The following is a 114,378-nucleotide window of genomic DNA, read 5'->3' as shown; positions in this document are numbered from 1 at the left end:
ACAGCCGGCTGGGCTCGGCCGGCACCCGGCTGCGCGCCCTGGCCGCCAGGGACCACCTGCTGGAGCTCACCCTCCCGGCCGACCTGGTCGACCTGTGGTCGCACACCCCGCTGGCCGCCGAACTCGCCCTGGCCTACCGGGCACGGGCCGCGGGCCGGGCGCCGCACTGGGAGGGCCCGGTGCCCGAGGCGGCGCCCCGGGCGAGGGCCGGCGACCTGGCGCCCACCGTGCCGCCGGGCAGCCGGCCCGCCCCGGCCGACGCCCGCGTCGGCCGCCTCGCCCTCGACTGGGACGCCGGCCTGCACCAGCGGCTGGCCCACCTGGCCGCCACGCAGGGCGCCACCCTGTTCATGGTGGTCCACGCCGCGCTCGCGGCCCTGCTCACCCGGCTCGGCGCGGGCCCCGCCATCACCGTGGCCGCGCCGGTGCCGGCCCGTGACAGCGCCGCCCTGCGCCGGGCCGTGGGCCCCTACGGGCGGGTACTGGCCCTGTCCGTGGACACCTCCGGCGACCCGGCCTTCACCACGCTGCTGCGCCGGGTACACGCCGCGGACCTCGCCGCCTACCGCACCGGCACCGCGGCACTGGCCCGGCCCGGCGGCATCGCGCTGAGCGTCCTGGCGGACAGCGGCGAGGCGTACGAGGCGGCCGGGCTCACCGTGCGGGCGGCCCCGCCCCTGCTCCCCCTGCGGGCCGCGGCCCTCGGCCTGATCCTGACCGAACGGCACACACCGGCCGGCGCGCCCGCGGGCATCGCCGTCACCGCCGCCTACCAGTACGACGCCGTCGGCGAGACGGCCGCCGCCCACCTGACCGGGCAGCTGACCGCCCTGCTCGAGGCCGCCCTGGACACACCCGCCGCCGCGCTGAGCCGGCTGGGCGGCGGGGCGAGGCCGCCGCTCGCCCCGGCCAGGACCCGGGAACACGCCGCCCCCTCCCCCGCCCGCCGGCCCGCACCCGCGGCGGTGCCGGTGGCCGGGTGAGCCCGGGCGGCTCTCCGGCCTGCGATTCCGGGGCGGGCCGAGCCGATCCGGGTGAAGCACCCGGGTGCGGTGTGGGGGGGGCGTGTACCGCCAGCCGCCGGCCGGCCAGGTCGGCCGATCGAAGACCGTATGCGTCTCGTGCTGCCCGTCAGCGCGTCGGGAGCTGGTCGTAGGTCGTCAACTTGACCCGGTCCTAATGGACCGGGTTTGGAGGTGGCGCCCAACTGGCTGTTGGGTGGGCTCCTCCGTCCAGACACCCTTATGGGGTGGCAGGGACGCGTGACTCACGCCCCGCAGTCCACACAGCCTCGCCCTTGCGGGCGATGTTGTGGGAAGCGTTCCGGTCTGCATGGGCAACGACCCCGCAGTTCCGGCAGATGAAGAGGGCCTGGCTTGCCCGGTTCTTCTTGTCGATGTGGCCGCACTCGCAGCACTGCTGCGAGGTGTAGGCGGGATCGACGAAGACGACGGGCACGCCGGCCCTGCGAGCCTTGTAGACGATGAAGTCTGCGAGCTGGGCGAAGGCCCAGGAGTGGAGCGCGACCCGTTGGGGCTTGCGGAGCCGTACCCTCTGCCGGATTCCATGGAGTTCTTCCAGGGAGATCCCGGCCGAGGTGCGTTCAGCCTCGGTCACGATCGTCTTGGCGATGATGTGGTTGGTGTTGGAGGCGTGGCGCTGCTCGCGCCGGTTGCGCTTCTTGAGGAGCCGCTTCGCGGACTTGGTGCCCTTGGCCTGGAGTTTCTTGCGCAGGTCGAGTTGCCGCTTGCGGTGGCGGTTCAGGCCGCGCCCGGCGGCTTTGTGACCGGTGGATGTGGTGGCGATGTTGGCGATTCCAAGGTCTACGCCGTTGAAGTGATCGGGCTCGTACTGCTCGGCCTCGGGAACGTCGCAGGTCGCGATCAGGTAGAACACGCCGTTACGCTCGATCAGATCAGACTCGCCCTGCCGGTGCTCCCGGAGCGTCTTGAGCCCATCCGGAGAACAGGCGAAGCGGACGTTCTTGATACGCCCGGCGGTCGTCCAGATCGAAACAGTCTGCGCGTCGTACTGCCAGCTCAAACACCGGTCGTCGTATGGCTGCGCGGCCTCGCGCCGGAAGGTGATGGGCTTCGCCTCGGCCTTGACGCGACGTTTCGATCCCGGCCTCCCCAGGTTCCCGGCCTTGATGTTGGCCTTGAGCGTCGTGTAGGCGTCGCGGGTCTTCTTGATGATGTGCTGGGCGGCCTGCGCCCCCAGTCCCCGCGCACGAAGTTCGCCGTACGTGTGCTTGCGCAGTTCGTACTCACGCGGGACACCGCGCTCGAACGCCACCGCCGACACCCAGTTCGCGGCCTCGTTGACCGTGTGCAGCGTCACCGAGAGCGCGGCGGCCTGCTCGGCCTCCGGCATCAGCTTCACCTGCGTCACGAGCTTCATGACCATGACCGTATCGGTCCATGTCGCCACGCTGGGAGCCAAACCCCAATATTCGCAGGGGTCGCACGGTCGTATGCACCCTCCATGCCCATTTGGCCTTCACACCCAAATGCCGGCGCGGACCATTCACCGACGAGATCCTTCGACGCTGCGAGGAAGTCATGCGCGCCGTCTGCGCGGACTTCGAGACAGAGTTGGTCGAGTTCAACGGCGAGACCGATCACATGCATCTGCTGGTGCACTACCCGCCGAAGGTCTCCCTGTCCCGGCTGGTCGGCTCCCTCAAGGGTGTCTCCGCCCGCAGGCTCCGTCAGGAGTTTCCCGGACACATCCGCAAGTACCTGTGGGGTGACCACTTCTGGTCGCCCTCGTACTTTGCCGCCTCGTGCGGGGGCGCCCCGCTGTCGATCATCAAGGAGTACATCGAGAACCAGAAGCGTCCCGGCTCAGGTCAACCGTGCGGACCCGTGGGAACTTGCGGGTCACAGCAGTCCAGACAGGCGCTTCCTCCCGGGCATGACCGCCCGGGGTTCCGCGCTAAATCCTGCTGAACGTGATGGCGTCCAGCGGCGCCTGCGCCAGCAGCGACGTACAGATGGTGATGCCCATTGTCGTCGTGGCGGGGGCGGCTGCTGCGGCCGTGCCCGCCACTCCGATTGCGGGCCGCCTGCCAGCAGGAAGCCGGCCGCGACGCAGGCGAAGGCGCGCTTGGCGCGCGTTCGGTTCTCCGGTGCGTGGGCCGCGCCGCTGGGGCACCGGCTCGCAAGGAGGTCCGTCCCCCGGCCGCCGTACCCGTCCGGGCGTGTCCGTGACCTTCCCTCAGCACGGCGGCAGGAAGGGAAAGACGGCGGTCAGGCCCCGGGCCGCCGGCGGCAGCGGGACGCCGGCCCTGCGGAGGTGCGTCATACGGCCTCTTCCGGGTCCTTGGGGGACGGCGGGGTGACGGGTCCGGGTGTGACCTGTGCGCTCGCCGCGCCCGCGGCGGCCAGGAAGAGTCCGGTGACCGCGGCGACGGCCGCGACCGTACGGGAGTGCCTCATGGGGTGCCTTTCGTCTGCGTGGGCCTTGCCGTGGACGAACCTCGACGCCCCCAGCCTGGCCCGGGGCGTCGCAGGGATCCTCGAGACCTGCTCGAGAGGGGCTCGAACGATCTCCTGAATCGGGCGAAGTGTTCGTTCCGGAGTGCTTCAATGGCCCCCGGCAGAGCCTGAATTGACCAGCACTGACCGGCAGGGAGCGAGCACGGGGATGCGGAAGTCGTACTACGCGGCACACGTCTACATGATCCTGGGAGTGGTCTCCGGGCTGTATTACCGGGAGTTCACCAAAGCCAACGATTTCACCGGCGACACCCAGCTGGCGCTCATGCACACCCATCTGCTCTCGCTGGGCATGATGGGTTTCCTCATCGTCCTCGCCCTGGACAAGCAGTTCGCCCTGTCCGGGACGAAACTGTTCACGTACTTCTTCTGGTTCTACAACGTGGGCATCACGATCACCGTCGCCATGATGTTCGTCCACGGCACCGAGACCGTGCTCGGCGACCATGTCCCCGAGGCGGTGCCGCTGACCGCGGGCCTCGGGCACATCCTGCTCACGGTGGGACTCATCCTGCTGTTCGTGCTCCTCGGCAAGCGGCTGAACGAGTCCGCCGGGGCGGGCCCCGCCGAGCCGGAGCAGGAGAAGGAGACGGCCAAGAGCCCCGTCTGAGAGCCCGGCCTGAGAGCCTCGCCCGAGGGGCCTGTCCGAGGGCCCCTCCGACAGACCGGTCCCGCCGGGTCAGACGGGCTGGGCCGCCGGGCCCAGCAGTGCGTCGGTCAGGGCGGCCAGCCGCTGGCGCGCCGGGTCCGGGCGCAGGCGGCCCGCCCGGGTGAGGGCGGCCTGGCCGTGCCAGGCGCTCCACAGGACCTCCGTGAGCAGCCCGCTGTCGCGGCCGGCCGCGACGGGCTCGACGGCCTGTCTGATCTCGGCGAGGACGTCCGCGAGCGGCGCCGGCGTGCCGGCCGCCCCGGTGGTGTCCTCGCCGGTGTCCTCGCCCGGGTCGAGGGTGAGCATGGCCTCGTAGAGGACCGGTCCGTGCTCGGCGAAGTCGGCGTAGGCGCGGGCGACCGCGCCCAGTGCCTCCTGCGGGTCACCGGCTTCCTCGCGGGCGGTGCGCAGCGCGGCGGCGAGTTCGGCGAAGCCTTCCAGGGCGACCGCGTGGACGATGGCGTCCTTGTTCTTGAAGTGCTGGTAGAGCACCGGCTGGCTGTACTCGATACGGTCCGCCAGGCGCCGTGTGGTGACGTAGTCCCAGCCTTCGGACTCGGCCATCTCACGGGCTGTGGTGAGGATCAGCCGGTGGCGCTGGGCCTGTTCGCGAAGGCGTCGCTCTCGGGGCGTCATGGAACGGACTTTAGCACTTTCGGCGAAAATCCAGCTGTCAGTGATAGGGTCCCTGCCTCTGAAAATCGGCTGCTGCCGTAGGGGAACGGCGGCTGTGCGGGGCAGGTTCGAGCGGTCTTCGAGGCACGGGCGCCAGCATCGGGGCACGACTGCCCACAGAGAGGGCCACCCCATGCTGACCCCGACTCCCCTGGAGGAGCTGCTCGACCTGGCCGCGGACGTCATCGGCTGCGACCGGCGCGCCCTGCCGGCCGGGGCCGCGGGTTCCCCCTTCATCACGCTGGGCGGCGGCCTCGCGCAGGCCGTGCGGCTGCAGGCGCGTGCCGGCCGGCAGCTGGGCCTGGCCGTGGACCTGGCGCAGCTGCTGGGTCCCGCCCCGCTGGCGGACGTACTGGCCCGGGCCGTGCCCGTGCCGGCCGCGGTGCCCGGACCGCCCGCGGGCGCGGTGCGGGCGTTGCTGCCCGGGCAGCGGGCGGCGCTGGCCGCCGAGCGGGCGGCGGGTGCCGGTGCGGTGTGCCGGGTGCTCAGTGCCGAGCTGGCCGGGCCGCTCGACGCGGGCGCGCTGCGCCGGGTGCTCGCCGCTCTCGGTGCGCGGCACGAGGGCCTGCGGACCGTGTTCGCGGATGGGCCGCACGGCCCGGTGCGGCGGGTTCTCGCCGCCTGCGCCCCGCCGCTGGTCACTCTGGAGGCGGCGGGAGCGGGCGGGGGCGGGGACCCGGTGGCGGCGGTGCACGGGTATCTGGCCGCGCGGGCGCGGCAGTTGGTGGGCCGGCCGGGCCGGCCGCCGCTCGTCTTCGCCCTGGGCCGTCTGGCCGGGGGTGCGCATCTGCTGTCGTTCGTGTACCACGACGCGGTGGCCGACAGCTGGTCGGCGGCGCTGCTGTGGCAGGAACTGCTCGCCGACTACGACCGTGCCGTGCACCGGCGCCCGCTGGTGCGGGGGTTGCGTCCCGGGCCGGATACGGCGGGGCGCGCCGTGGTGGCCGCCCGGGCGGGCGGGCTGCGGGCGGCGGGCGAGCGGGCCGAGCGGCTGCGCGGCTTTCCCGCCGCCGTGGACCTGGCGGAGGGTGCGCCGCGGCCTGCCGTGTTCGATGTCCGCGGCGAGCGGCTGCACGTCGGCCTCGATGTGCGGCTGCGGGACGCGGCCGATGCGACGGCCCGGCGGGCCGGCGTGCCGCACGGCACGGTGCTGCTGGCGGCGTGGGCGCTGGCCGTGGGCCGGCGCGCGGGCCTGGAGCGGCTGCTGGTGGGCTGCGAGGTGCCGCGCCGTGCCACGGCGGCGCTGCTGGGCACCCCCGCGCCGTGCTCGGCGACGGTGCCGGTGGGCTGTGAACTGGAGGGCGGCGTCGACTACTTCCTGCGCGGGGTCGCCTGCGCGTTCAGCGAGGCCCTCGGCTGCGCGGACCTCGACACCGCCGAGCTGGCGCGCGAGCTCGGGGTGCGCCCGGACCGTTCCCGGCCCGTCCTGACACCGGTGACGTTCGCGGCCCGCGACGAGCTGCTGCCCGCGCGTGTGCGGGCGGGCGACTTGAGCGCGCGTTTCCACCACGGGCACGCGGGCGCCGTCACGGCGGACGCCGCGCTGACCGTGCTGCGCTGGCGCGAAGACCCTCTGCTGCGTCTGGAGTTCGCCCCCGCGGTGCTCTCCCGCTCGCGGGCCGTGCGGCTGGCCGGCGAGGTGCGCGGCGCGCTGGCCGCGCTGACGGCGGCGTCCTCGCACACCCCGGTCGACGACCTGCTGCCCGCCCCGGCCGGGGCGCGCGATCTCGCCCTGCCGCTCTCCTAGGGTCCGTCTTCAAAGATCATCGGGTGACTCCTCCCCCGGCTGAAGCCGGGGGCTTCTCGCTATGCCGGGTTGGCGTCGCGACGGACCAGCCCGGCCCGTAGAACGTTGGTGGCTCCCACTGTGTCGGCGTGCGCGTGGTGGCCGCAGGCGACGCAGTGGAATTTCTCCTGTGTGGGCCGGTTCTCCTTCGCCGTGTGCCCGCATGCGGGGCAGGTGCGGGAGGTGTTGCGGGGGTCCACGGCGATCACTTCCCGTCCGGCGCTTTCAGCCTAATTCCCCTGTAAGGAACTCACCGGCTCTCGCCAGTCGGTGAGTTGGTTCGAACAGGTTGTGACGCTTGCACTCCACCGGGCCGTCAAGGTCTCCGACGAGCACGGCTGCGCAACCCAGCTGGCGGGTGGTGGCCTCGTGAGTTCCGGTGGATACCTCTCAACGTCACGGCCAAGATGCCTTCCCACAGAGCGGTGCCATCCGGTGCCCTCGCGACCACCACCCACCCGGCGCTGACGCTGCTGGTGGTTGTGTGGGCTCCGGACGCACGCCTTCTTTCAGCCTGGCCATGATGCCTCCGCCAAGATCGGCGGCGCTCGGCGCCTTCACGACCACCAGCGGCGTCAACACCGTTTGCTTGATCACTCGTTGGAGTTGGTGGTGCGAGCCCGTCGCACGGCGATCTCTCGCTTACCCCGAGCGCCTGAGCTCTGGGAACAGACCGGGGCCCGTGCGGCGAGCTGGTGCCACGAACGGCTAGTGTCCTGCGCCTGAAATTCCTAGGTAGTTTCGGCTGAGTTGCGGACGGTCAACACGCCTGGGCGGCGACCGAAGTTGGGACGCCAGGACGAGGCGGATCTACCGATGGATTACTGGCGCAGGACACTAGTGAGGTGTCGGCCCGATCCATGATCGAGGCCTGGAATTAGGTCGCTGCGTGGCCCCGCATGCGCTCGTGACCAGCGCGAACACCAGCACATAGAGGAGGGAAGTTGATCTACTGCGGCATCGACTGGGCCGAGAAGACGCACGACGTCGCCCTGGTCGACGACGACGGCAAGCTCCTGGCCAAGCGCCACATCACCGACGACGCAGCCGGCTACAAGATCCTCCTGGACCTGCTCGCCGAGCACGGCGACACCGAGGACGATCCCATTCCGATCGCCATCGAGGCCTCCCGCGGCCTGCTCGTCGCCGTGGTGCGGACCGGGAAGCGGCAGGTCTACGCGATCAACCCGATGGCCGCTGCCCGCTACCGCGACCGCCACGCGGTCACCCGGAAGAAGTCCGACCCCGGCGACGCCCTCGTCCTGGCGAACATCCTGCGAACCGATATGCACGCGCATCGGTCGCTGCCGCAGGACAGCGACCTGGCCCGCGCCATCGCCGTCCTCGCGCGCGCCCAGCAGGACGCAGTCTGGAACCGGCAGCAGCTGTCCAACCAGCTCCGCTCGCTCCTGCGCGAGTACTTCCCCGCCGCCCTCGACGCCTACCTGCACTGGCAGAACGGCCTCTGCCGCCCCGAGGCCAGAGTCCTGCTGGAACTCGCACCCACCCCGACGAGAGCCGCCAGGCTGTCGATCGCGCAACTGCACTCGGCGCTCAAACGCGCCGGCCGCCAACGCCGGATCGACGCCGACGCCGAACGCATCCACGAGGTTCTGCGGGCCGAATACGCACACCAGCCACCGTTGGTCGAGGACGCGCTCGGCAAGCAGATGCTCGCACTGCTGCGGCAGCTCGACGCCGCCTGCATCGCCGCCGACCAGCTCGCCGAGGCGGTGGAAGAGGCTTTCCCTCAGCACCCGGACGCCGAGATCATCCTGAGCTTCCCCGGACTCGGAACCCAGCTCGGCGCCCGGATCCTCGCTGAGATCGGAGACGATCACACCCGCTTCACCACCGCCCGCGGCATGAAGGCCTACGCCGGCGCATCCCCGATCACCAGGGCCTCCGGGAAGAAGTCCAGCATCACCAGACGCTGGGTGAAGAACGACCGGCTCAACCACACCGGCTGCCTCTGGGCCTTCGCAGCCCTGACCGCCTCCCCCGGGGCCAAGGCACACTACGACCGACGCCGCGAGGCCGGGGACTGGCACGCCGCCGCTCAGAGGAACCTGTTCAACAAGATGATCGGCCAGCTCTACCACTGCCTCCAGAAACACATCCTGTTCGACGAGACTCTCGCCTTTCGCATCGAACTACCCGCCGCTGCTTGACACGTTGCAACCGTGAGGTGTCTTGGCGTGCAGGATCGTCAGGAACACCCCCCATCCGGCATCGCTGATCGACGCGTTGAGCCCGGCTTTGACGGCGGCCCCGTTGGGCAGGAAGGTGCCCGGCCGGCCGGGGTCGGGCTTCGGTGCGGGGGCCTTGCTCATGCTGCGGATCCTGAGGTCCTCGTGCGCGATGACGTCATGTGCGCGGACCGGGCCCGGCGCGGTCTTGTGTGCGTGGTCGAGCCGCCGGCGGCGCACCGTGCCGTGGAGCCGGGCGACCTTCTCCACCGCGCGCCGGTGGCTGGCGGTGCGGTCCTTCGCCTTGCAGCGCGGGAACCGGGATCGCGCAGACCATCCCGGAGAAGACCGACCAACGACGGCGCCGGCTGAGCCGCGGTTGCTGCGGCGGGAGACTGCCAGGGTTCGGCCGGGAGACCTACCGGCGACGCAATACGATCGAGCGCTGCTTCAACCGGCTCAAGGGCCTCCGCGGGATCGCCACCAGATACGAAAAGACCGCCACCTTCCACGAAGCGGCGCTCACCCTCGCATCGTTTCTGCTCTGGGCAAGATCGGTTTGAAGACGGACTCCAGCCGTCCTCGATCCGATCGGCCTGTTCGTCGTTGCGTTCTTGCCCCCCTTGCATCGCGCGGTTGTTGCCAGCACGGCGGGTGGGGTCGCATCCGCTCAGACCGCCAAGGGCGGAAGGTGTGTCGGCAGCCGTGCGTGGAACGCGAACGTGGCGCACACCGCTCTCATATCGTGCAAAATTCAATTACACTTCGAGTGTCACCGACTGCGGGACTGAGACGGCTGGGACCACCCGCCCAAGGGTGTGATGTGCAGCCGGACTCTGGCGCGATCAGCGCATCCGCTGCACGAATGACCCACGTTGCCGGGGCGGCCTGTGACACAGAGCGGTGCGGCATCGCCAAATTCAGGGAGTCCGTGTGGAGATAACCGAATCGGCCGCCCTTGACGCGCAACAGCCTGTGCGCTCCTTCAGCAGTGCGGCACGCTGGCTCACTGAGCACGTCGGGCAGGAGTTCCGACGCAAGACCGGCATGTGGCAGATCCACTACGAGATGCTTTCTTGGCTGTCGGAAGCTCCTGATGGGCAACTGGGCCTGACCGAGTTGGCTCGCCGGATGGGGATATCGACAAGCAGACTCTCCCATCTGGTGGACCGCACACGGGAGCACGGTTGGGTGGAGCGCGTACCGGATCCTGTCGGCCGTCGTATCGTCCTCGCCAGGCTGACCGGCACAGGAAGAGATGCTGTGCAGGCAGCAGCTCCCCTCCAGCTTGCGTGCGTGCGCTCTCACTTCCTCGATCGCCTCACCCTTGCCCAGGTGGAGCAGCTGCGCGAGATCAGCGAGGCCCTTATCGGGTCGGTCGACCAACAGGATGAAGGCGGCAGTACCTTCTAACGAGGTTGTGCTCGATTGAGGTCGAGGTGTGCTGGCCTGGCGGATTGGCTGGTCGGTGATCACCTCTCGGCGGCGCGATCGGAGACCAGGCCAGCCACGGCGGAGTAGATCTCGTCGAAGTACTCGCGGCGGCCGACATACCGCTGGAGGGGGCGCCACTGCTTGTGCTCGGCATTGGCGTGCTCGACGCAGATCCGTTCCGAGGACTGCTGATGGCGAGCCGCCTCCCAAGCAGTAACTTCCTCCGCCGGGGCATCCTTCTTCGGTTTGAGCGGCGGGGCCTGGACCTGGTCGGGGAACTGCTTGGCCAGTCCCCGGTAGCCCGCGTCGACCTTGGCCTTGACCTGCGGGTACCGCTCAAGCAGGTCGCAGATCCCCTCGTCCTTCACAGCCGTCTGGTCGTGCATCCGGCCAGGCCGGCACGCCCCGGCCCACAGGGTGCGGCCCTGCTCGTCGGTGACGACGGTGGCCTTCTTGGTGTTCTGCCGCATCTTCCCCGAGACGAAGGCGCGACGGCCGGGCTTACTCGCCCGCGGACGGCGTACCCGGACCTCCGTGCCGTCCAGTCGCAGCTCGACGCCCTCGGCCGCGGCGTAGGCGAAGACATCTGCCAGCGTGCGAAGCCGCAGGCCAGGGCAACCCGGCACGGCGAAACCCCGGTTGGCGAGCAGCGGCCGGATCTCGTGGACAGCCCGGGTGATCGTGGAGCGGGCCACGCCGTAGAGCACGGCCACGGCTACGTGCGGAAGCTGGAAGCGCAGGACGACCAAGGTGGCGATGACCCGGTCGGTGAACACCAACTGGTGGTTCGGTCCTGCACCGGCGGCGCGCATGCGCTCGTGGCCTCGGCGATCATGCAGTCGCCCCTCTTCTGAGGCCATCCAGGCGTCGGCCAACTCACCGATCAACGAACCGAGCCGACGGCGTTGAAGGCCGGTGAAGACAGGATGGGACAAGCCCGTGCGGCCAAGGTATTGCGTCACAACAACACCTAACCGGCGCGGCCTCCTCCATGTCACCTCCGCAGGAACGATCGGCGGGCGCCTAGACCCGTCAGCTGTGCCGTCGCCGACGTCGTAGAGCAACAGCGGTGTTGATGAGGGCCCCGAGCAGAGTGCCCCCCAGCAGCCATGTCACAGAGTGGACAAGCGATGCCGTGTAGTCGGAGAACGTCCGCGACAGCCCGTACCCAAGCAATCCACCTGTAAGCAGGATCGCCCAGTTCAGCAAGAGAAGCGTCCAACCGTTCCGAGCGCGCAGCCAGTCATTCACGGGAGCATCCTGCACCCAGCAGGCCAGGCCATCAACACCTGATTACCTTGTAGGACCGGAATCGCAAGCCCGATGTCAATCGCACACCACGTCGTAGGAAGGTTGGGGCGGACCCTCCATACCCCGATCAGCGAGTCCTGCGGGGCGGACCGTGTGATGCATCAAACGCGCCGTTACTTCCCGAGATCGTCGTTGGCGTCACGCAGTTCACGCATGGCATCGGCGAGCTCGGCGAACCCGTCGCGTCCGAGGGGGGTGAGGACTCGGGCGCGCATGATCTGCGTCACCAGCTGGGAGATGGCGCGGGCCATGTCCTTACCCTGGTCGGTCAGTTCGAGGTAGATGAGGCGCCGGTCATCCTGGCAGGTCATACGTCGGGTCAAACCGGCGTTGCAGAGCCGGTCGCCGACCTTGGTGAACCCGCCGCTGGACTTACGTGTCTCGTGTGCCAGGCGTGTCATCGGCATCCGGTACTTGGGGGCATTGAGCAAGCGCACCAGGACCTCGGCCGCGCCGGGGCCGAGGTTGAAGCGATCGGTCAGCTCGCTCGCGAGGGAGTCATGTGTGGCGTGGAAGCCCTGCATCACCAGCATCCACCAGTCGAGCAGTTCACGATCAATGTCCTGCTCGACACCTCGGTCGTCGCCACTGTCGGCGGGGGGCGGTGGTTCTTCGCCCTGCCGACCCCTCGTTTCGCGCTCCACAACAGTCTTAACGTGCGGGTGGCGCGAATGTTCCTGATCGCTTCAGTGGTGAGGGACCGGCTGTGCGAGAAGGGCGCGGGTCATCAGCCCACTGGAAACGCCGAGGCCGACGGCCGCGGCTGCCCACCATGGGGCCCAGGGAAGCAGACCTATGGCCTGGTCGACCGACCAGCGGCCGGGTCCGGTGAGCGTGAGCACGGCCGGCAGGAGCATCAGGATGAGCGGGTACTCGTAGCCGTTGTTCTGCACCCAGAGGCCGTTGCGCCACTTCACCGTGACCGCGACCGTCATGACTCCCCCTGCGATGGTGGCCGCCAAGGGGGTGAGCGCTCCTGCACACAGCAGCAGCCCCGCGGCTATCTGTCCGCCTCCCGCGGCGGCCGCAGTGAGCCGGCCGCCGCAGAATCCGTCTGCTCGGAACTCTGCCGCTCCGCCCTCGATGCCATGGCCGCCGAGGCGGTGGCTGACTTTCTGGATCCCATGCCCGACGAAGAGCAGGCCGACGGCCAGTCTCAGGATGAGCAGTCCGGTGTTCATCACATTCTCCTCAAGCGTGGGTGGCTGGTGCAGCAGCGATGAGCTGCGGTGGGCTACAGCACGAAGCAGGTGTCGAAGATCTCCGTCCGAGCCTCCGGGATGAAGCCGCGCTGGGCGCGCCAGTGCCGGTGCTGTTCGGACTCGGCGACGGCCTGGCCGAGCAGTTCGGCCTGTCGCGCGCCCGAGATGCTGGGCTTGACGGTGGCCTGGTAGCCCCCGTAGTGGGCGACCGGGCTCCATGCCGGGCTGATCGCCGGTATCGCCTCGTCCAGGCCCTCGTACTCGGCGGCGGCGTAGACGATGCGGCCGCCGGCGACGGTCAGCAGGGACTCGATGTGCGGGATGTCCTGCTCGGGGACGGTGAGGAAGTCGTCGGACAGGACGGCGAGGTCGCCGTAGAAGCCGGGCTTGAGAATGCCCTTGACGTCCCGCTCTCCGGTGAGCTGGGCGCCGGCCTGGGTGTACATGGTCAGTGCGGTTTCTCGGCTGACCCGGTTTTCCGGCGGATAGATCGTCAGATCGCCGACGGTCCGGCCGGAGATGAGCCAGTGCAGCGCGACCCAGGGGTTGTAGGAGGACACCCGGGTGGCGTCCGTGCCGGCGCCGACGGTCAGGCCGCGCTCCAGCATGGCCCGCACCGGCGGTGCGTCTGCGGCGGCCTGGGCGCCGTAGCGGCGTACGAATGCCTCGCCCTGGAAGGACATCCGGTTCTGGATCGACATGGCGCCGCCGAGTGCGGCGATGCGGTCGAGGCTGTCGCCCGAGACGGTCTCCGCGTGGTCGAACAGCCAGCGGTTCCCGGCGGGGAAGAGACCCTCGGCGGCGAGCTTCTCGAAGACGGCGAGGTCGCGGCGGATCGTCTCGTCGTAGGTGGCGTGCAGTCGAAAGCCCCAGCCGTTCTCCATCAGCAGCCGCACGGCCTGCTCGAAGTCCCCCTCGTAGCCGGCGGCCAGTTCGGGCCGCGGCTCGGTGAAGTTCTCGAAGTCGGCTGCCGACCACGTCAGGTTCTCTCCGGCGCCGTTGAGCCGGAGCCATTCGTCGCCGTCTCCGGGCCGGATCATGCCGATCCAGCGCTTGAGGTCGTCGATCTCCTGTCCCGGAGTCTGCGGGAAGAGGTGGTAGGCGATGCGGAGCGACAACTGGCCGGCCTTGGCGAGGTCGATGACGGTGCCGTAGTTGTCGGGGAAGTTCTGGAAGCCCCCGGCCGCGTCGATGGCCGAGGTGAGGCCGAACCGGTTCAGCTCGCGGAAGAAGTGCCGGGTGGACGTCTTCAGGTCCTCTCCCTGCAGGGTCGGTGCCGCGGCAAGGGTGGAGTACAGGATGAGCGCGCTGGGCGCGGCGAGGAGCATGCCGGTCGGCTCCCCGTCACGACCACGCACGAGTTGACCGCCCTTGGGGTCAGGGGTGCTCTTGGTGTAGCCGGCCGCCTTCAGCGCCGCGCGGTTCATCAGGGCGGACTGGTACAGGTGCAGCACGAACACCGGTGTGTCCGGCGCGGCCGCATTCAGCTCGGCGAGGGTCGGAAGGCGCTTCTCGGCGAACTGGTCCGCCGACCATCCGCCGACCACCCTGACCCACTGCCCCTTGGGGGTGCGGGCGGCCTGATCGCGCAGCATCGCCAGTGCCTGGCGCAGCGTGGGCACACCGTCCCAGCGCAGCTCCAGGACGTAGTTCAAGCCGCCCCGGATCACGTGCACGTGGGAGTCGTTGAGGCCGGGGATGACCCGGCGGCCCAGCGCGTCGACCACCCGGGTGCGGGCGCTGATCAGGGGGGCGACGTCCTTGTCGTCACCGACCACGGTGACCTTGCCGTCTTTGATGGCGACGGCGCTGGCCTGCGGGTTCACCGGGTCGCCGGTGTAGATCTTGGCGTTGCGGACCACGATGTCGGCGACGTGATCGTCGTTGGCAGGGGGCAGGCCAGCCACAGGCATAGTGGCCATGGAAATCATCTCCAGTGGGGGGTGCTCAGAAGCTGTGTGAGGGGTGAGGCGGCTGCCGCGGCCGCGGTGGGGCGGGACGTGACCGGGCGGGGTGCGTCAGCGGGGGGATGAGCTGCGCGGCACGGCCAAGGCGGCGGCAGCGGTACCGAATGTGCTGACCAGCAGGGGCCAGCCAAGCCCCGTGTGTTGCACGAGCAGGGCTCCCCCGAATGCGCCGGCCAGCATCGCCAGCACCGAGACCAGTCGGCGGCCGGCACGCGGATTGGTACCGCCTGCCAGAGTCGAGTCGGAGGCCAGTCCGGTCAGCGTGAGTGTCAGCACCGTCGTGGTCACATCCGGTACGGCGAGTTTGCGGACCGTCCCGTTGCGCAGGCCCATGGCCAATGCGATCAGGGCGATGAGCACATCGACCGCACGGCTCGCGGTGAAGGCGACAGTGGTAGCCGTGGCCAGGAGCACTACTTCCAGCACCAGGATCCAGCGCAGCCAAACCGGCGAAGTGCGGCGGCGCATCACGGATTCCAGACGGCCGGCGACCCCGGCTCCGAGAAGGAAGGCGACCAGCGACACCACCGAGCCGAGCACCGAGAAGCCGGGGACGCCGGCCGCGGCGAAGCCGATGATGACCACGTTGCCGGTCATGTTGGCGGTGAAGACGTGTCCCAGCCCCAGATAACTGATCGCGTCGATGAGGCCGCTCACCGCCGTCACGATCATCAGCGCCGGCAGCAGCGGCTCACGACCACCCGGCGCGCCGGGTGCCGAGGAATGATTGAGGTTCACCTGGTTCCTCCGAGGATGCCCCGGCCTTCAGGCCGGGAAGGAATCGGACTCCTGCGGAGCAGGGCAGGGAACGGGGTTTCGCCTCCAGGTCGAAAGACCGTCCACGCGATCGGGTAGCGTGGTCGACGTGCGTTGCGAGAACCAAGCGCGCACACCGTGCTGAGCGAGAGCCAAGCCAGCACAGCAACTCCTTTGCTTGTAGTACCAAACCGGGCAGGTTCCGACCCGGCTGGTGTTGAGGGTGTAAGACCCGTAGGTCCGCTGGACCCGCAGGCAGCCTGAGCCAGGAATCCCCCTGCTTCAGCGGGGGGAGGGTTCAATGTCGTTCCCTTGGGCCACAGCCCGTGTCCGGTTCGGGTTGATCTCGCATGCAGACGTGGTGTGACGTATCGGCTGGACGCCCTGCCGCAGGGTCTTCGCGAGTGCCCTCGGCCGGCAGCCGCGCGGACGAGGCGTTCGGGCCACTTGCGCGCAGTTCGGCGCCTGCCTGCGATATGCGGCGTTCGCCCTGCGGCACGGGATCATTTCCGCGCCGCTGAACCCCGAGCATCGGGCGCATCGAGGTCCTGCCTGGCCAGCCGGCGCCGGCCCGGGGCGGAGTGCCCTCGGGCCAGCGGCCCAGCGGTCAGCCCGCGGCGTGGGCGCCGATGACGGACTGGGCGTAGACGACGCCGAGACCGTAGACGCCGCCGTGCTCCTTGACGATCTCCATGACAGGGAGGTACGTCTCGGCACGGGCCCAGTCGCGCTGCAGCTCGAGCAGCACCTGGATCCAGGTCACCGGCACAGCACCGGCACTGACCATGCGCTCGATGGCGTGCTCGTGCGCCTGCGGGCTGATGCCGCCGGAGGCGTCGGCCACCACGTACACCTCATAGCCCTGCCCGAGCGCGGACAGCACCGGGAGCACGAGGCACACCTCGGTCCAAAGACCCGAGATGATGATCTTCCTGCGGCCCGTGGCCTTGATCGCCTCGACGACCGCGTTGTCCTCCCAGGCATTCATCGTGGTGCGGTCGATGATCTCCTCGCCCGGGAAGACCTCGGCCAGCTGCGGCAGGAGCGGGCCGGAGAACGACTCGGCGGCCACGGTGGTCAGCACCACCGGGACGCTGAACGCCCTGGCCGCCTTCGCCAGGCCCACGGTGGCGTTGATGATCGCGGTGCGGTCGCCACTGCCGGTGCCGAAGAACATCTGCGGCTGGTGGTCGACGAACAGCATCACCGAGTTGTCGGGAGTCAGCAGGTCCGGGCTGGGAGCGGCCTTGACGTTGGCGATGTTGAACATGATGGGTTCCTTTTCTTCTGGTACAGGCAGGGACACACGCCTGGCGTGTCTGCCGGCGGGTCCGCCGAAGAGGCGGCCGACCCGTGCGAGCAGTCCCTGCAGTCGGTTCTTGGATGCCGACATCGCGGCCTCCTTGGGTGTCACGCCGGGGCGGGTGGCCCGTCCCCGGGTAGGGCGCTCACACCAATCAATCTTCCACGAGAGATGCTTCCGCGCAAGAAGTTGAATTGTGAACTAGATGGGAGGTGTGTCACGTGAGGGGCGTCACTCCGCGCCTGCGGACTCATGAGCCCACGGCGAAGCACTTGCTCTCGGCGCACCCCAGCAATCCGCCGACCCCGGCCCGGGCGGCCCGTCATCCCGGACGCCAACGCCCCCATGCCCGATGCCCTCGCCATGTCCCCCGAGTGCGCACGTACGACAGCCGGCCATACCCGGTGCGCTCGGCCACCCGGACCGGGGAGACACGGGCTCCCGACCACGCCCGGAAAGGCGGCATGGCGACCTGCGGACACGCCGTCAGGCGCCCGGCGGGTGCGGACAGTTGCCGGCCGGGATACCGGAGAGGTTCCCACCGGGTCCCTCGGCACGCATCGCACTTACCGTTGCACGCAGCCCGTCCGGCAACGGGTGGATCTGGCCGGGTCGGGTTACGGCTTACATGAGCCCCACGCCGGCGGGCGCCACTGCTGCATGGGGCAGACGCAGGTCAGCACGCCTCCCCGGCCTTCGACCCCGGGCCGGCCGTAGACGGCGACGCCGTGCTGGCGGGCAAGCTCGGCGCGGACCTGGTCGATCTTCTCCGTCACAACGCTGATCGCGTCGGGTCCGGGGAAGAGTCGCACCGGGAAGGCGCCGCCGTCGATGGCGTCGACGATGACCGCGGCGCCCTTCACCGGGTCACCGGGCTGCTGGTGGTTGAAGCCGGCCGTGTCCGTACGGCGGCGGGGGCGTCCGGTGCGCGCGTGCCGGGGGAATGCACGCGCGCACCGGAGCCGGTGCCCGGGCGGCCGGCGGGCCGGCGCCCGGGGGGCGGGGTGCGGATCCCTCCGGGGGTTGGGCGGGATACGCACCCGAGGCGGGCTCGGCCGGGCGGACCAGGGCCCCGGGGAGAGGCCGGCTCCCGGGAGGGGAAGCCGTCCCGCCCGGCGTGCGGGAGTCGGTCCTGCGGCGGAGCGGGCGTCACTCCTTCTGCGGACGGGACTCCCTCGGGAGGATGGCGGTGAGCGCCCCGGAGGCGGGGCGAGGAGCCCCGGGCGCCCTGTCTCCGTCCCCGGGAGCCCGGTCCGCAGGCCCCGGCCGGGGGCCGGGTCCCGCCCCGGGGACGGGAACCGGACACCCGCAGACCGGGTCCGGGCGCGCCGGGCCAGGCACCCGGGACGCGGGGATCGAGCGCCCGGGGACCCGGGGCCGGACATCCGGGACCGGAGGCCGGGCACGCCGGACCGGGGATCCGGCGGCCTGGAGCGGGTCCCCGGAGACCGGGGCCGGACACCCGCAGGCCGGGGCAGATGCCCGGGCCGGAGTCAGGCCGTGAACTGTGGGAGGCGGGTGGCGGTTTCGGTGGGGGCGGGCATGGAGGCGATCTCGGTGGCGACCTTGCGGGCCGCGTCGCGGTAGGTCTCGTCGCCCAGGATGCGGCGGGCCTGTGCGGTGACCGCGCCGGCCGTCAGGTCGGCGGCGTAGACCACCTCGCCCGCGCCCGCGTCGCGTACGGCGGCGGCGTTGGCGGGTCCGTCGGCGCCCTGCGGGAGGATCAGCTGGGGCAGTCCGGCCGCGAGCGTGGCCAGGGTGGTGCCGGCGCCGCCGTGCTGGACGACCAGGGCCGCCCGCTTCAGTGCCTCGGGCTGGGCCACCCACGCGGCCACCACCACCCGCTCGGGCAGTTCGCCCAGGTCGGCGACGTCCACCACCGGGCCGGTGGCCACCAGGACCGGCACCTCGAGCGGCAGCAGCCCCTCGATGACCGTGCGCAGGACGTCCACCGAGCCCAGTGCGGTGCCCAGGGTCAGGTAGACGAAGGGGCCGTCCGCATCCCGGATGGCCGCGGGCAGTTCGCCCGGCTCGCCGTAGGCGACGGGGCGCTGCTCGACGCGGGGCAGCGGGGCGGCCAGGAAGCCGCGGTCCTGCAGGGAGGGCGGGCAGATGTCGATGTAGGTGCGGGCCAGGGCCAGCAGCTGGCCGCCGGGCACGTGCACGCCCAGGTCGGCGGCGGTGGCCAGCAGTTCCTCCTGGATGCGGGCCTCCTCGGGGCCCATCGCCATCACGCCCACGCCGTGCGCGACGGCGGGCACGCCCGCCAGGTGCGCGGCGAAGGCGGCGCCGGGGTTGAGCGCCTCATAGACGACGAGGTCGAAGCCCCCGCCGGCCAGGACGGGGGCGAGGTCGGCGGCCACCCAGCGGGGCAGCACCGAGCCGAACACCTTCACATGCAGGTCGGCCAGTACCTCGGGCGGCACGTCCTGGGCGCCCAGGTCGCCGTCGCCCTCGCCGTGTTCGAGGCCGGCACTGCCGCGTACTGCTTCCATGAACGCCTCGGGAACCGAGCGGCCCGCCGCCACCGGCTCAAGGCCGGCCGCCCGCAGGGCCGGGTGCAGCTGCTCGCCGGTGGCGAAAGCGACCTCGTGGCCCGCGGCGCGCGCGGCCTTCGCCAAGGGAAGCAGGGGATACACGTGCCCGAAGTTGCCCGCGCTGGCAAAGAGGATTCTCATACCGCCCCACGGTAGGGACGCCCCCACCCTTTGTCTAGCAGTGACAGGAGGCATAGCACCGGCAGGTACGGGGGTTCGAGCGGGCGTGCGGGGCGTTTCGAGGCGCTCTCCAGTCACGGCCGATCGCCCTGGCGGATCGTCGTGCCGGCGGCCTGGCCCCGGGCGCGCGGCACACGGCGAAGGAGTCATGACTGATGACCATCACCCAGGCGGTGCCCCCGGGCACCCTCACCCGTCCGGGGCGGCGCTTCACGCTGTCGGCCCAGACCCTGGACAGCCCTCTGACGCCCAATCCGGTCTTCCGCGAATGGTTCGCCGAACAGCGCCGCACCAACCGCTACGAGGTGCGGCGCATCCCCTTCCGCGACCTGGTCGGCTGGCGCTTCTCGGACTCCACCGGCAACCTCGTGCACGACAGCGGCCGGTTCTTCTCCGTGGAGGGCCTGCAGGTGCGCGCCGAGTGGGAGGGGCACGCCGCGTCCTGGTCGCAGCCGATCATCAACCAGCCCGAGATCGGCATCCTGGGCATCGTCGTCAAGGAGTTCGACGGCGTCCTGCACTGCCTGATGCAGGCCAAGATGGAACCCGGCAACCTCGAGACCGTCCAGCTGTCCCCCACCGTGCAGGCCACCCGCAGCAACTACACCGGCGTGCACAAGGGCGCCCGGGTGAACTACATCGAGTACTTCGCCCCGCCGCGGACCGGCTCCCGGGTGCTGTTCGACTCCCTGCAGTCCGAACAGGGCTCCTGGTTCCTGCGCAAACGCAACCGGAACATGGTGGTCGAGGCCCTCGGCCCCGTCCCCGCGCACGAGGACTTCGTCTGGCTGACCCTCGGCCAGATCCACCAGCTGCTGCGCGAGTCGAACGTGGTCAACATGGACGCCCGCACCGTGCTGTCGCTGATCCCCTCGTACACCGACGAGGGGCCCCCGCTGCACAGCATGGAGCACCTCCTCAACCGGCTCACCGAGATCAAGGCCCACCGCGAGCTCGTGCAGACCAGCATGCCGCTGGCCGCCGTGCGGAACTGGCGGCGCACCGAGGACGCCATCGCCCACGACAGCGGCCACCACTTCACCGTCATCGCCGCGTCCGTGGCCGCCGCCAACCGCGAGGTCACCCGCTGGACCCAGCCCCTGCTCGCGCCGGCCGAACAGGGCCTGTCGGCGTTCCTGGTGCGCCGCATCGGCGGCGTGCCGCACCTGCTCGCCCACGCCCGCTCCGAGGCCGGCGTCCTGGACGTGGCCGAACTCGGCCCCACCGTGCAGTGCCAGCCCGGCCGCGCCCTGACCCTGCCGCTGCCCCGCCGGCCCCGCTACCTCGACCTCGTCCTGCGCGCCGATCCCGGCACGCTGCTGTACGACACCGTGCAGTCCGAGGAGGGCGGCCGCTTCCACCACGCCGGCAACCGCTACGTCCTGATGGAAGTGGGCGGCGAGTTCCCCGTCGACGTACCCGGGGACTTCCTGTGGGTGACCGCCGGCCAGCTGTCCGACCTGCTGCGGCACAGCAACTACCTCAACATCGAGGCCCGGACGCTGCTGAGCGCACTGCGCGCGGCCTGGGCGCGCGGCGGGGCGTACGCCCGTTGAACCCTCCCCCCGCTGAAGCAGGGGGATTCCTGGCTCAGGCTGCCTGCGGGTCCAGCGGACCTACGGGTCTTACACCCTCAACACCAGCCGGGTCGGAACCTGCCCGGTTTGGTACTACAAGCAAAGGAGTTGCTGTGCTGGCTTGGCTCTCGCTCAGCACGGTGTGCGCGCTTGGTTCTCGCAACGCACATCGGCCACGCTACCCGATCGCGTGGACGGTCTTTCGACCTGGAGGCGAAACCCCGTTCCCTGCCCTGCTCCGCAGGAGTCCGATTCCTTCCCGGCCTGAAGGCCGGGGCATCCTCGGAGGAACCAGGTGAACGGGCCCGAGCGCACAGGAGGAGCGGGCGGGCCGGTGCTGCGGATCGGGGTGCTGGGCTGCGCGGACATCGCCGAGCGGCGCATGCTGCCCTCGATGGCCCGCCAGCCGCTCGTCGAGGTGACCGCGATCGCCAGCCGCAGCCTCGCGAAGGCGCGGGCGTTCACCGGCCGGTTCGGCGGCACCCCGGTGGCCGGCTACGCCGGGCTGCTGGAGCGCGACGACGTGGACGCCGTCTACCTGCCGCTGCCGCCCGAACTGCACGTGGAGTGGACCCTGCGGGCGCTTCAGGCCGGCAAGCACGTGCTGTGCGAGAAGCCGTTCGCCGCCCGCCTCGCGGACGCGGACAAGGCGGTGTCCCTCGCCCGCGAGCGCGGCCTGCTGCTGATGGAGAGCTTCATGTTCCTCCACCACTCCCAGCACGCCCGCGTCCAGCAGCTGATCGGCGACGGGCTGATCGGCGAACTGCGCCTGTTCGGCTCCGAGTTCGGCATCCCGCTGCGCCGCGACGCCGACGGCACCCCGCGGCGGGCCAGCACCCTGCCCGAGGTCGCCGCCTACCCGCTGCGCGCCGCCCAGCTCTTCCTCGGCCCGCACCTGCGGGTGGCCGGCGCCCACGTGAGCCCCGCCACCGCGCACGGGCCGGCGCCCGCCGGCGGCGCCCTGCTGACCGCCGCCGGCGGGGCCACCGCCCAGCTCGCCTACGGCGTCGAACACGCCTACCGCAGCGGCTACGACCTGTGGGGCAGCCAGGGACGGCTGCGCCTGGAACGCGCCTTCAGCACCCCCGACGAGCACGTCCCCGTCCTGCACGTCGAACAGGGCGGCGCCGTCCGCGAGATCCGCCTCGCCCCGGACACCCACTTCACCAACATCGCCGGCGTCTTCGCCCGGGCCGTCCTCGACCGCGAGGACTTCACCCCGCACACCGAGGCCCTCCTCGCCCACGCCCGGCTCACCGACGCCGTCGAACAGGCCGCGGCCCGCCCCGGCCCCGTAGAGCCGCGACCCGCCCCGCTCCCGTAGAGCCGCGACCCGCCCGGTCCCGTAGAGACGGCACACGGACGGCCCGGCCCCGTACCAGCTCACGCACGGGCTCACGCACGGGCGGCCCGGCGCGCACACGGTGCGCGCCGGGCCGCCCGCCCGCGCCCGAGGACGGCTACCGGCCGTCCTGGCCGGCGTGGATGTCGACGCCGAGCTGGCGGAACAGCCCCGCCATGTCCAGCTGGTCCCAGTGCTCGGCCAGCAGCCCGTCCTCGACCCGCCAGAAGTCGATCGACTGGAAGTTCAGCGGCCGCCCGGTGGCCTCGACGCCGAAGAACGTGCCCTGGTGGGTGCCCGAGTACTCGAAACGCCCGGCGATGCGGTCCCCCTCCACGACCAGGTCGTGGGTGACGACCTTGACATCGGGGAACGCGGCGAAGATCTGCTCCCAGAACGCCGTGTTCGCCTCGATGCCGTCCTCCACAACGGGGTTGTGGTCGATGTGCCCGGGCGCGGTGTGCTCGCTCATGGTGCTCACGTCATGAGCGTTGATCATGTCGACGAAGCGCTGGACGAGTTCACGGTGGTTGTCTGCCATGCCTCAAGCCTTCCTGGGCTCGCGTCACCGAAGCGGGCAGGCGCAGCCGCCCGCCCCGCCGTGTCACCCGAGGATCCCCACCGCCTCTCGAGCCGCCCTGGAGGGGGCCTGTGGGCGCGGCCCATCCCCCATCCCGGCTCAAGTGCCCGCTCCTAGCCTCCCCTTCATGAAGGCTCTCGTACTCTCCGGCGGGGCCGGAACCCGCCTGCGCCCCCTCACCCACACATCCGCCAAGCAGCTGGTGCCCGTGGCCAACAAGCCGGTGCTCTTCTACGGCCTGGAAGCGATCGCGGACGCGGGCATCACCGAGGTCGGGATCGTCGTCGGGGACACCGCCGACGAGATCATGCAAGCCGTCGGCGACGGCTCCAAGTTCGGCCTCACCGTCACCTACATCCCCCAGGACGCGCCGCTGGGCCTGGCCCACGCCGTCATCATCGCCCGCGACTTCCTCGCCGACGACGACTTCGTCATGTACCTGGGCGACAACTTCATCGTGGGCGGCATCTCCTCCCTCGTCGACGCCTTCCGCGCACAGCGGCCCGCCGCCCAGATCCTGCTCACCCAGGTCCCCGACCCGCGCCAGTTCGGGGTCGCCGAATTCGGCGCGGACGGACGGGTCATAGGACTGGAGGAGAAGCCCGAGGCCCCCAAGAGCGACCTCGCGCTGGTCGGCGTCTACCTGTTCACCCCGGCCGTGCACGAGGCCGTCCGCGCCATCACGCCCTCCTGGCGCGGCGAACTGGAGATCACCCACGCCCTGCAGTGGCTCATCGACCAGCAGCGCGACGTACGCTCCACGACGATCTCCGGCTACTGGAAGGACACCGGGAACGTCGGCGACATGCTGGAGGTCAACCGCACCGTCCTGGAGCACACCGAGCCGCACATCGAGGGCGACGTCGACGACACCAGTGAGATCATCGGGCGGGTGCAGATCGACGAGGGCGCCCGGGTGAGCGGCTCGCGCATCGTGGGCCCGGCCGTCATCGGCACCGGCAGCGTGATCGCCGGCTCCTACGTCGGCCCGTTCACCTCCATCTCCCACGACTGCCGCATCACCGACAGCGAGATCGAGTTCTCCATCGTCCTGGACGGCTCCTCGGTGCGCGGCGCCCGCCGCGTGGAGGCCTCGATCATCGGACGCAACGTGGAGGTGACCCCCGCACCCCGGGTCCCCGCCGCCCACCGGCTCATCCTCGGCGACCACAGCAAGGTGCAGATCTCATCTTGACCTCTCCCCCTCGTGAACGAGGGGGATCCCAACGCTCACGCCGTGAGGGTCCGTGCTTCGCCGCCGACTGCCCGCCCGGAGTTCTCCGTTGAGGTCCTACACCAGCTCCACACCCGGACACTGCCCGCCCGGCAGCCAGAAGGTTCTTCGCCGCGTTCACGTCGCTCCTCGCCCGGCTCCGCAGGAGTCCGTTTCCTCTCCGCCCGAAAAGCGGAGCATCCACGGAGGGATCAGATGACCACCACACGCATCCTCGTCACCGGCGGAGCGGGGTTCATCGGCTCGCACTACGTACGCACCCTGCTCGGCCCGGCAGGCCCCGGCGACATCGAAATCACCGTCCTGGACAAACTCACCTACGCCGGCAACCCCGCCAACCTCGACCCGGTCCGCTCCCACCCCGCCTTCCGCTTCGTGCACGGCGACATCTGCGACACCCGCCTCGTGGCCGGTCTCGTCGCCGGCCACGAGCAGATCGTGCACTTCGCCGCCGAGTCCCACGTCGACCGCTCCATCCTCGGCGCCGCCGAGTTCATCACCACCAACGTGCTGGGCACCCAGACCCTGCTGGACGCCGCGCTGCGCCGGCCCGGCGGCCCGGCCCGCTTCCTGCACGTCTCCACCGACGAGGTCTACGGCTCCCTGGCCGAGGGCTCCTGGCCCGAGAGCGACCCGCTGCGCCCCAACTCCCCCTACGCCGCCTCCAAGGCCTCCTCCGACCTCGTCGCCCTCTCCTACCACCGCACCCACGGCCTGGACGTCCGGGTGACCCGCTGCTCCAACAACTACGGCCACCACCACTTCCCCGAGAAGGTCATCCCCCTGTTCGTCACCAACCTCCTCGACGGACACCGCGTCCCGCTGTACGGGGAGGGGCTCAACGTCCGGGACTGGCTGCACATCGACGACCACGTGCAGGGCCTGGAACTGGTGCGCACCGGCGGCCGGCCGGGCGAGGTGTACAACATCGGCGGCGGCACCGAGCTGAGCAACAAGGAACTGACCACCCTGCTGCTCGACCTCGCCGGGGCGGGCTGGGACAGCGTCGAGCACGTGCCCGACCGGCTCGGCCACGACCTGCGCTACTCGGTGGACTGCACGAAGATCTCCCGCGAGCTCGGCTACCGCCCCCGCAAGGACTTCACCCAGGGCCTGGCCGAGACCTTCGCCTGGTACCGCGACCACCGCGCCTGGTGGGAGCCCCTGAAGCACAAGGCCGCCCTTTGAGCCGGTGAGCACGCTCCCGGGGGCGGCACCGGGCCCGGAGAAGACGCGCTTTTTTTCCGGTGCTGTCACATCCTGCCGGGCTGATCCGTCAGGAAGGTGTAACCACCGGCAACGACACAGGAGCTCACCATGGACGCCCGCTTGAACCTCTTCGGCAACCCGGTCGCAGGCAAGGTCCTCAGGCACATCAACTCGGCAGGCAAGGCGGTCTCGGACTCGGCGCTGCCGGCCGCGACGCAGGAACTGGTGAAGATCCGCTCCAGCCAGATCAACGGCTGCGGTTTCTGCACCGACATGCACACCAAGGACGCCGCGCACGCCGGGGAGACCGCGGTGCGCCTCCACCTGGTCGCGGCCTGGCGGGAGGCCACGGTCTTCACCGACGCCGAGCGCGCCGCCCTGGAGCTGACCGAGCAGGGCACCCGCATCGCGGACGCGGCCGGCGGGGTCACGGACGAGGCCTGGGCGAACGCCGCCAAGCACTACGACGAGAACCAGCTCGCCGCGCTGGTCTCCCTCATCGCCCTCATCAACGCCTACAACCGCGTGAACGTCCTCGTCCGGCAGCCCGCCGGCGACTACCAGCCCGGCCAGTTCGGATGACCGGGCGCCCGTTGCGGCACGGGACGGTCACCGAGTTGCTCCGAGGGTGCTCCGTCCTTTAGGGCGGGGAGGAATCGGGCTCCTGCGGGGCAGGGCAAGGGTGGCTGAAGCGCCGGCAGGGCGATTCGGCGTCCATCCGCTATGGCGGTGTGGCAGTCCGCACCGGTCGGGAGGTCTCAACTGTCAGTCGTCCCGGATAGGTTGATGTCATGGCGGCGATCGCGCAGGAGTCGGTAGGTGACGGGCACGCCCGCTACACCTATCGCCTGCGTGTCTCCTCTGGCGCCCGCACGGCTCTTGAGGCGGAGTGGTCGCGCTGCAGGTGGTTGTGGAACGAATGCTGCGCCCGGTCGAAGAAGGCCCACCGGGACGGGGAGAAGTGCGGTCCGGCACGGCTGGACAGGATGCTGACGCAGGCCCGCACCGCAATGTTGTGGCTGCGTGAAGGCTCCTCGGTTCCTCAGCAGCAGTTGATACGCGACTTCGCGAAGTCCCGGGCCAAAGCACTCAAGGACATCAAGGCCCGGTTGCCGATGCGGCAGCGGGCCGGTATGCCCCGGTACAAGAAAAAGCACCAGGACGCCCCCAGCCTGAACTACACCCGGCGCGGCTTCCGTCTCAAAAGCGGTCGTCTGCACCTGGCCGGGGGCATCGCGGTGACGGTGGTGTGGTCGCGGGACCTGCCCGAACCTCCGTCCAGCGTCCGTGTGTACCGCGAGGGCACCGGAGCGTGGTACGCGTCCTTTGTCGTCCCGGCCGTGACCGAGGCCCCGCCGGAGACCGGCGCGGTGATCGGTATCGACTGGGGTGTCACGGAGACCGCGACCACCACCAGCGACGGACACGACCTTCCCCACCCCCAGCACGGGAAGAACGCCGCCCAGCGCCTGGCCCACTACCAGCGGATGATGTCCTCGACCAACGCGGCCTTCGTCGCTCCGATCGCGGCGTCAGCGGCCTTGCGGGCCATGGTGGACTTCGCGAGGAACTTGGGGCGGAAGTCCTCCACGGCCAAAGCGTCATGGTCGCGGACGATCTTCTTGGCCCACTTGCGGGCGGTGTCCTGACGCTGATGGCCCGCAAGCACGGCCGGACCGTGTATCTGGTACACCCCGCGCACACCACGATGGACTGTGCGCAGTGCGGAGCGAGAACCAAGCACGCACTACCTCTTTCCGAAAGGACGTATACCTGCACCGCGTGCGGAGTCGTGAGCCCTCGGGACAAGAACTCCGCCCGCGTGATGCTGGTCCGGGCTGGTCTGCAACCCGGCTAGTGCTGATCGTGCAAGACCTGCACCCCCGCCGGGGGGGGCAGGCGACGTGAGCTAGGAATCCCCCTGCTTTAGTACTGCAACGGTGTTTGTGCTGAGTGGTGGGCAGTTTTCAGGGGCTGTGTCCGCGTCGTTTGTAGTGGCTGATGCGGGCCTGGTGCTGGCGTCGTCGTCGCCAGTGTGACCAGTGCAGGATGTGGTTGACCGGGGTGGGGCGGCGGTTGGCGAGTCGGGTGATCAGGCGTCGGATCTCGGCGAGGCTGAGGTGGATGAGCTGGGAGGATCCGTTTCTGCTTTCTCCATGTCCAGCTGTCGGGCCCGCAGGACGGTCAGACAGGCGTGGGCGGCCATGGCCAGGGTCATGTGGCGGTGCCAGCCGGGGTAGCGGCGGACCTGGTAGTCATCGAGGCCACATTCCTGTTTCGCGGTCTGGAAGCATTCCTCAACTGCCCACCTGCTTCCGGCGATGCGGATCAGTTCGTCCAGCGTGGTGTCGGCCGGGCAGTAGGCGATGTAGTAGGAGATCTCCTCGGGCCTGCTCACGCTGCGGCGGGCGAGAACCCAGTGGCGGCGGTCCTCGCGGTGCCAGGGCCGGACCTCGACGCGGGCCCAGTCATAGATCCGATGGCCGTGGGCTCCCTGCCCGCACGAGCGGCGCTTCCACTTCTGCCGTGGCAGTCCGGGAAACAGCTCGTGCACGGGGTGGTCGATGGACCAGCGGGTGACGACGGTGTCGTGCCGGGTGGTGGCCATGACATGGAAGACGTCGGCCTGCTCCAGCTCGAACCTCCAGCCCTTGCTGAAGCCGTAAGCGGCGTCCGCCGTCACCCACCCGAACGGGACCCGGTCGGCGATGGCCCGGCGGACCATCGCCTTGGCCATGGCCACCTTCGTCTCGAAGGCGACACTGTCGTCGATACCGGCCCGGCGGCAGCGTTCCCGGTCGTCCGTCCATGAGGTGGGCAGATACAGACGGCGGTCGATCAGCGTGCGTCCGCGGCCAGTGGCGTAGGCGAGGAAGACGCCGATCTGGGAGTTCTCCGTGCGGCCCGCAGTGCCGGAGTACTGCCTTTGCACCCCGGCCGAGCGAGTGCCCTTCTTCAGGAAGCCGGTGTCATCGACAATGAGCACCGCATCCCGGTCGCCGAGGTTGTCGACCACGTATCGGCGCACGTCGTCGAGGACCTCGTCGGCGTCCCACTCGATCCGGTTCAGCATCCGCTGGATGCGATCCGGCCCGGCATGGCCGGCCTCCTCAGCCAGGGTCCAGCCGTTCTTGCGCTGCAGCGGGGCGATCAGGCCCCGCATATAGGCCAACGCCGACTGGCGCGGCTCCTCCCGATTGAACCGGTGCACGAACCGCTCATGCAGAGCCTCCAGTTCACCCGCCCACAGCCTGACATCAGCAAGGTCCCCACCCATAACCACACCAACGACCGAACTGGCCAGCAGTCACGGCAAAGACCGTTGCAGTATTAGACGCCGTTTCTGATGGTCGTATGGCTCTCGAGACGGGTGCCTATGCATCGACGCAGGACATGCGCAGGTCCGTCAAGGCGTCCCATGCCGAGTCAGGAGCGAACAGTCTTGTCGACGTGCTCCGCCCGGGGACGAACAGCACATAGTGCTTTGCAAGGTAGGACAGGTCACCCCATGGTTCTTGAGCGTGCGCACGTGCGAGCACCTGGCCACAACGTGTACAGGCGATCCACGGGACAACCAGGAGATCAGCCAGTGTCGTGTCGGTCCCGACGGAGGATCCGGGCAACGGGACGGTGTCGGCATGCTCAATCAGCCTCAGCCTGGGATCGTCGTGGTGGTCGCCGAGGCATCGGGCGAGGCCGGGAGCGAGTGCAGTCCACATGCCCCAGACCTCGGCCGCCACAGCGATCTCGGCTCGCACGGTCTCGCTGATCGGCACCTGATGGTCCAGAAGGCCGACAACGAGCCTGTCGAGTCCGGCCTCCTGCTCCCCGATGTCCCAGCAGTCCACAATTTCTGCGGCGCGAGCGGGTGGCAGGAGCGCGGCGAACCGACGCCACTGGGTTGCTTCATCGATCACGCGGCCGAGGCTATCGGTGCCGTCGCCGATCAGGCTGCGGTGAGGCGCCGATGACAGATGAGGGTGGCAGCGATACCGACGAAGCTGAGGAAGTGCTCGGGCTTGCGTTCGTAGCGGCGGTGCAGGCGGCGACATCCTGCCAGCCAGGACACTGTCCGCTCCACGACCCAGCGATGCCGACCCAGTCGTTGCGAAGACTCGATTCCCTTGCGGGCGATGCGCGGCATGATTCACGTGCTCGGAGCCATCGCCGCAGATGGTCGTAGTCGTACCCCTTGTCACCGTGAAGCTTGGCAGGCCGCCTGCGGCGTGGTCCGCGGCGGGACCGGATGGGCGGGATGCCGCGGATCAGCGGCTCCAGGCCCTGGCTGTCGTGGAGGTTGGCTCCGGAGATGCCGAGCGACAGCGGCAGACCGTTCCGGTCGGTGACCAAGTGGATTTTCGATCCGAGCTTGCCGCGGTCGGTCGGATTCGGTCCCGTCAGAAGCCCCCCTTTGCGGCCCGAACGCTGACGGAGTCGATCGCGCAACGAGACCAGTCCAGCTCACCACGGGAGCCGAGTTCGTCGAGCACGACACGGTGGAGCCGAGCCCACACCCGCACCCGGCTCCACTGCGCGAAGCGCCGGTAGACCGTCTGCCAGCACGGGCCGAACACCGGCGGTAGTTGCCGCCAGGTGCAACCCGAAGTCGCGACGAAGACGATCCCGGCCAGCACCTCACGGTCGTCCGCTCGCCGCTTGCCTCCGCCCTGCGGACGGATGACCTCAGTCGGCGGCACCACCCGCCGGAACAACACCCACAACTCATCTGGCACCAGACGCTCGACAAGGCTTGCCATGCCCTGACCAACGAGAGAGGCCAGCCATCAGAAACGGCGTCTTAGCCGGGGGAGGCGTCAAGGGATGTACTCCACGGTCACCGGGGCTGTGTTGTTGTCCTGGTCTGGGTCGGCGGCGGGATCAGACGGGGCCGTGACGCTGCCGCGGGCCCCTTCCACGCGCTTGTCGATACGCACCAGCAGGACGACGGCGTAGGGCTCGGCCCCCGGCCCGCAGGCGACGGGACCGCCCTTCGCCGAGCCCTTTCGGCAGTAGGAGTCCTCGCTCTGCAGGTCTTGCGGTGGCCGGGTGACGAGGCTGACGCCGTCGGGGAGCGTCACCCACATCGTGTCGCCCCGGTAGCCCCTCGGATACGGCACCTCGGTCCGGACCTCCTCGCCCACCCTGCCCCGGATGGTGAAACCGACGGCCTCCACGTCGTCGACCCGCGTGGTCTCGAAGTCCAGCGCCCCGGCGGCTCCCCGGCTCCTGTACGACTCGCTCCCGGTGAACGCGCCGCCGTCCACCGGCCGAAGCCGCAGCACTTCACCGGTGCCGCGCACAGCCCGCCCGGGAAGCTGTGACGGACCGTCGATATCGGCGGTGGGCCACACGCTGTAGTGCAGGCTGCCGCTCCTCGTGTCCTGGCCGGTCACGGCGATGACCGGATGGTCCGTCTCGTACGCCGTCCCCGCGGGCAGCGGGCCGGGAAAGTCGCACTGTGCCTCGGTGGCCGCTGCCGCCTTGTTGTAGCGGCAGTTGCCGTACCGGGGCAGCAGGGTGCTGCCGTCCGCCACCACCATGACGGTGATGCCACCGTCGACACCGGTGTCCCCCCGGTTGCCGAAGGCGGGTGTCAGCCCCACCTCGCCCCCGGGGCGCACCCCCGTCAGTTTCCTGTTCCGGGTGGTCAGATACGGCGAGCCGACCCTCACACGGGTGGTGTGCTGGATGGTGGGCGCGTCGGCGCTGTGCACGGTCACCACGATGGACCCGGCCGGGCCCAAGGCCGTACCAGGCTTCGGCTTCACCTGGAAGGGAAGGAAATCAGCTCCCTCCCCGTACTTGATGTCCGGCAGCGCGCAGGTCACGCGAAAGCCCGACCGGGCGCAGCCGTAGCCCTTGTTCTCCCCCCAGATGTCGGCCTTCCCCTTGAAGACGGACAGGTCGAAATCCGCCTCGACCTGCCTGGCGGCCCCCTGGCTCCCGCCGGACGGGGCCGCGGCCGCGGCCAGGCGGATCCGGTATTCGGGGGCCCAGGGGGCATGGCCGGGCGCGGTGTAGCGCGGCAGGTAGAACGTGTTCAGCACGGACCGGAACGTCAGCACGGCCCCGGGCGCCTGCGCCGGGTGACGGGCTTTCAGGGCGACGGCGCCTGCCCCGGCCGCCGCCAGTACCACTGCACACACCACGGCCGCATACCGCCGCTTCCTGTCCGCCCACCACGCCCTCATACCGCATCAGACGTACCGGACGCCGGATGGTTGTGCGAGGAGGGGAGGGCAAAGTCTCCGACGGACACGCCCGCGCCTCAGGGGCGCGGGCGTGTCACGTGCCCCGGCGGTCAGGGCTAGGAGGTCTTGGTCGGCTTGGCGGTCATGGTCGGGTGCGCCGTCTTCGTCGGCTTCGGCGTGTACTTGTGGGTCTTCGTCGGAGTCGGCTTCGGCTTCGGCTTCGGCGTGTACTTGTGCGTCTTCGTCGGAGTCGGCTTCGGCGAATACTTGTGGGTCTTCGTCGGCGACGGTTTCGGCGAATGCTTGGTGGTCGTCGTAGGCGACGGCTTGGCGGTCGTCGTCGGCGCCGGCGCGGTGGTCGTCGTCTTCGACGTCTCCGGCGCCGATGCCGAAGGTGTCGCCGCGGGTGCGGCCGGATGCTGGGATCCGGTGGCCGCTATCGCGGTACCGCCCGCTGTCCCCCCGGACAGCAGGGCTGCGGTCAGGGTTCCTACGGCGAAGGTGCGCCCCCAGTGGCTGCGGAATGTGGCATTCACGATGTTCTCCCATCTTGAACAACTGCCCCATTGGTCACTGTCGGCCTCAACCGAGGTTAGGTCGGTGCCCCCCGATCGGCGACCGGAGCACATCGGTTCGCACTTTCAACAGAAGTGACTCCTCCCCCTCATGAATGAGGGAGCTTCTCGCTATGCCAGTGTGGCGTCGCGCCGGACCAGCCCGGCCCGTAGAACGTTGATCGCGCCCACCGTGTCCGCGTGCGCGGTGTGGTCGCACGAGACGCAGTGGAACTTTTCCTGAGTGGGCCGGTTCTCCGCTGAGACGTGCCGGCATTCGGGGCAGGTCCGGGAGGTGTTGCGGGGGTCCACCGCCATCACTTGCCGTCCGGCTCCTTCCGCCTTGGCGGCCAGGATCGCGAGGAACACCCCCCATCCGGCATCGGCGATCGAGCGGTTGAGCCCGGCCTTCGCGCTGGCCCCGTTGGGCAGGAAGCTGCCCTGCTGGTTGGGGTCGGGCTTGGGTGCGGGGGCCCTGTTCATGTTCCGGATCTTGAGGTCTTCGTGCGCAACGAAATCGTGCTCACGCACCAGGTCAAGCGCGGTCTTGTGCGCGTGGTCGAGGCGTTGGCGGCGGACCTTGCGGTGTAGCCGCGCCACCGTGTCCACGGCCTTGCGGCGGCGCTTCGAGCCGCGCTTGCACCGGCTGAGGGCCTGCTGTGCAACTTCGAGCTTCGCTGAGGCCTTCGCCCCGTGACGGGGGTTGGGCACGAACTCGCCGTTGGAGTCGGCAAGGAAGTTGGCTATGCCCATGTCGACGCCGACCACGCTGCCGGTTGCCGGGAGCGGTTCGGGCTGGGCCTGGTCGGCGGTCAGGATGACGTACCAGCGGCGGCCTTCCCGCTTCACCGAGATCGTTTTGACCTTGCCGGCTACCGGCCGGTGCTGGTGCACCTTGACGTGGCCGACACCTTGGAGACGCACGCGGGTGACGGGATCGTGCGGGGTGGAGTCCCAGCGGCAGCCGTCGCCGTCCTTCGGGAAGTCCACGGTGTCGAACCGCTTCCCCGACCGGAACCGCGGATAGCCCGGCTTGTCCCCGGCCTTCACGCGCCGGAAGAACGCGGCGAACGCCTTGTCCAGGCGCCGCAAGGTGGCCTGCTGAGAGGAGAAGGACCAGCGGCCCTGACGCTCCGGATCGAAGGCCCGGATGTCCTTGAGCTGCGCGGACTGCTGCCCGTAGCGCACAGTCGTCTTGCTCGCGTGCCGGTAGGCGTCGCGGCGTTCTTGCAACGCCCCGTTGTAGAGCGAGCAGTGGTCACGCAGCATCTCGGCAAGCGCGCCTTGCTGGCCCTGGGTGGGCCGCATGAGGAACTTGTACGCACGGATCATCCGGCCCACCCCCTTCCTAGTCAGCTTCGAAGATCATACTACTCTTGGTGTATGTCACCTCGCTGGGAAGCAAACCCCGATATCCGCACCGGTCGTCATGTCACTTACAACCTTCACGCTCATTTGGTGTTCGTCACCAAGTACCGGCGCGGTGTCTTCGATGACGCCATGCTGAAGCGGTGCGAGGAGATCATGCGGGAGGTGTGCGCCGGCTTCGAGGCGGAGCTGAGGGAGTTCAACGGCGAGGCTGATCACGTCCACCTGCTCGTGCACTACCCGCCGAAGATCGCCCTGTCCAAGCTGATCAACAGCCTCAAGGGCGTCAGCTCCCGCTACCTGCGAGCCGAGTACACCGGCCGCATCAACCGCATCGGCATGGGCTCGGTGTTCTGGTCCCGCTCCTACTTCGCAGGCTCGTGCGGTGGCGCACCGCTCACGGTAATCCGTCAGTACATCGAGCAGCAGAAGCTCTAAAGTGCAGGTCAGAGCAGTCTTAGGATGCATTCCCTCCCCGGCTGAAGCCGGGGATACCCTGCAAGATCACGATGGCGGGTGCCCCTGCACGGCCGCACTCCCCGGGCGGGCAGAAGTTGACGCCCCCCTCGCCTCCCGCCCGCGGAACTGTTGGCCTCCGCCACAGCGTGCGGGGTCCGCGCCTGATCGACTGGCCGGATGCTGATCAACCTGATTCTCCGCGCCCCCGGTTCCGGGGTGAGCAGAGATCCGCCGGGCCGCGAGAGAAATCATGTGAAGCCCTGCGCCGGGCTCGCTCCAACCTGCGGAGGGGGCAGGCCGGTTCACACCCGGCGGCCGTCGGCGGCCAGCCTCCTGGCGCAGGGGTTCCTGGTGCCGGCCGCCGGACTCACCGTGCCGGATCCGCCAGGGCGGCCAGATCGGTCCCGGCCGTCACCGCGGCGCGCAGCAGTGCGGCGATCTCCTCCGGCTCCAGGCTGAGGGCGTCGAGCGCCCGGATGCTCAGCGGGACTTCCTCGAGCCGGTACTCGCCGCGGTCCGGGTCGGCGAACTCCGGACCGGTGCGGTCCGCCTCGGACCATGACCCGATGCGGGCCAGGTAGAAGTACTGGCGCTGGTGTGCGTCGGCCAGTACCTGCAGGAGGCCCGTGATCTGCGGCTCGGCGCCGGTCTCTTCGCGTATCTCACGGACCAGGGCCGCGCGCAGGCCCGGATCGTCCGGTTCGACGTGCCCGCCGGGGAACACCCGGTAGGGCGTGGCGCCCGGCCAGGTGCGGCGGATCAGCAGCAGCCGGCCGGCGGGCGTGACCAGTACCGCCCGGACGCACTCGATCACCGCACCTCCCGCTGCCGGCGTCACCCGTCAGGTTACGGGCGGGGGCCGGCGGGGGCCGCGGGCTGGTAGGAGGCGAGGGCCTGTTCGTAGGTGGGCAGCAGGCCGCGGGCGGCGGCCTCGGAGAGGGTGGGGGCGTGGGTGTCCTTGTCGGAGCGGATGAGTTGTCCGGTGGTGTTCCAGGGGATGCCGATGTCGGGGTCGAGGGCCTGGATGTCGACCATGGTGCCGGGCACGTACTCCTCGGAGCACAGGTAGTTCATGCAGGTGTCGTCGCTCAGGGCGAGGAAGGCGTGGCCGAGGCCGTCGGCAAGGTAGACGCCGATGCCGGAGCCGGCTTCCTGCAGGGTGGTGTCGAACATGCCGAACGTCGGGGAGCCGACGCGCAGGTCGACGACCACATCCAGGGCGGCGCCGCGCACACAGGTCACCAGCTTCGCCTGGCCCGGCGGCAGGGTGGTGCCGTGGATGCCGCGCAGTGTGTTGCGGCGGGAGACGGAGAAGTTGACCTGCCGGACGGTGAACGGCTGGCCGCCGGCCGCCGTGAGGCCGCCCAGCCGCCAGGCCTCGAAGAACAGGCCCCGGTTGTCCGGCAGTTGCGACGGTGTGATCCGGAAGGCGTCGCGGACCTTCATCTCCTCAATGGCCATCCTGTCTCCTTCGTGGGTACCCCCGGCTTCAGCCGGGGGGTGAAACGAAGCTCCCGCGGAGCGGGGCAAGGGGCGGCGATTCGCCGCTAGGCGGACCGCCGTTGTCAGTGGCGTGCACTACGTTGATCACACGAGTTGGAGGGGGTGACTCCATTGATCCGCGCGTACAAGTTCCTTCTGTATCCGACCATGCGTCAGACCCAGGCGTTGGGCGAGATGCTGCGGGATCACTGCTCCCTCTACAACGGGGCGCTTGAAGAGAGGCGGTCCGCGTACCGGCACGCGTCGAGGACGACCGTGCGCTACGGCCAGCAGTCCGGACAGCTCAAGGACATTCGGGCGTTCGATCCGGAGCGTCAGGGCCGGTGGTCTTTCTCCTCGCAGCAGGCGACGTTGCGCCGCCTGGACAAGGCGTTCACCGCGTTCTTCCGCCGCATCAAGTCCGGTGAGGCTCCCGGCTACCCCAGGTTCCGGGGTGTGCGCCGGTTCGACACGGTGGACTTCCCCAAGGACGGGGACGGCTGCCGGTGGGACTCCACGCCGCACGATCCGCAGACCCGTGTCCGCTTCCAGGGCGTCGGGCACGTCAAGGTCAAGCAGCACCGGCCGGTGGCCGGGAAGGTCAAGACCGTTTCCGTCAAGCGTGAAGGGCGCCGCTGGTACGTGATCCTCACGGCCGACCAGGCACCGCCCGAACCGCTCCCCGCGACCGGAGCCGTGGTCGGTATCGATCTGGGGATCGCCTCGTTTCTGACCACCTCCGACGGCCGGCACGTCGACAACCCGCGCCACAGCCGCAACGCCGCGAAAAAGCTGGAGGCAGCGCAACAGGCCCTCGCCCGCAGCAAGCGCGGGTCGAAGCGACGACGCAAGGCCGTGGAACGCGTCGCCACCCTGCACCGCAAGGTGCGCCGCCAACGCCTCGACCACGCACACAAGACCGCGCTCGGTCTCGTCCGCGACAACGATCTGATCGCGCACGAAGACCTCAAGATCCGCAACATGAGCAAGGCCCCCGAGCCGCGCCCGAACGGGGACGGAACCTACGCCCCGAACGGAGCCGCGGCGAAGGCCGGACTCAACCGAAGCATCGCCGACGCCGGGTGGGGGGTGTTCCTCGCGATCCTGGCCGCCAAGGCGGAAGGTGCCGGACGGGAAGTGATCGCTGTGGATCCCCGCAACACCTCCCGCACCTGCCCCGAATGCGGGCACGTCGCCAAGGAGAACCGGCCTACCCAGGAAAAGTTCCACTGCCAGGCCTGCGGCCACACCGCACACGCCGACGTCGTAGGGGCTTCCAACGTACTGCGGGCCGGGCTGGCCCGTCGTCAAGCCCAACCAGCTTGACGAGAAGCCCCCTCGTTCACGAGGGGGAGTAGTCACGCGTCCTCGGTTCGTCGGGGCGTTGGGGCGCCGGTTCACGGGATAGCGCCGGGCCGGCGCCACCCGTGGGGTGGCGCCGGCCCGGCGCCAGGTCAGTGCAGGGGGGCCGGTGCGCTCTCCTGCGCGGGGGCGGCCTGTGCGACGGGGGCGCTCGCGGCGGCGCGCCGGCGGGAGGGGGCCCCCAGCATGGCGAAGGTGGCGAGGGCCACCGCGGCGGCGCCCACCCACATGGCGGGCACCAGGCCGTCGACGAAGTTGCGCGGTGAGGCGTAGCCGCCGTTGGCGCTGAAGATGGAGGCGAGCAGGGCCACGCCGAGGGCGGCGCCGACCTCGCGGGTGGCGGCGGTGACGCCGGAGGCGATGCCCTGTTCGTGTTCGGCGACCGAGCCCATGGTGAGGTTCATCAGCGGGGCGTAGAACAGGGCCATGCCGGCGCCGCAGATCATCAGGGAGGGCAGCTGGGCGGCGTAGGAGACGTCCGGCTTGAGGACGAAGGCCCAATAGACCATGCCGGCGGTCATCATGGCGAGGCCGAGGGTGACCACGGGTTTGCCGCCGATGCGGTCGGAGACCATGCCGCCGATGGGGGCGACCACCATCGGCATGGCGGTCCAGGCCAGCAGCCGTACGCCGGCCTGCATGGCGGTGTAGCCCTGGATGTTCTGCAGGAACTGGGTCATCAGGAAGATCGCACCGAACATGCCGACCGACATGAGGGCGCCGGCCAGGTTGATCGCGGTGAAGGCGCGGTTGCGGAACATCCGCATCGGCACCATCGGGTGTTCGGTGCGGTTCTCCCACACCACGAACAGGGCCATCACGGCGGTGCCGCCGATCAGCGCGCCCAGGACCTGGGGGGATGTCCAGCCGTCTCCGTGGCCCTTGATGAGGCCCAGCACGATGCCGAACAGGCCCAGGCTGGCCAGGGCGGTGCCGACGGCGTCCAGGCGGGAGTGGGCGATGCGGCTCTCGGCGAGCTTGCGGAAGGACAGCGGGGCAAGCGCCAGGCCGATCGGCACGTTCAGCCAGAAGATCCACTGCCAGGACAGGTGCTCGACGATGGCGCCGCCCACCAGCGGGCCGGCCGCGATGGACAGTCCGTTGACGGCGCCCCAGATGCCCAGGGCCGCGCCGCGTTTCTCGGCGGGCACGGCGGCGGTCAGCAGGGTCACCGACAGCGGCATGATGATGGCCGCGCCGACGCCCTGGACGGCGCGGGCGGCGACGAGTTCGTTGATGCCGGGCGCGAGGGCGGCGGCCGCGGAGGCGGCGGTGAACAGCAGCAGGCCCAGGCTGAAGACCTTGCGGCGGCCGAAGCGGTCGCCGAGGGCGGCGCCGAACATCATCAGGACCGCGAAGGACAGGGTGTAGGCGTTGACCGTCCATTCCAGGTCGGTGAGGCTGCCGCCGAGTTTCTCGCGGATGGTGGGCAGCGCCGTGATGATGACGAGGTTGTCCAGTCCCGCCATGAACGAGGCGAGGCTGGTGGTGAGAATGGCCCAGAAGACCACCCTCCTGGTTTCACCGCCCGGGGATGGGGGGTTGACGGTGCTCATCGAGCATCCTTTCTGGAGGCTGGTCAGTGCGAGATGCTCATCGCCGTGACCGGTCCGGCCCGCGGCGCCCTGGTGCCCGCGCCCGCGCGCGGGCCGGTACGGCGCCGTCGACGCTACGGACGCCTGCTCAAGTCCTCCTCGAGCCCCGCTCGGCACACGGGCGCGGCGCGGGCGCGGGTGCCGGCCACACCGGTACCCGCGCCCGCGCCGCGCCCGTGGAAAAAGGGGGGGGAGGGTCAGGCGAGCTGGCGCTGGAAGGTGGCGATGTCGAAGTAGAGGGTCTCGTCGATGAGGACGTCGCCGTCGAAGTGGAAGAAGACGGCGACGGGGGCGTCGATGGACTTGCCGCGGTTGGGGATGCCGCGCCAGTCGGCCTGCTGCCTGCCGCGGGCCTGTGCCTCGAGGATCACGGCGGTGGGCGTGTGGTGCACGTGGTGCAGTTCGTGCTCGAGGTCGGGGAAGGCGGCCTTGAGGTCGGCGAAGTAGCCCTTCTTGATGGCTTCTTCGCCGATCAGCGGGCCCTCTTCGAAGGCCTGGATGCGGTAGACGCCGCCGCGCGGGAAGGTGGCCAGCACGCCGTCGATGTCCCAGGCGATCTCGGCGACCGTGTGCTGCAGGACGACCGCCTCGCGCTTCTTGCGCAGTTCGGCGTCGGGCTGCGGGAGATCCGCGCCGGGCAGGGTGAATTCGTGTGCTTCGGTGGCCATGACCATTCCTCCACGCATCGGCCGACTGTCGGTTGGGGCCGACGCTAGGGCGCACGGCTCGCTGCGCCCTTGGGTCCGGCTCGAACTCCGGGCCTGCGGCGGTGTGTTCAGGCGGTGGGCTGGAGGGTCGCGGTGTTCTGGGGCGGGCGGTAGGTGGGGCGGTAGCCGCAGGCCAGGGAGAGCGGGGAGAGCAGCAGGCACAGGGCCGTGTCGAGGGGGTAGGGGCGGCCGGTGACGACGCGGTACTCGTCGCGGAAGGCGAGGGCGAGCAGCGGCATCTGCAGGCGGGGGGTGCCGTCGGGGCGCAGCCGGCCTTCGTTGGTCAGGCCCCAGAGGGTCTCGAAGACGGTTTCGGTCCGGTAGGCGGGGGTGGTGCGCCAGATGACCCGGGTGGGTTCGGGGCCGGGGTTCCACATGGAGTGGACGGCGCCCGGCGGGATGTAGAAGTCGGCGCCTTGTTCGTACTCGTGCAGGACGCCGTCGAGCTGGAGGCTCAGGCGGCCGCTCTGGAGGCGCATGTGTTCGGTCTGGCGGGGGTGGTAGTGCTGGGGCGGTTTGATGACGGCGGGGGCGTATTCGACTTCGACTTCGACGAAGGCGCCGTCGGTTTCGGCGGCGGTGGTCAGGAAGGTGAGCTTGTCCTTGCCGAGGTGGAGGGTGTCTCCGGGGCGTGCCATGGGCCTCTCCGTGTCTGTCGGGGGTTGGGGGGTGGTCAGGCGGTGCGGGGGCCGGCCGGGGCGGGGGCGGTGTGGTGGCGGGGCAGTCCGAAGTAGGCGGTGAGCAGGTTGAGGACGCCGATGCCGGTGGCGATCCAGAAGCCGAGGTGGAGGCCGTCCAGCCAGGCCAGGGCGGGGGTGGTGTGGTGGGTGAGTTCGTGGGTGGTGCGGGTCAGGGCGCTGGTGGCGACGGTGGCCACGCCGAGGGAGGCGCCGACCTGGAAGGCGGCGACCAGGACGCCGGAGGCGATGCCCTGCTGGCGGGCGGGGATGTCGGAGACGCCGTGCACGTTGACGGGGATGCCGCAGCACTGCATGGACGCGCCGAGGATGAGCAGGGCGGGCAGCAGGTGCATTAGGTAGGTGCCGTGCTGCGGGGCCTGGGTGAGCAGGATCAGGCCGAGGACGGAGCCTGCGGCGCCGGCGAGGTAGACGGGGCGGGGGCCGGTCTTGTGCATGATGCGGGTGGCGGGGGCGGTGACGAGGATGGCGACGACGCCCAGCGGCAGGAACGCGAACCCGGACCTGAGGGTGGAGTAGCCCAGGGTGCGCTGCAGGTAGTAGCTGCACAGGAAGAGCACGGACGCCTGTACGCCGCTGGTCAGGACGCGGCCCAGGCCGGCGGTGGCCAGGGAGCGGGTGGCGAACAGGTGCAGCGGCATCAGCGGGTCGGGGGTGCGGCGTTCGATCAGGACGAACGCGGCGAGCAGGGCGAGGGAGGCGGCGGCCGGGGCCAGGACGTAGGGCGTGGAGGCGGCGCCGTGGTCCTGGATGTTGACGATGGCGTAGACGAGGGCGGCCAGGCCCGCGGTGACGGTGACGGCGCCGGCGATGTCGGGGCGCGAGCCGCGGATACGGGTCTCGGGGCGGCCCCGGGACAGCAGCAGGACGCCGGCGACGGCGACGATCCCGAAGGGCAGGTTGATGTAGAAGATCCAGCGCCAGCTGAGGCTGTCGGTGATCAGGCCGCCGGCGATGACGCCGAGGGTGCCGCCGAGGCCGGCCAGCGCGGCCCACACGGCGAGCGCGGTGGTGCGTTCGCGGCCCTTGGGGAAGGTGGTGGTGACCAGGGACATCGCGGCCGGTGAGAGGAAGGCGGCGCCGCAGCCCTGCAGGGCGCGGGCGGCGATCAGCAGGCCGGCGCCCTGGGCGAGTCCGCACAGCAGGGAGGCGGCGGTGAACAGCAGGGCGCCGAGGAGGAAGGTGCGGCGCCTGCCCCAGCGGTCGGCGGTGCGGCCGCCGAGCAGCATGAGGCCGCCGAAGCACAGGATGTAGGCGGTCAGGACCCATTCGACGGCGGTGGCGCCGGCCTTGAGGTCGGCCTGGATGGCGGGCAGGGCGAGGTTCACCACGGTGGTGTCGAGGAGCACCATGAACTGGGCGAGGGCGACGAAGACGAGCAGGCGCCAGCGGCGGGGATCCGCTGCGGCGCCGGCGGGTGCGGTGTCCGTCGTGCGGGGGGCGGCGGTGTGGTCGGTGGTCATGGCTCCCTCTCGGATGGATCTGCCTCCCGCCCCCCCTTGCCCCCCTCCTCCTGCTGCTTCTTCTTGCGTTGCGTCGGCGGGGTGGGGGCGGGAGGGGCGGCCCGGTCAGGCGGCGGGTGCCTCGATGTAGCTGAGGGCGTTGTAGATGGTGCGGTGGGGGTCGGTGATGGCGCGCCGGCCGTGCATGACGCGGGTGTTGTCGATGACGGCGGCGTCGCCGTCCTGCCAGTCGAGGTTCTCGGTGAGGCGGGCGGTCACCTCTTCGACCTCGGCCAGCAGCTGCGGGGACAGGGCGGTGCCGTCGGCGAAGGTGATGGTGGGCTTCTCGTAGTTGAAGGAGGGGCCCAGGATGCTGTTGGCGAAGGAGGGGCGCGGCCCGAACACGGTGGTGCCGGCCGCGGGGGTGGTGAAGGAGTAGCGCACCCCGCCGTCGTCCTGCGGCACGATCTCGGTGCCCGGCAACTGGCCTGCCAGCGCGAGGAGTTCTTCGACGCCGATCTCGTCGGCGGGCTTGGTGCGGCCCAGCAGGTGGTGGGCCATCGCCCGCCACTGCGGCTCGGCGACGTAGCGGCTGTAGACGATGTCCTGGGCCGCGAATGCCGTGCGGGCCCGGGGGCTGAGGGCGTCCCAGACGCGGTAGCCGTCGCAGACGGTGGTCTGGGAGCCGGAGGAGGCGGCCTTCTCGCAGAAGAACCAGGCGAGGTGGGAGCGGAAGGGGCTGTTGCCGTTCTCGGTGTGCAGGCCCACCTCGTCGAAGCCGGCGTCGACCTTCTGGGCGACCTCGGAGTAGAAGTCGCGGGCGGGGTCGAGGGTGGTGGAGGTGGAGGTGTGCTGCACCAGGGCGGTGAACGCGTCCATGTCCGCGCCGAAGCCGCGCAGCAGCAGGAAGCCGGCCTGGGAGAGAAGGTCGCGCAGTTCCTTGGGGTCGATGCCGTCGAGGCCGCCGGGGCCTGCGGGTTCGACCAGCAGGCCGCTGCCGGTGCCGTAGGGGGTGGTCTTCATAGCCGTGCTCATCTGGATTCCTCCGTGGATACCCCAGCTTTCGGGCTGGGGAGGAAACGGACTCCTGCGGAGCAGGGCAGGGGAAGACGATTCGCCGCCAGGGCGGATCGTCGTTCACCGGCAACTGCCCGCGGATGCAGTAGCGTTGCCACGCCCGGCCGGTGATAACCAAGCTGGCCGGGCCTACCGCCGGGCTGGCGGGATGTCAGGTCTGTGGAGCTGGCGTAAGACTGCTGGGCGTACCAACGTCCCCCGCCGTTGATTCGGGGCAGCTGCTGTCTGAGAAGCAGAAAGCTCAACCCGCGAGGGAAGAATCCCCCTGCTTCGGCTGGGGGAGATGTCAAGCCTTCTCCTTGGTCTCGCCGCCGCGGGGGGCCGGGGTGGGGGGCTGTTTGAGGACGTGCGCGCGCACGACGTCGCGGCGGGGGCGTCCGGTGACGGTGAAGCAGGTGGCGTAGGCGGGGTCGTCCTCGGACATGAGGTGGACGACGGCGGCGCGTTCGATGCCGGAGAGTTTTTGCCGGCCGAAGTCGGTGATCTCGCGGCGGGCGGTTGCGGGGTCGAGGCCGGCGGCGATGACGAACAGGCCGTGGACCTGGTCGAGGCCGTCGGCGACGACGGCGGCCTCGCGGACGAAGCCGAGTTCGCGGTAGCGGGCCTCGACCCATTCGGGGGCCACGTTGCGGCCGCCCGCGGTGATGACGAGGTTCTTCTTGCGTCCGGTGATCCGCAGATAGCCGTCGGCGTCGATCTCGGCGAGGTCGCCGGTGTGCAGGCGGCCCTGGTCGTCGACGACGACGCTGGAGGGGTCCTCGCGGGTGTAGCCGGCGAACAGGGAGGTGCTGCGGATGAGGAGTTCGCCGTCGTCGGCGAGTTCGGCGTGCACGTGGTCCAGGGGGCGGCCGACGGTGCCGAAGCGGACGGCGCCGGGGAAGTTCCAGGACACCACGGAGGAGTTCTCGCTCAGTCCGTAGCCCTCGTGGACGGTCAGTCCGTAGGCGTCGAGGCGCTGGAGGATCTCCGGGGGGACGGGGGCGCCGCCGCAGGCGATGAAGACCGGCCCGTCGTGTCCGAAGATCCGCCGGTGGCGCTCGGTGACGCTCTCGGCGGGCTGCTGGTCGCACAGGGCGAGGAAGAGGCCGGCGACGGTGGGCGGCACGACCAGGGCGGTGGGGCGGGCCGCTCGCAGCAGGGTGAGCATGCGGGGGGCGGCGTCGGCGGCGGTGCCGACCAGGGCGGTGCCCGGCGGCAGGAAGGACACCGAACCGCCTGCCAGGAAGGGCATGTAGAGGCCGGCGACCTGCTCGATGAGGAGGCTGAGCGGGACGATGGACAGGTAGCGCTCGAAGATCTCCGGGCGGGTGCGGGCGCGCAGTGAGGTGAGGAGTTCGTCCAGGCCGTGCCGGCGGATCTGGACGCCTTTGGGGGCGGAGGTGGTGCCGGAGGTGTGGATGACCTTGACGATCTGGTCGTGTGCGGGGATCTGCGGGGGCGCGGCGGGGCGGGGTGCGCGGGTAAGGGCGGGCAGGTCGAGGGCAACGGCCGGGCAGCCGTCCGGGAGGACGGGCTGGGGGGTGCTGGTGCGCCAGCGGGCCAGGGCGGCTTCGCCCGCGGCGTCGGTGAGGCACAGGTCGGCGCTCTGCAGGAGGGAGGCGGCCTGCTGGGCGGTGAAGGCGGTGGGGACGGGGATCTCGACGGCGCCGGCGAACAGGGCGGCCAGGTCGGCGGCGACCCATTCGGGTGAGTTCTCCGCGAGCAGTCCCACCCGGGCCGGCCGGCCCAGCGCCTGGGCCTGTTCCTGGAGCCGGGCGGCCAGGGTGAGGGCGGCGCCGGTCAGGTCGCGGTAGCTCCAGGCGGCGGGCGCCGAGCCGTCGGCGGCCAGCACGCGGACCATGACGGCGTCGCTGCCGGCCCGCTCCAGGAGCCCCTGGACGAGAGAGAGGCGGGTGGGGGTGTCAGGCGGCACGGGTGAGCACCCCCTGCTGCGGGCGGTTGCTCAGCAGCCGCATGTCGACCGAGGTGAAGCAGTAGCGGCCGATGGCGGCCAGCAGCAGGGTGGACTGCTCGGCGGCCTCGGCGTAGCCGACGACGGGCCGGGTGTCGTAGTAGGAGCCCCAGGCGGCCCGTTCGCCTTCGGGCAGGCGTTCCGCGCTGGCGTCGGCCAGGGGGTGGAAGACGCAGCCCAGGCGCTGCATGAGGGCGGCGAGCCGGCCGGTCATGGTCATCACCGCGTACGGGCGGCCCAGGCAGGCCATGATCAGCGGGATCGCCTTGATGATCTCGGCGCCGGCGGCGGGCCGTACCGAGGCGATGGAGCCGATCTGCAGGACCTGGGAGCGTTTGACGGGGGCGCCCACGGCCCGGGTGATGACGTCTTCGACGGGGGCGTCGAGGTAGCGCTCGAGCAGGATGCTCTCTTCCTCGGGGAAGGACAGGCCCGCGCAGGCGAGGACTTCCTCCTGGCCGTCGGCGGCGGTCTCGAAGAAGGCGAGGAAGCCGTCCGGGTCGGGCGAGATGCTCGCCTGGTACTGCTTGGCGAACACCAGCCGGGCAAGGTCCGCGGCGGTCTGCCAGTCCGGGGTGCCGCGCTCGGACAGGGTGATTCTCATGTGCTGCGCTCCCTAACAGGGTGGGGTGGGACGCGGAGGGGGACTCATCGCCCGAGCGCCGCGGAGCGGTGTGCCGCCGGGCGGGTGTGCACGGCGAGTCGGGCGGCCCGCAGGGCGCTGTTGATGGAGGTCTCGGCGAGGATGCCGGGGGCGGCGACGCTGTCGCCGGCCAGGTACACGCCGTCCCCGCGGTCGATGGCGGGCCGGTCCCGCCAGCTGAGGCCGGGCAGGTCCAGGGCGCCGGTGCGGCCGCGGGAGACGCCTTCGCGGCGCCACAGCAGGCGGCTGCGCCAGCCGGGGGTGGTCAGGTCGAAGAGTTTCTCCAGCCGGGCCAGGGCGTCGGCCTTCGACTCGCCGGGCCGCAGCGGCATCTGTCCCTGGAAGAGGGCCTGGCCCTTCGGGGCGAGGGAGGGGTCGTGGTCGGAGTACTGGGAGGTGAAGCCGCCCTCGTCCATGTCGAAGGAGACGTTGCCGTCCTTCTTGGAGTGGGTGACGGCCATGTCCAGCAGGGCGGCGGTGCCGCTGGGCCACTCGAGGGCGGGGTCGCTCAGCAGGCTGCGTGCGGAGGCCAGCGAGGTCGCCACGATCACCGGTCCGCCGGCGGGCAGTTCGCTCAGCCGTGAGCCGGTCTCGATGACCACGCCGCGGGCGCGGGCGACGCGTTCCATGCGGGCGATCAGCGCGCCCCAGCCGCCGATGAAGTAGCGGCTGGGCAGCGGGAAGCGGGGGGTGCCCACGCGCAGCAGCCGCTCCCACACGAAGGCCGCCGACAGGCGTCCGGGGTCGCCGTCGAAGAGGATCGGGCCGAGGAAGCCGAGGGCCTCGTTCACGGTCTGCTGGGCGAAGCGTTCGCTGGCCCAGTCCTGGAAGGAGCGGTCGACGGGGACCTCGATGCCGCGGTGGCGCCAGGTCATCTTCATGTAGCCGGACGGCAGGGTCATCCGCAGCCGGCCCTGGTGGCGGAAGCGCATCCGGGTCCACTCGTGGAAGGACAGCCGCACGTAGCGGCCGGCCAGTCCGCGCTGCAGCAGCCAGTGCCAGGCGTCGCCGTTGTCGAAGAAGGTGTGCGGCCCGTCGTTGGTGACGTAGGGGCCGGCGGCCGAGCGGGCGCGGCCGCCGGTGTGGGAGTGGGCCTCGTGGACGGTGACGCGGGCGCCCTGTTCGGCGGCGGAGATCGCCGCGGTCAGGCCGGCCAGTCCGCCCCCGATGATCGTGATGTTCGCCATGGTTATCGGGATTCCTCCGTGGATACCCCCGCCTTCAGGCGGGGGAGGAAACGGACTCCTGCGGAGCAGGGCAGGGAAAGCCGATTCGCCGCCAGGGCGGATCGGCGTCCACCGCCAACGACCCGCAGAAGACTGGTAGTTTGTAGGCCGTCCGGCCAGCGATAACCAAGCTGGCCGGGCCTACCGCCGGGCTGGCGGGATGTCAGGTCTGTGGAGCTGGCGTAAGACTGCTGGGCGTACCAACGTCCCTTGCCGTTAGTTCGGGGCAGCTGCTGTCTGAGAAGCAGAAAGCTCAACCCGCGAGGGAAGAATCCCCCTGCTTCAGCTGGGAGAGAAGTCAACGCACTCACTTCGCCTTCGAGGGCCCGCGGGCCGGGGCCGGGGTCGGGGGTCAGCCGTCGAGGGTGGCCATGGCACCGACGGGGTAGCGGTCGCCCGCCGTGGAGCCGTGGGGGGCGATCTCGTCGAGGGCGGCGAGGTCGGCCGCGCTCAGTTCGACGGCGCAGGCGGCGAGGTTCTCTTCCAGGTAGGTGACGCGTTTGGTGCCGGGGATGGCGACGATGTCGTCGCCCTGGGCGAGCACCCAGGCCAGCGCGAGCTGTCCGGCGGTGATGTTCTTGGCGGCGGCCAGTGCCTGCAGCCGCTCCACGATGTGCAGGTTCGTCTCGAGGTTGCCCTGCTGGAAGCGGGGCACGACGCGGCGGAAGTCGTGTGCGGCGAGGGCGTCGAGGCTGCGGATGGCGCCGGTGAGCAGGCCGCGGCCCAGCGGGCTGTAGCCGACGAAGCCGATGCCCAGTTCGCGGACGGCTGCAAGGACGCCGTTGGCCTCGACGTCGCGGGTGGACAGGGAGTACTCGGTCTGTACGGCGGTGAGCGGGTGCACGGCGTGGGCGCGGCGGATGGTGGCGGCGGACGCCTCGCAGATGCCGAGGTGGCGGACCTTGCCGGCGGTGACGAGGTCGGCGAGTGCGCCGGTGGATTCCTCGACGGGGACGGCGGGGTCGACGCGGTGCAGGTAGTACAGGTCGAGGCGGTCGGTGCCCAGCCGGCGCAGGGTGGCGTCGATGGAGGTGCGGATGTAGTCGGGGCGGCCGTTGAGGCGGCCGGTGATGGTGCCGTCGGCGGTGACTTCGTTGCCGACCTTGGAGGAGACGGTGATGCTGTCGCGGCGGCCGGCGATGACGCGGGCGACGAACTCCTCGTTGCTGTGCGGGCCGTAGAAGTCCGCGGTGTCCAGGAGGTTCACGCCCAGTTCCAGGGCGCGGTGCGCGGTGCGCAGGGCTTCCCGGTCGTCGGCGGGCCCGTAGGCGAAGGTCATGCCCATGCAGCCGAGTCCCTGCTCGGAGACCTCCAGCCCCTGGCTGCCGAGTTTTCGTTGCCGCATCATCGGTTCCTTCCTGAGCCGTGCACGGGGCGGTTGTCGTCCAGCAGTGAGCGTCTAGCAGTGACAGTGTCGGTGTCTTTGCTAGAGAAGTGGTGGGGTGCCGGTCCCCCGGTGCTCGGACGGCGGTCAGCCGGCGGCGGTCAGTTCGCTGGTGGTCAGCCGGCGGCGGTCAGCCGGCGGCGGTCAGCCGGCGGCGGTCAGCCGGCGGCGGTCAGCCGGCGGCGGTCAGCCGGCGGCGGTCAGCCGGCGGCGGTCAGCCGGCGGCGGTCAGCCGGCGGCGGTCAGCCGGCGGCGGTCAGTTCGCTGGCGGTCAGCCGGCGGCGGTCAGTTCGCTGGCGGTCAGTCGGTGGTGGTCAGTTCGCTGGTGACGGACATCCAGGTGTGGCCCGCCGGGGCGGCGTTGGCGGCGAGGTGGGTCCACGGGTCGGTGCCCAGCACCGCGGCCGCTTCCTGGCGCAGCCAGGAGTCGAAGGGGTCGGCGGAGGCCGCCAGCCGGCGGGCGGCGCCCTGCGGGTCGCGGGCCTCGATCCGGTGGACCAGCACGTCCTGGCCGCCCAGGGGCTGGAGGGCGAAGGACTCCTGGAGGATGCCCGCGCGGCGCCGGGAGGCCTCGTAGGCGCGCAGCCGTGCTCCGGCGAGCTCGGCCTGGAGGGCGTGCCAGGCGCCGGCGGCGCCGGGCGGCAGCGGCAGCAGGGCGCCGGCGCTCGTGACGGTGCGGCGGGCCGCGGCGCGGGCGCCGTTGCGGGCGGCGGGGGCGAGCCGGCGCAGGCCGAGGACGGCCAGCATGTTGGACTCCACGCCGATGCCCCAGCGTTCGGCGATCAGGCCGTCGGCCAGCAGCCGCCACACCACGACGCCGGTGAACTCGATGGCCTGTCCGGTGGGCGGCGCGCCGAGGAAGTCGCCGAGGTGGGTGCCGCGCCAGGTGTTGTGGATGACGACGTGGTCGCCGTGGGCGCTCATGTCCTCGATGGTCACGTGCAGGTCGGGGAAGCCCTCGCGCAGGCCGGCGATGGTGTAGCGGACGCCTTCGAGGCCTTCGGGGGCGCCGGGCAGCGGCTGGTGGTCGATCATGTGGGGGCTGTAGATCTCGTCGACGACGGAGAAGTCGCCCTGGTTGACGAAGGCGTCGAAGACCCGGCGGATGGTCTTCTTGTTGCGTTCCTCCACGCTGCGGGCGGTGCGCTCCGTCTCTTGTATCGACACGTTCTCTCGTCCTTCGGTCTCGGCGTCCCGCGGGTGCGGGGGCGCAGGTCACAGGGGCGGGTCGGGGGCGCGGGGCGGTCAGTGGCCGGGGAAGGGGGCGTCCCAGGTGAGGGTGAGGCCCGCGTACAGGTAGCGGCTGGCCTCGATGGCCAGCAGCAGGACCGTGTCGCCGGGGCGGATGCGGCCCTCGCGCCAGCCGGCGTCGAGGGCGAGGGGGACGGCGGCGGAGCCGGTGGCGCCGACGTCGGTGAGGTTCTCCACGATGGTCTTGCTCAGGGTGGCCTGGTCGGCGGGCGACAGCCCGGCGGCGGCGTACTCGCTGGCGAAGTACTCGGCGTTGCCCTCGGGCAGCACGCACGCGTCGAGGTCGGCCAGGGCCAGGCGGGAGCGGGTGAGCAGGTCGTGGATGCCCTCGACGAAGACGCGGGGGCCGAACTGGGCGGTGCCGGGGATGTCGAGGCGGATGTCCATCAGGCGGGGGCGGCGCTGCTGTTCGGCGAGGGGGGCGTCGGTGCCGCCGCCGACGATGAGCATGCCGGGTTTGCGGGCGCCGCCCAGGGAGCGGGTGGCGAAGACGGGGCGCGGGCGGCCGTGGGCGGAGCCCTCCTCGCCGGCGCGCAGCACCAGGGCGCCGGCGCCGTCGCCGAAGGTGTAGACGGTCAGCCGGTCGCGCATGCGTACGCGTTCGGGGTCGCGGCCCAAAAAGACGGGGGCCAGCAGCGGGGAGACGGCCTCGGCGCCGATGACCAGGGCGGTGGTGTAGGTGCCGTCGGCGAGCAGGCGGCGGGCGATGTCGTGGGCCTGGACGGCGCCCACGCAGCCGGCGCGGACCTCGATGACCGCGCAGTCCTCCAGGCCGAGCTGCTGCTGGACGTAGGTGGCGGCGACGGGCAGGAGGTAGTCGGGGCTGGCGGTGGACAGGACGATCAGGTCGATCTCTCCGGCCTGGACGCCGGCCCTCTCGAGGGCCTGGCGGGCGGCGGCGGTGGCCATCTGCGAGGTGCTGGTGGTGTGGGCGCCGGTGGCCGGGTCGACCATCCAGTGCCGGCGCTTGACCTGGATGCCGTCCAGGACGTCGGCGGGCAGCGGGCCGCAGAAGCGGGCCAGGGCGTCGTTGTCGAGGGCCTCGCCCGGCAGGTGGGCGCCGGTGGCCAGGACCGAGACATGGCGTGCGCGGGGTTCGGCGGGCGGGGCGGCCGGGGTGTGGGGCATGGTCAGTTCTCCGTTGCGGGACGCAGGACGAGGCTGATGTGGGTGCCGCCGAGCGAGGAGCTGTTGATGAGCACCGGCCCCGCCGCCACCCCGTCTGCCGGGGTGGTCCAGGCGGTGAGGGCGAGGAGGGCGGCCATCTGGGCGCCCGCGCCGACCGGTTCGCCCAGGGTCTGTTTGGGGGTGTGCACCGGGCAGCGGGCCTCGGCGGCCAGCCGGCCGGTGGCGAGGGCCTCGGGGGCGTCCGCGCGGGTGAGGCCGGCGGCGTTGGCCCAGATGCCGGTCAGCTCGCCGGGGGTGAGGCCGGCGTGGGCGAGGGCGGCGCGCATGGCGCGCTCGACGCCCTCGCCCTGGGCGTTCCAGCGGCCGATGCCGGCCGCGTCGCCGGCGGCGCCGTGGCCGGCGAACTCGGCCAGGATGCGGGCGCCGCGGGCGCGGGCGCTGGATTCGCGTTCCAGGACGAGGGCGATGCCGGCCTCGGCCAGGGTGTAGCCGGCGTCGTCGAACAGCGGCAGCCCGCGGTAGGCGGCCAGCACGCCCGGGGAGAGGTCCTCGACCGCCGGGCACAGCACCGCCTCGGCGCGGTGCTGCAGCAGCAGGTCGTGGGCGACGGTCAGGGCGGAGGCGCCGGCGGCATGTCCGGTGGTGACGGTGGAGGTGGGGCCCTTGGCGCCGACGTGCATGGCGACCTGGCCGGCGGCGGCGTTGAAGACGGTGTTGGGGAAGACGGCGGGGCTGCCGTGGGCGGGGCAGCCGCCCAGCACCGGCAGCAGGAAGTCCTCGATGCTGCGCATCGGGCCCAGTCCGGTGCCCAGGACGACCCCGGTGTGCTCGTCGGCCTTGAGGCCGGCGTGGGCGAGGGCGGCGCGGCAGGAGGCGACGGCGAGCTGGGAGAGGCGGTCCATGCGGCGCCGGTCGCGGGCGCCGATGTGGGCGGCGGGGTCGAAGACGGCGCGGGCCACGCGCAGGCCGTCCTCGTCGGCGCCCAGCCGCCGCCCCTGCCGCCAGGCCTCCCACAGCGCCTCGATGCCTTCGCCGGCGGGGGTGAGGGCGGCGCCGCCGGTGATGACGACCTTCTCGGCGGCGGGCGGGGCGGGGACGGTGAAGCGCCGTCCGGAGGGCCAGCCGAAGGCGACGCAGGCGTTGGCGCCGGCGAAGGCGAAGTTGTTGGACAGGGCGGCGTTCATGGCCAGTTCGCGGCCGGTGTCGGGGACCGCGTCCAGGCCGCACTTGGGGTCGGTGCCGGTGAAGTTGGCGGTCGGCGGGGCGATCTGTTCGACCAGGGCCTTGACGGTGACGATGGCCTCGACCGCGCCGGCCGCGCCCAGCAGGTGGCCGATCATCGACTTGGAGCTGCTCAGGGCGGTCTTCTGGGCGGCCTCGCCGAACGCGGCGCGCACCGCGTTGGACTCGGCGGAGTCGTTCTTGGGGGTGCCGGTGCCGTGGCCGTTGATGTAGCCGACGTCCCCCGGGGTGATGCCGGCGGCCTTCAGGGCGCCGCGGATGGCGCGGGCGGCGCCCTCGCCCTCGGGGTGCGGGGCGGTGGCGTGGTAGCCGTCGGCGGACAGGCCGTAGCCGAGGACCTCCGCCAGGACGGGGGCACCCGCGGCGCGGGCCACCGACTCCTCGGCCAGCACCAGCATGCCCGCGCCCTCGCCCAGGGACAGCCCGTCGCGGTCCTTGGAATAGGGGGCGGCGGGTTTGGCGGACAGCGACTGGAGGCTGGTGAAGCCGGCGAACGCGGTCTCGGTGAAGGCGTCGCTGCCGCCGGCGAGCATCGCGTCCGCGCGGCCCGCGGCGATCGCCTCGGCGGCGTGCGCGATGGCGTGCGCGCCCGAGGCGCAGGCGGTGTTGACGGACAGGGCCGGTCCCTTGAGAGCGAAGGCGGCGCTGAGTGCCTCGGCGATGGCCTGCGGCGGGACCAGCAGGTAGTGCAGGGCGTCGTCGGGCAGGGCGGTGCCCTCGCGGCTGCGGCGGGCGAGTTTCTCGGCGCTGCGCAGGCCGCCGTTGCAGGAGCCGAACGCCACTCCCCAGCGTTCGGCGGGCAGTTCCGCGAGGCCCGCCTGCCGGAGGGCTTCGGCGGCGGCGGTCAGCGCGAAGTCGACGGCCGGTTCCCGCTCGCTGCCGCCGAAGGCGGCCAGGTAGTCGTAGGCGGGCCGGGACAGGGGGGGCACTTCGCCGCCGATGGCCGTGCCGTAGCCGTCCATCGGCATACCGGTGACCGGGCCGATGGCCGAATGCCCGGCCCGGATGCCCTCCCACAGCGCGGCGGCGCCCTCGCCCTGGGCGGTCACGGCGCCGACACCGCAGACCACCACGGTCCGGAACCGGGCCGCGGTGTCCGGCCGTACGGCGCGGTCGTGGACGTCGGTCATCTGGATTCCTCCGTGGATACCCCGGCCTTCAGGCCGGGGAGGAAACGGACTCCTGCGGAGCAGGGCAGGGAAAGCCGATTCGCCGCCAGGGCGGATCGTCGTTCACCAGCAACTGCCCGCGGATGTAGTAGCGTTGCCACGCCCAGCCGGTGATAACCAAGCTGGCCGGGCCTACCGCCGGGCTGGCGGGATGTCAGGTCTGTGGAGCTGGCGTAAGACTGCTGGGCGTACCCACGTCCCCCGCCGTTGATTCGGGGCAGCTGCTGTCTGAGAAGCAGAAAGCTCAACCCGCGAGGGAAGAATCCCCCTGCTTCAGCTGGGGGAGATGTCAAGGCCGCACTCCTTTCGGATATGGCGGGTGTTGCGGGTGTGTCGCTCATGAGGTCCGTCCCAGGGCGACGGCGACGGCCTGGCCCTCCAGGCCGCGGGCCAGGGCCAGGGCGCTGTCGGGCCGGGTGTGGCGGGGGGTGAGGGGGACGTAGTCGAGGTCGCACTCGGCGGCGGGGTGGTGCAGGTTGAGGGTGGCGGGCACGGTGCCGCTGTCCAGGGCGAGGGCGGCGACGGCCGCGTTCAGTGCGCCGGCGCCGCCGACGAGGTGTCCGGTCTGCGGTTTGACGCTGCTGATCTGGGCGGACTTGGCGGCCGTGCCGAGGGCGTCGTGCAGGGCGACGGTCTCGCTGGCGTCGCCCTGCAGGGTGGCGCAGCCGTGCGCGGCGATGTAGCTGCCGTCGGGGAAGGGCCGTTGGGCATCGGCGAGGGCGCGGCCGATGGCGCGGGCCAGGCCGCGGGCGCGGGGCTGGGGGCTGGGCGGGCGGACGCAGTCGTTGCCGGCGCCGAAGCCGGTGATCTCGGCGTAGCAGCGGGCGCCGCGGGCCAGGGCGTGTTCGCGTTCCTCCAGGACCAGGAGGGCGGCGCCCTCGCCGAAGACCGAGCCGGAGCGGTCGCGGTCGAAGGGCCTGAAGGCCTCGGTGCCCAGGTCGGTGCGGGTGCTCAGGACGCCCAGGCCGTCCATCTTGGACATCGCCCACCAGCCGGTGGCGTCGTCGTAGCCGCCCGCGAGCACGAGGTCGGCCTCGCCGCGGCGTACGGTGCGCATGCCCCGGCCGATCGCCATCGCGCCGGAGTCGGCGGTGCCGGCGAAGTAGGCGTTGGCGCCGCGGATGCCGTACTTCTCGGAGATGTGGAAGGCGGCGGCGGGCTGCAGTCCCTCGACGAAGAACAGCGGGGCGATCACCGAGGAGGCGCTCTGCCCCAGCCGGTGCAGGTCGGGGGTGCCGTCGTCGGCGCGCACGGCCTGCAGCTGGGCGATGAGCTCGTCCATGCGGGGCATTTCCTTGTTGCTGCCCAGGAACAGGCCCGCGCGGTGGCCCAGGTCGCTCCCGTCGTCCAGGCCCGCATCGTGCAGGGCGAGGGTGGCGCCGGCCAGGGCGAGCTGGTCGCCGCGGCACAGCATGCGCAGGGTGCGGCGGGAGGCCCACTGGGCGGGGGTGAAGGAGGGGATCTCGGCGCCGATGCCGGTGCGCAGCGGGGCGGGGTCGTAGGCGCGCAGCGGTCCGATGCCGCAGCGGCCCTCCAGCAGGCTGTGCCAGGTCTCGGCGGCGCTCTGGCCGATCGCGGTCATCAGGCCGATGCCGGTGACCATCACGCGGCGGCGCTGCTCGCTCATGCTGTGCCCTCCCGGGTCGTCTCGTCGCTGACCAGGGCCAGGACGCGGGCGGTGGCGACCACCCGGCCGCCGGCCCGGGCGGTGGCCCGGCACTCGGTGCGGTGCGGGCCGTGAGCGGTCACCTCGACGGTGAGGTGGACCTGGTCGCCGGGGCCGACGAAGTGCTTGAAGCGCACGCCGCGCACGGCGGCCAGGCGCCAGGTGCCGGGGCCCGCGGCGGTACGGGCGAGCGCGGCCATGCTCTCCAGCAGCAGCACGCCGGGCAGGACGGGGTGGCGCGGGAAGTGGTCGGTGAAGCAGGTCAGGGTGGCGGGCACGTTGCGCACGGCCGCCGCCCGCTCGCCGACGACGGCCTCCAGCAGCCGGTCGAAGCCGCCCGGGCCGCCGCCGGGCACGGCGGCGGCAACGGGGCCGGCCGTGACCGTCGCGGAGCCCGCACCGGAGACAGAAGCGGTGGCGGGGGTGGGGGTGGGTCCCGCGGTGGGGACGGTGGTGGTCATGTGTCCTCCCGCGGGGCGCCGACGACGAGGCTGGTGTTGCTGCCGCCGAACGCGAACGCGTTGATCAGGGCCGCCGCCACCGGCATCGGGCGGGCGGTGTGCGGCACGTAGTCGAGGTCCAGGCCGCGGTCGGGCCGCTCGAGGTTGACGGTGGGCGGGACCAGGGAGTGGCGGATCGCGCCGAGCGCGGCCAGCACGCCCAGGCCCAGGCTGGCGGAGGTGAGGTGGCCGGCCATCGACTTGGGGGCGCTGACCACCAGACGGCGGGCGTCGTCGGCGAAGACCTTCTTGATGGCGACCGTCTCGGACTGGTCGTTGCCGTGGGTGCTGGTGCCGTGCGCGACGACGTAGTCGATGCCGGCGGTGCCCAGCCCGGATTCGCCGATCGCCGCCTCCATGGCCTGGACGGCGCCGGAGCCGTCCGGCGGGGAGTCGGTGATGCGCCAGGCGTTGAGGGTGGAGCCGTAGCCGAGGACCTCGCCCAGAACGGGCGCGCCGCGCTCGCGGGCGGCGTCGAGGTCCTCGAGGACGACGGCGACGGCGCCCTCGCCGATCACGAAGCCGGAGCGGTCGGCGTCGAAGGGCCGCGAGGCGTGCTCGGGATCGTCGTTGTGACGGTCGGTCAGCGCGCCCAGCAGGCTGAAGCCCAGCAGGTCGAGCCAGGTGGTCAGGGAGTCGTAGCCGCCGGCGACCATCAGGCGGGCGTCGCCCTCCTGGATGGCGCGGTAGGCCTCCCCGATGGCGTGCCCGGAGCCGGAGCAGGCGGTGGAGATCCCGATCATCGGCCCGGTCGCGGACATCATCCGGGCCATCGCGCTGAGCGGGACGTTCTGGTCGTCGGTGAGGGTGACGGCCGGCGGGTGGCACAAGAACGCGTCCGCGCGGCCGGTGGTGGCGCGCAGGTGGCCGACGTCCAGGAGGGCCTGCAGCTCGGGGCGGCCGACGCTCGCGCCCATCGCCACCCCGCGCTCGCCGGGGTCGTACACCTCCTCCCCCAGGTCCTCGGCCCGCGCGGAGCGCAGCGCCTCCCAGGCGGCCGCGACACCGAACAGGCCCACCCGGGAGAGGTGTTTGCGCCCGATGCGGGCCGGGATCGCCGCGGCCGGGTCGAAGTCCTTGACCTGGGCGGCGATCCGCACCGGGAAGCCGGCCGCGTCGAAGGTGGTCAGCGGCCCGACGCCGCTGCGGCCGGCGGCCAGGCCCTGCCAGGTGGCGGTGGCGTCGTTGCCCAGCGGGGTGACCGCGCCGACGCCGGTGATGGCTACTCGGGTCATCCCACCGGCCCCCCGCCCTGCAGCTGGTGCGCCATGCGCCGGGTGGCGGCCGGGTCGTCGAGGCGTTCGGCGTCGATGAGCGCGCACAGGATGCCGCTCGCCTCGAGGACGTTCTCGCCGTCCACGGTGACGGTGCCGTCCAGCAGGGCGGCCTCCTCGGTCATCGACTCGACGGTGGCGTGCATGCGCAGCACCTCGCCGGGGCGCACCGGGCGGTGCGCGGTGGCCTCGCCGACCGCCAGCAGCGCGGCGCGCAGCCGGTGGTCGGTGGAGAGCATGATCAGCCAGGTGGCGGACTGGCACAGGGCCTCCAGTGCCAGCCCGAAGGGCAGCGCGGGCCCGTCGCCGGTGTCCTGCCAGTAGGTCTCCTCGGCGGAGGTGACCTTGCGCGCGGTGATGTGCTCGCGGGGCGCGCAGGTCTCGATCCGGTCGATCAGATGGAATCGCATCGTCGTCTCTTCTCCCGTTCCCTCACGCGTCCGTTACGGGCGGCCGATGCCCAGCTGGGCGGAGAACCCGCCGTCCACGCAGAGCAGTTCGCCGGTGGTGTAGCCGGAGTCGGGGCCGGCCAGGAACACCGCGGCCGCGGCGACCTGGCCGGCGGTGGCGAACCGGCGCAGCGGGATCTGCCGCTTGATGCTCTTGCCGCCGTCGCGCTGCAGCACGCCGTCCACGAGTTCGGTCGGGGTGAACCCGGCCAGGACCGCGTTGACCCGTATGCCGAAGCGGGCGAGTTCGACGGCGGCGCAGCGGGTGAAGGAGTTCAGCGCGCCCTTGGAGGCCGAGTAGTTGGCCTGGCCGATCCAGCCGCGTTCGCCCATCGCGGAGGAGATGTTGACGATGGTGGCGTCGCCGCGGGCCATGAACTGTTCCAGGACGGCGTGGGTGCAGTGCCAGGCGCCGCCGAAGTTGGTCTTCATGACGTTCAGCCAGGCGTCCGGCGGCGCGTCGTAGATGAGGCCGTCGTCGCTGGTGCCCGCGTTGTTGACGAGGATGTCGAGGGGGCCCAGGAGGCGGGTGGCCTCCTGTACCAGGCGGGCGGCCTGCTGCGGGTCGGCGACGTCGGCGCCGACGGCCGCGGCCCGGCCGCCCGCCGTCTCGATCTCCTTGACGACCGCGGCGGCGTCCTCCTGGCGGGAGCGGTAGTTGACGGCGACGGCCGCCCCCTGCTCGGCCAGGGCCAGGGCGATGGCCCGGCCGATGCCGCGTGAGGCACCGGTGACCAGGGCGGTGCGGTCCTTCAGCTTCATCTGTCTCTTCCCGTTTCTGCTACGAGGGGGCGGTGGCCGGCCGGGGCCCGCGCGGGCGCCAGGGGCGGCGGGGGTGCGGGACGCCGTTGGCCCGCACCGCCACCGGCCCCCGGGGGGAGGGGTCGGGGTTCAGGCGGCGTGCTGGGCCGCGGCCCGCTCGGTCAGCAGGTCGGTGAGGTTCTGCACGGTGAACAGGCCCAGCACGCCCTCGGCGGTCAGCGGCTCGCTGAGCTGGCTGCGGTCGAACTGCGGCAGGACCTTCTCCAGGTGGGTGAGGCCGGTGTCGTTGACGACCTCGTTCTCGTCGCCGAACTCCTCGTCGGGGATGCCGCCCTGCAGCAGGGCGGCGATGTCGGCCACGGTGATCTTCACCTTGGTGGCGCGCTCGATACGGAAGAGGATGTCGAGCAGGTCGATCGACTCGGCACCCAGCTGCCCGAGCAGGGTCGCCTCGGGCACGGCCTCGGCCTCGTCGATGCCCAGGGCGTCGGCGATGGCGGCCTGGACCGCGGAGAAGTAGTCGGTCGAGGTGGGGGTCAGGGTTTCGGACACCGTTGGCTGCCTTTCGGATGGGTCGTTCCGCCGGTACCGGCCCGGGGGCCCGCACCGGACGGACGGGAGAGGAAAAAGAAGAGGAAGAGGAAGAGAAGGGAAGAGAAGAGGCGGAGGGAGAAGGAGAAGGGAGAGGGAGAGAGGCGGAGGGAGCGGGTGGTGGGGGCGGGCCGGGGGCGGTCCGCGCGCCGGGTCAGGCGGCGGCGCCAGGGGCGGGCTCCTGCCCGAGCTCGCGCAGCAGTGCAAAGATCCGGCGCGCGTCGTGGGTGCTGCGCACCACGGAGTGGACGCCGGTGCGGTTGGCGAAGCCACTGAGCACCCGGCCGGGGCCGACCTCCAGGCAGCCGTCCACGGCGTGCGCGGCCGCGGCGCCCAGCACGTCCACCCACCGCACCGGCCCGGCCAGCTGACGGCGCAGCAGATCGCGGGCGTGGCCGCCGTCGCGCACCAGGGTGCCGGTCACCGAGCTGATCACGGGCAGCCGGGGCGCGCTGAAGGGCACGCGCTCCAGTTCGGCGGCGAACTCGTCCTCGATCGCCCGCATCAGCGAGCAGTGGAAGGGCGCCGAGACCTTCAGCGCCACCGCCCGCTCGGCGCCCGCGGCCAGCGCCCGGCGGGCGGCCTCCTCGACCGCGGGGCGCTGCCCGGAGATCACGGTCTGGCCCGGCTCGTTGTAGTTGGCGATCTCCACCACGCCCAGGGGGGCGCAGTCCGCGCAGATCTCCTCGATCCGGGCGGCGGCAAGGCCCAGTACGGCCGTCATCGCGCCGCCGACCTGCCGGGAGACCTCCGCCATCAGCTCGCCCCGGCGGCGTACCAGCCGCAGCGCCGCCTCGGCCTCCAGCACCCCGGCGGCCACCAGCGCGGGGTACTCCCCCAGGCTGTGCCCGGCCACCACGGCGGGCACGAAACCCGCCTGGTCGCGCAGTACCTCAAGGACCGCGAGGCTGGTGGCGACGATGGCGGGCTGGGCGATCTCGGTCGGGGCCAGCGCCTCCTCCGGCGCGGTGCTGCACAGCGCGGTCAGCGGCAGGCCGGTCGCGTCCTCGGCGCGGGCCAGGACGCGTCCGGCGGTGCGGGGGTGTTCACGCAGCAGATGCCCGGCCATGCCCGCGCGCTGCGAGCCCTGCCCGGGAAACATCGTGAAGAGATTGTCGATCATCCCCGTTCCTGCCTCACTGAGTTGTCGGAAGAACCGTCGGAAAAACTGCCGGAAGAGCTGCCGGAAGAGCTGTCCGAAGACCTGGAAGAACGGTCCGCGGAACGGTCCGGGAGAGCGGTCCGAAGAGCTGTTTTCAGAGCCGGAGAAAGGTCATCGGGCGGTCGGCGAGCGGTGCTCGATTCTGTGAATCTGCCACGGGGCTCTGGCGCATTCCTTGAATGCGTCTGGACCGGCACTACGGCGCCCGGCAATCAGCAACTAACGTGCTGGCATGGTGAGGATGAGTGCAGACGAGCGGCGCCGGAGCGTCATCCGCGCGGCCGTGAGCGAATTCGCCCGGGGCGGGTACGACGGCACGTCCACCGAGGCCATCGCCCGGCGTGCGGGGGTGTCGCAGCCGTATCTCTTCCGGCTCTTCGCGGGCAAGCGGGCGCTCTTCCTCGCGGCGGCGCGGTGCTGCCTGGCCGACACCGCCCGGCTGTTCACCGAGGCCACCGAGGGCCTGGCGGGCGAGGAGGCGCTGCGCGCCATGGCCAACGCGTACACCCGCGTCATCGTCAAGGAGCCGGAGCGGCTGCTGATGCAGATGCAGGTGTACGTCGCGGTGGCGGCGGGCGAGGCGGACGGTGACGCGGCGTTCGGGGAGGCGGTGCGGGCCGAGTGGCGGCGGCTGTGGGACACCGTCCACCGGCCGCTCGGCGCGGACACCGGCCAGACCACCACGTTCATGGCGTACGGGATGCTGGTCAACGTCCTGGTCTGCCTGGGGTTTCCGCCCGGGGACCCGCTCTGGGACGGGCTGTATCCGGCGGCGCGGGCCGGGGCGCGGCAGCCGGGCGCCCTGCAGCGGCGGCCGGCACCCGGCTGACGCCCGCCGGGCGGGCGGGACCGGCGGGGCGGTACGGCGGCCGGGCCGGACTGGGCCGGGCCAAAACCCGGGGGCCGGATCCGGGCCGGGGCCGCGGGCGCGGGCGCGGCTGGGACGCCAAGCCCAGGGCCGAGGCCACGAGCCCCAGGCCCGCGGTCCGTGCTCGTGACCCATGTAGCTCGTGCCCCGTGGCTCGTGAGCCAGAGGCGGCGGGTACGGCGCCGGGATCGGGGGCCGGTCCGCCGGACCCGGAACCCGGGACCCGGACCGACCGCTCCCCGTGAGCCGCGGGCGGGACAGCCGGGGCTGGATCTCCGGTCCGGGACTGGGCCCCGGCCCCGGCCCTGCAGCTCGTAGCCCGCAGTCCGTGGCTCGGGGGCCGTGGGCTGGTCCGTCCGCGGGGCCCCGGGCCCACGGGCACGGCAGCCGGCGCCGGGGCCCGCAACCGGGCCTGGAACGGGGGGTTCCGGGGCGGGGGCCGGGGCCGCGGGGGCGGGCGTCAGTCCACGGTGGCGGCCGGGGTGGCGGCCGGGTGGCGGGCCGGGGCCCAGCGGGTGCCGTAGGCGACCTGGCCCTTCTCCGCGGCGGCGAAGGCCTTCGTGTTCCAGTTCTTGCGCATGAACGCCTCCCGCGCCCGGATCAGCAGCGGGTTTCGCACCGCGCCCATCCGCCCGATCCGCCAGGCGATGCGCTGCAACGGCGCGGTACGGGCGCGGCGTTCGCGCTCGTAGCGGCGCAGCGCGGCGACGGGGTCGTCGGCGTGCTCCAGGTGCTCGGCGAGGACCAGGGCGTCCTCCAGGGCCTGGCAGGCGCCCTGGCCGATGTTGAAGGTGATGGGGTGCGCGGCGTCGCCGAGCAGGGTGACGCGGCCCTGGCCCCACCGGCGTTCGGGGCTGCGGCCCTCGACGTCGCCGCGGATGATGCCCTCTTCCGGGGTGGCGGCGAGGATGTCGGCCACCGGGCCGCCCCAGCCGCGGTGGCGGCGCAGCAGCATCTCCCGCACGCCGGGCGCGTCCCGGCCGCCCGCGGGCCCGTTGGCCACGCTCATCCAGTGGACCAGGCCGGGTGCGACGTCGTAGTAGGTGAAGCGGGTGCCGGGCCCGAACATCGCGTTGAAGGTGCCCGGCGGGATGTCCGGGTGCTGCAGGGGGGAACGGCCGCGCCAGGCGATGTAGCCGCTGTAGCGGTTGCGGGCGGGGCCGAAGAGGGCGTCGCGGACCGTGCCGTGGATGCCGTCGGCGCCGATCAGCAGGTCGCCCCGTTCGCTGCCGCCGTCCGCGAACCGTACGGTGACCCCGTCCTCGTCCTGCTCGAAGCCCATCACGTGGGCCCCGGTGCGCACCGGGGAGCCGTGCAGGGCCTCGCGCAGCACGCCGTGCAGGACGGAGCGCTCGACGGCGATGGTGGGTGCGCCGTAGCGCTCGACGAAGTCGCCGACCGGCCAGGCGCCCAGCACCTCGCCGCGGTGGGTGCTGAAGTGCGCGACCTGCTGGGCCGGGGCCGTCTCGAGGACCTGTCCGGCCACGCCCAGGCAGTCCAGCGCGAGCACGCCGTTGGTCCAGATGTGCAGGCCCGCGCCGCCGTCGCGCAGTGCCTCGGCCCGTTCGAAGACGACGGGTTCAAGACCGGCGCGCTGGAGCGCGAGGGCCGCGGCCAGGCCGCCGATCCCTCCGCCGGCGATGAGTACGCGACGGGCACGTCCAAGGGCCATGGGTCTGTCTCCTCGTGGCTGTCCGGGCGGATGTCCCCGCGGGGAGGGGACGGCACTCCGCTGCGGCCCGGGGTGCTCCCTCGTCCTTGCGGAATCCCCTGCGGACCACTGGAGTTGTCAACGCTAGCATTCGAAGCACTGAACTTGATAGTGTCGGCAATACATCTAGCGTTGATAAATCCACGTGGCGGCAGGCCATGTGGCAACCGGCAGACGGACAAGGGTGGTTGTGATGGAAACCCTCGTACAGACCCTGGCCGTGGTGGCCACGATGGCCAACGCGGTGGTCTACGGCACCGACGTCTTCTCCGCGATCGTCCAGCGGCCGGCCCTCGCGCACGTCGACGACGCGGTGCTGACCAGCACCATGGGGCAGATCCACCGTTTCGGGGACCGCCGGATGCCCGTCCCGGGCGTCTTCGGCCTGCTCGCCACGGTGGCCACGGCCGTCGCGGCCGGGTTCGGCGGCCGCGTGACGGCGGCCGCCGCGGCCGCCGTCGCGGCGGCGGCCCTGGTGGTGTGGCTGGCCGTCTACAACAAGGTCAGCGCGCCGGTGAACAAGGAGCTGACCGACGCGGCCCTCGACTGCCGCACCGCGCCGAACGCGCGGGGCCTGCAGCGCACCTGGGACAGCGTCATCAACGCCCGGGTCGTGCTGCAGGCGGTGGCGCTGGGCGCGATGTGCGTGGCACTCGTGGCGTCCTGACACCGCGGGAGGCGGCCGCCGCGAAGGACGTGCGGGGGGGGTGGGGCAGGCAGACCCGCGGGTCTCCCTGCCCCACCCCCCGCTTCCCGCTTCCCGCCTCCTGCCTCCCGCTTCCCGTCCGCGGCGGCCCCTACTGCAGGGCGATGCTGCCCAGGACGGACATCTCGGTGTCCTCGTCCGGGCCGTCGGTGATCTCACTGCCGAATGCGGGGCTGAGCTCCGGCTCGTTTCCTGCGGGATTCTTCTTCTTGCTGACCACGGTGGTGTCCCTTCGGGCGTGAGCGGCCAATACCGTACTGAGATTCACGAAGGTCCGCACCGCGCGTCAAGGCGCATTGCGCCGCGTCCACCGGAATGCGAGGCACCCTCGAGAAATCCGGTGAAAGAAATACGCATTCCGCACCGCACCGCGCTCCCCCGCGGCCGGCGGGAATCAGCACGCTGCCCGCCCCGCCCGAATTCCCCCACTCCCCCGCCCCTGCCTTCCCCCGCCCTTCCCTGCCCCGCCCCTTCCCCTTCCCCTTGTCTTCCCCTTTCCCGTCCCTTTCCTCCCGCAGTGGTCCGGCCGGGCGCGGGCGGCGCTCACGCCGGTTCGGCCGGGGCGGGCCGGGACTGGGCGAGGGCGTCCGCGAGGGTCCGCCAGATCTCCGCCGCGAGGTCGATGTTGGCGTCCGCCTGGGCCTGCTGCGCCAGGGTGCGCAGCCCCTCCACGCCGGAGGCGTCGCCGCCCAGGATCAGCAGCTGCTGGCGCAGGATCTCCAGCCGCACCCGGTCGCGGTAGGTCATCCTCGGCTCGTCCCCGGCCAGGTCGCCCAGCAGGGCGCGGGCATCGTCGTAGCGGCCGGTGGCGAACGCCAGATCGGCCTTCAGCGCGGTCAGGTCCTGGCGCAGGGCGGGCGTGCCGACGAAGGCGAGGGCGGCCTCGGCCTGGGCGGCGCAGGCCTCGGCCCGCGCGGGGTCGGGGGGCAGGGTCTGCAGGTGCAGCCGGCCCGCGGCCAGCCGCAGCCTGAGCCACAGCACCAGGTCCTCCTGGCTGCTGAAACGCTCCAGGGCCGCATCCAGGAAGGCCTGCGCCCCGGTGTGGTCGCCCTGGCGCACCCGGACGGCGGCGGCCGTCCACATGGCCTCGGCCCACAGCACGTCGGTGCGGCCGGCGACCAGCGCGGCCAGTTCGTCGGCGTGCACCCGCGCCTCCGGCACCTGCCCGGCCTCCGCCTGCACCGACACCAGCGCCAGCAGCGCGGCGGCCCGGTCCTCCACGCCCAGGTCCTCACCCAGGGCGAGGACGTGGGCGGCGACGGCCGCGTCCAGGGCGGGGGTGATCTCACCGAGCGAGCGCAGGCAGCGGGCCAGCCGGGTCAGGCCGCGCACCCGCAGCTCGGCCGATCCCACCTCGTCGCCGAGCGCCACCAGCCGGTCGAGGTCCGCGCGTTCGGCGGCGTGGTCGCCCTGCAGCCGGGCGGCCCGGGCCAGCAGCCACAGCGCCTGCCAGCGCAGCACCGCGCTCTCGTGGCCCTCGGCGGCCAGCGCCGCGCGCAGCGCCCCGATGGCGTCCGCGGAACCGGTGGAGGACGCCAGCGTCAGCGCGTGCGCCAGGGAACCGGTGACCGGCTCCTCGAAGTCGGCGACGTCCAGGCCCAGCCGGCCCGCCAGATAGCCCACGGCCCGGTCGGTGGGCTGGCGCGCCCCCGATTCCAGACGGGAGAGATAGCCGGTGGACATGCCCTCGCCGGCCAGCGCCGTCTGCGACAGCCCCTGGGCCGTCCGGAGCTTTTTCAGGCGGTGTCCGAACGCGGGCTGTCGCAGCATGACCGAATCCCCTGGGGTGAGCGGGCAAGAAAGTTTCGCCGGGAGCCGCCCCGAGCGTAGGGCGCCGGGCAACACGCGGGCAAACCTTTGCCAGGCCCCCGCCGGGAATCTCGTGCCGCTCTCACGCGCCTCTCACGCGCCTCTCGTGGACTCCTCCAGCGTTCCTCCAGCGCGGCGGGGCACGCTCGGCAGGACCCGGCCGGCGCACCCGGCCGGGCGCGGAGTCCTTGTGCAGGTCAACGCCCGGGAGTCGACGATGAGGCCATCGGTGTGCGCACCACCCCGGGCGGCGTGGACGGCCACCGCGGGACACGGCAGCGGCCCCTCCCCGGCGGCGGACACCGGCCACCCCGCCCCGCCCGCGCCGGACGCACCGTCCGACGAGGACATCGGCTGGCCCAAACGGTGCGCCCCGCCCGGCCCGTAACCCACGTAACCCTCGCCAGCCCGCCCCGTGTCCCTTGGCACCCCTACTGCCCCCGTGCGCGTACCCACGCCGCCGGGCGGGGCGGGGCCCCTCACCCCGCCCCCCTGGGGCCCGGCGCCAGGTGCGGGGCGGGTGCGGGTGCGGCGGATCAGGACGGCGGGGCGGTCAGCCGCAGGGGGCGTCGGCTGCGGCGGCCGGACGCAGGGGGGTGGCCGGGGCGCGCAGGCCGGATTCGAAGGCGTAGATCGCGGCGTGGACGCGGTTGCGCAGCCGCAGCTTGTGCAGCAGGTTCTGCACGTGGGTCTTCACGGTGTGCTCGGACAGGGTCAGCGCCCGGGCTATCTCGCCGTTGGACAGGCCGCGGGCCAGCAGGTCCAGGACCTGGCACTCGCGGTCGGTGAGCCGGTCGGGGCTGACGGGCGAGATGGGCGCCAGGGGCCCGGCGGGCGCCCGGCGCCCGGGCGGGGGCGGGGTGGGGCCGTGCACCAGGGTGTATCCGGCGGCGGCCAGGACGACCGCGGAGGCCAGCTGCCCGGCGGTGGCGGTGGCCGGCAGATGACCGCCGGCCGCCCGCCCTGCGGCGTCGGCGCGGCCCGGGCCGCCGAGGGTCAGCAGCGGCAGGTCCCGCAGGTCCCCGCCGGCGAAGGCCGGCGCGGCAAGCTGTCCGCCGCCCGGCGCGCCGTGGGCGACCAGGACGTGCGGGGGCCGGGCGGCCAGCGCGCGCAGCAGCGGCGGTCCCGGTTCGCTCTCGCCGGTGACGCGGATGCCGGGGTGGCCCTCGAGGAGGGCGGTGATGCCGCGGCGGGCGAGCGGGTCCTCACCGATCACATGCACACGCACGGCGGCCGGCACGCCCGGACGGGCGGCCGGGGCCGGGCCGGCCGCCTCACCGGGGCCGGGGGCCGGTGCGGGGAGCACGCGGAGTGCGGCGTGCCGCTCGTCCATGGCGGTCTCCTCCCTGTCTCCCGGGATGTCCCGCCGGTCCCTGGACGTCCCGCCGGTCCTTGGAGGTTCAGCCGGGTCCTGGGTTGTCCTGCCGGGTCCTGGGATGTCCCGCCCTGCTCACCGTAGGCGGCGGGCGCGGCCGTGTCCGGTGCGCTCCAGCGGGCCACGATCCGTCCGCTATCTCCTCTGGCTCCCGCACCCCCCGGGGGATCAGGCGGCGGCCTCCACGGCGGCCAGGGCGTGCAGCCGGCGGCGCAGTTCACGCCGGGCGGGCCGGCCGCCCGGCCGGCGGGGGACGGCGTCGAGGGCCTCCAGGCGGCGGATCTGCTCGCCGGGGCCGAGCCGGGCGTTGGCCTGTTCGGCGACCGAGTCGAGGATGTCGAGCAGGCCGCGGCCGTCGCCGGCGGGCCTCTCGCGCAGGACCACGCCGGCCCAGACCAGGGCGCCGCGTGCCGGATCGGGCCAGTCCGCGACGATGCAGTCGGCCACCCGCGGGTCCTGGCCGATGACCCGTTCCACCACGGCCGGGGCGACCAGGGCGTCGTCGCAGGCGAACACCGACCCGGACGCGTCGACCAGGTGCAGTCCGCCGTCCGCGTCGAGATAGCCCGTATCGCCGGTGGACAGCCAGCCGTCCGCGTCCGGCACCGCCCCGGCCGGGCCGGCCGGGGCGGTGGGGCTCAGCTGGGGCCCGCGGATCTGCACCTCACCGGTCGACCACACCGGCGCGGGCCGCGTACCGCCCGGCAGGACGACCCGGCACTCGGTGCCCGGCAGCGGCACCCCGACCGCGCCCAAGCCGGGCCGCGAGCCGGGCGGCTGGTGGTGGGAGAGGGTGCACACCTCGGTGAGGCCGTAGCCCTGCAGGACCGGCACGCGCAGCGCGTCGCGCAGCCTGCGGGCGCGGTCGGGCTCCAGCGCGCCGCCGCTGACGTGCAGGGCGCTCAGCCGGCGGGCGCCCGTCCGGGCACCGGCCGCGCCCAGCCGGGGGTCGCCGGCGAGGCGGTGCAGCCGGGCGGGCGGGGCGTAGAAGTGGGTGGCCCCGGCCCGCGCGGCTGCTTCCAGCGCCCCGAAGGGATCCGGGCCGGGGCACAGCACCTGCCGGGCCCCGGCGTGGACGGCCGAGTTGAGGTGCACGGCGTGGTACTGCGGCAGGTGGTTGAGGACGACGGAGGAGGGGCCCAGGCGGTGGGCGAGGGCGGTCTGGGCGGCGCCCGCGAGGAGGTTGCGGTGTGTCAGCCGCACCCCGTTCAGCCGGCCCGCACCGTCCGGGGCGAACTGCAGGCACGCCACCGCGTCCACGCCCGGCGCCGGTGTCCGCGCGGGCACGCCGGCGGGCACCGACGCCAGCGCCCGCGCCAGCGGCACACCCCCGCCCGCACCCGCTGCCCCGCCCGCCGGCGTGTCCGCTGCCGTGTCCGCCGGGGTGTCCGTGAGGACGACGGTGTGCAGCAGGGGCAGCCGGTCACCGAGCCCGGCGAGCAGCCCGGCCAGCGCGGCGGGTACGAAGGCGATCTCGGCCCCGGCCGCCGAGCACACCTCGTACAGGGCGGCCGGCCCCATCAGCGGGTCGAGCAGGGCGAGCGGGTGGCCGCTTCGGACGGTGCCGTAGTACACGGCGGGGAAGACCGCATCGAGGGTGGCGGCCGCGGCGACGACGGCGCCGGCCCGGCCCGCGGCGCGCCGCACGTAGTGGGCGACCTGGTCCGCCTCCCGGTCCAGGGCCGCGAACGTCACCCCGGTCCCTGTCCCGGCCACGGTGACGGCCGGGGCGTGCGCGTCACGGGCCGCGGCCCGCCGCAGCAGGTCGTCCAGCGGGCTCTCCAGATACCTGAGGATGGGCACGGCACGACCTCCCGGCGGCAGACAGCAAAGACAGCGGATGTCCGGATGCCCCACGGTCGGCGGCCGGGCTCGAGACCCCTTCGAAACCCGCTGGAGACGGGCGCGCCGGCAGGCCACGAACCCGGGCCATCGGGTCGGGCTCTTCGGTGCCGGCACCGAAGAGGCGGCGCAGGTGGGCGTCCCGGCCGGCTATCCAGGGGACCGCGCTGTCCGAGTCGTTCCACCAGAGGGCGAGTGCGCCGCCGGGGCGCAGCACCCGGACGGCTTCCGGGACGGACTTGCGCGGGTCGGTTCAGTGCCAGGCCTGGGCGTAGGTGAGGATGTCGGCGGATCCGGGGGCCAGCGGGTTCCTGTTTGCCCGGCACACAGCACTCCGGGCCGACGGTCTGTGACCGGCGGCCCGGATTCAGCCGTTACCGGCTGCGGCAACCGGCCGTTACTGACGGCCGTTGACCGGACCGTGGAGCTCGTTGTCGGACTTGTGGAAGCCCTTCTTCGTCTCCTTCGTGGTCTCCTTCGTGGTCTGCCTGAAGATGCGGGTCCCGTCCGGGCGGACTTCCACCTCTTTGGTGGTTTCCTTCTTGGTCACCTTGACCGTCTTGCCACCACGCTTCTTGTCCTTGTCCTTGTGGTTCTGCCAGTCACCGTCACCACGATCACTTTGGTTGTGCCAGTCACCGTCACCACGATCACTGTGAGACGTGGCCGTAATGGCCGGAGCGGAGTGCGGCGTCGCCGGAGCGGCAAAGGCGCTGGAGGACAGGAGGCCTCCTCCCGAGACCAGGGCGGTCGTGGCGGTCAGCAGGACGAGACGCTGGGTGCGGGATATGCGGGTCATGGCGATTCTCCTTGAACGGAAGGAAAGAGGCGGGCCACCTGGTCTGTGTGAACCCATGCCTCAAGTAAGCCCTCGCCGGTGAACTGCGTCATGCCGCTGCTTCTCGGGACTTGACAGACGATGGCAGCCAACATGACAAGATCGACAAATCATCTCCGTCAGCCCTCACTTGCTCCGTTCCCGCAGGAAAACGTCCGTCCCGCGGCCGGCTACAGCACCGGCAGGGGTCTTCCGCAGCTCGTACGCCGTGACCTTCGACCGTTATCTCCCACCCCTCTGCCTTCTCGTCTTATGCGGGGAGTGCTGAGGGATGTCCGCCCACCGGGCGGGGCAGCGGGAAGCTGCGCAGTGCCGCGCGGCTCCAGGGGAAGCCGTAGCCGAGGTGCAGGACCGGGTCCTGGGCCTCGTCGGCGGGGACGGCGACGGCGACCAGCACGTCGGGCACCGGCTCCAGTTCGACGAACCGCCACGGGCGGGCCGTGTCGTCGGCCGGCGGGGTGAAGGCGCGTACGCCGCGTTCGTCGTCCAGCGTGAAGGCGAACGCGTCGAAGGGCAGCCCGAGTCCCAGGCCGCGGGCCTTGGAGTAGGCCTCCTTGAGGGTCCACACGCGCAGCGCGCGCCGGTCGCGGGCCGGGCCGGCGGCGGCGCGCGCGACCCATTCCCGCTCCGGGGCGGCGAAGGTGCGCACGATGGTGGTGATGGCCCGCTCGTCCCGGTCCTCCAGCCGTTCCACGTCCACGCCGATACGGTGCCGGCGCACGATGCCCAGCAGGCTGTAGCCGCCCGCGTGGGAGAGGTTGAAGTCCAGCTGGGACCCGCCGCGCGGCCCTCCCGCGGCGGCGGGCCGCAAGAAGGGCCGTCCCCGCGCGGAACGCCAGATGACCAGCTCCGCCTCGGCCAGGCCCGCCTCCAGCGCCAGCGCGCGCCGCACCAGGGTGTGGGCCAGGAGGTACTGGCGCCGGTCGCGTTCGAACAGGAAGCGGCTCGCGGTCTTCTGCTCCTGCGCGTCCAGCCAGTGCGTGGCGAGCAGGCCGGCGACCTCCGGCGGCAGGCCGTCGTTGGGACACAGCCACAGCTTGACCGGCTCCCCGCCCCCCGCACCAGAAGCGGGGGCGGCCCCGGGTCCGGGGATGGGGGCGGGGGTGGCCGGGGGTGCGGGGCGGGTGGTCACTGCGGTGCTCCGTCCGTGCCGGGGCCGGGGCCGGGCTCCAGCGGGCGGGGCCGCAGCACGGTGGCGGGCAGCTCGACGGCGGCCGGGCCGGGATGCGCGGGCAGCACGGCGCAGACGTCGGCCCCGGCCAGCCACAGCCGTGTCAGCTGCTCCAGGCGGCCGCCCTGCCACAGGGCGGCCACATAGGCGCGGGTCTCCTCGAGTCCCTCGATCAGCGGCGGGCCCGCGGCGGTACGCAGATCGGCGCTGCGCACACCCGCCGGGCCCGTGCCCGGGCCGGGGTGCGCGGCGAAGCCGGCCAGCGCGTCGGCCAGTTCGGCGACCGTGCGGACGGTCACCGCCAGACGGCAGCGCAACACCGCTCGCCCCAGGCGCAGTTCGTGCGCGACCGCGGCGAGATCCGGGCCCGCCGGGCCGCCGCCGCCGTCGTCGGACAGGCGGGCCGCGAGCCGGCCGGCGGTGGCCGCCAGGTGCGCGGGCGTCGCGGCGGACAGCAGCACCAGTTCCGCGGGACCCGTGCCCGGCGGCGGGCCCGTGCGGGCCGGGGCGCGGGGGACGGCGGGCGCCTCCTCCACGACCAGCACCACCCCCACACCCTCCCCACCGTCCGTGCCATCCACGCCGTCCGTGCCGTCCGCAGTGTCTGCCGCATCCACTGCGTCTGCGGGGCCTACGGCGTCCGTGGAGCTTGCGGGGGCTGCGGGTCCGGGCACGCTGACCAGCGCCCTGCGGGGCAGCACGGTGCCGTCGTCGCTGCGGGCCGGCTCCCAGGCGGCGGGCGCGGGGCGGTCCGGGCCGGCCAGCAGCACGGCATGGCGCAGCTGCCCCACGGCGCGGACCAGAGCCGCCGCCCCGGTCACCGCCCCGGCATCACCCACCAGCGCCGCCACCGTCCGGGAACTCTCCTGCAGAGCGACCCCCACAGCCTCCAGGCCGGCGTCCGGCACCTCCGACTGCGCGCCGGCGTCCGGGCCTTGCGGGCCGGCGTCCGGAGGCTGCGGGCCCGTGCCCGGGGGCCGCAGGCCGGCCGCGGCCAGCGCCCGGCCGACCAGCCGGCCGTACTGCGGGCCGGGGGCGGCGCGGCCCGGGTGGCCGACCGCGCTGGAGCGGATCACGGCGTGCACGCGGTCACCGTCGGCACGGGCCGCGGCCAGCGGCTTGAGGAGCACGGCCGCCACCCCCTCACCGGCGCCGGGCCGCTGGCACGCCGGATGCAGGCGCAGCTCGACCGCGCCGACCAGCGCCGCGGCGCACTCGCCCGCGCGCAGCGCACCGAGCGCGAGGTGCAGCGCGGTCAGGAAGGAGGAGTCACCGCTGTCCACGCTCAGGCTGGGCCCTCGCAGGTCGAGCAGCCGCGACAGCCGCGCGGCCGGCCCGGGCCGGGAAGCCGGAGGGGCGGTGTGCCGGTGCCCGGTGCCCGGCAGCGCACCGCCGGCCGGGCCGAGCGCGGCATACACCCCCACGCTGCGCGCCGTGCCGTCGGGGGCGGTGAGCCGCTCCAGGCGCGCTCCGGCGTATCCGGCGCTCTCCAGCGTCTGCCACGCGCTCTGCGCCAGCAGCCGCTCCCGCAGGTCCAGCCCCGCCGCCTCCCGGGCACCGAGCCCGAACAGGTCCGGGTCGAACTCCTCCACACCGTCCAGGAAATGCCCCCGCCAGCCCGCACACGCCGACCGCCGCCCGCCCGGGAGCGCGGCCTCGGCGATCCGCCCCTGCAGCCCGTTGCGCCAGAACGCCTCCAGATCCCCCGCCTGCGGGAAACGGCCCTGGATCCCCACGACCGCACACGGCATGCCCGCACCGGCCCCCGGCCCGTCGCCGGCACCGGCACCGGGACCAGGGCCGGGGGCGGGGCCGGGGGTGGGGCCGGGGCCGGGGGTGGGCAGTGGCTCACGGTCCGCCGCCGGCAGGGCCGCCACGGGCAGGGCCACGACCGGCGGGGCCACCACCGGCGAAGTGCCGGCCAGCAGGGCCACGGCATGCTCACGCCGCAGGGTGCCGCCCTTGAACCGCGTCAGGATCTCCCGGGTGTCCATCACCGTGCGCCCTTCGTCTCGGATGGTCCGTCAGGCGGAGCGGGCCGCCAGCAGGGCGGCCGCCTCGTCGATGCTGAGCACCTCGTCACGTACCGCGTCGAGCAGCGCGTCCAGATCGACCCCCGCCGGCGCGACGGGGGCGCCGCCCGGCGCCGGGCCCGCCGGAAACGGCCCCGGCTGCCCGGCCGGGACGGCAAAAGCCGCACCAAGGCGGCCCGGCGCGGGCGTGCGGTGCGCCGCCCGCGCGCTGACGTACGCCGCCATGGCCCCGAGGTCGGGCTGGTCGTAGAGCAGGTCGGCCTGCTCGCTGAGGCCGTAGGTGCGGTTGATGCCGGCCAGGAACTCCGCAGCCAGGATCGAGTCCAGCCCCAGCGCCGCGAACGGCGCGCTCACGTCGATCTCCCCCGGCCCGCAGTGCAGGATCCCGGCGAGCTGCTCCCGCAGCGTGTCCGTGACCGCCTCCACCGCCACATCAGCCACATCCGCATCCACGGCCGCGGCCACGTCCGCATCCACGTCTGCCTCCGTGTCCGTGTCCGTGGGTGTGTCTGTGGGGGTGGCGGGGCGGGGGGCGCCGAGTTCGGCCGCGACGTGCCGGGCCAGTGCCTGGGGCGTCGGGTGCTCATACAGTGCGGTGGCCGCGATCCGGGTGCCGTAGCGGGCGTTGAGCGCCGCGACGAACTCGACCGACAGCATCGAGTCCAGGCCCAGCAGCCGGAAGGGCTCCTGCGCGTCGAGCGTCTGCGGCTCGATACGCATCATGCCCGCCAGCACCGCGGTGAGCTCGGCGAGCACATCGGCCACGGGCGTCGGCGAGGCCGCGGGCGGCTGAGGGACGGATGTCATCTGGATTCCTCCGTGGATACCCCGGCCTTCAGGCCGGGGAGGAAACGGACTCCTGCGGAGCAGGGCAGGGGAAGACGATTCGCCGCCAGGACGGATCGTCGTTCACCGGCAACTGCCCGCGGATGTCGTAGCATTGCCGGGCCCAGTCGGTGATAGCCAAGTACCGCCGGGCCGGCGGGATGTCAGGTCTGTGGAGCCGGCGTAAGACTGCTGGGCGCACCAACGTCCCCCTCCGTTGATCCGGGGCAGCTGCTGTCTGAGAAGCAGAAAGCTCAACCCGCGAGGGAAGAATCCCCCTGCTTCAGCTGGCGGAGATGTCAACCGAGTCCTTTCGTGGACACCCCTGGCTTCAGCCGGGGGAGGAAACGAAACCCCTGCGGAGCAGGGCAGGGAGCGGGGTTTCGCCGCCAGGGCGAAAGACCGTGTCCTGACCCCCAGGTCTGATCTTTACCTGTCGTGACGCTAGTTTGTGAGCGTGACCACGACGCATGTGAAGCGGGCATTCAAGTACCGCTTCTATCCCACGGACGAGCAGGCAGCAGAGCTGTCGCGCACGTTCGGCTGCGTCCGCAAGGTGTACAACCTCGCACTTGCGGCCCGTACGCAGGCGTGGGCGCGACAGGAGCGGGTCAACTACAACACCACCTCCGCGATGCTGACGGCGTGGAAAAAGACCGAGGAACTGGCGTTCCTCAACGACGTCTCCTCGGTCCCGCTCCAGCAGTGCCTGAGGCACTTGCAGACGGCGTTCACCCACTTCTTCGCCAAACGGGCCAAGTACCCGCGCTTCAAGTCGAAGAAGAAGTCCCGCAAGAGTGCCGAATACACCACCAGCGGCTTCCGCTTCCGCGACGGGAAGCTGACCCTGGCCAAGATGTCCGAACCGCTGGACATCGTCTGGTCGAGACCGCTCCCCGAGGGGGCGAAGCCGTCCACGGTGACCGTCTCCCAGGACTCCGCCGGACGCTGGTCCGTTTCCATGCTGTGCGAGGACCCGAGTGTCAAGCCGCTGGCCGCCACCGATACGGCGGTCGGTATTGACGTCGGCCTGGACCACCTTCTGACGCTCTCCACCGGCGAGAAGATCACCAACCCTCGGCACGAACGCCGCGACCGAGCCCGGCTCGCCCTGGCCCAGCGCCGCCTTGCGAAGAAGCAGAAGGGCTCGGCGAACCGGGCCAGGGCCCGGCGGAAGGTTGCCAAGATCCACGCCCGGATCGCCGACCGGCGGCGTGACGGGCTGCACAAGCTGACCACCCGACTCGTGCGTGAGAACCAAACGCTCGTGATCGAGGACCTGACCGTGCGCAACATGGTCAAGAACCGGAGCCTGGCCCGCGCCATCTCGGATGCCGCATGGGCCGATTTCCGGAGTTTCCTGGAGTACAAGGCCGTCTGGTACGGGCGGGAAGTGATCGCGGTCGACCGCTTCTTCCCCTCCTCCAAGCTGTGCTCCGCCTGCGGCACCCTCCAAGAGAAGATGCCGCTGCACGTCCGCACCTGGACGTGCGACTGCGGCACGACCCACGACCGGGACGTGAACGCCGCAAAGAACCTGCTGGCCGTCGGACTGACGGTGACAGCCTGTGGAGCTGGTGTAAGACCTCAACGGAGCACTCCGGGCGGGCAGTCGGCGACGAAGCAGGAAACCCCACGGCGCGAGCCGTAGGAATCCCCCTCGTTCACGAGGGGGAGGAAGTCAAGGTGGGCGTCTCCAAGGGGTCGTATCCCAGGTGGCCGTTGTGGCATTGTGGGCGCCGCCGGCACCCCGCCACATCCCCGGCCGTGGTGATCCCGCCGGCAGTGCCTGGCTCCCGGGAACCAGCCGCCGACGCGGCCCTCCGCCCAAAGGATGAGCCACCCTGCCGTACCACCCCTGCGAAAGCCGCCGTGCCGGCCCGCGCGGGTCCGCGCCGTGTCAGCGGACCCGCGCGGGTGCGGGCGGGCCCGCGCCGTCGGCGGGAGCGGGCGCCGGTGCCGCCTCCGGCGCCGCGGTCTGGATCGAGTGCTGCAGCCGCCGCAGCCGCGGCGAGGGCTCCAGGCCCAGGTCCGCATCGAGGGTGGCGCGCAGCTGGTGGTAGACGCTGAGCGACTCGCTGCGCCGCCCCGAGCGGTGCAGGGCCAGCATGAACTGCGCGTGCAGATTCTCGTGGGTGCGGTAACGGCTGGTCAGCACGGTCAGTTCGGGCAGCAGTTCGCGGTGGCGGCCCAGCCGCAGATCGGCCTCGATGCGCTGGTCCAGCGCGCACAGCCGGCTCTCCTCCAGCCGCCGGGCCTCCATCGCCAGCTGCGCCCCCGCCTGGACGTCGGCGAACGCGGTCCCGGTCCACAGCGCCAGCGCCCGGCCCAGGGTGCGGGCCGCCTCGGCGAAGGCGCCCTGGTCCATGGCCCGGTAGCCCTCCCCCGCGAGCCGCTCGAAGGCGCGCACATCACTGCTGCCGCCGCCGGAGGCGAGCAGATAGCCGCCCGGCAGGGTCATCAGGACGTCCTTGGCGGCGGCCCGGTCGTCCCCCAGCGCCTGCGCGATGAGCTCACGCAGCTGCAGCACGTACGTCTGCAGCGTGGTGCGGGCGCTGCGCGGCGGGGCCGTGCCCCACAGCTCCTCGGTGAGGGCCGCGACCGGCACCACCTGGTCGGCGTGGAGCGCCAGCAGAGCCAGGACCTGCCGCGGTTTCGGCGCGGTCGGGGTGATGGACACCCCGTTCTCCCGCACCGCCAGTGCGCCCAGTACGTCGATGTCCACGCCGTCTCCCCTGGTCGGTGTGCCGTGCCGCACCCACGATTACAAAACAGCACGTCCGGTCTGTCAATACTAGACCGTTCGCGCTGTTTCTGTCGGGTGACGGGCCGGCAGCAGGCCGGCGGCGGACGGGCAACAGGCCGCCGGGGTGCCGGAATTCCCCGGTCCGCACCCTCCGGGGAGGGGCCGGGCCCCGGCGCCGGCCGCCGCGGCCGGCGGCCCGCAAAGCAGACCGCCGGGTCTGCTCCCGGCACGGAAAGGGGCGGAAGGGGGCGGAAGGGGGAAGTCCGGGCCGGGGAGGGGCGGTGCGGGCCGGGGGGCGGGGCGGGGGTTACTGCGGGGGGTTGCCGTGTTTGCGGGAGGGCAGGTCGGCGTGTTTGGCGTGCAGCATGGCCAGGGAGCGGATGAGGACCTCGCGGGTGGCGGCGGGGTCGATGACGTCGTCGACCAGGCCGCGTTCGGCGGCGTAGTAGGGGTGCATGAGTTCGGCCCTGTACTCCTTGACCATGCGGGCGCGCATGGCCTCGGGGTCGGCGGCCTGGGCGATCTGCCGGCGGAAGATGACGCCTGCCGCGCCTTCCGCGCCCATCACGGCGATCTCGTTGGTGGGCCAGGCGTAGGTGAGGTCGGCGCCGATGGACTGGGAGTCCATGACGATGTAGGCGCCGCCGTAGGCCTTGCGCAGGATGAGCGAGATCCGCGGCACGGTCGCGTTGCAGTACGCGTACAGCAGTTTGGCGCCGTGCCGGATGATCCCGCCGTGCTCCTGGTCCACCCCGGGCAGGAACCCGGGCACGTCCAGCAGGGTGACGATCGGGATGTTGAAGGCGTCGCACATCTGCACGAACCGGGCGGCCTTCTCGGAGGCCTCGATGTCCAGCACGCCGGCCAGGGTCTGCGGCTGGTTGGCGACGATGCCCACCACCTGGCCGTCCAGACGGGCCAGCGCGCAGATGATGTTGCGGGCCCAGCGCTCGTGGACCTCCAGGCAGTCGCCGTCGTCGACGATCTCCTCGATGACCTTCGCCATGTCGTAGGGGCGGTTGCCGTCCGCGGGGACCAGGTCCAGGAGAATCTCGCCGCGCCGTCCGGCCGGGTCGTGGGGGGTGGTGTGCGGGGGGTTCTCGCGGTTGTTCTGCGGGAGCATCGACAGGAGGTAGCGCACCTCGGCGAGGCAGGTCTCCTCGTCGTCGTAGGCGAAGTGCGCCACGCCGGAGGTCTCCGCGTGGACGTCGGCGCCGCCGAGCCCGTTCTGGGTGATCTCCTCGCCGGTGACCGTCTTGACGACGTCGGGGCCGGTGATGAACATCTGCGAGGTCTCGCGGACCATGAACACGAAGTCCGTCAGCGCGGGGCTGTAGGCGGCGCCGCCCGCGCACGGGCCGAGCATCACCGAGATCTGCGGGATGACGCCGGACGCCTTCGTGTTGCGCTGGAAGATGCCGCCGTAGCCGGCGAGCGCGCTCACGCCCTCCTGGATGCGGGCGCCCGCGCCGTCGTTGAGGGAGACCAGCGGCGCGCCGGCCGCGATGGCCATGTCCATGATCTTGTGGATCTTCGTGGCGTGGGCCTCGCCCAGCGCGCCGCCGAAGATACGGAAGTCGTGCGCGTAGACGAAGACCGTACGGCCCTCCACCGTGCCCCAGCCGGTGACGACACCGTCGGTGTACGGCTTCCTGGCCTCCAGGCCGAACCCGGTCGCCCGGTGCCGGCGCAGCTGCTCGACCTCCTGGAAGCTGCCGTCGTCCAGCAGCAGGGCAATGCGTTCCCGGGCGGTCAGCTTGCCCTTGGCGTGCTGCGCGGCGGTCGCCTTCTCCCCCGGGCCCAGCCGGGCCGCCTCACGGATCGCGTGCAGCTCGGCCACGCGACCGCGGACACCGGCCGGTCCCGGCTCGGCGGAAGCGGGGCCCGTGGCGGGGGCCGGGCCCTGGACGGAGACGGGGCCCTGAGTGGGAGTGGGGGCGGGGGCGGAGCCCTGGGTGCGGGCGGGGGCGGAGCCCTGGGTGCGGGCGGGGGCGGTGGTCAATGCCATGTCAGGTCCCTTTCTGGGGCGGGTAGTTCCGCATCACCGCCAGCCGCGCCGGGCCCGGTGGGTGCGGGGCCGGTGTCACTGCCAGCTGCGCGGGGCCCGGTGGGTGCGGGGCCGCCACCAGCGGGAGCCGTTGACCGGCCTGCCCCGGCGGGGGAACGCGCCGCCCGCGCGCAGTGCGAGCAGCACCACGGTCAGTGCGGCCAGTTCCTCGTCGCTGGCCTGCCCGCGTTCCACGCGCAGGACGGGCTCGTGCTGCTCCGGCGTTCCCATACCCCCTCCTTCGGTCGTGGGGACACCGTCTGCCACCGGGCTCAAGAACCGCTCTCACTGCGCTCGAAGAGCACTGCACACGGCAGGGCGGGGGTGTGTGCGGGGGCGGAGGGAAACGCTTCGGCCAGCTGCCGCCCGTGCGGGCGGGCGGAGGGGCGGCGGGGGCCGGGGGGCGGCGCGGGCGGCGCGCGGGGCGGCGCGTATGCGGCGGGGGCGGGGACATGGTGTCTTGACTGCGCCGGTGGCGGTGATTACGGATCCGGGCGGCCCCGCGCCGGCGCGCTGGAAAGGGGGACGACGGTAGCCGTGTGGAGTGCGGCGACAGCGGAATCAGGAGTTCTCTTCGAGCGGCCGTACACACGTTCTCCAGCGCGCCGAACGCCGTACGCGGCACCGGACTTGGAAGTCCGCTCGAGAACGGATCCAGGAAAACGCTGGACGGGGACGGCCGCGGCTAGCGTGAGCGGCGGCGCGGATTTCCGGCCAACAAAGTGGAACGGGACAAGGAGCTCGACGACATACGGAATGCGGAATACGGAGGAGACCGTGAGGATTCAGGTTCTGGGTCCGTTGAGTGCCGAGGTCAACGGGGGATCCATCGTTCCGAGCGCGGGCAAGCCGCGGCAGATCCTGTCGCTGCTGGCGTTGTATCCCGGGCGGGTGATGCCCGTCCCGACCCTCATGGAGGAGATCTGGGCGACACAGCCGCCGCAGAGCGCGCTGACCACGCTGCAGACCTACATCCTGCAGCTGCGCCGGCGGCTGGGCACCGCGATGGGGCCCGGTGCGCCGGGCGGCGCCAAGGAGGTGCTGACCACCCGGCACGGCGGCTATCTGCTGCAGATCCCGCCCGACTGCGTCGACGTGCACCAGTACGACCGGCTGACGAGGGAGGGCCAGGCCGCCTTCGAGAGCGGCGACGACGAGGTCTCCGCCGCCCGTTTCAAGGAGGCCCTGGGCCTGTGGCAGGGCCCCGCCCTGGTCGACGTACGGCTGGGGCCGGTCCTGGAGATCGAGGTGGTGCGGCTGGAGGAGAGCCGGCTGGTCACCGTGGAACGCCGCATCGACGCCGACCTGCGGCTGGGCCGGCACGCCGAACTCATCGCCGAGCTCATCGAACTGACCGCCCGTCACCCCCAGCACGAGGGACTGCACTCCCAGGCCATGGTGGCGCTCTACCGCTCCGGCCGGCAGGCCTCCGCGCTGGAGGTCTACCGCCGGCTGCGGGTGCGGCTGATCGAGGACCTGGGCGTGGAACCCTCCCCCCAGCTGCAACGCCTCCACCAGGCCGTCCTGACCGTCGACCCCCAGCTGGACGTCCTCGCAGGCCCGCGCCACAGCTCCACCTACGATCTGTTCACGGCCTGACAGACCCGCCTCCCGCCGCTGCCCGCCCCCTCCCGGCCACGGCCACGGGCCGGGGCCGGGAGGGGTGTTTTGCAGGCCGGCGGCCTACGGGAAGGCACAGGAGCAGGAGCAGGGCCATGCACGGCGGGCAAGGGGATGCGCGCAGGCGGGCGGGGTCCTGCCGGGCGGCCCGGCGGCCCGTCCGCCGCTGTGGCTGCGGGCCGGACCGGGCCCGGTCCGCCTCAGCGGCGGTGGCGTCCGGCCGCGGGGCTGCCGGCGCGGTGGCAGCCGGCCGCCAGCCGGCCTTCTCGAAACGTCGTCAGTACGCCCCGAACGACCAGAAGACGCCCACCTCGTCACCGGTCACCGCGATCAGGCCCAGGTCCTCTAAGAGGTCGAGGCCGTTGAGGTACTCGCAGGTGACGAAGCCATGGGATTGCGTGCCCTGGAGGCCTGCTGCGAGGAAGTCCGGGGCCGGGTCACAGGCGGCGGCCGTCGCGTTGGTCCAGCAGCGCGCGGCGGGCCCGTACCGGTCGAGCAGGGTCCGGGCATCCGCCGGCACGGCGTCCCGGTCCGGGCGGGAGCGGACGGGGCGGGCTCCGACTGCCATTCCTCGGCCATGACGGCGAGCGCGGCGACCGCCGCCTTGGCCTCCAGGGGGTACAGGCGGCCGGGGAACTCTGGTGCGTCCGGGAGGCCGAAGGGGTACGCGGGCACCGTGTGGCGGGCGGTGTTGGTGCGGTCCCGGTCCAGCCGGACCCAGCCCCGGGGTCGGCAACCGACCGGTGCAGCACGGCGTGGACGTCGTGCGCCCAGTCCTCGTGCCGCCGGGGCCGGTAGCCGCGAAGGTGTACGTGTCGCCGAGCAGCCGCAGCGCCGCCGCGTTCCAGGGACAGCGGCGGGAGCGGAACTCCGCCGGCAGACTGCCGGCTCGGCGGGCAAAGGTGCCCTTCGGTTCGCAGGGGATGCGCCGGAGCCGGCCGAGGGCCCAGTGGACGAGCTGGCCCCCTCCTTCCGCCGCAAGGCGGACCAGCCCCTGCGGGATCGGGAGGTCCGTTCCGTCCCCGAGCGCCTCCAGGTACGCATCGAGCAGGTCCAGGGCGGTCCGGTCGGCAGGCAGGGACATTCCGCCGCTCCAGGCCGTCTCTTGCGGACGGTGCCGGCCCGGGAGAGCGGCAGGACGCGCGCTGCGGCGCCAGTTTCCGGCACGGCGGGGCGGGTTCAGGGGGGCGGGGTGAGGACGGAGCGCACCCCGCGGGCGAGGGCGGACGCGCTGGCGGCGGCGTCGCCGATGCCGGTCATGACCACGGCCGAAACCATGCCGGGAGCATGCGGCGTGCGCTGGGCGAGTTCGTAGGCCGCCCTCCCCCCGGGCCCGCACCCGCACAGCACCAGGCGCCGGCCCGGCCCGGATGCCTGGTGCAGCGCGGCCGGCAGCACGCCCGGCGCGCCGTCACCGTGCACGGCCACGATTTCCTCCGGGCCGCGGTGGCCGCGGACGAACAGGTCGTAGCTGCCCGCCGGCACACCCGGGGCGGTGACCAGGCAGATCACGTCCGCGTGCGGATGCCCGGGCCGCAGCACGGTCAGGGCGGGGTGCGGCGCGGGCGGCACGGGCCGGGCCATGCGCGGTGTCGCGGCCCGGGCCAGCAGGTCCAGCAGCTGTCCGGCACTGGCCTGGGCCTGCCGGAACTCGGGCAGCGCGCGCAGCAGGCGTACGCACTGGGAGTGCAGGGCGGCGGCGTCCTCGTCCGCGAGCTGCGCCCGGTCGTAGAACAGGCCCAGGACCAGGCCGCCGGCGGTGTCGTGCCGGGCGGCGAGGGTCAGGGGCCCGCCGGCGGCGCCGGCCGCGCTGCGGGGGGTGTCCGCGTGGACGCCCTGGGCGGCGAGTTCGCTGCGCAGGACCTTCGGCAGCACAAGCGGGCCGTCGAAACGCACCAGAGTGCTGCCGGCACCGCAGAGCGGACCAACACCCGCAGCAGGACCCGCAACAGCACCGGGGCCGGGACCGGCAGCGGGACCGGCGGCAGGGGCGGCAGCGGGACCGGGGGCGGGGGCGGCGGGCGGGCGGGGGGCCCACGCACGGATCGTCTCGGTGCTGGCCCACGGGTAGGCGGCCAGGTCCAGCAGCGCGTCGCGGACCTGGTGCAGCAGGCTGGCCAGCGGGGCGGCCGGATCGACGGTCACGGTCATCGGCAGCGGGCTGTCCAGCAGACCGGGAATGCCCGCGGCACCCGGCAGGGCGATGTCCCGTCCCGACAGCTGCACCCCGAAACTCACCGGCAGCGGCCCCGAAACGCCCGCCGCCCGGTACAGCAGCAGCGCCCACACCAGGTGCAGCGCGCTGGACTCGGCGGCGCCGCGCAGCGCGGCCCAGGAACGCAGCCGGAAGGTCTCCGGCGCCCGCAGCCGGGTGTGCAGCAGACCGGGCCCGCTCTGCCCGGTGGCGCCGCCCGGCCGCCCCGGGCGGGTGGCGGCCCGCGGCGGCGGCACCGCGCGGGCCCAGAACTGCCGCGCGGCCGTGGTGTCCTGGCCGGCCAGCCAGCGGGCATGGTCGCGCAGATCGGGACGGCGTTCCCCGCCCGGCAGGACGCCGCCGGCGGCGTAGGCGCGGTAGAACTCCCGCAGCAGCAGGTGCACACCCCGCTCGTCGAGGAGGGCCGGGTGATAGGTCAGCAGCACCCGCGGCGGCGCCGCGCCCCCGCCCCCGCCGGGCTCCGCCGCCAGCAGGGTCAGGCGCAGCAGCCCCGGCCGGTGCAGCGCGAACCCCCGCGCCCGGTCCCGCCGCAGCAGCTGGGGCCAGGTGACGGCGGCCGGGGAACACACCGCGATGTCCGCCTCGGCCCGGGCGTGCAGCACCAGACGCGGCGCGGCGACCCAGTCGAAACAGGCCCGCAGCACACACTCCCGGTCGACGACGGACTGCCACGCCGCGGCGAACCGCGCCACGTCGAAAGGCCCGGACCAGTCCCAGTACAACTGCTCGACCCCGCCCCCGTCACCGCCATCACTGCCGTCACTGCTGCCGCTGGTGCTGGTGCTGGTGCTGGTGCTGGTGGGGGCGGGGGTGAGGGCGGCGCGCAGCAGGGTCTGCTGGTGTCCGGTGACCGGGAGGATCTCCCCGCCCGGCGGGGGCGGCGCCAGCAGGTCGGCCAGCAGGTCCGCGGGCAGCGCGGCAAGCCCGCCCGCGGCGGGCGGGGTCAGGCGCAGCGTGTGGTGACCGGGCCGGTGACTGTCCAGCGCGACACCGAAGGCACGGTGGCGCTGCGCGAGCCGGGCGGCGACCGTCTCGGCGTCCGCCGGGCCCAGCGGGCCGCGCAGTTCCAGGACCAGCGGACCGCCCGGCGACAGCGCCACCGGCTCATGGACCACGGCAAGAACAGCGCCCCGCGGCACACCCTGGCTGCTCATCCGGCCTCCCAGGCCCCAGGACCCGCCCCCGCGGCACGGCGGACCGGCCCCCCGCACCCCTTACCCGACCAGCAGAACCAGCACGGCCGGCAAAACCGGCGAGACCGGCACGGCCAGCAGGGGTGGCAGGGGTGTGGGGAGGACAGGCGCGGCAGGCACGGCGGGCACGGCCACTGCGGGTGCGGGTGTGGGTGCGGCAGCCTCGGGTGCGGGCGGGACGGCCTCGGGCGGGGTGACGGCGGACGGGCCGGCCGGGCGGTGGGCGCGGGCCGCGGCGCCCGGCCCGCGACGGGCCGGGCGGCGGCGAAAGCTGCCGCCGGGACGTCCCGCGGCGGCGCCCCGCGCGAAGACAGGCCGCACGGGGGCGGGCCGGGCGGGGGCGGGCCGGGCCGGGTGCGGTGGGATGGCTGCACGGTGGTTCACGACGCCCGCCTCTCGTCATGTCGGCTGTGCGCCGGAGCTGCCCGGCAGCTGCCAGCCTAACGTCGCCGCAGGTGGGAGGCCTGTTTCCTCGAGCGGGTATGGAGCGGGCCGCGAAGCGGTCTCGATTTCCCGCGGCGGACGGCGGGCGCTGCTGACCAGATACCGGCCGTGGAGGAGATGGGTGGCCAGAATCCACCGCGCCGCGCCGTCCGGCTCGCCCGCCAGGACCGTACGGCCCTGCTCGTCGCGGCGGAACCCGACCGCCGAGAAACGGCGCCGCATGCCGTGCCCGAGCGCCTTGGTGTAGGCCTCCTTGAGGGTCCACAGGTGCAGCAGCCGCAGCGCCCGCTCGTCCTCGCCCAGCGCGGCGAGCTCCGCGGCCTCGTCCGGGGTGCACACGTAGGGGTGCAGCAGCTCGAAAGAGGGCCGGCGGGTGACGGGCTCGGCGTCCACCCCGATCGGCCCGCTGCGGCTGATGCCGACCACGATCAGCTCGTCGGTGTGGGCCAGGCTCACCTCGGCCTCGGCCAGGCCGCGCAGATGCGGGCGGCCGCCCGGCCGGTAGGCGAGGTCCAGGGCGTCCGCGGGAACCTGGAGCGCGGCGGCCGCGGTGTGCTTGAGGACCATCCGGGAGACGGCGAACCGCAGCCGGCCCGCCGGGGCGGCCGTCTGCCGGTAACGCGGCCAGTCACGGCCGAGCAGAGACCGCAGCCCGGGATCCAGCAGCGCCGCCGCCAGCCACTGCCCCCAGGTGGTGTGCACCAGGGCATGGCCCTGCCCGGCAAGCTGGTCGTGCACCTGCTCCCACGGCCCGTCCGGCCCCGCCACATGCAACAACGGCCCCGGCGACAGCCCGGACAGCCCCCCGGCCCCCCACCCGGACGACAGACCCGGCGGCAGACCCGGCGGCAGACCGGCCGACGGACCGGACGGCGCACCGGCCGACAGACCGCGCGGCGGACCGGACGGTGCACCGGGCAGCGGAACAGGCGAGGTCCCCGGCGGCAGCGCGGGCAGCAGCGGGCCGGGCACCCGCTCTCCCCCGCCCTCCCCCGCCCCGTCCCGCCCCGGCCCGCCAAAAACCCGGCCCCCGGAACCCGCCCCGGCGGACACGGCCCCGGCAGGAACGGCGCCAGGGGGCACAGTCCCGGGGGGTGCGGTCCCGGGGGGTGCGGTCCCGGGGGGTGTGGTGCTGCCCGGGCCGTCGGCCGGGCTGTGCCCGCTCACCACAGCAGCCGGGTGGCGTACACGTCGCAGTCCACGCCGCGGCGGACGCGGCCGGCCAGTTCCGCCCAGACGGGTGCGCGCGGGTCGGGGGCCGGTCCGGGCAGCGGCACGCCCAGCCGTCCCGCGATGCCGGTCAGCGCGAGCAGCGCCCAGTGCGTACCGCCCAGAAACAGGCCGCGGCCGTCGTCGGCGGCCTCCCTGACGCCGAGCACGGCGGCGGCCAGCCACAGCAGGGCCTGCCGGTCCGCCAGCGCCCGCGCTGCCACAGCGCCGGGGTCCGCGCCGGCCGTGCGGCACGGCCGGCGCAGCGCACGCTGCTCGGTCAGCAGCCGCCGGGCCAGCGCCCCCAGCGCGGCACCGCCCGTATCCCCGCCGTCCCCGCCGTCCGCACGGGCGGCACCGGCACGCAGCAGACCGGACAGCACCACCCTGTCGTCCCCGCCCACACCGTCCCCGCCCACGCCGTCCCCGCCCGGCTCATGCCCGTCCGGCTCATGCCTGTCCGGCTCGTGCCCGTCGGGGGTGTGCCCGTCCCCCTGCTCCCCGGCAGCGGCGACGCCGGCGGCGGGGGCGGGCGGGTCGGCGAGCCGGAAGAAGGCGGGGACCGGGCCGCGGTGCGCGGTACGGGGCTCTTCGCCCGCCAGGGCCGGCAGGGCCCCGGCCAGGCGGGCCTGCCAGTACGCGGCGCCCGCCGCGTCCACCCCGGCCAGGGGAAGGTCACCGGTCAGCTTCGCGAGCATCCCGCCCCCGGTACCGGCAGGCCCGTGGCCGCATTCGGCAAGGACCAGTCCCAGCTGCGCCAGTACGTCGGCCAGCACGGTCGGCACCACGTAGCCGGCCACCGCACCCAGCAGCCCCACCCCCACCCCTGACCCTGACCCTGTCCCGGGGGCGGGGGCGGGGGCGGCCGGGCGGCGCAGCGCCACACAGGTCAGGCTCTCGCAGGCCAGCAGGTCGGCGAAGGCGGCGGCGAGCACGGGCTGCCACTGCCGCAGGGCCGGCTCACCACTGCCGCGGCCGGCCACCGCGAGCGCGGCCTGGCGCAGCACACCGCCGGCAGCGGCCACCAGGGCCGCCGGGCCCAGCAGCGCGGCGGGCACCGGAGAGGACACCGGGGAGGACACCCCGGCCCGCCCCCGGACACGCCCGGCGGGCGGCGGCACACCCGGGCCGCCCCACGCGACCGCGGCACGTCCCAGGGCCAAATCCCGGCGCAGAAGCGGGCGCAGAGCACGTACCCGCTGGTCGGCGGCGCGTACCTGTCCCAGACCGGCCGCCGTAAGAAGCGCGCCCGCCCGCCCGGACCAGCGCGCCCCCTCCCCCACCCCGGCAGACCCGGCAGAGGCAGCGGACCCGGCAGCCCCGGCGAGGGCGGGGGCGGCGAGGGCGGGCAGGCTGTAGGGGTTGGCCGCGTCGCGGGGATCACCCAGCAGCACCTCCAGCCGCAGCGCGGCGAGCGCCACCCGGAGCGGCGGCGGCAGCGCGGCATACCGGTGCGCCAGCGCTCCCGGGACCGGCCCGGCCACACGGACAGCACACCCGCCCCCCACCTCCTCCCCCACCGACGACACCGACGGCACCGACGCCGCGGCAGGCGGCCGGGCGGTGAAAGCAGCCCCGGCCGGCGGGGCCGGGGCCGCCGGCCGGGCCGGCGGGACAGTAACGGCAGGAACCGGTGCGCTGGGCGCGGCGGGCTGGGTGACGGCCATGACCGGCCTCCTGTTCATCTGGATTCCTCCGTGGATACCCCAGCCTTCAGGCTGGGGAGGAAACGGACTCCTGCGGAGCAGGGCAGGGAAAGCCGATTCGCCGCCAGGGCGGATCGGCGTCCACCGCCAACGACCCGCAGAAGACTGGTAGTTTGTAGGCCGTCCGGCCAGCGATAACCAAGCTGGCCGGGCCTACCGCCGGGCTGGCGGGATGTCAGGTCTGTGGAGCTGGCGTAAGACTGCTGGGCGTACCAACGTCCCTTGCCGTTAGTTCGGGGCAGCTGCTGTCTGAGAAACAGAAAGCTCAACCCGCGAGGGGAGAATCCCCATGCTTCAGCTGGGGGAGAAGTCAACTGGTCACCTGGTCATCCGGTGTCGGCCGACTGGTCGGCTGGTCGGCTGTTCATCGCAGGTCATCTGTTCACCGCAGACGGCGCACGGTGCTCTCGGCATGCCACTTGGCCAGGCCCAGCGTTTCGGTACTGGCGCGCGACAGCCAGGCACGGACATGGTCACGGGCCTCGAGCAGGCCGGTGCCCGCACCGAGCACCGGGTCGACGGCCTCCTGCCGGAGCATCACCTGGTGGGCCGCGACGACCGTGACCCCGGACGCGTCCGGCAGCAGCGACCACTCGCCGCTGTGGGCGGCAACCAGCTCGGGCGTGAGCGTCTCCTTATAGACGATCCGCCCGGCGTGCGGGAAACACAGCCGCACGGCCCGCGTGCTCACCGTCCGCCCGCCCGGCGCCGCACAGGTGTCCAGGGACACCACCTGGATCCCCGGCACGTCCTCACACACACCGGTCCGCTCCACATGCGGGACCCGCCCGGGCCAGTCCCCGATCCGGTAGAGGAAGTCGTAGACCAGCTCCGCGGGGCCCTCGATCCGCACCCGGTCCTCGAACGACAGCAGCAGCTCGTCCCACTGCTCCCACCGCCCGGCCGCCCGCCGTACCTGGGCAAGCCGGCGGTGCACATCCGCCTCCGCCTCCCGGCGGGCACCGGCACCGTCCGCAGCCGCCACCGCCAGCCCGCGCTCCTGACGCAGGCCCAGCACACACTCCGCCTCACCCGCCGGCCGCACACTCCACACACCCGAGGTCACACTCCCAGGCCAGACAGCATCCTCCTGCTCGAACACGACCGCCCGGACATCGGGATGCAGCACCCGCCGGGCATACCAGGAACCAACCCGCCCCCCCAGCACACCACCCACACCGGCATCAGCATCAGCACCGGCATCAGCGTTGTCGGGGTTGTCGGGGTTGTCGGGGTTGCCGGCGCCGGCCTCACCGGCCAGCTCCCACATCCGCAGCCGCTCCTGGACCCCGTCGAAGTCGAGACGCTCGACATGCACGACCGAGGGCAAGAACACCGGCCAGCGCGCGGCATCGGCCAGCATCCCGTACACGACACCGGCCGGAGCGGCCACCTCCACCGTGTGCTCACAGGCGTGCACGCGCGACGACATGCCGGCCCCTCCTCCTCCAGGCGCACCCCCACCCTGCCCCCGCCACTCGAGCCCGCCCTCGCGCCCGCCCAGACCCCCACCCCCCGGCACCCCCGGGCCGCCCGGCACCCCCGGCCCCGCAACCCGGCCCGCCACCCCCGCGGCACCACCCAGCCGGCACCCCCGCGGCACCGACCGGGCGACAGCGCCCACCCCACCGAACGCCATCCACCGCAGCCGCCACGAACCACACAACCGCCCCCAGCAGCCCCCACAACACGCACAGCCCGGACGGCACGCACAGCCCGCACAACACGCGCAGCCCTGGCGGGACACACAGTCCGGACGGCACGGGCGGGACAGCCCGGACGGCACGGGCGGCACGGGCGGGATGAGCAGCCCGGGCAAGACAGGCGGGACGGGCAAGGCGGGCGGGACGGGCAGCCCGTACAGCCCGGGTGACACAGGCCGGACAGAGCAGAGAGCCGGACGGACGGCACAGGCCGGACGGGGCGGGGTGAGGGCCGGGCGGCGGCCCGCACAGCCGCAAACCCGGGCGTACGGGGGCCTGCGGGGGGCGGGACCGGGGCATGCGCCAGGTCCCGGCGGACGGGACCGGGACCTGGGCGGAGCGGGGCGAGCAGACCAGCCGGCCGAGGCGAAGGGGGTCAGCCGACCGGGGCGAGGCGTCCGGTCCCGGCGGGGCCACTGCCCGTGGAGCCCGGCCCGGCGGAACCGGGGACGGTCGCGGTCGCGGTGGCGGGTGAGCCGTCCGGCCGGGCCATCAGGATGGAACGCTGCAGCTTGCTCAGCGCCGCCGACGGTTCCAGGCCCAGACTGCGCACCAGAGTGGCGCGCAGCCGCTGGTAGGCGTCCAGGGCCTCGCCCCGGCGCCCGGAACGGTACAGGGCCAGCATGTACTGCCCGCACAGGCTTTCGTGGGTGGGATAACGGCTGACCAGCACGGTCAGCTCGGCCAGCAGCTCACGGTGGCGGCCCAGCCGCAGATCGGCCTCGATGCGCTGGTCCAGCGCGCACAGCCGGCTCTCCTCCAGCCGTTTGACCTGGGTCGCCAGGTGCATCCCGGCGTGCACATCGGCCAGCGGCGGCCCGGACCACAGCGCGAGCGCGGCCCGCAGCTGCCGGGCGGCCTCCGGGAAGTCGGCGGCGTCCATCGCCCGGTAGCCCAGCCCGGCCAGCCGCTCGAACTCCCGCACGTCACTGCCGCCCCCGCCGCTCTTGAGGAGATAGCCGCCCGGCACGGTCAGCAGCACGTCCTTGGCCGTACGGGCATCGGCCGCATCCGGCTCAAGCGCCGCGGTGATCAGCTCCCGCAGCTGCAGAATGTACGTCTGCAGCGTGGGCCGCGCACTACGGGGCGGCCGGCTGCCCCACAACTCCTCACTCAGCATGCCCACCGGCACCATCTGATCGGCCTGCACCACCAGCAGGGCCAGCACCTGCCGCGGGTTTTGGGAGCGGTCGGAGCAATCGAAATGCCCTTCTCCCGCACCGCAAGAGTGCCGAGTATGTCGGTGTCCACGCCGTCTCCCCTGTCCGTCCACTGCGGTCTGCCGAACCCCTCGGATCCCATCACCACCCAGGCCCCAAAACCCCCGGCCCAACCCCACACCCGGAACCCGCCCAGCCCACACGACACCGGCCCCGGCCCCGAACTCCCGGACCACCAGCACCACCACCAGACCCCGACCGCCAGACCCCGATACCGCCGGACCCCGACGCCTCCAGACCCCGACACCTCCAGGCCCCGGACTGCCAGGCCCCGGATACCACCGGACCCCGGACCGCCAGGCCCCGGATACCGCCAGGCCCCGATACCGCCGGGCCTCGGACCGCGCAGGGCTCCGATGCTGCCGGGTCCTGGTCCGCCGGAGGGCCGGCGGCGGGTGAGCCGCGCCCGCCGTCCGGGATCCACCCGACACACCGAGTAAAAAACAGCATGGACGGTATGTCAATCTCAAACCGGGCGTCTTGTTTTCTCTCCGCCGGTGCTCGAGACCCCCTCGAGGGAATCCGGCTTCCGGCACATAAGCCGACCAACCGGGTGGGATTCCGGCTGCCGCGGCCGTCCCGCCAGCGGTTTGACTTCCCCGTTGCCGGACCATGCGGTCTGTTTACCTGGGGGTGCGGTCGGTCCCGGCGGCCCGGGGACCGGGCAGGACCGGCCGCCGGCGCGAGGGCGCCGCGAGACCGGGCAGCAGCAGCGCCCAGAACTGCTCCAGCAGACGGGACGAGGAACGCACACGGTGACGGGAGGCAAGCCGGCCGAACCCGGCGACCGAGGCCACCACCGCCACCGCCGCCGCCTCCGGGGACACCCCCCGCGCCAGCTCCCCGCACCCTGCGCCTCACGCAGCAGCGCATGCACCCACTCACACCACCACCGCCCGGCCCCTCCGCACTCTTGCGCGAAGGATCACCACCCAGCTCGAACCCGGCCCGCAGCACCGGATCCACCGCCAGAGCCGCCACCAGATCACGGCTGACATCCACCAGCAACTGCAGCCCCCCGCCCCCGCCCCCCCTCCCGCACCACCAGCCGCTGCACCGACACCGTCGCCGCCGCCTCCACCTCACGCGCCAGAAGATCCTTGCTCGGGAAATGAAAATGCAGCGCCCCGGTACTCACACCCGCCCGCCTGCTGATCACCGGCAGCGAGGCAAGGGCATACCCGTCCTCCGCAAACACCTCAGCCGCCGCACGCACCAGAGCCCGACGCGTCCGCACCGCCCGCACCTGCCTGACCACCCCACCCTCCTCCCCAGCCCACCACCACCCCCGGACACACCGGGCCCACCACCCCACCCTACCAAACCGCATGCGCGGTATGTTTACCGGTCCGCACCCCACCCCGACCCCTCCCAGCCCCCGGCCACACACCCAGAAACAGCAGCCCACCCACCCCGCTACCGGCCCCTGCCCCGGGCACAGAAACACCAGACAAACCCGCCGGCACCCGCCCCCCACACCCCCAGACACCACGCCGCCGGACCCCGCCGGCAAGACCCCTCACCGCCACACCCCGCCACCGGCCCCGCCACCAGACCGCACCCCACCGCATCCGTTGCGCCTGGCCCGGCCTGGTCCGTGCCGTTGTTGTGCCTGGTCTGTGCCGTCGGCTGTGCGGGGGTCTTGCTACCGGGGTGTGCGGGCCGGCCGGGCGGGAAAAAACCCGCGCCACCACCACAGGGGACGCCACCACACGCCCGCCCCCACCATCAGCGGCCACACTCAACACCCGCTCGCACCCGACCGGAGCCCCCACCCCACACCAGACCAGGACCCAGGACCAAGGACCAGGACCAGGGCTAGTACCAGGGCTAGTACCAGGACGAGAAAAACCAAAGCCGGGGACAGACACACAAGGACGGCACACGCACACCAGGACAGAACCCGCCAGCCCCGACAGGCAGACCAGGCAGGCCAGACGGACCAGGCAGCCCGGGCAGACCAGGCAGCCGGACGGACCGGGCGGGCCAGGCAGGCCGGCCGGACGGACCGAACGGACCGGGCCGGGCAGGGCAGGGCCAGGGAAAACGGGCCGGGCGGGCCAGGCGGAAACGGGCCGGATGGGCCGGGCCGGATGGGCCGGGCCGGGGGGAAGCGGGCCGGGGTCAGGCCGGGGCGCCGACCCCGTCCAGACCAGCCGGCTCCCCCGCCTCCGCAGCCAGCCGCTCACCCTCCGCAGCCACCTCCGCAGCCCGCGCCGGATCAATCACCAGCCTCCCCAGCACCGCCGGCACCGCCACACTCGGCAGCAGATGCTCAAACAGCGCACACACCCGCTCCTCCAGATCCTCCCGACCCGACAACGTGTGCGAATACACCTGCACCCCCGTCCACGCCGCCGAGAACACCCACGCACTCTCCGCCACATCCACCTGCGGCAACAACTCCCCCTGCTCCTGCGCCTCCCGCAACACCCGCTCCGTCGCATCCAGCCACGTCCGGATCGTCCACGTCCCGAAAACCGCCCCCATCTCCTGACCCAACGACAACCGCGCCGACGCCGACACCACCGGACGACGCCGCATCCGATACGCCAACGCCAACCCCATATCCACCAACTCCTGCAACTTACTCACCCGCGGCGCCAGCACAAACCCCGCAAACTGCTCCCCCAACACCCCCTCCGCCAACGCCCGCTTCGACGGAAAATGAAAATACAAAGCCCCCTTCGTCACCCCCGCCCGCGCCAACACCTCACCAATCGTCGCCGCCTCATACCCACCGCTCATCAAAACCGACGCCGCCGCATCCAAAATCAACCGCCGCGTGCGCACCGCACGCTCCTGCCGCACCACAAAACCTCCAAAGACCAACCCACAACCCACCACAACATGTTCCCTGCAACCAACCCAAACCAAACCATCTAGTCCGTATATTCACAAGGCCCAAGGCATCCCCCCCCACCCAACGTCCAAAACCACCCCCACCACCCACCCACCCCCCACCAGCCCAAACACCCCCACCCACCCACCACCACCACCCCACCCAACCGGACGACCCGATTCAACCCCCACCACCCACACGACGACACCACCACCACCGGCGCTGCCCCGCTCCCACACCACGCACGCCGCCACGCTTACACAGACGCCCGGAAACCGACCGGACCCCACTACACAACACCGACAAAACAAGCAAGACGAGCAAGACTGGGAGGACACCACCCACAACTCTGGGCAAGCAACAGACCACGAAGAGCACCCCGGGACCAACCAACCAAACCGCCCCTCCTCCACACCCGCCTGGAAGCCTCGCCGCCACACGACCCCACACCGCCTCTAATCTCCCGACCATGCAACGACGGGAACCGGTCGCGGACAGTAGCTACCGGGCCGGAAGAATGACCGCCGTGAGCGACGCCGAGCTGCGCGACCTACTGATTCGCACCCAGCAGCTGAAGAGCATGCCCCGGGGCAAGGAAACGCGCCGCGGACAGCTCTTCAATGCCTTCCCGCGCGACCTACCGCGCGCCTGGGGGCTGGAAGCACACTCCGAGGCGTTGTCACGTTGTTGGGTGTGTGGGTGTCTGATGGCGTGTCGGGGCGTGGTGGGGTCCGCGGTCCGGGCTTTTGATCAGGCCGTGGTGGGCCGGCTGCCAGCGCCGGTGATCTGGTCCCAGATGGCGAAGCGGATGTTCATCTCGGCTCGGTGTTGGGATGCGGTCATCAGGTGGCGGTGGGGCCGGAAGTGGGGTGAGATGCCGCTGAACGCGGACAGGAACCGCTGGGCCGCGCCGACGGAGCGGAAGCCTTTCATCGCGCGTTCACGCTGCCTGGTGGGCTGGTGGCTGTTCTCCGCCCGGTTGTTCAGTCCCTTGTGGGAGCGGTGCTCGACGGAGGGCATGACCTCACGGTGGGCCGCACCGTAGGAACGCAGCTTGTCCGTGACGACCACCCGCGGCACCGCCCGGGTCTTCTTCATCAGCCTGCGGAAGAAGCGTCGAGCGGCGGCCTTGTCCCGCCGGATCTGGACGAGGATGTCGAGGACGTTGCCGTCCTGGTCGACAGCCCGCCACAGGTACTTCAGCTCCCCGTTGATCCTGACGAACACCTCGTCCAGGTGCCACTTGTCTCCGGGCCGGGGCCGGCGGCGGCGCAGTCCGTTCGCGTAGGCCTGGCCGAACTTGGCGCACCAGCGGCGCACTGTCTCGTAGGAGACGATGACGCCGCGCTGGAGCAGCAGCTCCTCGACCCCGCGGAAGCTGAGCGGAAAGCGGAAGTACAGCCACACACAGTGCGAGATCACCTCGACCGGGTACCGGTGCCCCCTGTACGACGGTGACGCGCTCCCCACGGACGACCCCCTCCCAGCATGATCAACCAGAAGATCATCCCACCCGGTCAGCCAACGTGACAGCGCCCGGGATGCATATCCTGCACGCCGTCTATCACGACGATGCCCCGCCTTACCTGCGGGAGTTGAGGTCAGTGCAGGTCCTGCGGCAGGTCTGGGTCCAGCAGTACTGGCACGACGAAGCGGGCCAACTTTGTTGGCGGGCAGCGAAGTCGACCCGTGACCGGGCCAGCCGGAGGGCGACCGGGAAGAGGAACACAGGCAAAACTTCAGCAGACGGCCGGCCCGATCCTGCTTCGGCACGGGTTCCGTGGTCCACGATGGAGATCGTCACCCCGCACGATCCCGAGGCCCGTTACAGCCAGAAGGTCACCGCGGCCGGCCAGCGCGACTGGATCGGCTATCGCGATCACCAGACCGAGACCTGTGACGAGTTGGGCCCCAACATCATCGTCCAGGTCCTCACCCGGCCGGCGCCGCAGCAGGACATCGATGCCCTCGACGACATCCACCACCAGCTCACCCGCCAGGGCTTTCAGCCCCTCGAGCACGTCGTCGACGGCGGCTACGTCACCCTGGACAGCATCCACCACGCGGCCCTCACCTGGGGCATCCCGCTGCTCGGCCCGGTCCGTGACGACCCGCAGGCCGCCCAGCGGCCGGGCTTCACGAAAGAGGACTTCCACATCGACTGGGACAACCGCACCCTCACCTGCCCGAACGGCATCACCAGCCCGTCATGGAAACCCACCTTGGGCGACGGACATCCCCGGCTGTCCGTTCTCTTCCCCCGCAAGGCATGCCGGGAATGCGAGGACCGCCTGAAGTGCACCGGCAACGTCGAGGGCAAAGGGCGCCACATCCTCCTGCTGCCCGAACCCCAACAGAAGTTCCAGTCACAGGTCAGGAAAGACCAGAAGACCAGCAACTGGCAGCAGCGCTATGCCATCCGAGCAGGCTGCGAGGCCACTGTCTCAGAAACGGTCCACGCTCATGGCCTGCGCCACTGCCGCTACCGCGGCCTGGCAAAGACACACGTCCAACACGTCCTCACAGCCGCCGGAACCAACATCGTCCGACTCAGCGACTGCTTCCCGCCCGGCACCACACCGACTTCTCCGCCACGACCACCCAGTCACTTCAAGCGGCTCTGCCAAAGGCTGCCGACCTAGAGATCACCAACAGCATCCAAAACTTGAGCCAGAGCCCGGGTTTGGGAGGCGCCCAGATCAACGACGGGGGTGATATTCACGATTCTTGAAGGCGCTGGAGTTCTTGCCAGGGGAGCATCGGATGCTCGCGCGGATCTCGAAGGCCGAGCTGCACGCGGCGATCCGACGTGATCGCCGTGGCGGCACGAAGATGCGGGAGCTCGAGCGTCGGTGATCGACAGGATACTGCGGACGGACCTCGACGCGCCCCGCAAGCAGCGGCACACGATCACCGGATCTTCCACCGGCTTGTCACTGCCGGGCCCGCCAGGTCCTGTCTGGTCTATCAGGCCGGATCAGCGAGCGGCATCTGACACGGTCAACTGGCAAGGCGGCCGGAAGGCCCGTGTCCGCTCGGCGCCGTCGCTATCGGGCATGCCGGAAGCGAGCCGCGCGTTGAGGCGGTCCGCGCCCCCGCGCTGTCGGCTTGGCAGGGCTCCGGGACTGTGAAACGCTCGTTTTATGGCATATCTGTCCTGCGTCGGGACATCGATCTCGAACGGTTGAGTCCGGCTGTCTCTCGGAAGTCCCCCGGATCCAGACTCCCGTTCGGGAGTAAGGAACAGCCATGAGGACGACTGAGCGCGCTCACGACCGCGACGACCACAGTGACCCCACCTTGTACCGCACTCCGGCGGATGCCGTCGCCGCGCCCCCGGAGAAACTCGCCTATGTCGTCGGTTTTGACCCGGCCGCACAGCGGGCGGACGCGTTGTTCACCGTCGGCACCGATCCCGAATCCGCCGAATACGGCCGCGTGATCTCCCGCGCCGACCTGCCTGGCCTGGGCAACGAACTGCACCACTTCGGCTGGAACGCCTGCTCGAGCGCGCTGGCCCATGCCGGTCATCATCACGCTGCGCGGCGCTACCTCATCATCCGGGACTGCGCTCCTCCCGGCTGCACATCTTCGACACCGGCCCCGATCCCGCCCGCCCGCGCCTGGTCAAGGTGGTCGAGTCCGAGGAGTTGGCCGACAAGGCCGAATATTCGCGTCCGCACACACTCCACTGCGGTCCCGACGGGTGTTCCTGTCCTGCCTGGGCGGCGCGGACGGTGCGGACGGGCCTGGCGGCGTCGCGCTGCTGGACCACGAAAGCTTCGAAGTGCTGCGCGCCTGGGAGAGTGACCGCGGACCGCAGCGGTTCGCCTACGACCTCTGGTGGCATTTGCGCCAGAACATCGCCGTGACCAGCGAGTGGGGCACCCCTCGATGTACGAGGACGGCCTCGTCCCCGAACTGCTGCTGGATCGCCAGTACGGCCACTCGCTGCACTTCTGGGAGCTGGACTCCGGTCGGCACCTGCAGCGCGTCGATCTGGGGGACGAGAACCAGATGGTGCTGGAGCTGCGTCCCGCGCACGACCCCGAGGCAACGTGGGGTTCGCACACGCCGTGGTCAACGTCGAGGACCTGTCGGCGTCGGGTGGCTGTGGAACCGGGAGGGCGAGGACTTCGTGGTCCGCAAGGTGATCACCATCTCTGCCGAGCCCGCGCAAGCGGGGGACCTGCCTCCGGCGCTGCAGCCGTTCGGCGCCGTTCCCCACTTATCACCGACATCGACCTGTCGGTGGACGACCAATGGCTGTACGTATCCACATGGGGAACCGGCGATCTGCACCAGTACGACGTGAGCGACCCGTTCCATCCGAGGCAGACCGCGTCCGTGCGTCTTGGCGGCATCGCCAGCCGACAGCCGCATCCCGCCGAGCCGGACACTCCGCTGACCGGCGGAGCGCAGATGGTCGAGCTCAGCCGCGATGGGCGGCGCGTGTACCCTGACGAACTCCTTGTACAGCGCCTGGGACGCGCAGTTCTATCCCGCGGGCATCGACCCGTGGATGGTCAAACTCGACGCCGACACCTCGCACGGCGGGCTCTCCGTCGACAGCCGCTTCTACCCGCACGGCCCGGACTTCCTGGGCTTGCGCGTGCACCAGACGCGCCTGCAAGGCGGCGACGCCTCCGGATTCGTACTGCTACCGCAGCTGACCGCTTGTGCTCCGCGAGGGCCTGCTGAAGGTCGTGTTGTTCCGACTCGGCTCGGGGGCCGCTAGATGCGGAGTGCGCCGAGGATTTGGCGGCACATATCGGCGCAGCGGCGGGTCGCATCCGAGCACATCCGACGGAGCCGGTTCGCCCGGGCACTGCACACGTAAGCCCGCCACCTTCGGAGGGACATGTCCTCCGTGCTCTACGCAGCAGGCGCGCACACTGACGACGCAACCGGGTGGCAGCTGCCCTCCACCGAAACGCTGGTGGCCGTGGTGCTGGTGGCTGTGGCCACTGTGGTGGGCGCCTGGCTAACACGGCGCGGATCCGGCCGGTCGGCGCTTCTGCTGGCCGCCGCGTCAGGGATATTGCTGATCATGGCGGTTCTCGATCTTCTGCCCGACGCGTGGGACGAGGCCCATGAGGCCGGCGTACCGCTGTGGGCGGTGCCGGTCACCGCGCTCGCCTCGTACGGGGTGATGGGTGCCGTGGTCCGTATCGGCTGCCCGTGCAGGCCAGGTCGTGCGGGCGGCGTCGGCGCGGCATCAGGGCTCGCTCTGCACCGCTTCCTGGAGGGGTCGACCCTGGCGCTGACCGCCTCGGTCGCCGTGGTGGCGGCGCTCCTCGTGCACGCTGCCAGCGAGGGCCTGGCGCTGGCCGCCCTGCTGGGGGTGCAACCGAGGCGGCGCGTGGCTCCGTGGATCGGGCTGGCCTGCTTGAGCCCGGTCGCGGGAGCCTTCGTGGCGAGCGCTTTGCCCATTCCGGACGGCATCATGCCGCTGCTGCTCGCCTTCGTTGGCGGCGTACTCGCGCAGGCGGCGTGGGTGGCGCTCGCACTCGCCCATCAGCAGCGGCCCGTGGACCGGCGAGTTCTCGGGGTCCCGGCTGTGATGGCGATGACTCTCGCGGCCGTCCTCACCGCGCTCTTTGTCCTTGTCGGGACAGTCAACCGCTGAACGCGACCTGTCACACGAGGGCGATGACATTTCTCATGAACATCCGAGAGCCCTTGGATCGCCAACCGCTGCTGCAACTCATCGATAGACGCTGTCACTGGAAGTGAGCGAAGCCATACTCGGCAGTCGCGGAGCTCGGGGCATCGGCGATGGGCCACTGGTGCCGACAGTCGGGTGAGGGGCAGACGTGTACGCGCTCCCCGGTCTCGGAGTGGTAGTCCAGGCCGCGGCTGGGGCGTCCGCAGGCCGGGCAGCGATCGAAGCCGAGGTCCTGCGTGTGGCCGTCCTGGGCGTACATCCAGGTGACGGGGAGGGCGCCGGGGGTGTCCTCCGAAACGCTGCGGATCTGCCATTCGGTGCGGGTGGGATAGGCGACGAACCGGCCCCAGCCGCGGGTGATGCTGTCGGCAAGGACGTGCCCGTCGAACGCGCGCAGGCGCTGGCCGCAGGAGTCGCGGTAGTAGGCGCTCGTGGTGGCAAGGACCTCCGCTCGCGGATCCTACCCCCAGCTCTCCGAGCAGGTCCGCCGCCCCCCTTTGACCACGGCAGGCGCCGCGCCCGCGGAACCCAGCCACATGGACTCGCTGGGAATCCCCCTGGCTCATCTCGGGACCTACACATGATCAGAGCCGCATTTGACCAGGTCAGCGAATTCCGTCGGCTGCCGTCCGCAGGCATCCCTTGGAATTGATCATCTAGCTCAACCGAACGGTGTGACCAAGGACCACACGCCGAACCACTGCTCGGCGCCCCACTCCTCGAACCTCTCCACTTCGGTGAACCCCAGCTTCGCCGCGAGGTGCATCGAGCGGTCGTTGGCGGTCTGGGTGCAGAGCACCACCGGCTCGCCGGGGAGCGCGTCGGCGAACCAGTCGAGTGCCGCTGCGCACGCCTCGGCGGCGTACCCGCATCCCCACGCTTCCGGCAGGAACATGTAGCCGAGCTCGGCCTCCCCGGCCTCCAGACGAACGTGTCCCGGACGCTCCGCGTCGCGCCGATCGAGAAGCGTGATCGTGCCGATCATCGCTCCGTCGAGAGCGACCACGAAAAGGCCAGGGCGCCGCCCGGGTATCTCGGGCACTGCGCGTTCGAGCTCATCACGCGGTCGAGGGCCACCGAGGTAGGTGCGCACCTCTGGCGAGGCGAACAGCTCGATGAACGCCGCACGGTCACGGGCCTCGGACTCGCGGAGTACGAGCCGTTCGGACCTGATCGGAACAGGTGGCCAGGCGACGGGTCCGAGCTCGGTCATGGCGGGCAACCTATCGCACGCCCGTGGGGGTGATCCGAAGGAAGAGGTCCCAGCCCGGAGTTCTCCTCTCGCCGAGTCCTCGCCCACGAGGACCTGGACGACGCCGTCACCTACCTCACCGATGCCCTGACCAGCCCCGCAGGCGATCAGCGATCCCTTCTGGCGTCAACGCCGTTGCGTTAACGCTGTGATCTGCGGGGCAAGGGGGTTGGGCGAGGCAATGAGGTCACGGTAGCCCGGCCGGTCACGCGTGCTGTGGCACCGCCCGTGAGCCGAGCGATTCAACCCGAGGAGGGCCGAAGCGTCAGTCAGTGGGCGGGTCAGACCCCCGAGCGGTGCCAGGTCCCAGTCTCAATGTCGGTGGGGGATGTCATCCTCGGCTCCATGGATCACTCTGCGCGGATCACCGCGTTCACAGGTCTCGTCGGACCGCCGCCCGGCCCGGCGCCCGCCGTCGACTGGGCGGCGGTCGAGGGCTGGCTCGGCACCCCGCTGCCCGGTGACTACAAGGCGCTCGTGTCGGCGTACGGTGCGGCCGAGATAGGCGGCCCGGGTGCGGCGATCCGGCTGCACCCCCCGTGCGTCAGCACCGACGGCCGCTTCGAGTACGCAGCATGGATCGTCGAGACGCACCGGCACTCGGCGATCCGGCCCGGCATGTTCACCGCGCGTCGGCGCCCCTTCCTGCCCGAGGAGGGCGGCCTGCTCGCCTTCGCCACGACGAGGAGCGGCGACCACCTCTTCTGGAACACGGGCGCGTCGGACGACCCCGACGAGTGGCCGGTCACGCTCATGACCACGAATGTGGCAGTCGGGGTGAGCGAGCCCTGGGTGGACTACGAAGTCCCGTTCCTGGAGCTGCTGTTCACGCTGCTGCGCACCGGCGTGCCGCACCCGGGCGAGCCCGGCGGGCTGCTGGGCCCGCTGTCCTCACAGATACGGGTCTGGCCGCCGCTGGCCGGGGCCGCACCCTGGTCGCCACCACCTGCGGGCACCGCCGTGGACGCGCGGCAGCACGCGGCGCTCACCGAGGGCTCGGGCCTCGACGCCGTCATGGCGCTGGTTCCACCGCCCCTGGAGCCGTATCTGGGCGAGGGCACATGGGAGCAGGTCTTCGAGCGGCTCGGCACCCGGCTGCCTCCGGACTTCGTGGCGCTCGCGGAGCGGTACGGGGCGGGCAACTGGAGCTGGTGGCTGGACATGAGCGCCCCACTGTCCCTGGACCGGCCACGGGAGCAGGGGCTCGCGGCCACCGTCGAGGGCATGCTTGACGGATACCGCCAACTGCGCGCCGCCCATCCCCAGTACTACCCGATGCCCGCGTGGCCCGAGCCCGGCGGCTTCCTGCCGTTCGCGTCGACGATCGACGGAGACCAGATCGGCTGGTGCGCGGACGGCCCGCCCGAGACATGGCGCGTAGCCGTCGACCCACGCCACTGGGACCAAGGACCGCCCCTGCCAGGCGACTTCACGGCGACCCTGCTCACGTGGTTGCGCGGCGGCCCCGCCGAATCCGGCTTCCCCGGTCTGACCGGCCGGGACCTGCATCCGCTGGACGTCATGTTCTTCGAACCGTTCGGGCCGGGCGCGCCGTGGTGAAGACCCCAAGACGACGGGCTGGGGCCTCAGCACCGTTGCGTTAGGGCCATGAGCGGCTTTTGGAGGCCGTGGGCGAAGAACGCGACGGTGGTGCGGACGGTGTAGTTCTGGGCCTTGTGGGGGTATTGTCCCGCGTTCGGGCCGTACTTGCTGGTGGGGTTCTTTCGGGTGCGGGCCTTCACCCGTTGCCGTCGGTGGGCGGGCAGGAGGTCGCCCAGGCCCGCGCGGCCGATCGTGCCGACCAGGTCGACGAGGGTGCTGGGGAAGATTCCATGGCTCGCGGTGACGGTATCGGTTGCGGCGGCCAGCAGGACGGTGAAGCTGATCCGTTCCATGGGTATGTCCGGCCGTCCGGTCAGGGCGTCGTCGCCGGCGCGGATCAGGGCCTGGTAAGCGGTGAGCAGGGCGTAGGCCTCCTGGTCAAGGCCGTCGATGCTGCGGGAGCGCAGGACACGGCCGTCGAGCATCGTGGCCTTGATCGAAAAATATGCAGTTTCTGCCTGCCACCTGCGGTGATAGAGATCAACGAGCTCGGTGGCCGGATAACGGGGTCCAGCAGATTGGTGATCAGCCGCCACTGCTCGGTGCGGACGGTGCCGTCGGCCAGGGTGACGGTGAGGGTCGCCTCGATCACGCGGACCGGCAGCAGTACCCGGAGGACGCCGTAGCCGATGCGGGCGATGTAGGAACCGTCGCCCAGGTGCTCGGCGGAGGTGGGGACACGGCGGGCCCCGGAACGCACGAGGAACCGCGCCCCGCTTTGATGGACGGTATGAAGGAACTCGTTGCCGTCGAAGGCCGCGTCGGCCAGCAGGAGCATCGTCTTGTCCAGGGCAGGCAGAAGCCGCTTGGCATAGGGGAGTTCTCGCTCGGACTCCGGTCCGAAGGCGGCGGTAATGAGCGCTCGGGTGCCACACTCGATCAGGGCCAGCAGCCGCAGCAGCGGATAGCCGAACTCGCCGCAGCCGCTTCTCGCGCCGACCGCTCTCCTCCAGCACCGCGTCCACCAACGCGAAGTTCACGATCTGGGTCAACTCGCCCAGGTGCCCCGGAGCGAACACCCCGCGGCTGTCTCGACCGTAGACGTGATGACAGACTTCTCCTGCATCGGGACCCCTGACCTTGATCGACTTTCTCGCCGATCGTTGATCTACAGGAGTCCCATTGCCTCGCCCAACCCCCTTGCCCCGCAGGTCACAGCGTTAACGCAACGGTGTTGGCATCCAGGAAGAGGACTGATCATGATCCCGGGACCGCACCGGCCGAAGGGCGGTGCCACGCTGCCCGGGCTGACCGAGCCCGGCCCACCCGGCCCCTGCGGCATCCGGCCCGCCCACGACCAGGAGCCGCCGTATCTGGGCACCGCGGACACCGAGCGCGGGACAGAGGCGCCGTGACCGGAGCCCGGCCCAACCCCGCCTTCGGCCCGGCCTACGAACTGCTGCTGGAGCTGGCGGGAAGCCGCCCTGGAGCTGGGCGAGTTCGCCCCGCCCCCGCCCTGCAGCTCCTGCCCGGCGGGAAGGACACCTGAGACAACCGCGAGGATGAGGACGGAGGCGAACCCCAGGAGGCAGTCGCCGACGGGCCGGACAAGCAGCCTTCGACACCGAGCGGCACCGCTCGGTGCGCTCGCGTGTCGCAGCCCAACAGCGCGAAGCCGCCTCCATTCGTCTGCCGTTCGACTGCCATTTCAGGTGACGGGTAGCACAGGGACCGGACGAAGATGGGGGGTCTCTAAAACCGGTCTGGCCCTTGCGAGGGCACCGTTAGGTTCCTGGTCAGGCCTTCCAACGACGGTCCCAGTGCTGCTCATCGGCAGCTCATCGACCACGCGGCGCGCCACAACCTGGTCGTCACGGCGAAGCGGCTCGAAATCTGGCGGCGGGCCGGCCTGCTTCCGGGCAACGTGCCCGGCGGCGGTCTCGGCCGCAGCAGAGGGAGCACGTCCTCCCCGTCGCCCGAGAGCTTCGATCTCGTCCTCGCGCTCGCCCGCCGTGCCGGCCGGGGCAAACGGCCGACAGACCTCGCACTCCTCCTGTTCGCCGACGGACACCCGGTGCCCGAAGCGACAGTCCGCGCCGCCTTCCGCGGCGCAGTCGATGCCCTCGTTCTACCCGGTGTCGGCATACGAGTCCATGTGCAGAGGTAGGTACAAGCGAACATACAGAGCCGTCTGTAGGAGCCCAAGGCTCACCGGCATAGAGCGACCCATCGTCTTCTGGGACCTTCTCCGGCCCCGTCTGGACTGTCAGAATGCCGACATGCACACTCGGGGGGATGCGCAGCCGCGCCTGCGGCTGTTCGCAGCCGGGCCGGTCGGGGGGATCGCGGCTGCGGCCGCGACGCTGCTGATCGCACTGTCGAGCCGCTATGGCTTCCACCGCGACGAGCTGTACTTCCTGCTCGTCGGCCAGCACCCGGCCTGGGGCTACCCGGACCAGCCACCACTCACCCCGCTGCTGGCCAGGCTCGGCGCGGAGCTCTTCGGCTCCACCCCGACCGGCGTGCGGATCCTGCCCGCGCTGCTCACCGCGGTCACGATCACGCTCACGGCGCTGATCGCCCGAGAGCTGGGCGCCGGACATGGCGGGCAGGTACTCGCGGCAGGAGCCGCGGCCTGCTCGGGCTATACGCTCGGAATCGGCCACCTGCTCTCCACCGCGACCTTCGACCTGACGGTCTGGCTGGCGATCATTCTGCTGACGCTCCGACTGCTGCGCACGGGCGAATTCCGCTGGTGGCCTTCGCTGGGAGCGTTGGTTGGGATCGCGCTGCTGAACAAGCTGCTGGTGCTGGGGCTGTTGCCGGCCCTGGCGTTGGGCGTGCTGACGGCCGGACCGCGCGGCTTCTTCGTACCGCGTCCACGCGCGCTGCTGGGCCCGCTGACCGCCGTCCTCGTCGCGCTGCCCTTCGCGATCCCCACCCTGTGGTGGCAGGCCGTGCGCGGTTGGCCCGAGCTGACGGTAGCTCACGGAATCAGCGCCGATGTCGGAATCGGCGGACGCCTGCTCGTCCTGCCGATGCAACTGCTCCAGTTCTCCCCGGTGCTGGCACCCCTGTGGCTGACCGGACTGAGCCGGCTGTTGCGCCGACCGGAGCTGCGCTGGGCCCGACCGGTCGCGGTGGCCTGGGTGGTGCTCTGCCTGCTGGTGCTGGCCGGCGGCGGCAAGGGGTACTACCCGATTCCGCTGCTGTACGCGATCAGCGCCGCTGGCTGCGAGCCCTACGCCCACTGGATCCGCGAGCACCGCGCCAAGCTGGCAGGCGGACTGCTCGCGGCCCTGCTCACCAGCGCCCTTGCCGCCTTGCCGGTGCTGCCCGCGTCGGCGCTGACCGTGCCGATGGCCGTTGACCCCGACCTCGGCGAGGAGGTCGGCTGGCCACAGCTCGCACGCGCCACCGCCACCGGCTGGGAGGCGATCCCCGCCGACCAGCGGGCCACCGCCGTGCTGCTGACCGCGAACTACGGAGAGGCCGGGGCCATCGCACGGTACGGGCCCGGCCTCGGCCTGCCCGCACCGTACTCCGGCCACATGGGCCTGCACGCCTGGGGCCCGCCGTCGGCCACCGCCACCGGTCCGGTGCTGCTCGTCCACCCGGCGGACTATCCCGAGTTGGAGGAGCACTTCACCGCCTGCCACACGGTGGCGCGCGTCGACAACGGGCACGGCACCGCGAACCAGGAGCAGCACGCGGCCGTGGTGCTCTGCGCAGGGCCGGACCGGCCATGGCCCGTGCTCTGGCCGCTGCTGCGCCGATACTGAGCAGCCAGGTTCCTCTGCACGTTCACCCGTAAGTCGCTCTTTACTCCTACACGTACGCGGACACCCGGCGAGGAGGACGGTCTGGACGACGATCTGGAGCTGGAACTGCGCGCGGAGCGCGTCGTGGACCGCTTCGTTGAGAGCGGACAGGCCTTCACTCTGGTCCCGGCCCGCGCGCGGCGGATCGACGAGCGCATCGCCCGTCTCCTGGGCGAGGCTCCGAAGTGTCGACGATCGCGATTTTCCCCAGGGCTAACGTCACGTAATTCCCCACCTCCCTGGGGCGTCGGGGATATCAGGCCATGTCCCCGCTCGGCCTTCCGTTCTGCTGCGGTCCTAGGTCGAAGGTCGGTGGGCGTGGGGCCCGGGCCGGTGGCTCGATCGGTCCGCTGGTCTTGATCGCTGCCGAGCCTGCTGATTGGCTGGCCAGCATGACTGATCTTGGACCCGTCTCCTGGCCACCTGCCCCGATCAGGACCGAGAGACTCGTGCTCCGTGAGCCCGAGGCCCGGGACCGTGCGGCGGTCATCGAGCTGCTGGCCTCACCAGAGGTGGGCACCTACCTCGGTGGCCCTCGACCGCGTGACGAACTCGAGCGCGAGATGCCCGGGGCGCCCAGCGGGCGCCCCGGCCTTTTCATAGTCGATCTCGACGGAGCGATGATCGGCCAGATCACGCTCACCAGAGCAACGGGGCACATTCGTCAGGCTGCCGGGGAGGCCGAGCTCGGCTACCTGTTCCTGCCGGAGGCGTGGGGATGCGGGTATGCCGCCGAGGCATGCGCAGCGGCACTCGACTGGTTCGCCGGCGCGCTTCCCGGCGAACCAGTGGTGCTCGCCACCCAGACTGCCAACGTCCGCTCGATGCGCCTCGCGGCGAAGCTGGGGTTCATCGAGGTAGAGCGGTTTGAGGACTACGGCGCCGAGCAGTGGTTCGGCAGATTGATGTCACCGGCTGGGATGGGATAGCCGCTCCCGCCCCAGGCTCGTAGGGGTGCTCGGCTTACTTGGCCAGAGATTTGGCAGGCTTGTCCACGAGGTTCCTGGGCCGCTTGTTGGGGCGGTAACTGGGGCCGTTCATGATGACCTGGTGGCTGGCGTTGATCAGGCGGTCCAGGAGCGACTCCGCGACGACGGGGTTGGGGAAGAGCGGATACCAGTCGCTGGGTGCCCTGTTGCTGGTGATGATCAGGGACCTGCCTTGCCGCTCGGAGACGAGTTCGTAGAGGTCGTCGGCCTGGGACGGGGACAGCTGGCGCATGGCGAAGTCGTCGAGGATGAGCACGTCGGGCCGGATCAGTTCGCGGATGCGCTTGTCCCAGGTGCGGTCCGCGTGGCCGCCGGCGAGCTCGGCCAGGATCCGGCTGGTCTTGGCGAAGCGGACGTTGGCGCCCTGGCGGACGGCCTGGTGGCCGAGTGCCTGGGCGACGTGTGTCTTCCCGACGCCGACGGGTCCGAACAGAATTACGGACTCACCGGAGTGGAGCCAGCGCAAGGCCGCGAGGTCACGGATCTGAGCGGCGGGCAGCTTCGGGGAGGCGCTGAAGTCGAAGCCCTCCAAGGTGGCCTGTTGCTCGAACCTCGCTCTGCGCAGGCACCGTTCGAGGGCGACGGACTCGCGGCGGGTGATCTCGTCCTGGCAGAGGACCTGGAGGAAGTCGAGGTGTCCGAGTTCGCCCTTCTGGGCCTGGGTGAGGCGGGCGTCGAGCGTTTCCAGCATCCCCGACAGCCGCAGGGTCTTGAGCGAGTCGCGCAGGGCGGTGGTCATCACGCTCATCGCACGGCCTCCTCGGCGTCACCGTGGTCCTGGTCGTCGTGGACGTCGCCGGGCGACTGGGTGGGGACGGTGGCGGCGAACAGGCCCTCGGGTCCATGCAGGAAGGCCGCGGCTCCGGCGTCGCCGGTCTCCGGCTCCGGATCGGTCTCGGTGCCGGCGACCAGGATCCCTTTGACGGTGCGGTGGGACGGGTCGCCGACCGTGATCGCCTTTCTGCAGGCTGCTTCCAGACGGGCGTCGCCGTACTTCTTGCGCAGTCCGAGTACTCCCTGGGCCGCGCGGAGCCGGTAGAGGGCGTTGACTTCCAGCAGCTGGTCGATCACCTCCCGGCAGGCATCGCCGACCTGCGAGGCTTGGCCGCGGCACCAGATCGGTGTTCTCATCTGAAAGGCGATCTTCTCGGGCGGGTAGTCGTTCTTGTCGGTGCGCTTGCCCTGTTCCAGGGCGGCGTGGGTCTTGACCAGTTCGCCCTCGTGGAAGATCTGGACCATGGTGGCGGTGGAGCGGACATCGACCCGGCGGCCGATGAGCTTCCAGGGCACCGAGTAGAGGGTGCGGCCGACCTTGACGTGAATGTCCGGCCCCACCAGGGCAGTTGACCATCTCGCCAGTACGAACGGCGTCTCGGGCAGAGGGAGGAGGGCCTTGGCCTCCACCGCCTCGAACACCGACAACGGCTTCGCGCCGCCCAGCGGCCGGCACTGCCGCCGGCCTGCGACATTCGTTGCCCAGAGCAGGGCCTCGGCCTGCATGTGCTCGAGCGAGGTGAACTGGCGCCCGCTCCAGAACGAGTCGCGGACATAGGGCATGGGCCGCTCCACTCTGGGCTTGTCCTTCGGCTTCGACGCGCGAGCAGGATCCACCAACGTCCCGTAGTAGGAGGCGAGTTCGGCGTATGACCTGTTGATCTGCGGGTCGTAGAGGTCCGGCTTGTCCACCCCGGTCTTCAGGTTGTCCGGGACCAGGCGCCGCGGGACACCACCGAAGAAGCGGAAGGCTTCCGTATGCGCGAGGGTCCAGGCGTGCTGGTCCATGTGGACGACTGGGCGGACGAACATGTGCCGTGAGCTGGGCAGGACCATCACGAACGCCCAGATCCGGTGCCGTTTCCCTGTGGTTGGGTTGATCCACTGTCCCAGGAAGCCGTAGTCGATCTGGGCTTCCGAGCCCGGCTCGACATCATCCCTCAGCACCGTGACCTTCGAGCGTGCCGCCTCGTCGGGCAGGTTCTCGTGCACCCAGCGGCGGAACGTCGACAAGGACACCCTCAGCTTGCCCTCGTCCCGCAGCCGTTGATGGATCGTGGTGACCGTCGTGGTCTCCAGCAGGGACTTGACGTAGTCGCGGTGCGGTTCGATCTCTCCCCACCGGACCTGGTTCAGCTTCCGGCTGGCCAGCTCCGGGAACCAGTTCTTGAGCAGCTTGGCCCAGTCCGTGTCGCTCATAGGCGGCCCGCCCGGGGCGATCCCGGCCTCCTCCGCCGGCGCCAGGTACTTCCTGACCGTCTTGCGGTCCACCCCCAGCGAGGCGGACACCTGACTCTTCGAGCGGCCCGCGTACCAGTGCACGTAGATCTCGACGATGTCGACCACGGTGAACGTTCTCCTTGCCATCCGGTGTGTCCGTGGACCTCTCGGTTCGCAGGTCGAGGGACCGCGACGTCTCCGAGAGGGCCAGGACCCTCAACCCGGCACCGGCATGCCCATGGGGAACTCGACGGATTCGCAAGAAAGATCCAACAGTGACTCAAACCACCCGAAACAGGGAATACCGGGCCAGTTCGAGAGCGGTCACGAGCACCATCAACGGTCAGCGTCTCCATGGGGAATCGTGACCGCCAAGGTGGGGAATTACGCGACGCTGATCATGCAGATCGTGGGGAATTGTTTGACCGCTGACAGCCTTCGGCTTCCACTCGAACACCGACGGCGTGCGGCAGTCCAGCGTCTTCTACAAGAGCGAGTTCGTGTAGGCGGCCAGGAAGGCAGCGGCTGTGCAGAGGCCGGGTGGCCCGGAGGGAACACACCTCCGGGCCACCCGGCACCGTGCGCAACGGCCTCGGTGACCGTCGCGGCAGCGATGTCACCGAGGGTTCAAGGAAGAACCACTGGCCACGGGGCCAGGGACTCAGCGGGTCTCAGGGGAACTCCCGGGATGTTCCGTATGTCTCGGGTACTGCGGGCCGTTGCTGCGGACGTTGTTGACGGGTGGAGACGGGCCGGGCGTCCAGGTGGCCGTCGGCGGGCTGGGTGAGCAGCGCCCGCAGTTCGTCGGGGTCCTGGTGGTGGGGGTCGAGCCAGGAGTCGTAGTGGTCCGGTGTGAGGGCGAGCGGCATGCGGCGGTGTGACTCCAATTGCTTGTCGATGTACCGGCGGTATTTGGCGTCTGCCTGTGAGTGCGGGCTGAGCGCTGAACAGCTGAGCGCCGTCGTCAGCCCGGCTGTCCGGGCGTGACGGCGGCGCTGCCCTTGTCGTCCAGGACCCAGATGTCGAGCTGGGTGTGGTTGTGGGGTCCGTCCGGGTGGTCTCCTCGTCGACACGGAGACAGTACGCGGAGGGGATTTCCTTCGGCCTACCGAGTGAGTTTTCGATCCGGCCCCTAGTAAAAGGTTGCTCCGCGGACAAGATCGTCGTGAGGCGCGGCAGCATGTCACCCGAACGAGTGTACGACCGCGCGCGATACCTGGAACTGCCGAGAGGTGACCGCCATGTCCTTCCTGGGGAAATCCCTTCGCTCTTTTCCCGCCATCACCCTGGGAGTTGCACTTCTGGGAATGAGCGCCGACCCCGTGCAAGCGGTTCCAGTCGGGAACCAGAAAACACTGAAAACCGCCCGGGTTTCCGACAAATGGCGCGAGGCGGCCGTCCAGTACGCGGACGCCCACTGGAACTGGACCACATGGGACGACAGCACCCCCCGGGCGAAGGACGGCCAGGCACAGCCCTATTTCGAGTGCGCCGAGTTCGTTGCTCGCGCCCTTGCCGCGGGCGGCCTCGTCCCCGGACTGAAACCGGATGATCCTCAGGACTCCTACTACCACTACAAGGCACCGAATGGCAAGGAATACGATCTCCTGCTGATCTCGGACGTCTTCGGCTACCGAAACCTCTACGACTTCATCATGGACTACGATCTCGGCGCGGATGTCGGCGACGATCCCGCCAAGGCTCGGCCCGGCGACGTGGTGGTCATCTTCAACTCGGACTACTCGGACAAGCTGCACACGGGTCTCGTGGCGCAAGAGGTGAAAGGCGACGCGGATTCGACCGTCGACGCCCACAACACCGCGCACTACCGACGCACGTACCAGAAATTCGACGCGAACGGATACGCCCACGTCATCCATATCGATCCAGGCGTGATCAAATCACAGAAGCCCGCCGTTCAGCCGCCCTCCGACCCGGACCTCATCCGATCCCACGCCAGTCACGCCCACCCCTCCTAGGGCCTGTGTGATGTCGTGATCAATCTTGTCGATCCGGGGCCGTCTTCGAGGCGGATCCGGTATTGAACCGAGAGGGCCTTGCGGTAGCAGGCGCCGAATTTCCAACGCTTGCCCGCCGTACGTAAACGATCGTTCGCGTACACGAAGATCGACATGACGGACCCGCAGCGACCGGCCCCCGCCAGCAGACCCGCAGACGACGATCCCCCGCGCGCGGCTGCCAACCCCGGTCATGGCGACCAAAGAACACCGCCGCTTCCTGGAGTTCGCCGACGCCGTCCGGCGTAAACGCTACGTCGGCCTGTGCTTCGGCGCCCCCGGCGTGGGCAAGACCGAGTCCGCCCGCGCGTACACCCGCTGGGACCAGCTCGCCCCGCGCCTCTCCGGCACCCGCGCCACCGGCACCGACCCCACCGACGCGCCGGTCGGCGAGGTCCCGGCCGCCCGCGCCGTGCTCTACACCCCCAAGGTCCACTCCACCCCGCTCCACCTCGACAAAGAGATCTCCTACCTGTGCGACCGGCTCGGCTGGACCGTCGAACTCATGCTCAGCACCGGCCGCGGTGGGACTGACCCCACCGACAGCACCAGCGGCCGAGCCGACCACGCCGAACTGCTCATCGTCGACGAAGCCGACCGCCTCAAGACCGCCGCCCTGGAACAACTGCGCGACCACCACGACCGCACCGGCATCGGGCTCATCCTCATCGGCATGCCCGGTATCGAAAAACGCCTGGCCCGCTACCCCCAGCTGTACTCCCGCGTCGGCTTCGTCCACCACTACAAGCCCCTGTCGGCCGACGAACCGGCATTCGTCCTGGCCCGCCACTGGCCCCACCTGCGCCTCGACAACACCGACGACTACGCCACCACCGAAGCCGTCGCCGCCGTCCCCCGCATCACCAACGGCAACTTCCGCCTGAACACCCGGCTCGTCGATCAGATCGAACGCATCCTGGAAATCAACAGCGCGCCGAGGACACATGCCCGCTTGCCTACCAGTGCCGTCTACCGCTGTCCACGCGCACCGTCAACCACCTCGCCGATCTGCTGCGGCGCCATCTGAAGGCGATACGGTCCAGGTGGCGGATCCTGCCGCCCGGGAAGGTCGCGGTGATCGTCCTGGCTGTACTGCGTCACGACCAGCGCTTGGTCGACATGGCCGGCGGCAACGACGTGTCCGAGTCCACCGTCCGCCGCTGGCGTGACGAGCTGATCACGCTGCTCGCCGCCCAGGCGCCGCGTCTGGACCGCGCCCTGAAGAAGGTCGCCAAGCAGGGCGGGGAGGTGGTCCTGATCGACGGCACCCTCATCCCCACCCAGCGCCGCACCGGAAAGGACGATCGCCGCAACTACCGCCGCCCGCCAGGACCACATCCTGGCCCGCCTACGCGCCGCAGGCCTCGGGGCGCTGGCGGACCTCGGCTTCCGCGGCCCTGACAACGACGTACTCGACCCCGTGATCGTCACCGGCTTCCACGCCAGCCGCACCCACAAGCTCACCCCCGGCCAGAAGACCGCCAACCGAGTCCTCGCCGTCGGACGCGCACCGGTCGAACACGGCTTCGCCCACCTCAAGAACTGGCGGACCCTCACCAAGCTCCGCACCAACCCCGACCGCGCCACGCGCCTCCTGCGCGCCCCTCTCGTCCTGACAAACCTTGAAGTCAACCACTGACTGGCTCTGTCCGAGAGATGGACAGCACATGCCCAAGGGTTTGGGAGGAAGCTGGTACCGAGGAGCGAATCGAACTGTCCGCGGGTTCGGCAGCGCCTGTGTCAGCGGGGCTCCGCTTCGGGTGCTCTCACTGCGGGAACTGCGGCTCCTGGGACGCCCGTCCTCCACCTGCGTGAAATCCGGAGCAGAGCAGGTTGAATGCCTGGAGGGCCGCCGAGGCGACGGCATCGCGGGCCGGCACGGGCGGTTTGCCGGACATGATGCGTCGTCGGAGCTCGCGCAGAGCGGCGCGGTGCGCTCCGGCGATGGCTCCCGCGACGAGTACGGGCAACGCGTAGCCGGCATCGCCGGGTGTGTCTGCGGCGTTCGGCGGATGTTCGGTCAGAGCGGTCGCCAGAGCGGCCTCGATGCGTTCGCCGATCTCGCGTTCGCGGGCGCGCAGGGCCGGGCTGTCCTCGATGACCTGCCAGAACGCGGGCGCCCCGGGCTGGAGTCCGAGCATGGGGTGGTCCTGCCGCAGGGCGGAGAGCAGGTCGTCGCGGACGGCCTCGATGGGGCAGGTTCCCGGGGTTCGGTCGCGTACCAGGGCGGCGAGGTGGTTCTCGACCTCGGTCTGGCGGTCAAAGATCAGGTCTTCCTTGGCGGGGAAGTAGTTGAACACGGTGTTGGTGGATACGCCCGCGTGCCGTGCCACTTCGGCGACCGTGACCTGGTCGAAGCCGTGCTCCAGGAACAGCGGCAGGGCCGCGTCGGCGATCGCCGTGCGGGTCTGCTGTTTCTTGATTTCTCGAAGGCCCATGCCTCACATGGTAGTGTCACCACAAATTTGGCGTGACACCAAGATTTTTTGGGGGAGCTCATGACCATGACCTTCGGCATCTATCCCGGTGGCATCCTGGGTGACGACCAGGGCATCATCCATCCGGTCCGACCGGACGAGCCGGACCGCATCAACGAGGCCCTCGACGAACTCCAAGGCGACGCGGACACGCTGGCGGTGCGCGCCTACCGCTCGTTCACCGCCACCGTGACACCGCCGCCGCCAACGCCCGCCGATCCGCGTGCCTGCCTCCAGCGCGGGCGCACCCTGGACCTCGTGCTGCAGTTCCGCGAGCCTTCCGGCGATCTGGACGGCTGGCCGGAGTTCGTCCGCGAGGCCGTCCGGACCGGCGGACCCGAGCTGGCATCCTTCCAGATCTGCGAGGAGCCCAACCTCAACCTCCCCTCAGTCGACGGCAGCACCCCCAACGTCCTGAACGCGCTCGCCCAAGGTGTCATCGCCGCCAAAGAGGAGGCCCGCTCCCTCGGCCACCATGTCGCAGTCGGCTTCAACGCCGTACCGACCTTCGACCCGTCCGACACCTTCTGGTCCGACCTCGGCACCCTGGCCGACACACGCTTCCGGCAGAGCCTGGACTACGTCGGCCTGGACTTCTTCCCGGACGTGTTCCGGCCCGTCGCCGCCGACCAGTTGGCAGGCGCGGTCACCGCGGTCCTCACAGCGTTCCGCCGCACCAGCCTGCCGCAGGCCGGCATCCCGGACACCATCCCGATCCGCGTGTGCGAGAACGGCTGGCCCACCGGCCCCGGCCGCGCCGAGCAGCGACAGGCCGCCACTCTCGACACCGTCATCCGCACCGTCGCCGGCCTCGCCTCCGACCTGAACATCGACGGTTACTCGCTCTTCGCCCTGCGGGACGCCGACAGCAACGCCGAAGGGCTCTTCCACCACTTCGGCCTGCTGCGCGACGACTACACCCCCAAGCCAGCCTTCGCGACCTACCGGCAGCTGATCAAGGAACTGGGCAGCCCGCCGGCTACCTCGGCTCGGTGACGCTGCGGCCACCAGGAGACGCGGTGCTGTCAATTCTCAAGTGAACAGAGCCACGCTGACGAACGATCTACTCCGCGGACTGCTGTCCACGACCAGAAGGAGTGCCCCGACAGACCGGCACACCAGCTCTTTGACCTGCAACTTCAAGTTGGCGGATGCTCACTGCACAGCACGGGCAAGAGGAGCAAGACGAGGAGGACTCCACCCACAGCTCTGGGCAAGCACCAGACCAGGAAGGGCGCCCGGGACCAACCGACCGAACCGCCCCTCTTCCACACCCGCCTGGAAGCCTCGCCGCCACACGACCCCGCACCGCCTCTGATCTCCCGACCATGCAACGACGGGAATCGGTTTGCGGACAGTAGCTGCCGGGCCGGAAGAATGACCGCCGTGAGCGACGTCGAGCTGCGTGACCTACTGATTCGCTCCCAGCAGCTGAAGAGCATGCCCCGAGGCAAGGAAACGCGCCGCGGACAGCTCTTCAATGCCTTCCCGCGCGACCTACTGCGCGCCTGGGGGCTGGAAGCGCACTCCGACCAACGGGAGTTCTGGCTCTGTTCGCTTTCGGCGACAGCGTTGTTGACCGGTTTCAGCAGCAGTGAGCATGTAAAGGACATCGCTGATGTCCGCGGGAAATGACCGCACCGCCGTGCGATCGAGACGCTGAGGACCTTCCGTATCGGATCATGAGCCAATAGCCGCCTACACCGAACTCGCGGATCAGGAAGTGCGCAGTCTGCGAGTGCGTTACTGCCGGCTGCGGACCGCTGGAGGCAAACCGGTCGCCGAGCTGGAGGTGCTCTCCTTCCACTTGCGGTTCGGTGCGGTGGCCGTTGCCGCGGAGGGCATCGGTGGCGTGGAAACCCAGCCCGGGTTCCGGCGTCAGGGGCACATGGGTCGACTCCTCCGCCGGGCGTTGGCCGGCATGGCCCAGCGGGTGGACGTCGCCTGCGTATCCGACGGTATCGAGGGGGTGTACGAGCAGTTCGGCTTCGTCGGAGCCGTCGCCGAAGGGCACCTGGTCATCCCCGTGCGCAACGTCGAACAGGCGGCGGGAGACGACCTGGGTACGGCCGTCCCGGGCATCCGCAGCGGCTCTCCGGCCGATCTCCCGGCGATGATCCGTATGTACAACACCGCGCACGCCCAGCGGCCCTGGACCCACGCACGGCACACAGGCTGGAACCGGCTCATTCCCCAGGCCACGTGGAAGCCCGGGTCGCAGACCCTGATCCTCCAGACCGACGGTGCTGCCGCCGGCTATGCCGTACTGCAGGGCCGAGCGTTCGGCGACCCCCTGGGTTCGCTGACCGTGGACGAACTGGTGGCCGAGAATGCCGCCGCGGCACGCCGGCTGCTCATGGCCATCGCCCGACTCTGCTGGAAACGGCGTCTGAGCGAATTCACCGTGCGGGAGCCGGCCGACGGCCTCACCGGCCGAGTCGCTCGCCATATGGGCTGCACCTACCAGCAGAGATATCCGCCGAGCGGCGGGATGATGGCCGCCGTCCTGAACCGGTCGTCCCTGCTGCGGAAGCTCGAGCCCGAGCTGCGGCGCCGGGCTGCCGTGCAACAGCCGGACCAGGTCTACGACAAAGCATTCGACGCGCTGCGACGCGGCGATCTGTTCCCCGATGACAAGGCGCTCATCCGGCTGCTTCTTGGCTACTGGTCGACCGATGACGCATACGTGCACGGCATGCCGGTCCCCGAACGGTACCGGGATCTTTGCAACGCTTGGTTCCCCGGAGGCGGCACGCAGTCTCTGCCGACCCCGTACGCACACCGCCTGGACCGGTACTAGAACCTGCGCCGACGAGACGGCGCGACCAGCCTGTCCCCCGCACCAAGGCGCATCCCCATGCCGTCCTGGCAAGCACCACCGTGCCGTCAAAACGAGAACCGACAGCACCTGTACACGAGTTCGGGCAGCACTCGAAGCGCTCCACAGAAATCGAACAGTTCACGACTTCAGGCAGCACGGGCCCCTGCCGACAGTTCAGCAGGGGCCCACGACGTAGACAGCTGTGGAAGGCCGGGACCCGTCTTCGATGAGTGGCATGCCGGCCGACATCAGCTACCGTCTGCTGCCGGTCTGATCGCCCGGCCTCACTTCAGATGCCGGGTGAAGAACTGGGCTGCGGCGTCCCCCGCGAACTGCGGAACGCCGGTGTGCCCGCCCATATTGGCGTGAAGGGACTTCTCGTTGGAGCCGAAAGCGTCGAACAGGTCCAGGGCCGCCTGCCGGTCGTTCCCTTCGTCGTCCCACTGCAGCAGGACGTGCAGTGGAATGGTGACCTGGCGGGCCTCCTCGAACATGGCGCGAGGAACGAAGCTCCCGGCGAAGAAACCGGCGGCCACGATGCGCGGCTCGACTACCGCCAGCCGGATGCCGATGGAGATCACTCCGCCCGAGTACCCGACCGGGCCGCCGATCTCGGGCAGCGAAAGGAGGGCGTCCAGGGCGGCCTGCCATTCCGGGACCGCCTTGTCGACCAGCGGGAGGATGACGGC

At 71.6% G+C, this 114,378-nt stretch carries 99 protein-coding genes and 9 pseudogenes (2 of these 108 running past the window's edge); 36 read left to right on the top strand and 72 right to left on the bottom strand.

The genetic code is table 11. From position 1 onward, the window contains the following. Window positions 1–983: the 3' portion of a condensation domain-containing protein gene (locus FNV62_RS52680; RefSeq protein WP_143651798.1), read on the top strand. The gene continues 529 nt to the left of window position 1, outside the view; the window shows 983 of its 1,512 coding nt (coding positions 530–1,512); the start codon falls outside the window, past its left edge; the stop codon is at window positions 981–983. 259 nt (window positions 984–1,242) lie between these two features. On the opposite strand, the gene FNV62_RS52675 is transcribed toward FNV62_RS52680, so the two are convergent. After that, window positions 1,243–2,400, bottom strand: a complete 1,158-nt coding sequence (locus FNV62_RS52675) for an RNA-guided endonuclease InsQ/TnpB family protein (RefSeq protein WP_143604917.1) — start codon at window positions 2,398–2,400, stop codon at window positions 1,243–1,245. A 20-nt stretch (window positions 2,401–2,420) separates the two neighbouring features. Here FNV62_RS52675 and tnpA (FNV62_RS52670) point away from each other — a divergent pair. Continuing rightward, window positions 2,421–2,843: pseudogene (gene tnpA, locus FNV62_RS52670) on the top strand (IS200/IS605 family transposase); the annotation flags it as partial. A 459-nt stretch (window positions 2,844–3,302) separates the two neighbouring features. Here the strand turns inward: tnpA (FNV62_RS52670) and FNV62_RS52665 are convergent. Further along, complete coding sequence (locus tag FNV62_RS52665) at window positions 3,303–3,440, bottom strand: hypothetical protein (protein ID WP_159055364.1); 138 nt, start codon at window positions 3,438–3,440, stop codon at window positions 3,303–3,305. Between the two features lie 208 nt (window positions 3,441–3,648). Between FNV62_RS52665 and FNV62_RS52660 the strand changes: the two genes are divergently transcribed. Continuing rightward, entirely contained in the window at window positions 3,649–4,110 is a 462-nt protein-coding gene (locus FNV62_RS52660) for a DUF2871 domain-containing protein (protein WP_143604916.1), read from the top strand. Window positions 4,111–4,179: 69 nt separating this feature from the next. On the opposite strand, the gene FNV62_RS52655 is transcribed toward FNV62_RS52660, so the two are convergent. Beyond that, window positions 4,180–4,785 carry a TetR/AcrR family transcriptional regulator gene (locus FNV62_RS52655; RefSeq protein WP_143604915.1) on the bottom strand — a complete coding sequence of 202 codons (606 nt, stop codon included), beginning with the start codon at window positions 4,783–4,785 and terminating at the stop codon, window positions 4,180–4,182. Window positions 4,786–4,957: 172 nt separating this feature from the next. Here FNV62_RS52655 and FNV62_RS52650 point away from each other — a divergent pair, with 172 nt between their 5' ends. Beyond that, window positions 4,958–6,571: a condensation domain-containing protein gene (locus FNV62_RS52650; RefSeq protein WP_143604914.1), complete on the top strand. Its 1,614-nt coding sequence runs from the start codon at window positions 4,958–4,960 to the stop codon at window positions 6,569–6,571. 59 nt (window positions 6,572–6,630) lie between these two features. Here FNV62_RS52650 and FNV62_RS52645 read toward each other — a convergent pair. Beyond that, window positions 6,631–6,840 (bottom strand): annotated as a pseudogene (locus FNV62_RS52645) (zinc ribbon domain-containing protein); the annotation flags it as partial. A gap of 714 nt (window positions 6,841–7,554) precedes the next feature. On the opposite strand from FNV62_RS52645, the gene FNV62_RS52640 reads away from it, so the two are divergent. After that, window positions 7,555–8,781 (top strand): IS110 family transposase, encoded by a 1,227-nt coding sequence (locus FNV62_RS52640; protein WP_143604913.1) that lies wholly within the window; start codon window positions 7,555–7,557, stop codon window positions 8,779–8,781. Here the strand turns inward: FNV62_RS52640 and FNV62_RS52635 are convergent. Then, window positions 8,764–9,129 (bottom strand): annotated as a pseudogene (locus tag FNV62_RS52635) (RNA-guided endonuclease TnpB family protein); the annotation flags it as partial. The gene FNV62_RS52640 and the pseudogene FNV62_RS52635 sit on opposite strands and share 18 nt — an antisense overlap. Before the next feature lie 603 nt (window positions 9,130–9,732). Between FNV62_RS52635 and FNV62_RS52625 the strand changes: the two are divergent. Then, a complete protein-coding gene (locus FNV62_RS52625) occupies window positions 9,733–10,212 on the top strand; it encodes a MarR family winged helix-turn-helix transcriptional regulator (protein WP_225900741.1) in 480 nt (159 codons plus the stop codon). A 59-nt stretch (window positions 10,213–10,271) separates the two neighbouring features. Here the strand turns inward: FNV62_RS52625 and FNV62_RS52620 are convergent, their stop codons facing one another. The 8 genes from FNV62_RS52620 to FNV62_RS52585 form a co-directional block, all read right to left on the bottom strand. Further along, window positions 10,272–11,195, bottom strand: a complete 924-nt coding sequence (locus tag FNV62_RS52620; RefSeq protein ID WP_143604912.1) for a transposase family protein — start codon at window positions 11,193–11,195, stop codon at window positions 10,272–10,274. A gap of 462 nt (window positions 11,196–11,657) precedes the next feature. Further along, window positions 11,658–12,188 (bottom strand): MarR family winged helix-turn-helix transcriptional regulator, encoded by a 531-nt coding sequence (locus FNV62_RS52615; protein WP_205522497.1) that lies wholly within the window; start codon window positions 12,186–12,188, stop codon window positions 11,658–11,660. 42 nt (window positions 12,189–12,230) lie between these two features. After that, a complete protein-coding gene (locus tag FNV62_RS52610; RefSeq protein ID WP_075032155.1) occupies window positions 12,231–12,725 on the bottom strand; it encodes a DoxX family protein in 495 nt (164 codons plus the stop codon). Window positions 12,726–12,778: 53 nt separating this feature from the next. Beyond that, window positions 12,779–14,668: an amidohydrolase gene (locus tag FNV62_RS52605; protein ID WP_144316290.1), complete on the bottom strand. Its 1,890-nt coding sequence runs from the start codon at window positions 14,666–14,668 to the stop codon at window positions 12,779–12,781. A gap of 96 nt (window positions 14,669–14,764) precedes the next feature. Then, window positions 14,765–15,370, bottom strand: a complete 606-nt coding sequence (locus tag FNV62_RS52600) for a YoaK family protein (protein WP_413083906.1) — start codon at window positions 15,368–15,370, stop codon at window positions 14,765–14,767. Between the two features lie 706 nt (window positions 15,371–16,076). Next, a complete protein-coding gene (locus FNV62_RS52595) occupies window positions 16,077–16,739 on the bottom strand; it encodes a hydrolase (protein ID WP_143604909.1) in 663 nt (220 codons plus the stop codon). Window positions 16,740–17,389: 650 nt separating this feature from the next. Continuing rightward, window positions 17,390–17,635 carry a hypothetical protein gene (locus tag FNV62_RS52590; RefSeq protein ID WP_143614821.1) on the bottom strand — a complete coding sequence of 82 codons (246 nt, stop codon included), beginning with the start codon at window positions 17,633–17,635 and terminating at the stop codon, window positions 17,390–17,392. A 630-nt stretch (window positions 17,636–18,265) separates the two neighbouring features. Further along, window positions 18,266–19,450 (bottom strand): glycosyltransferase, encoded by a 1,185-nt coding sequence (locus FNV62_RS52585; RefSeq protein WP_143604907.1) that lies wholly within the window; start codon window positions 19,448–19,450, stop codon window positions 18,266–18,268. Window positions 19,451–19,644: 194 nt separating this feature from the next. Here FNV62_RS52585 and FNV62_RS52580 point away from each other — a divergent pair, with 194 nt between their 5' ends. Continuing rightward, complete coding sequence (locus FNV62_RS52580) at window positions 19,645–21,045, top strand: NDP-hexose 2,3-dehydratase family protein (protein WP_060900329.1); 1,401 nt, start codon at window positions 19,645–19,647, stop codon at window positions 21,043–21,045. A 316-nt stretch (window positions 21,046–21,361) separates the two neighbouring features. Continuing rightward, window positions 21,362–22,390: a Gfo/Idh/MocA family protein gene (locus FNV62_RS52575; RefSeq protein WP_225900740.1), complete on the top strand. Its 1,029-nt coding sequence runs from the start codon at window positions 21,362–21,364 to the stop codon at window positions 22,388–22,390. A gap of 136 nt (window positions 22,391–22,526) precedes the next feature. On the opposite strand, the gene FNV62_RS52570 is transcribed toward FNV62_RS52575, so the two are convergent. After that, window positions 22,527–22,949, bottom strand: coding sequence for an ester cyclase (locus FNV62_RS52570; protein WP_067383410.1), 423 nt, complete (start codon window positions 22,947–22,949; stop codon window positions 22,527–22,529). A 166-nt stretch (window positions 22,950–23,115) separates the two neighbouring features. Here FNV62_RS52570 and FNV62_RS52565 point away from each other — a divergent pair, with 166 nt between their 5' ends. Beyond that, complete coding sequence (locus FNV62_RS52565; protein WP_054230033.1) at window positions 23,116–24,183, top strand: glucose-1-phosphate thymidylyltransferase; 1,068 nt, start codon at window positions 23,116–23,118, stop codon at window positions 24,181–24,183. Window positions 24,184–24,217: 34 nt separating this feature from the next. Here the strand turns inward: FNV62_RS52565 and FNV62_RS58320 are convergent. Continuing rightward, a pseudogene (locus FNV62_RS58320) lies at window positions 24,218–24,346 on the bottom strand (RNA-guided endonuclease TnpB family protein); the annotation flags it as partial. Between the two features lie 71 nt (window positions 24,347–24,417). Between FNV62_RS58320 and rfbB the strand changes: the two are divergent. From rfbB to FNV62_RS58315, 3 genes and pseudogenes are all read left to right on the top strand, one after another. Continuing rightward, entirely contained in the window at window positions 24,418–25,410 is a 993-nt protein-coding gene (gene rfbB, locus FNV62_RS52560; protein ID WP_060899423.1) for a dTDP-glucose 4,6-dehydratase, read from the top strand. Between the two features lie 129 nt (window positions 25,411–25,539). Continuing rightward, window positions 25,540–26,013, top strand: a complete 474-nt coding sequence (locus FNV62_RS52555) for a carboxymuconolactone decarboxylase family protein (protein WP_144316289.1) — start codon at window positions 25,540–25,542, stop codon at window positions 26,011–26,013. Between the two features lie 209 nt (window positions 26,014–26,222). Further along, window positions 26,223–27,344 (top strand): annotated as a pseudogene (locus tag FNV62_RS58315) (RNA-guided endonuclease InsQ/TnpB family protein). A 179-nt stretch (window positions 27,345–27,523) separates the two neighbouring features. Here FNV62_RS58315 and FNV62_RS52545 read toward each other — a convergent pair. The 4 genes and pseudogenes from FNV62_RS52545 to FNV62_RS52530 form a co-directional block, all read right to left on the bottom strand. Beyond that, window positions 27,524–28,708 (bottom strand): IS701 family transposase, encoded by a 1,185-nt coding sequence (locus FNV62_RS52545; RefSeq protein WP_144316288.1) that lies wholly within the window; start codon window positions 28,706–28,708, stop codon window positions 27,524–27,526. Window positions 28,709–28,805: 97 nt separating this feature from the next. After that, window positions 28,806–29,348 (bottom strand): hypothetical protein, encoded by a 543-nt coding sequence (locus FNV62_RS52540; protein ID WP_143604904.1) that lies wholly within the window; start codon window positions 29,346–29,348, stop codon window positions 28,806–28,808. A 29-nt stretch (window positions 29,349–29,377) separates the two neighbouring features. Next, a pseudogene (locus tag FNV62_RS52535) lies at window positions 29,378–30,188 on the bottom strand (IS5 family transposase). Window positions 30,189–30,245: 57 nt separating this feature from the next. After that, the gene (locus FNV62_RS52530; RefSeq protein ID WP_143604903.1) at window positions 30,246–31,577 is read right to left on the bottom strand and encodes a hypothetical protein; all 1,332 of its coding nucleotides are present in this window, start codon (window positions 31,575–31,577) and stop codon (window positions 30,246–30,248) included. A gap of 180 nt (window positions 31,578–31,757) precedes the next feature. Between FNV62_RS52530 and FNV62_RS52525 the strand changes: the two genes are divergently transcribed. Beyond that, complete coding sequence (locus FNV62_RS52525) at window positions 31,758–32,276, top strand: hypothetical protein (RefSeq protein WP_164657681.1); 519 nt, start codon at window positions 31,758–31,760, stop codon at window positions 32,274–32,276. Between the two features lie 32 nt (window positions 32,277–32,308). On the opposite strand, the gene FNV62_RS52520 is transcribed toward FNV62_RS52525, so the two are convergent. After that, window positions 32,309–33,508 carry an RNA-guided endonuclease InsQ/TnpB family protein gene (locus tag FNV62_RS52520; RefSeq protein ID WP_143604902.1) on the bottom strand — a complete coding sequence of 400 codons (1,200 nt, stop codon included), beginning with the start codon at window positions 33,506–33,508 and terminating at the stop codon, window positions 32,309–32,311. Window positions 33,509–33,559: 51 nt separating this feature from the next. Between FNV62_RS52520 and tnpA (FNV62_RS52515) the strand changes: the two genes are divergently transcribed. Next, the gene (tnpA, locus tag FNV62_RS52515) at window positions 33,560–33,982 is read left to right on the top strand and encodes an IS200/IS605 family transposase (protein ID WP_143604901.1); all 423 of its coding nucleotides are present in this window, start codon (window positions 33,560–33,562) and stop codon (window positions 33,980–33,982) included. 388 nt (window positions 33,983–34,370) lie between these two features. Here tnpA (FNV62_RS52515) and FNV62_RS52510 read toward each other — a convergent pair whose 3' ends face one another. Together FNV62_RS52510 and FNV62_RS52505 are read right to left on the bottom strand one after the other, a co-directional pair. Next, window positions 34,371–34,817, bottom strand: a complete 447-nt coding sequence (locus tag FNV62_RS52510; protein WP_143604900.1) for an NUDIX domain-containing protein — start codon at window positions 34,815–34,817, stop codon at window positions 34,371–34,373. A 32-nt stretch (window positions 34,818–34,849) separates the two neighbouring features. After that, window positions 34,850–35,464, bottom strand: a complete 615-nt coding sequence (locus FNV62_RS52505; RefSeq protein WP_144316287.1) for a dTDP-4-dehydrorhamnose 3,5-epimerase family protein — start codon at window positions 35,462–35,464, stop codon at window positions 34,850–34,852. Window positions 35,465–35,617: 153 nt separating this feature from the next. On the opposite strand from FNV62_RS52505, the gene FNV62_RS52500 reads away from it, so the two are divergent. Further along, the gene (locus FNV62_RS52500) at window positions 35,618–36,811 is read left to right on the top strand and encodes an RNA-guided endonuclease InsQ/TnpB family protein (RefSeq protein ID WP_144316582.1); all 1,194 of its coding nucleotides are present in this window, start codon (window positions 35,618–35,620) and stop codon (window positions 36,809–36,811) included. A gap of 128 nt (window positions 36,812–36,939) precedes the next feature. Here FNV62_RS52500 and FNV62_RS52495 read toward each other — a convergent pair whose 3' ends face one another. The 19 genes from FNV62_RS52495 to fabD all read right to left on the bottom strand — a co-directional run bounded on the left by FNV62_RS52495 (window position 36,940) and on the right by fabD (window position 58,725). Next, window positions 36,940–38,403 (bottom strand): DHA2 family efflux MFS transporter permease subunit, encoded by a 1,464-nt coding sequence (locus FNV62_RS52495; protein ID WP_169080951.1) that lies wholly within the window; start codon window positions 38,401–38,403, stop codon window positions 36,940–36,942. A gap of 236 nt (window positions 38,404–38,639) precedes the next feature. Continuing rightward, window positions 38,640–39,110: an ester cyclase gene (locus tag FNV62_RS52490; protein WP_054231420.1), complete on the bottom strand. Its 471-nt coding sequence runs from the start codon at window positions 39,108–39,110 to the stop codon at window positions 38,640–38,642. A gap of 107 nt (window positions 39,111–39,217) precedes the next feature. Continuing rightward, a complete protein-coding gene (locus FNV62_RS52485; RefSeq protein WP_054231421.1) occupies window positions 39,218–39,787 on the bottom strand; it encodes a cupin domain-containing protein in 570 nt (189 codons plus the stop codon). 35 nt (window positions 39,788–39,822) lie between these two features. Next, window positions 39,823–41,310, bottom strand: a complete 1,488-nt coding sequence (locus FNV62_RS52480; RefSeq protein WP_143604898.1) for an MFS transporter — start codon at window positions 41,308–41,310, stop codon at window positions 39,823–39,825. 105 nt (window positions 41,311–41,415) lie between these two features. After that, a complete protein-coding gene (locus FNV62_RS52475) occupies window positions 41,416–42,324 on the bottom strand; it encodes a TauD/TfdA family dioxygenase (RefSeq protein ID WP_060898002.1) in 909 nt (302 codons plus the stop codon). Between the two features lie 328 nt (window positions 42,325–42,652). After that, on the bottom strand, window positions 42,653–44,278 hold the full coding sequence (locus FNV62_RS52470) for an AMP-binding protein (protein WP_143653960.1): 1,626 nt from the start codon (window positions 44,276–44,278) through the stop codon (window positions 42,653–42,655). Then, the gene (locus FNV62_RS52465; protein ID WP_054229514.1) at window positions 44,268–44,921 is read right to left on the bottom strand and encodes a thermostable hemolysin; all 654 of its coding nucleotides are present in this window, start codon (window positions 44,919–44,921) and stop codon (window positions 44,268–44,270) included. The genes FNV62_RS52470 and FNV62_RS52465 overlap by 11 nt, the downstream gene beginning before the upstream one ends. A 44-nt stretch (window positions 44,922–44,965) precedes the next feature. Beyond that, a complete protein-coding gene (locus FNV62_RS52460; protein WP_144316286.1) occupies window positions 44,966–46,147 on the bottom strand; it encodes an FAD-dependent oxidoreductase in 1,182 nt (393 codons plus the stop codon). A 391-nt stretch (window positions 46,148–46,538) separates the two neighbouring features. After that, window positions 46,539–47,531, bottom strand: a complete 993-nt coding sequence (locus tag FNV62_RS52455) for an aldo/keto reductase (RefSeq protein WP_143652493.1) — start codon at window positions 47,529–47,531, stop codon at window positions 46,539–46,541. A gap of 339 nt (window positions 47,532–47,870) precedes the next feature. Further along, window positions 47,871–48,737 (bottom strand): ester cyclase, encoded by an 867-nt coding sequence (locus FNV62_RS52450; protein WP_143651782.1) that lies wholly within the window; start codon window positions 48,735–48,737, stop codon window positions 47,871–47,873. A gap of 78 nt (window positions 48,738–48,815) precedes the next feature. Further along, window positions 48,816–49,949, bottom strand: coding sequence for a 3-oxoacyl-ACP synthase III family protein (locus tag FNV62_RS52445; protein ID WP_143651781.1), 1,134 nt, complete (start codon window positions 49,947–49,949; stop codon window positions 48,816–48,818). A 2-nt stretch (window positions 49,950–49,951) separates the two neighbouring features. Next, the gene (locus FNV62_RS52440; RefSeq protein ID WP_143651780.1) at window positions 49,952–52,321 is read right to left on the bottom strand and encodes a beta-ketoacyl-[acyl-carrier-protein] synthase family protein; all 2,370 of its coding nucleotides are present in this window, start codon (window positions 52,319–52,321) and stop codon (window positions 49,952–49,954) included. 376 nt (window positions 52,322–52,697) lie between these two features. Further along, window positions 52,698–53,987, bottom strand: coding sequence for a beta-ketoacyl-[acyl-carrier-protein] synthase family protein (locus tag FNV62_RS52435; RefSeq protein WP_143651779.1), 1,290 nt, complete (start codon window positions 53,985–53,987; stop codon window positions 52,698–52,700). Then, window positions 53,984–54,487: a 3-hydroxyacyl-ACP dehydratase FabZ family protein gene (locus FNV62_RS52430; protein ID WP_097281945.1), complete on the bottom strand. Its 504-nt coding sequence runs from the start codon at window positions 54,485–54,487 to the stop codon at window positions 53,984–53,986. The genes FNV62_RS52435 and FNV62_RS52430 overlap by 4 nt, the downstream gene beginning before the upstream one ends. Next, on the bottom strand, window positions 54,484–55,761 hold the full coding sequence (locus FNV62_RS52425) for a beta-ketoacyl-[acyl-carrier-protein] synthase family protein (RefSeq protein ID WP_143604891.1): 1,278 nt from the start codon (window positions 55,759–55,761) through the stop codon (window positions 54,484–54,486). Before FNV62_RS52425 ends, FNV62_RS52430 begins: the two co-directional genes overlap by 4 nt. Beyond that, window positions 55,758–56,210, bottom strand: a complete 453-nt coding sequence (locus tag FNV62_RS52420; RefSeq protein WP_075032274.1) for a 3-hydroxylacyl-ACP dehydratase — start codon at window positions 56,208–56,210, stop codon at window positions 55,758–55,760. The genes FNV62_RS52425 and FNV62_RS52420 overlap by 4 nt, the downstream gene beginning before the upstream one ends. A gap of 33 nt (window positions 56,211–56,243) precedes the next feature. Continuing rightward, window positions 56,244–57,011, bottom strand: coding sequence for an SDR family NAD(P)-dependent oxidoreductase (locus FNV62_RS52415; RefSeq protein WP_054229243.1), 768 nt, complete (start codon window positions 57,009–57,011; stop codon window positions 56,244–56,246). Window positions 57,012–57,140: 129 nt separating this feature from the next. After that, window positions 57,141–57,563 carry an acyl carrier protein gene (locus FNV62_RS52410; protein WP_225900738.1) on the bottom strand — a complete coding sequence of 141 codons (423 nt, stop codon included), beginning with the start codon at window positions 57,561–57,563 and terminating at the stop codon, window positions 57,141–57,143. Between the two features lie 193 nt (window positions 57,564–57,756). Beyond that, complete coding sequence (fabD, locus tag FNV62_RS52405; RefSeq protein WP_143651777.1) at window positions 57,757–58,725, bottom strand: ACP S-malonyltransferase; 969 nt, start codon at window positions 58,723–58,725, stop codon at window positions 57,757–57,759. A 271-nt stretch (window positions 58,726–58,996) separates the two neighbouring features. Between fabD and FNV62_RS52400 the strand changes: the two genes are divergently transcribed. Beyond that, entirely contained in the window at window positions 58,997–59,593 is a 597-nt protein-coding gene (locus tag FNV62_RS52400) for a TetR/AcrR family transcriptional regulator (protein WP_179436231.1), read from the top strand. Between the two features lie 499 nt (window positions 59,594–60,092). Here FNV62_RS52400 and FNV62_RS52395 read toward each other — a convergent pair whose 3' ends face one another. Further along, window positions 60,093–61,304 (bottom strand): FAD-dependent monooxygenase, encoded by a 1,212-nt coding sequence (locus FNV62_RS52395; protein WP_143606347.1) that lies wholly within the window; start codon window positions 61,302–61,304, stop codon window positions 60,093–60,095. A 232-nt stretch (window positions 61,305–61,536) separates the two neighbouring features. Between FNV62_RS52395 and FNV62_RS52390 the strand changes: the two genes are divergently transcribed. After that, window positions 61,537–62,010, top strand: a complete 474-nt coding sequence (locus tag FNV62_RS52390) for a DUF1772 domain-containing protein (protein WP_054229246.1) — start codon at window positions 61,537–61,539, stop codon at window positions 62,008–62,010. A gap of 130 nt (window positions 62,011–62,140) precedes the next feature. Here the strand turns inward: FNV62_RS52390 and FNV62_RS57385 are convergent, their stop codons facing one another. Together FNV62_RS57385 and FNV62_RS52385 are read right to left on the bottom strand one after the other, a co-directional pair. Next, window positions 62,141–62,269 (bottom strand): hypothetical protein, encoded by a 129-nt coding sequence (locus tag FNV62_RS57385; protein ID WP_257040037.1) that lies wholly within the window; start codon window positions 62,267–62,269, stop codon window positions 62,141–62,143. A 323-nt stretch (window positions 62,270–62,592) separates the two neighbouring features. Further along, the gene (locus FNV62_RS52385; RefSeq protein ID WP_143651776.1) at window positions 62,593–63,819 is read right to left on the bottom strand and encodes a helix-turn-helix domain-containing protein; all 1,227 of its coding nucleotides are present in this window, start codon (window positions 63,817–63,819) and stop codon (window positions 62,593–62,595) included. A gap of 256 nt (window positions 63,820–64,075) precedes the next feature. Between FNV62_RS52385 and FNV62_RS52380 the strand changes: the two genes are divergently transcribed. Next, a complete protein-coding gene (locus tag FNV62_RS52380; RefSeq protein WP_164331916.1) occupies window positions 64,076–64,246 on the top strand; it encodes a hypothetical protein in 171 nt (56 codons plus the stop codon). A 165-nt stretch (window positions 64,247–64,411) separates the two neighbouring features. On the opposite strand, the gene FNV62_RS52375 is transcribed toward FNV62_RS52380, so the two are convergent. The 7 genes and pseudogenes from FNV62_RS52375 to FNV62_RS52345 form a co-directional block, all read right to left on the bottom strand. Next, on the bottom strand, window positions 64,412–65,191 hold the full coding sequence (locus FNV62_RS52375; RefSeq protein WP_143651775.1) for a response regulator transcription factor: 780 nt from the start codon (window positions 65,189–65,191) through the stop codon (window positions 64,412–64,414). Between the two features lie 210 nt (window positions 65,192–65,401). Then, window positions 65,402–67,036, bottom strand: coding sequence for an ANL family adenylate-forming protein (locus FNV62_RS52370; protein WP_143651774.1), 1,635 nt, complete (start codon window positions 67,034–67,036; stop codon window positions 65,402–65,404). Between the two features lie 106 nt (window positions 67,037–67,142). Continuing rightward, window positions 67,143–67,391, bottom strand: a pseudogene (locus FNV62_RS56670) (methyltransferase domain-containing protein); the annotation flags it as partial. 81 nt (window positions 67,392–67,472) lie between these two features. Further along, on the bottom strand, window positions 67,473–67,874 hold the full coding sequence (locus tag FNV62_RS52360; protein WP_097281954.1) for a hypothetical protein: 402 nt from the start codon (window positions 67,872–67,874) through the stop codon (window positions 67,473–67,475). 289 nt (window positions 67,875–68,163) lie between these two features. Beyond that, entirely contained in the window at window positions 68,164–69,045 is an 882-nt protein-coding gene (locus tag FNV62_RS52355) for a 4'-phosphopantetheinyl transferase family protein (RefSeq protein ID WP_225900737.1), read from the bottom strand. Further along, window positions 69,042–71,078, bottom strand: a complete 2,037-nt coding sequence (locus FNV62_RS52350; protein ID WP_143651773.1) for a polyketide synthase — start codon at window positions 71,076–71,078, stop codon at window positions 69,042–69,044. The genes FNV62_RS52355 and FNV62_RS52350 overlap by 4 nt, the downstream gene beginning before the upstream one ends. A gap of 30 nt (window positions 71,079–71,108) precedes the next feature. Further along, window positions 71,109–71,924, bottom strand: a complete 816-nt coding sequence (locus tag FNV62_RS52345; protein ID WP_143651772.1) for a phosphopantetheine-binding protein — start codon at window positions 71,922–71,924, stop codon at window positions 71,109–71,111. 475 nt (window positions 71,925–72,399) lie between these two features. Between FNV62_RS52345 and FNV62_RS52340 the strand changes: the two genes are divergently transcribed. After that, window positions 72,400–73,593 (top strand): RNA-guided endonuclease InsQ/TnpB family protein, encoded by a 1,194-nt coding sequence (locus FNV62_RS52340; protein ID WP_143604883.1) that lies wholly within the window; start codon window positions 72,400–72,402, stop codon window positions 73,591–73,593. A gap of 249 nt (window positions 73,594–73,842) precedes the next feature. On the opposite strand, the gene FNV62_RS52335 is transcribed toward FNV62_RS52340, so the two are convergent. The 3 genes from FNV62_RS52335 to FNV62_RS52325 form a co-directional block, all read right to left on the bottom strand. Continuing rightward, window positions 73,843–74,667, bottom strand: coding sequence for an AfsR/SARP family transcriptional regulator (locus FNV62_RS52335; protein ID WP_143604882.1), 825 nt, complete (start codon window positions 74,665–74,667; stop codon window positions 73,843–73,845). A gap of 328 nt (window positions 74,668–74,995) precedes the next feature. Next, entirely contained in the window at window positions 74,996–76,696 is a 1,701-nt protein-coding gene (locus tag FNV62_RS52330) for an acyl-CoA carboxylase subunit beta (RefSeq protein ID WP_225900736.1), read from the bottom strand. A gap of 75 nt (window positions 76,697–76,771) precedes the next feature. After that, complete coding sequence (locus FNV62_RS52325; protein WP_144316285.1) at window positions 76,772–76,966, bottom strand: acyl-CoA carboxylase subunit epsilon; 195 nt, start codon at window positions 76,964–76,966, stop codon at window positions 76,772–76,774. A 546-nt stretch (window positions 76,967–77,512) separates the two neighbouring features. Between FNV62_RS52325 and FNV62_RS52320 the strand changes: the two genes are divergently transcribed. Continuing rightward, the gene (locus tag FNV62_RS52320; RefSeq protein ID WP_144316284.1) at window positions 77,513–78,334 is read left to right on the top strand and encodes an AfsR/SARP family transcriptional regulator; all 822 of its coding nucleotides are present in this window, start codon (window positions 77,513–77,515) and stop codon (window positions 78,332–78,334) included. Window positions 78,335–78,632: 298 nt separating this feature from the next. Here FNV62_RS52320 and FNV62_RS56665 read toward each other — a convergent pair whose 3' ends face one another. From FNV62_RS56665 to FNV62_RS52270, 11 genes and pseudogenes are all read right to left on the bottom strand, one after another. Continuing rightward, entirely contained in the window at window positions 78,633–78,923 is a 291-nt protein-coding gene (locus tag FNV62_RS56665) for a hypothetical protein (protein ID WP_225900735.1), read from the bottom strand. 611 nt (window positions 78,924–79,534) lie between these two features. Continuing rightward, complete coding sequence (locus tag FNV62_RS52310) at window positions 79,535–81,724, bottom strand: condensation domain-containing protein (protein WP_144316283.1); 2,190 nt, start codon at window positions 81,722–81,724, stop codon at window positions 79,535–79,537. A gap of 60 nt (window positions 81,725–81,784) precedes the next feature. After that, window positions 81,785–82,147, bottom strand: coding sequence for a hypothetical protein (locus FNV62_RS52305; protein ID WP_144078806.1), 363 nt, complete (start codon window positions 82,145–82,147; stop codon window positions 81,785–81,787). A 15-nt stretch (window positions 82,148–82,162) separates the two neighbouring features. Continuing rightward, window positions 82,163–83,179: a 4'-phosphopantetheinyl transferase family protein gene (locus FNV62_RS52300; RefSeq protein ID WP_225900734.1), complete on the bottom strand. Its 1,017-nt coding sequence runs from the start codon at window positions 83,177–83,179 to the stop codon at window positions 82,163–82,165. A gap of 191 nt (window positions 83,180–83,370) precedes the next feature. Next, window positions 83,371–84,900 carry a hypothetical protein gene (locus FNV62_RS52295; protein ID WP_144316282.1) on the bottom strand — a complete coding sequence of 510 codons (1,530 nt, stop codon included), beginning with the start codon at window positions 84,898–84,900 and terminating at the stop codon, window positions 83,371–83,373. Between the two features lie 604 nt (window positions 84,901–85,504). After that, window positions 85,505–86,554: an SRPBCC family protein gene (locus FNV62_RS52290; protein WP_143653967.1), complete on the bottom strand. Its 1,050-nt coding sequence runs from the start codon at window positions 86,552–86,554 to the stop codon at window positions 85,505–85,507. 647 nt (window positions 86,555–87,201) lie between these two features. Further along, a pseudogene (locus FNV62_RS52285) lies at window positions 87,202–88,076 on the bottom strand (AfsR/SARP family transcriptional regulator). A 592-nt stretch (window positions 88,077–88,668) separates the two neighbouring features. Further along, a complete protein-coding gene (locus FNV62_RS56660; RefSeq protein WP_225900959.1) occupies window positions 88,669–88,872 on the bottom strand; it encodes a hypothetical protein in 204 nt (67 codons plus the stop codon). Window positions 88,873–89,030: 158 nt separating this feature from the next. Beyond that, window positions 89,031–89,375 carry a helix-turn-helix domain-containing protein gene (locus FNV62_RS56650; RefSeq protein ID WP_225900733.1) on the bottom strand — a complete coding sequence of 115 codons (345 nt, stop codon included), beginning with the start codon at window positions 89,373–89,375 and terminating at the stop codon, window positions 89,031–89,033. Between the two features lie 794 nt (window positions 89,376–90,169). Next, the gene (locus tag FNV62_RS52275) at window positions 90,170–90,859 is read right to left on the bottom strand and encodes a ScbR family autoregulator-binding transcription factor (protein ID WP_144316281.1); all 690 of its coding nucleotides are present in this window, start codon (window positions 90,857–90,859) and stop codon (window positions 90,170–90,172) included. A gap of 778 nt (window positions 90,860–91,637) precedes the next feature. Continuing rightward, window positions 91,638–92,357 carry an IS6 family transposase gene (locus tag FNV62_RS52270; RefSeq protein ID WP_143651769.1) on the bottom strand — a complete coding sequence of 240 codons (720 nt, stop codon included), beginning with the start codon at window positions 92,355–92,357 and terminating at the stop codon, window positions 91,638–91,640. Between the two features lie 320 nt (window positions 92,358–92,677). Between FNV62_RS52270 and FNV62_RS52265 the strand changes: the two genes are divergently transcribed. The 4 genes and pseudogenes from FNV62_RS52265 (at window position 92,678) to FNV62_RS52255 (ending at window position 96,516) form a co-directional block, all read left to right on the top strand. Next, complete coding sequence (locus FNV62_RS52265; RefSeq protein ID WP_164331915.1) at window positions 92,678–93,529, top strand: transposase; 852 nt, start codon at window positions 92,678–92,680, stop codon at window positions 93,527–93,529. Window positions 93,530–94,136: 607 nt separating this feature from the next. Beyond that, window positions 94,137–95,294, top strand: a pseudogene (locus FNV62_RS58310) (selenium-binding protein SBP56-related protein); the annotation flags it as partial. 64 nt (window positions 95,295–95,358) lie between these two features. Further along, entirely contained in the window at window positions 95,359–95,625 is a 267-nt protein-coding gene (locus tag FNV62_RS57360; protein WP_263986812.1) for a selenium-binding family protein, read from the top strand. Window positions 95,626–95,748: 123 nt separating this feature from the next. Next, complete coding sequence (locus tag FNV62_RS52255; RefSeq protein ID WP_143604871.1) at window positions 95,749–96,516, top strand: hypothetical protein; 768 nt, start codon at window positions 95,749–95,751, stop codon at window positions 96,514–96,516. A gap of 700 nt (window positions 96,517–97,216) precedes the next feature. On the opposite strand, the gene FNV62_RS52250 is transcribed toward FNV62_RS52255, so the two are convergent. Beyond that, entirely contained in the window at window positions 97,217–97,768 is a 552-nt protein-coding gene (locus FNV62_RS52250; protein WP_143651765.1) for a GNAT family N-acetyltransferase, read from the bottom strand. Window positions 97,769–98,152: 384 nt separating this feature from the next. On the opposite strand from FNV62_RS52250, the gene FNV62_RS52245 reads away from it, so the two are divergent. Next, window positions 98,153–99,367 (top strand): SMI1/KNR4 family protein, encoded by a 1,215-nt coding sequence (locus FNV62_RS52245; protein ID WP_225900732.1) that lies wholly within the window; start codon window positions 98,153–98,155, stop codon window positions 99,365–99,367. A gap of 26 nt (window positions 99,368–99,393) precedes the next feature. Here the strand turns inward: FNV62_RS52245 and FNV62_RS52240 are convergent, their stop codons facing one another. Next, window positions 99,394–99,945 carry a transposase gene (locus tag FNV62_RS52240; RefSeq protein ID WP_164657680.1) on the bottom strand — a complete coding sequence of 184 codons (552 nt, stop codon included), beginning with the start codon at window positions 99,943–99,945 and terminating at the stop codon, window positions 99,394–99,396. 663 nt (window positions 99,946–100,608) lie between these two features. Here FNV62_RS52240 and FNV62_RS52235 point away from each other — a divergent pair. The 4 genes from FNV62_RS52235 (at window position 100,609) to FNV62_RS52220 (ending at window position 104,099) form a co-directional block, all read left to right on the top strand. After that, window positions 100,609–100,764 (top strand): hypothetical protein, encoded by a 156-nt coding sequence (locus FNV62_RS52235; protein ID WP_164331913.1) that lies wholly within the window; start codon window positions 100,609–100,611, stop codon window positions 100,762–100,764. Beyond that, entirely contained in the window at window positions 100,761–100,898 is a 138-nt protein-coding gene (locus FNV62_RS52230; protein ID WP_164331912.1) for a hypothetical protein, read from the top strand. The genes FNV62_RS52235 and FNV62_RS52230 overlap by 4 nt, the downstream gene beginning before the upstream one ends. 730 nt (window positions 100,899–101,628) lie before the next feature. Further along, the gene (locus FNV62_RS52225; protein ID WP_143630381.1) at window positions 101,629–103,131 is read left to right on the top strand and encodes an ArnT family glycosyltransferase; all 1,503 of its coding nucleotides are present in this window, start codon (window positions 101,629–101,631) and stop codon (window positions 103,129–103,131) included. Window positions 103,132–103,562: 431 nt separating this feature from the next. Then, window positions 103,563–104,099, top strand: a complete 537-nt coding sequence (locus FNV62_RS52220; RefSeq protein WP_143604866.1) for a GNAT family N-acetyltransferase — start codon at window positions 103,563–103,565, stop codon at window positions 104,097–104,099. 34 nt (window positions 104,100–104,133) lie between these two features. Here the strand turns inward: FNV62_RS52220 and istB are convergent, their stop codons facing one another. From istB to FNV62_RS52205, 3 genes are all read right to left on the bottom strand, one after another. After that, entirely contained in the window at window positions 104,134–104,907 is a 774-nt protein-coding gene (istB, locus tag FNV62_RS52215; RefSeq protein ID WP_143604865.1) for an IS21-like element helper ATPase IstB, read from the bottom strand. Further along, window positions 104,904–106,499 (bottom strand): IS21 family transposase, encoded by a 1,596-nt coding sequence (istA, locus tag FNV62_RS52210; RefSeq protein ID WP_143605857.1) that lies wholly within the window; start codon window positions 106,497–106,499, stop codon window positions 104,904–104,906. The genes istB and istA overlap by 4 nt, the downstream gene beginning before the upstream one ends. 545 nt (window positions 106,500–107,044) lie before the next feature. Further along, window positions 107,045–107,242: an SOS response-associated peptidase family protein gene (locus FNV62_RS52205; RefSeq protein ID WP_375336820.1), complete on the bottom strand. Its 198-nt coding sequence runs from the start codon at window positions 107,240–107,242 to the stop codon at window positions 107,045–107,047. Between the two features lie 438 nt (window positions 107,243–107,680). Between FNV62_RS52205 and FNV62_RS52200 the strand changes: the two genes are divergently transcribed. The 4 genes from FNV62_RS52200 to FNV62_RS56640 all read left to right on the top strand — a co-directional run bounded on the left by FNV62_RS52200 (window position 107,681) and on the right by FNV62_RS56640 (window position 110,030). Beyond that, on the top strand, window positions 107,681–108,352 hold the full coding sequence (locus FNV62_RS52200) for an amidase domain-containing protein (RefSeq protein WP_164331911.1): 672 nt from the start codon (window positions 107,681–107,683) through the stop codon (window positions 108,350–108,352). A gap of 232 nt (window positions 108,353–108,584) precedes the next feature. Continuing rightward, the gene (locus FNV62_RS52195; protein ID WP_143630379.1) at window positions 108,585–109,418 is read left to right on the top strand and encodes an AAA family ATPase; all 834 of its coding nucleotides are present in this window, start codon (window positions 108,585–108,587) and stop codon (window positions 109,416–109,418) included. A 47-nt stretch (window positions 109,419–109,465) separates the two neighbouring features. Beyond that, on the top strand, window positions 109,466–109,792 hold the full coding sequence (locus FNV62_RS56645) for a hypothetical protein (RefSeq protein ID WP_164331422.1): 327 nt from the start codon (window positions 109,466–109,468) through the stop codon (window positions 109,790–109,792). Continuing rightward, window positions 109,695–110,030, top strand: a complete 336-nt coding sequence (locus tag FNV62_RS56640) for a transposase family protein (protein ID WP_164331979.1) — start codon at window positions 109,695–109,697, stop codon at window positions 110,028–110,030. Before FNV62_RS56645 ends, FNV62_RS56640 begins: the two co-directional genes overlap by 98 nt. Window positions 110,031–110,157: 127 nt before the next feature. On the opposite strand, the gene FNV62_RS52180 is transcribed toward FNV62_RS56640, so the two are convergent. Beyond that, entirely contained in the window at window positions 110,158–110,829 is a 672-nt protein-coding gene (locus FNV62_RS52180) for a TetR/AcrR family transcriptional regulator (protein ID WP_143604861.1), read from the bottom strand. Window positions 110,830–110,889: 60 nt separating this feature from the next. Here FNV62_RS52180 and FNV62_RS52175 point away from each other — a divergent pair, with 60 nt between their 5' ends. The 3 genes from FNV62_RS52175 to FNV62_RS52165 all read left to right on the top strand — a co-directional run bounded on the left by FNV62_RS52175 (window position 110,890) and on the right by FNV62_RS52165 (window position 113,668). Further along, on the top strand, window positions 110,890–111,864 hold the full coding sequence (locus FNV62_RS52175) for a hypothetical protein (RefSeq protein ID WP_143604860.1): 975 nt from the start codon (window positions 110,890–110,892) through the stop codon (window positions 111,862–111,864). 390 nt (window positions 111,865–112,254) lie between these two features. Beyond that, window positions 112,255–112,503, top strand: coding sequence for a hypothetical protein (locus FNV62_RS52170; RefSeq protein WP_143604859.1), 249 nt, complete (start codon window positions 112,255–112,257; stop codon window positions 112,501–112,503). A gap of 88 nt (window positions 112,504–112,591) precedes the next feature. Continuing rightward, entirely contained in the window at window positions 112,592–113,668 is a 1,077-nt protein-coding gene (locus tag FNV62_RS52165) for a GNAT family N-acetyltransferase (RefSeq protein WP_225900731.1), read from the top strand. Window positions 113,669–113,973: 305 nt separating this feature from the next. On the opposite strand, the gene FNV62_RS52160 is transcribed toward FNV62_RS52165, so the two are convergent. After that, a protein-coding gene (locus tag FNV62_RS52160) for an alpha/beta hydrolase (RefSeq protein ID WP_143604857.1) crosses the window boundary here: on the bottom strand, window positions 113,974–114,378 show its 3' portion. It continues 330 nt past the right edge of the window; only the last 405 of its 735 coding nucleotides appear in the window; its start codon lies beyond the right edge, outside the window; its stop codon occupies window positions 113,974–113,976.

Source organism: Streptomyces sp. RLB3-17, from assembly GCF_007113425.2.
GTDB classification, from domain to species: domain Bacteria; phylum Actinomycetota; class Actinomycetes; order Streptomycetales; family Streptomycetaceae; genus Streptomyces; species Streptomyces mirabilis_D.
This window is presented reverse-complemented; position numbering and strand designations above follow the sequence as displayed.

Bases quoted from the DNA above. Each gene is read 5' to 3' on its own strand.
- FNV62_RS52440 (WP_143651780.1), bottom strand. From the start codon at position 52,321: ATGACCGACGTCCACGACCGCGCCGTACGGCCGGACACCGCGGCCCGG.
- FNV62_RS52430 (WP_097281945.1), bottom strand. From the start codon at position 54,487: ATGACCACCACCGTCCCCACCGCGGGACCCACCCCCACCCCCGCCACC.
- FNV62_RS52400 (WP_179436231.1), top strand. From the start codon at position 58,997: ATGGTGAGGATGAGTGCAGACGAGCGGCGCCGGAGCGTCATCCGCGCG.
- FNV62_RS52565 (WP_054230033.1), top strand. From the start codon at position 23,116: ATGAAGGCTCTCGTACTCTCCGGCGGGGCCGGAACCCGCCTGCGCCCC.
- FNV62_RS52415 (WP_054229243.1), bottom strand. From the start codon at position 57,011: ATGAAGCTGAAGGACCGCACCGCCCTGGTCACCGGTGCCTCACGCGGC.
- tnpA (WP_143604901.1), top strand. From the start codon at position 33,560: ATGTCACCTCGCTGGGAAGCAAACCCCGATATCCGCACCGGTCGTCAT.
- FNV62_RS52605 (WP_144316290.1), bottom strand. From the start codon at position 14,668: ATGGCCACTATGCCTGTGGCTGGCCTGCCCCCTGCCAACGACGATCAC.
- FNV62_RS52325 (WP_144316285.1), bottom strand. From the start codon at position 76,966: ATGGGAACGCCGGAGCAGCACGAGCCCGTCCTGCGCGTGGAACGCGGG.
- FNV62_RS52485 (WP_054231421.1), bottom strand. From the start codon at position 39,787: ATGGCACGCCCCGGAGACACCCTCCACCTCGGCAAGGACAAGCTCACC.
- FNV62_RS52660 (WP_143604916.1), top strand. From the start codon at position 3,649: ATGCGGAAGTCGTACTACGCGGCACACGTCTACATGATCCTGGGAGTG.
- FNV62_RS52290 (WP_143653967.1), bottom strand. From the start codon at position 86,554: ATGTCGTCGCGCGTGCACGCCTGTGAGCACACGGTGGAGGTGGCCGCT.
- FNV62_RS52350 (WP_143651773.1), bottom strand. From the start codon at position 71,078: ATGGACACCCGGGAGATCCTGACGCGGTTCAAGGGCGGCACCCTGCGG.
- FNV62_RS52505 (WP_144316287.1), bottom strand. From the start codon at position 35,464: ATGGCCATTGAGGAGATGAAGGTCCGCGACGCCTTCCGGATCACACCG.
- FNV62_RS52330 (WP_225900736.1), bottom strand. From the start codon at position 76,696: ATGGCATTGACCACCGCCCCCGCCCGCACCCAGGGCTCCGCCCCCGCC.
- FNV62_RS52255 (WP_143604871.1), top strand. From the start codon at position 95,749: ATGTCCTCCGTGCTCTACGCAGCAGGCGCGCACACTGACGACGCAACC.
- FNV62_RS52555 (WP_144316289.1), top strand. From the start codon at position 25,540: ATGGACGCCCGCTTGAACCTCTTCGGCAACCCGGTCGCAGGCAAGGTC.
- FNV62_RS52175 (WP_143604860.1), top strand. From the start codon at position 110,890: ATGACCATGACCTTCGGCATCTATCCCGGTGGCATCCTGGGTGACGAC.
- FNV62_RS52545 (WP_144316288.1), bottom strand. From the start codon at position 28,708: ATGGGTGGGGACCTTGCTGATGTCAGGCTGTGGGCGGGTGAACTGGAG.
- fabD (WP_143651777.1), bottom strand. From the start codon at position 58,725: ATGATCGACAATCTCTTCACGATGTTTCCCGGGCAGGGCTCGCAGCGC.
- FNV62_RS52310 (WP_144316283.1), bottom strand. From the start codon at position 81,724: ATGAGCAGCCAGGGTGTGCCGCGGGGCGCTGTTCTTGCCGTGGTCCAT.
- FNV62_RS52375 (WP_143651775.1), bottom strand. From the start codon at position 65,191: ATGGACGAGCGGCACGCCGCACTCCGCGTGCTCCCCGCACCGGCCCCC.
- FNV62_RS52495 (WP_169080951.1), bottom strand. From the start codon at position 38,403: ATGAGCACCGTCAACCCCCCATCCCCGGGCGGTGAAACCAGGAGGGTG.
- FNV62_RS52610 (WP_075032155.1), bottom strand. From the start codon at position 12,725: ATGAACACCGGACTGCTCATCCTGAGACTGGCCGTCGGCCTGCTCTTC.
- FNV62_RS52585 (WP_143604907.1), bottom strand. From the start codon at position 19,450: ATGAGAATCCTCTTTGCCAGCGCGGGCAACTTCGGGCACGTGTATCCC.
- FNV62_RS52580 (WP_060900329.1), top strand. From the start codon at position 19,645: ATGACCATCACCCAGGCGGTGCCCCCGGGCACCCTCACCCGTCCGGGG.
- FNV62_RS52220 (WP_143604866.1), top strand. From the start codon at position 103,563: ATGACTGATCTTGGACCCGTCTCCTGGCCACCTGCCCCGATCAGGACC.
- FNV62_RS52380 (WP_164331916.1), top strand. From the start codon at position 64,076: ATGAGGCCATCGGTGTGCGCACCACCCCGGGCGGCGTGGACGGCCACC.
- FNV62_RS52420 (WP_075032274.1), bottom strand. From the start codon at position 56,210: ATGCGATTCCATCTGATCGACCGGATCGAGACCTGCGCGCCCCGCGAG.
- FNV62_RS52245 (WP_225900732.1), top strand. From the start codon at position 98,153: ATGGATCACTCTGCGCGGATCACCGCGTTCACAGGTCTCGTCGGACCG.
- FNV62_RS52665 (WP_159055364.1), bottom strand. From the start codon at position 3,440: ATGAGGCACTCCCGTACGGTCGCGGCCGTCGCCGCGGTCACCGGACTC.
- FNV62_RS52445 (WP_143651781.1), bottom strand. From the start codon at position 49,949: ATGCCCCACACCCCGGCCGCCCCGCCCGCCGAACCCCGCGCACGCCAT.
- FNV62_RS56665 (WP_225900735.1), bottom strand. From the start codon at position 78,923: ATGGCAGTCGGAGCCCGCCCCGTCCGCTCCCGCCCGGACCGGGACGCC.
- rfbB (WP_060899423.1), top strand. From the start codon at position 24,418: ATGACCACCACACGCATCCTCGTCACCGGCGGAGCGGGGTTCATCGGC.
- FNV62_RS52655 (WP_143604915.1), bottom strand. From the start codon at position 4,785: ATGACGCCCCGAGAGCGACGCCTTCGCGAACAGGCCCAGCGCCACCGG.
- FNV62_RS52465 (WP_054229514.1), bottom strand. From the start codon at position 44,921: ATGAGAATCACCCTGTCCGAGCGCGGCACCCCGGACTGGCAGACCGCC.
- FNV62_RS52250 (WP_143651765.1), bottom strand. From the start codon at position 97,768: ATGACCGAGCTCGGACCCGTCGCCTGGCCACCTGTTCCGATCAGGTCC.
- FNV62_RS52360 (WP_097281954.1), bottom strand. From the start codon at position 67,874: ATGACCCGCATATCCCGCACCCAGCGTCTCGTCCTGCTGACCGCCACG.
- FNV62_RS52390 (WP_054229246.1), top strand. From the start codon at position 61,537: ATGGAAACCCTCGTACAGACCCTGGCCGTGGTGGCCACGATGGCCAAC.
- FNV62_RS52570 (WP_067383410.1), bottom strand. From the start codon at position 22,949: ATGGCAGACAACCACCGTGAACTCGTCCAGCGCTTCGTCGACATGATC.
- FNV62_RS52455 (WP_143652493.1), bottom strand. From the start codon at position 47,531: ATGCGGCAACGAAAACTCGGCAGCCAGGGGCTGGAGGTCTCCGAGCAG.
- FNV62_RS52200 (WP_164331911.1), top strand. From the start codon at position 107,681: ATGAGCGCCGACCCCGTGCAAGCGGTTCCAGTCGGGAACCAGAAAACA.
- FNV62_RS52395 (WP_143606347.1), bottom strand. From the start codon at position 61,304: ATGGCCCTTGGACGTGCCCGTCGCGTACTCATCGCCGGCGGAGGGATC.
- FNV62_RS52425 (WP_143604891.1), bottom strand. From the start codon at position 55,761: ATGACCCGAGTAGCCATCACCGGCGTCGGCGCGGTCACCCCGCTGGGC.
- FNV62_RS56650 (WP_225900733.1), bottom strand. From the start codon at position 89,375: ATGCGGTTTGGTAGGGTGGGGTGGTGGGCCCGGTGTGTCCGGGGGTGG.
- FNV62_RS52225 (WP_143630381.1), top strand. From the start codon at position 101,629: ATGCACACTCGGGGGGATGCGCAGCCGCGCCTGCGGCTGTTCGCAGCC.
- FNV62_RS52345 (WP_143651772.1), bottom strand. From the start codon at position 71,924: ATGACATCCGTCCCTCAGCCGCCCGCGGCCTCGCCGACGCCCGTGGCC.
- FNV62_RS52385 (WP_143651776.1), bottom strand. From the start codon at position 63,819: ATGCTGCGACAGCCCGCGTTCGGACACCGCCTGAAAAAGCTCCGGACG.
- FNV62_RS52460 (WP_144316286.1), bottom strand. From the start codon at position 46,147: ATGGCGAACATCACGATCATCGGGGGCGGACTGGCCGGCCTGACCGCG.
- FNV62_RS52675 (WP_143604917.1), bottom strand. From the start codon at position 2,400: ATGAAGCTCGTGACGCAGGTGAAGCTGATGCCGGAGGCCGAGCAGGCC.
- FNV62_RS52480 (WP_143604898.1), bottom strand. From the start codon at position 41,310: ATGACCACCGACCACACCGCCGCCCCCCGCACGACGGACACCGCACCC.
- FNV62_RS52265 (WP_164331915.1), top strand. From the start codon at position 92,678: ATGGAGATCGTCACCCCGCACGATCCCGAGGCCCGTTACAGCCAGAAG.
- FNV62_RS52520 (WP_143604902.1), bottom strand. From the start codon at position 33,508: ATGATCCGTGCGTACAAGTTCCTCATGCGGCCCACCCAGGGCCAGCAA.
- FNV62_RS52490 (WP_054231420.1), bottom strand. From the start codon at position 39,110: ATGGCCACCGAAGCACACGAATTCACCCTGCCCGGCGCGGATCTCCCG.
- istB (WP_143604865.1), bottom strand. From the start codon at position 104,907: ATGAGCGTGATGACCACCGCCCTGCGCGACTCGCTCAAGACCCTGCGG.
- FNV62_RS52180 (WP_143604861.1), bottom strand. From the start codon at position 110,829: ATGGGCCTTCGAGAAATCAAGAAACAGCAGACCCGCACGGCGATCGCC.
- FNV62_RS52650 (WP_143604914.1), top strand. From the start codon at position 4,958: ATGCTGACCCCGACTCCCCTGGAGGAGCTGCTCGACCTGGCCGCGGAC.
- FNV62_RS52205 (WP_375336820.1), bottom strand. From the start codon at position 107,242: ATGCCGCTCGCCCTCACACCGGACCACTACGACTCCTGGCTCGACCCC.
- FNV62_RS52235 (WP_164331913.1), top strand. From the start codon at position 100,609: ATGATCCCGGGACCGCACCGGCCGAAGGGCGGTGCCACGCTGCCCGGG.
- FNV62_RS52595 (WP_143604909.1), bottom strand. From the start codon at position 16,739: ATGTTCAACATCGCCAACGTCAAGGCCGCTCCCAGCCCGGACCTGCTG.
- FNV62_RS52435 (WP_143651779.1), bottom strand. From the start codon at position 53,987: ATGAGCGAGCAGCGCCGCCGCGTGATGGTCACCGGCATCGGCCTGATG.
- FNV62_RS52195 (WP_143630379.1), top strand. From the start codon at position 108,585: ATGGCGACCAAAGAACACCGCCGCTTCCTGGAGTTCGCCGACGCCGTC.
- FNV62_RS52475 (WP_060898002.1), bottom strand. From the start codon at position 42,324: ATGAGCACGGCTATGAAGACCACCCCCTACGGCACCGGCAGCGGCCTG.